Source organism: Bartonella sp. TT110JLCBS (assembly GCF_042193405.1).
Lineage (GTDB): Bacteria > Pseudomonadota > Alphaproteobacteria > Rhizobiales > Rhizobiaceae > Bartonella.
Map to the genome: position 1 here is coordinate 1 of NZ_JBHILT010000004.1, position 115,343 is coordinate 115,343.

The 115,343-nt window shown below is 36.9% G+C and carries 91 protein-coding genes, 1 tRNA gene and 3 pseudogenes (1 of these 95 running past the window's edge); 70 read left to right on the forward strand and 25 right to left on the reverse strand.

Translation table 11 applies throughout. The annotated features are described in order from the left end of the window. The 32 genes and pseudogenes from ACFILW_RS02775 to alaS all read left to right on the forward strand — a co-directional run. Window positions 1-63 (forward strand): annotated as a pseudogene (locus tag ACFILW_RS02775) (elongation factor Tu); the annotation flags it as partial. 61 nt (window positions 64-124) lie between these two features. After that, the gene (gene rpsJ / locus ACFILW_RS02780) at window positions 125-433 is read left to right on the forward strand and encodes a 30S ribosomal protein S10 (RefSeq protein ID WP_005773267.1); all 309 of its coding nucleotides are present in this window, start codon (window positions 125-127) and stop codon (window positions 431-433) included. 27 nt (window positions 434-460) lie between these two features. After that, window positions 461-1,198 (forward strand): 50S ribosomal protein L3, encoded by a 738-nt coding sequence (gene rplC, locus ACFILW_RS02785; RefSeq protein WP_375685138.1) that lies wholly within the window; start codon window positions 461-463, stop codon window positions 1,196-1,198. 2 nt (window positions 1,199-1,200) lie between these two features. Further along, entirely contained in the window at window positions 1,201-1,821 is a 621-nt protein-coding gene (gene rplD, locus ACFILW_RS02790) for a 50S ribosomal protein L4 (protein ID WP_273791405.1), read from the forward strand. Further along, window positions 1,818-2,111: a 50S ribosomal protein L23 gene (locus tag ACFILW_RS02795; RefSeq protein WP_273723987.1), complete on the forward strand. Its 294-nt coding sequence runs from the start codon at window positions 1,818-1,820 to the stop codon at window positions 2,109-2,111. Before rplD ends, ACFILW_RS02795 begins: the two co-directional genes overlap by 4 nt. A 20-nt stretch (window positions 2,112-2,131) precedes the next feature. Continuing rightward, window positions 2,132-2,965 carry a 50S ribosomal protein L2 gene (gene rplB / locus ACFILW_RS02800; protein ID WP_375611474.1) on the forward strand — a complete coding sequence of 278 codons (834 nt, stop codon included), beginning with the start codon at window positions 2,132-2,134 and terminating at the stop codon, window positions 2,963-2,965. Window positions 2,966-2,980: 15 nt separating this feature from the next. Next, window positions 2,981-3,259 carry a 30S ribosomal protein S19 gene (gene rpsS, locus ACFILW_RS02805; protein WP_004855734.1) on the forward strand — a complete coding sequence of 93 codons (279 nt, stop codon included), beginning with the start codon at window positions 2,981-2,983 and terminating at the stop codon, window positions 3,257-3,259. A gap of 2 nt (window positions 3,260-3,261) precedes the next feature. Next, on the forward strand, window positions 3,262-3,651 hold the full coding sequence (gene rplV / locus ACFILW_RS02810; protein WP_375645805.1) for a 50S ribosomal protein L22: 390 nt from the start codon (window positions 3,262-3,264) through the stop codon (window positions 3,649-3,651). Next, on the forward strand, window positions 3,651-4,361 hold the full coding sequence (rpsC, locus tag ACFILW_RS02815) for a 30S ribosomal protein S3 (protein ID WP_273791408.1): 711 nt from the start codon (window positions 3,651-3,653) through the stop codon (window positions 4,359-4,361). Before rplV ends, rpsC begins: the two co-directional genes overlap by 1 nt. 36 nt (window positions 4,362-4,397) lie before the next feature. Beyond that, window positions 4,398-4,811, forward strand: coding sequence for a 50S ribosomal protein L16 (gene rplP / locus ACFILW_RS02820; protein WP_375645806.1), 414 nt, complete (start codon window positions 4,398-4,400; stop codon window positions 4,809-4,811). A gap of 13 nt (window positions 4,812-4,824) precedes the next feature. After that, window positions 4,825-5,025 (forward strand): 50S ribosomal protein L29, encoded by a 201-nt coding sequence (rpmC, locus tag ACFILW_RS02825; protein ID WP_273791410.1) that lies wholly within the window; start codon window positions 4,825-4,827, stop codon window positions 5,023-5,025. A gap of 11 nt (window positions 5,026-5,036) precedes the next feature. Continuing rightward, window positions 5,037-5,276 carry a 30S ribosomal protein S17 gene (rpsQ, locus tag ACFILW_RS02830; RefSeq protein ID WP_012231991.1) on the forward strand — a complete coding sequence of 80 codons (240 nt, stop codon included), beginning with the start codon at window positions 5,037-5,039 and terminating at the stop codon, window positions 5,274-5,276. A gap of 144 nt (window positions 5,277-5,420) precedes the next feature. Further along, window positions 5,421-5,789: a 50S ribosomal protein L14 gene (gene rplN, locus ACFILW_RS02835; protein ID WP_004859184.1), complete on the forward strand. Its 369-nt coding sequence runs from the start codon at window positions 5,421-5,423 to the stop codon at window positions 5,787-5,789. 12 nt (window positions 5,790-5,801) lie between these two features. Beyond that, complete coding sequence (rplX, locus tag ACFILW_RS02840; protein WP_375645808.1) at window positions 5,802-6,116, forward strand: 50S ribosomal protein L24; 315 nt, start codon at window positions 5,802-5,804, stop codon at window positions 6,114-6,116. Continuing rightward, window positions 6,109-6,666: a 50S ribosomal protein L5 gene (gene rplE / locus ACFILW_RS02845; RefSeq protein WP_375611477.1), complete on the forward strand. Its 558-nt coding sequence runs from the start codon at window positions 6,109-6,111 to the stop codon at window positions 6,664-6,666. Before rplX ends, rplE begins: the two co-directional genes overlap by 8 nt. A gap of 24 nt (window positions 6,667-6,690) precedes the next feature. Continuing rightward, window positions 6,691-6,996: a 30S ribosomal protein S14 gene (gene rpsN / locus ACFILW_RS02850; protein WP_005773283.1), complete on the forward strand. Its 306-nt coding sequence runs from the start codon at window positions 6,691-6,693 to the stop codon at window positions 6,994-6,996. A 14-nt stretch (window positions 6,997-7,010) separates the two neighbouring features. After that, the gene (gene rpsH / locus ACFILW_RS02855) at window positions 7,011-7,409 is read left to right on the forward strand and encodes a 30S ribosomal protein S8 (protein WP_015856577.1); all 399 of its coding nucleotides are present in this window, start codon (window positions 7,011-7,013) and stop codon (window positions 7,407-7,409) included. A gap of 39 nt (window positions 7,410-7,448) precedes the next feature. Next, a complete protein-coding gene (rplF, locus tag ACFILW_RS02860) occupies window positions 7,449-7,982 on the forward strand; it encodes a 50S ribosomal protein L6 (protein WP_273791413.1) in 534 nt (177 codons plus the stop codon). A gap of 12 nt (window positions 7,983-7,994) precedes the next feature. Then, a complete protein-coding gene (rplR, locus tag ACFILW_RS02865) occupies window positions 7,995-8,357 on the forward strand; it encodes a 50S ribosomal protein L18 (RefSeq protein ID WP_375622342.1) in 363 nt (120 codons plus the stop codon). Window positions 8,358-8,468: 111 nt separating this feature from the next. After that, on the forward strand, window positions 8,469-9,017 hold the full coding sequence (gene rpsE, locus ACFILW_RS02870) for a 30S ribosomal protein S5 (RefSeq protein ID WP_375622343.1): 549 nt from the start codon (window positions 8,469-8,471) through the stop codon (window positions 9,015-9,017). A 31-nt stretch (window positions 9,018-9,048) separates the two neighbouring features. After that, window positions 9,049-9,255: a 50S ribosomal protein L30 gene (gene rpmD / locus ACFILW_RS02875; RefSeq protein WP_375611481.1), complete on the forward strand. Its 207-nt coding sequence runs from the start codon at window positions 9,049-9,051 to the stop codon at window positions 9,253-9,255. Window positions 9,256-9,275: 20 nt separating this feature from the next. Further along, window positions 9,276-9,743, forward strand: a complete 468-nt coding sequence (gene rplO, locus ACFILW_RS02880) for a 50S ribosomal protein L15 (protein ID WP_375685139.1) — start codon at window positions 9,276-9,278, stop codon at window positions 9,741-9,743. 161 nt (window positions 9,744-9,904) lie between these two features. Next, window positions 9,905-11,251 (forward strand): preprotein translocase subunit SecY, encoded by a 1,347-nt coding sequence (gene secY, locus ACFILW_RS02885; RefSeq protein WP_375622345.1) that lies wholly within the window; start codon window positions 9,905-9,907, stop codon window positions 11,249-11,251. Continuing rightward, window positions 11,248-11,826, forward strand: coding sequence for an adenylate kinase (locus tag ACFILW_RS02890; protein ID WP_375622346.1), 579 nt, complete (start codon window positions 11,248-11,250; stop codon window positions 11,824-11,826). Before secY ends, ACFILW_RS02890 begins: the two co-directional genes overlap by 4 nt. A 180-nt stretch (window positions 11,827-12,006) precedes the next feature. Next, entirely contained in the window at window positions 12,007-12,375 is a 369-nt protein-coding gene (gene rpsM, locus ACFILW_RS02895; protein WP_375622347.1) for a 30S ribosomal protein S13, read from the forward strand. Window positions 12,376-12,488: 113 nt separating this feature from the next. Then, window positions 12,489-12,878, forward strand: a complete 390-nt coding sequence (gene rpsK, locus ACFILW_RS02900) for a 30S ribosomal protein S11 (RefSeq protein ID WP_007347762.1) — start codon at window positions 12,489-12,491, stop codon at window positions 12,876-12,878. A 94-nt stretch (window positions 12,879-12,972) separates the two neighbouring features. After that, window positions 12,973-13,986: a DNA-directed RNA polymerase subunit alpha gene (locus tag ACFILW_RS02905; protein WP_375622348.1), complete on the forward strand. Its 1,014-nt coding sequence runs from the start codon at window positions 12,973-12,975 to the stop codon at window positions 13,984-13,986. A gap of 24 nt (window positions 13,987-14,010) precedes the next feature. After that, window positions 14,011-14,439: a 50S ribosomal protein L17 gene (gene rplQ / locus ACFILW_RS02910; protein ID WP_375622349.1), complete on the forward strand. Its 429-nt coding sequence runs from the start codon at window positions 14,011-14,013 to the stop codon at window positions 14,437-14,439. Between the two features lie 266 nt (window positions 14,440-14,705). Beyond that, a complete protein-coding gene (locus ACFILW_RS02915) occupies window positions 14,706-16,100 on the forward strand; it encodes a DegQ family serine endoprotease (RefSeq protein ID WP_375622350.1) in 1,395 nt (464 codons plus the stop codon). 8 nt (window positions 16,101-16,108) lie between these two features. Next, window positions 16,109-17,428, forward strand: coding sequence for a replication-associated recombination protein A (locus ACFILW_RS02920; RefSeq protein WP_375685140.1), 1,320 nt, complete (start codon window positions 16,109-16,111; stop codon window positions 17,426-17,428). Between the two features lie 993 nt (window positions 17,429-18,421). After that, the gene (gene recA, locus ACFILW_RS02925; protein ID WP_375622352.1) at window positions 18,422-19,465 is read left to right on the forward strand and encodes a recombinase RecA; all 1,044 of its coding nucleotides are present in this window, start codon (window positions 18,422-18,424) and stop codon (window positions 19,463-19,465) included. A 205-nt stretch (window positions 19,466-19,670) separates the two neighbouring features. Next, entirely contained in the window at window positions 19,671-22,343 is a 2,673-nt protein-coding gene (alaS, locus tag ACFILW_RS02930; protein WP_375685141.1) for an alanine--tRNA ligase, read from the forward strand. A gap of 1,225 nt (window positions 22,344-23,568) precedes the next feature. Here the strand turns inward: alaS and ACFILW_RS02935 are convergent. Next, a complete protein-coding gene (locus ACFILW_RS02935; RefSeq protein ID WP_375685142.1) occupies window positions 23,569-25,350 on the reverse strand; it encodes a glucan ABC transporter ATP-binding protein/ permease in 1,782 nt (593 codons plus the stop codon). Window positions 25,351-25,546: 196 nt separating this feature from the next. Here ACFILW_RS02935 and ACFILW_RS02940 point away from each other — a divergent pair, with 196 nt between their 5' ends. From ACFILW_RS02940 to ACFILW_RS02970, 7 genes are all read left to right on the forward strand, one after another. Beyond that, complete coding sequence (locus ACFILW_RS02940; protein ID WP_375622355.1) at window positions 25,547-26,530, forward strand: RluA family pseudouridine synthase; 984 nt, start codon at window positions 25,547-25,549, stop codon at window positions 26,528-26,530. A 797-nt stretch (window positions 26,531-27,327) separates the two neighbouring features. Then, window positions 27,328-28,347, forward strand: a complete 1,020-nt coding sequence (locus ACFILW_RS02945) for an ATP-binding cassette domain-containing protein (protein ID WP_375685143.1) — start codon at window positions 27,328-27,330, stop codon at window positions 28,345-28,347. Then, complete coding sequence (locus ACFILW_RS02950; protein ID WP_375685144.1) at window positions 28,322-29,146, forward strand: ABC-2 family transporter protein; 825 nt, start codon at window positions 28,322-28,324, stop codon at window positions 29,144-29,146. The genes ACFILW_RS02945 and ACFILW_RS02950 overlap by 26 nt, the downstream gene beginning before the upstream one ends. Further along, entirely contained in the window at window positions 29,130-29,918 is a 789-nt protein-coding gene (locus ACFILW_RS02955; protein ID WP_375685145.1) for an ABC-2 family transporter protein, read from the forward strand. Before ACFILW_RS02950 ends, ACFILW_RS02955 begins: the two co-directional genes overlap by 17 nt. A gap of 2,844 nt (window positions 29,919-32,762) precedes the next feature. Next, window positions 32,763-33,122, forward strand: coding sequence for a hypothetical protein (locus ACFILW_RS02960; protein WP_375622358.1), 360 nt, complete (start codon window positions 32,763-32,765; stop codon window positions 33,120-33,122). A gap of 913 nt (window positions 33,123-34,035) precedes the next feature. After that, on the forward strand, window positions 34,036-34,392 hold the full coding sequence (locus tag ACFILW_RS02965; protein WP_375685146.1) for a hypothetical protein: 357 nt from the start codon (window positions 34,036-34,038) through the stop codon (window positions 34,390-34,392). A 537-nt stretch (window positions 34,393-34,929) separates the two neighbouring features. Beyond that, on the forward strand, window positions 34,930-35,295 hold the full coding sequence (locus tag ACFILW_RS02970; protein WP_273724078.1) for a response regulator: 366 nt from the start codon (window positions 34,930-34,932) through the stop codon (window positions 35,293-35,295). Window positions 35,296-35,597: 302 nt separating this feature from the next. Here ACFILW_RS02970 and rpsI read toward each other — a convergent pair whose 3' ends face one another. Together rpsI and rplM are read right to left on the reverse strand one after the other, a co-directional pair. Beyond that, window positions 35,598-36,083, reverse strand: coding sequence for a 30S ribosomal protein S9 (gene rpsI / locus ACFILW_RS02975; RefSeq protein ID WP_015856545.1), 486 nt, complete (start codon window positions 36,081-36,083; stop codon window positions 35,598-35,600). A gap of 2 nt (window positions 36,084-36,085) precedes the next feature. Further along, a complete protein-coding gene (gene rplM / locus ACFILW_RS02980; RefSeq protein ID WP_375642563.1) occupies window positions 36,086-36,550 on the reverse strand; it encodes a 50S ribosomal protein L13 in 465 nt (154 codons plus the stop codon). A 294-nt stretch (window positions 36,551-36,844) separates the two neighbouring features. On the opposite strand from rplM, the gene recJ reads away from it, so the two are divergent. Beyond that, entirely contained in the window at window positions 36,845-38,629 is a 1,785-nt protein-coding gene (gene recJ, locus ACFILW_RS02985; protein ID WP_375685147.1) for a single-stranded-DNA-specific exonuclease RecJ, read from the forward strand. A gap of 17 nt (window positions 38,630-38,646) precedes the next feature. Here recJ and parE read toward each other — a convergent pair whose 3' ends face one another. The 4 genes from parE to ACFILW_RS03005 form a co-directional block, all read right to left on the reverse strand. Beyond that, window positions 38,647-40,713 (reverse strand): DNA topoisomerase IV subunit B, encoded by a 2,067-nt coding sequence (gene parE, locus ACFILW_RS02990; protein WP_375621422.1) that lies wholly within the window; start codon window positions 40,711-40,713, stop codon window positions 38,647-38,649. A gap of 81 nt (window positions 40,714-40,794) precedes the next feature. Further along, a complete protein-coding gene (gene lipB, locus ACFILW_RS02995; protein WP_375622362.1) occupies window positions 40,795-41,532 on the reverse strand; it encodes a lipoyl(octanoyl) transferase LipB in 738 nt (245 codons plus the stop codon). Between the two features lie 147 nt (window positions 41,533-41,679). Further along, window positions 41,680-42,531, reverse strand: a complete 852-nt coding sequence (locus ACFILW_RS03000) for a TPM domain-containing protein (RefSeq protein ID WP_375613127.1) — start codon at window positions 42,529-42,531, stop codon at window positions 41,680-41,682. Then, on the reverse strand, window positions 42,531-43,157 hold the full coding sequence (locus ACFILW_RS03005) for a LemA family protein (protein ID WP_375633780.1): 627 nt from the start codon (window positions 43,155-43,157) through the stop codon (window positions 42,531-42,533). Before ACFILW_RS03005 ends, ACFILW_RS03000 begins: the two co-directional genes overlap by 1 nt. A 390-nt stretch (window positions 43,158-43,547) precedes the next feature. On the opposite strand from ACFILW_RS03005, the gene ACFILW_RS03010 reads away from it, so the two are divergent. The 8 genes and pseudogenes from ACFILW_RS03010 (at window position 43,548) to ACFILW_RS03045 (ending at window position 56,141) form a co-directional block, all read left to right on the forward strand. After that, a complete protein-coding gene (locus ACFILW_RS03010; RefSeq protein WP_375685148.1) occupies window positions 43,548-44,357 on the forward strand; it encodes a class I SAM-dependent methyltransferase in 810 nt (269 codons plus the stop codon). A 1,317-nt stretch (window positions 44,358-45,674) separates the two neighbouring features. Beyond that, window positions 45,675-47,213 (forward strand): histidine ammonia-lyase, encoded by a 1,539-nt coding sequence (gene hutH / locus ACFILW_RS03015; RefSeq protein ID WP_375622366.1) that lies wholly within the window; start codon window positions 45,675-45,677, stop codon window positions 47,211-47,213. A 421-nt stretch (window positions 47,214-47,634) separates the two neighbouring features. Then, entirely contained in the window at window positions 47,635-47,994 is a 360-nt protein-coding gene (locus ACFILW_RS03020; RefSeq protein WP_375622367.1) for a hypothetical protein, read from the forward strand. A gap of 449 nt (window positions 47,995-48,443) precedes the next feature. Then, on the forward strand, window positions 48,444-49,820 hold the full coding sequence (locus ACFILW_RS03025; RefSeq protein WP_375622368.1) for an amino acid permease: 1,377 nt from the start codon (window positions 48,444-48,446) through the stop codon (window positions 49,818-49,820). 1,045 nt (window positions 49,821-50,865) lie between these two features. Continuing rightward, window positions 50,866-51,247: pseudogene (locus ACFILW_RS03030) on the forward strand (hypothetical protein). A 362-nt stretch (window positions 51,248-51,609) separates the two neighbouring features. Then, window positions 51,610-52,011 (forward strand): hypothetical protein, encoded by a 402-nt coding sequence (locus ACFILW_RS03035; protein ID WP_375622369.1) that lies wholly within the window; start codon window positions 51,610-51,612, stop codon window positions 52,009-52,011. A 166-nt stretch (window positions 52,012-52,177) separates the two neighbouring features. Then, window positions 52,178-52,612: pseudogene (locus ACFILW_RS03040) on the forward strand (hypothetical protein). Window positions 52,613-53,387: 775 nt separating this feature from the next. Then, a complete protein-coding gene (locus ACFILW_RS03045) occupies window positions 53,388-56,141 on the forward strand; it encodes an autotransporter outer membrane beta-barrel domain-containing protein (RefSeq protein WP_375685149.1) in 2,754 nt (917 codons plus the stop codon). 259 nt (window positions 56,142-56,400) lie between these two features. Here the strand turns inward: ACFILW_RS03045 and ACFILW_RS03050 are convergent, their stop codons facing one another. The 3 genes from ACFILW_RS03050 to ACFILW_RS03060 are packed head-to-tail and all read right to left on the reverse strand — an operon-like array spanning window position 56,401 to window position 58,897. Then, complete coding sequence (locus tag ACFILW_RS03050; RefSeq protein ID WP_375622371.1) at window positions 56,401-57,663, reverse strand: acetyl-CoA carboxylase biotin carboxylase subunit family protein; 1,263 nt, start codon at window positions 57,661-57,663, stop codon at window positions 56,401-56,403. After that, window positions 57,660-58,607, reverse strand: a complete 948-nt coding sequence (locus ACFILW_RS03055; protein WP_375685150.1) for a DMT family transporter — start codon at window positions 58,605-58,607, stop codon at window positions 57,660-57,662. Before ACFILW_RS03055 ends, ACFILW_RS03050 begins: the two co-directional genes overlap by 4 nt. After that, a complete protein-coding gene (locus ACFILW_RS03060) occupies window positions 58,604-58,897 on the reverse strand; it encodes a hypothetical protein (protein WP_375685151.1) in 294 nt (97 codons plus the stop codon). Before ACFILW_RS03060 ends, ACFILW_RS03055 begins: the two co-directional genes overlap by 4 nt. Window positions 58,898-59,876: 979 nt before the next feature. On the opposite strand from ACFILW_RS03060, the gene ACFILW_RS03065 reads away from it, so the two are divergent. Then, window positions 59,877-60,659, forward strand: coding sequence for an ATP12 family chaperone protein (locus ACFILW_RS03065; protein WP_375645825.1), 783 nt, complete (start codon window positions 59,877-59,879; stop codon window positions 60,657-60,659). A 30-nt stretch (window positions 60,660-60,689) separates the two neighbouring features. Here the strand turns inward: ACFILW_RS03065 and ACFILW_RS03070 are convergent, their stop codons facing one another. The 3 genes from ACFILW_RS03070 to ACFILW_RS03080 all read right to left on the reverse strand — a co-directional run bounded on the left by ACFILW_RS03070 (window position 60,690) and on the right by ACFILW_RS03080 (window position 63,199). Next, complete coding sequence (locus ACFILW_RS03070) at window positions 60,690-61,235, reverse strand: hypothetical protein (protein WP_375685152.1); 546 nt, start codon at window positions 61,233-61,235, stop codon at window positions 60,690-60,692. 156 nt (window positions 61,236-61,391) lie between these two features. Beyond that, a complete protein-coding gene (gene glnA, locus ACFILW_RS03075; protein WP_375622377.1) occupies window positions 61,392-62,801 on the reverse strand; it encodes a type I glutamate--ammonia ligase in 1,410 nt (469 codons plus the stop codon). 59 nt (window positions 62,802-62,860) lie between these two features. Further along, window positions 62,861-63,199 carry a P-II family nitrogen regulator gene (locus ACFILW_RS03080; protein WP_375606671.1) on the reverse strand — a complete coding sequence of 113 codons (339 nt, stop codon included), beginning with the start codon at window positions 63,197-63,199 and terminating at the stop codon, window positions 62,861-62,863. A 563-nt stretch (window positions 63,200-63,762) separates the two neighbouring features. Here ACFILW_RS03080 and ACFILW_RS03085 point away from each other — a divergent pair. Then, window positions 63,763-64,155: a hypothetical protein gene (locus tag ACFILW_RS03085; protein ID WP_375685153.1), complete on the forward strand. Its 393-nt coding sequence runs from the start codon at window positions 63,763-63,765 to the stop codon at window positions 64,153-64,155. A gap of 106 nt (window positions 64,156-64,261) precedes the next feature. Here the strand turns inward: ACFILW_RS03085 and uvrA are convergent, their stop codons facing one another. Then, window positions 64,262-67,177, reverse strand: coding sequence for an excinuclease ABC subunit UvrA (uvrA, locus tag ACFILW_RS03090; RefSeq protein WP_375685154.1), 2,916 nt, complete (start codon window positions 67,175-67,177; stop codon window positions 64,262-64,264). Window positions 67,178-67,507: 330 nt separating this feature from the next. Here uvrA and ssb point away from each other — a divergent pair, with 330 nt between their 5' ends. The 7 genes from ssb to ACFILW_RS03125 all read left to right on the forward strand — a co-directional run bounded on the left by ssb (window position 67,508) and on the right by ACFILW_RS03125 (window position 77,748). Next, window positions 67,508-68,014 (forward strand): single-stranded DNA-binding protein, encoded by a 507-nt coding sequence (gene ssb / locus ACFILW_RS03095; RefSeq protein WP_375645829.1) that lies wholly within the window; start codon window positions 67,508-67,510, stop codon window positions 68,012-68,014. Between the two features lie 230 nt (window positions 68,015-68,244). After that, window positions 68,245-71,028 carry a DNA gyrase subunit A gene (gyrA, locus tag ACFILW_RS03100; protein ID WP_375685155.1) on the forward strand — a complete coding sequence of 928 codons (2,784 nt, stop codon included), beginning with the start codon at window positions 68,245-68,247 and terminating at the stop codon, window positions 71,026-71,028. A 24-nt stretch (window positions 71,029-71,052) separates the two neighbouring features. Further along, window positions 71,053-71,571 carry a pantetheine-phosphate adenylyltransferase gene (gene coaD, locus ACFILW_RS03105; protein ID WP_375622382.1) on the forward strand — a complete coding sequence of 173 codons (519 nt, stop codon included), beginning with the start codon at window positions 71,053-71,055 and terminating at the stop codon, window positions 71,569-71,571. Further along, a complete protein-coding gene (locus ACFILW_RS03110) occupies window positions 71,561-72,154 on the forward strand; it encodes a peptidylprolyl isomerase (protein WP_375622383.1) in 594 nt (197 codons plus the stop codon). The genes coaD and ACFILW_RS03110 overlap by 11 nt, the downstream gene beginning before the upstream one ends. Before the next feature lie 18 nt (window positions 72,155-72,172). After that, a complete protein-coding gene (locus ACFILW_RS03115) occupies window positions 72,173-72,685 on the forward strand; it encodes a peptidylprolyl isomerase (protein ID WP_375622384.1) in 513 nt (170 codons plus the stop codon). 1,463 nt (window positions 72,686-74,148) lie between these two features. Then, complete coding sequence (gene tgt, locus ACFILW_RS03120; RefSeq protein ID WP_375685156.1) at window positions 74,149-75,267, forward strand: tRNA guanosine(34) transglycosylase Tgt; 1,119 nt, start codon at window positions 74,149-74,151, stop codon at window positions 75,265-75,267. 1,281 nt (window positions 75,268-76,548) lie between these two features. Next, window positions 76,549-77,748 (forward strand): MFS transporter, encoded by a 1,200-nt coding sequence (locus tag ACFILW_RS03125; RefSeq protein ID WP_375685157.1) that lies wholly within the window; start codon window positions 76,549-76,551, stop codon window positions 77,746-77,748. A gap of 43 nt (window positions 77,749-77,791) precedes the next feature. Here ACFILW_RS03125 and ACFILW_RS03130 read toward each other — a convergent pair whose 3' ends face one another. From ACFILW_RS03130 to ACFILW_RS03140, 3 genes are all read right to left on the reverse strand, one after another. Beyond that, entirely contained in the window at window positions 77,792-79,216 is a 1,425-nt protein-coding gene (locus ACFILW_RS03130) for an MFS transporter (protein WP_375685158.1), read from the reverse strand. Between the two features lie 119 nt (window positions 79,217-79,335). Beyond that, complete coding sequence (locus tag ACFILW_RS03135; protein ID WP_375685159.1) at window positions 79,336-80,550, reverse strand: NADP-dependent isocitrate dehydrogenase; 1,215 nt, start codon at window positions 80,548-80,550, stop codon at window positions 79,336-79,338. A 799-nt stretch (window positions 80,551-81,349) separates the two neighbouring features. After that, a tRNA-Glu gene (locus tag ACFILW_RS03140) sits at window positions 81,350-81,424 on the reverse strand. Window positions 81,425-82,772: 1,348 nt separating this feature from the next. On the opposite strand from ACFILW_RS03140, the gene ACFILW_RS03145 reads away from it, so the two are divergent. Further along, window positions 82,773-84,089, forward strand: a complete 1,317-nt coding sequence (locus ACFILW_RS03145) for a homoserine dehydrogenase (protein ID WP_375685160.1) — start codon at window positions 82,773-82,775, stop codon at window positions 84,087-84,089. 141 nt (window positions 84,090-84,230) lie between these two features. Further along, complete coding sequence (glpX, locus tag ACFILW_RS03150; RefSeq protein WP_375685161.1) at window positions 84,231-85,217, forward strand: class II fructose-bisphosphatase; 987 nt, start codon at window positions 84,231-84,233, stop codon at window positions 85,215-85,217. A gap of 105 nt (window positions 85,218-85,322) precedes the next feature. Here glpX and ACFILW_RS03155 read toward each other — a convergent pair whose 3' ends face one another. Continuing rightward, window positions 85,323-86,429, reverse strand: a complete 1,107-nt coding sequence (locus ACFILW_RS03155; protein ID WP_375622391.1) for a branched-chain amino acid aminotransferase — start codon at window positions 86,427-86,429, stop codon at window positions 85,323-85,325. Between the two features lie 279 nt (window positions 86,430-86,708). Here ACFILW_RS03155 and ACFILW_RS03160 point away from each other — a divergent pair, with 279 nt between their 5' ends. Beyond that, the gene (locus tag ACFILW_RS03160; RefSeq protein WP_375622392.1) at window positions 86,709-86,984 is read left to right on the forward strand and encodes a hypothetical protein; all 276 of its coding nucleotides are present in this window, start codon (window positions 86,709-86,711) and stop codon (window positions 86,982-86,984) included. Between the two features lie 180 nt (window positions 86,985-87,164). On the opposite strand, the gene ACFILW_RS03165 is transcribed toward ACFILW_RS03160, so the two are convergent. The 3 genes from ACFILW_RS03165 to ACFILW_RS03175 all read right to left on the reverse strand — a co-directional run bounded on the left by ACFILW_RS03165 (window position 87,165) and on the right by ACFILW_RS03175 (window position 92,823). After that, a complete protein-coding gene (locus tag ACFILW_RS03165; RefSeq protein WP_375685162.1) occupies window positions 87,165-89,681 on the reverse strand; it encodes an SPOR domain-containing protein in 2,517 nt (838 codons plus the stop codon). 151 nt (window positions 89,682-89,832) lie between these two features. Next, window positions 89,833-91,590: an arginine--tRNA ligase gene (gene argS, locus ACFILW_RS03170; protein ID WP_375622394.1), complete on the reverse strand. Its 1,758-nt coding sequence runs from the start codon at window positions 91,588-91,590 to the stop codon at window positions 89,833-89,835. 30 nt (window positions 91,591-91,620) lie between these two features. Next, window positions 91,621-92,823 (reverse strand): deoxyguanosinetriphosphate triphosphohydrolase, encoded by a 1,203-nt coding sequence (locus tag ACFILW_RS03175; protein WP_375622395.1) that lies wholly within the window; start codon window positions 92,821-92,823, stop codon window positions 91,621-91,623. A 108-nt stretch (window positions 92,824-92,931) separates the two neighbouring features. Between ACFILW_RS03175 and ACFILW_RS03180 the strand changes: the two genes are divergently transcribed. The 5 genes from ACFILW_RS03180 to glmS all read left to right on the forward strand — a co-directional run bounded on the left by ACFILW_RS03180 (window position 92,932) and on the right by glmS (window position 98,492). Then, window positions 92,932-93,255 (forward strand): iron-sulfur cluster assembly accessory protein, encoded by a 324-nt coding sequence (locus tag ACFILW_RS03180; RefSeq protein ID WP_273791197.1) that lies wholly within the window; start codon window positions 92,932-92,934, stop codon window positions 93,253-93,255. Window positions 93,256-93,294: 39 nt separating this feature from the next. Further along, window positions 93,295-94,284, forward strand: a complete 990-nt coding sequence (locus tag ACFILW_RS03185) for a carboxypeptidase regulatory-like domain-containing protein (RefSeq protein WP_375685163.1) — start codon at window positions 93,295-93,297, stop codon at window positions 94,282-94,284. A 43-nt stretch (window positions 94,285-94,327) separates the two neighbouring features. Beyond that, on the forward strand, window positions 94,328-95,116 hold the full coding sequence (locus tag ACFILW_RS03190; RefSeq protein WP_375622469.1) for a cytochrome c biogenesis CcdA family protein: 789 nt from the start codon (window positions 94,328-94,330) through the stop codon (window positions 95,114-95,116). A gap of 14 nt (window positions 95,117-95,130) precedes the next feature. Then, window positions 95,131-96,495 (forward strand): bifunctional UDP-N-acetylglucosamine diphosphorylase/glucosamine-1-phosphate N-acetyltransferase GlmU, encoded by a 1,365-nt coding sequence (gene glmU / locus ACFILW_RS03195; protein WP_375685164.1) that lies wholly within the window; start codon window positions 95,131-95,133, stop codon window positions 96,493-96,495. A gap of 173 nt (window positions 96,496-96,668) precedes the next feature. Continuing rightward, window positions 96,669-98,492 (forward strand): glutamine--fructose-6-phosphate transaminase (isomerizing), encoded by a 1,824-nt coding sequence (gene glmS, locus ACFILW_RS03200; RefSeq protein WP_375685165.1) that lies wholly within the window; start codon window positions 96,669-96,671, stop codon window positions 98,490-98,492. A 389-nt stretch (window positions 98,493-98,881) separates the two neighbouring features. Here glmS and recG read toward each other — a convergent pair whose 3' ends face one another. Further along, window positions 98,882-100,990 (reverse strand): ATP-dependent DNA helicase RecG, encoded by a 2,109-nt coding sequence (recG, locus tag ACFILW_RS03205; protein ID WP_375613094.1) that lies wholly within the window; start codon window positions 100,988-100,990, stop codon window positions 98,882-98,884. 402 nt (window positions 100,991-101,392) lie between these two features. Between recG and dnaE the strand changes: the two genes are divergently transcribed. Further along, entirely contained in the window at window positions 101,393-104,860 is a 3,468-nt protein-coding gene (dnaE, locus tag ACFILW_RS03210; RefSeq protein WP_375685173.1) for a DNA polymerase III subunit alpha, read from the forward strand. Between the two features lie 193 nt (window positions 104,861-105,053). Here the strand turns inward: dnaE and ACFILW_RS03215 are convergent, their stop codons facing one another. Together ACFILW_RS03215 and ACFILW_RS03220 are read right to left on the reverse strand one after the other, a co-directional pair. Beyond that, window positions 105,054-106,301: an FAD-binding protein gene (locus ACFILW_RS03215; protein WP_375685166.1), complete on the reverse strand. Its 1,248-nt coding sequence runs from the start codon at window positions 106,299-106,301 to the stop codon at window positions 105,054-105,056. A gap of 52 nt (window positions 106,302-106,353) precedes the next feature. Further along, window positions 106,354-106,602, reverse strand: a complete 249-nt coding sequence (locus ACFILW_RS03220) for a zinc-finger domain-containing protein (RefSeq protein ID WP_375622401.1) — start codon at window positions 106,600-106,602, stop codon at window positions 106,354-106,356. Window positions 106,603-106,920: 318 nt separating this feature from the next. Here ACFILW_RS03220 and ACFILW_RS03225 point away from each other — a divergent pair, with 318 nt between their 5' ends. Beyond that, on the forward strand, window positions 106,921-109,101 hold the full coding sequence (locus ACFILW_RS03225; RefSeq protein WP_375622402.1) for an RNA degradosome polyphosphate kinase: 2,181 nt from the start codon (window positions 106,921-106,923) through the stop codon (window positions 109,099-109,101). Between the two features lie 6 nt (window positions 109,102-109,107). Next, entirely contained in the window at window positions 109,108-110,625 is a 1,518-nt protein-coding gene (gene ppx / locus ACFILW_RS03230) for an exopolyphosphatase (RefSeq protein WP_375645845.1), read from the forward strand. A gap of 530 nt (window positions 110,626-111,155) precedes the next feature. Here ppx and rnd read toward each other — a convergent pair. Further along, the gene (gene rnd, locus ACFILW_RS03235; protein WP_375685167.1) at window positions 111,156-112,313 is read right to left on the reverse strand and encodes a ribonuclease D; all 1,158 of its coding nucleotides are present in this window, start codon (window positions 112,311-112,313) and stop codon (window positions 111,156-111,158) included. Window positions 112,314-112,446: 133 nt separating this feature from the next. Here rnd and aspS point away from each other — a divergent pair, with 133 nt between their 5' ends. Both aspS and parC read left to right on the forward strand, forming a co-directional pair. Next, window positions 112,447-114,240: an aspartate--tRNA ligase gene (aspS, locus tag ACFILW_RS03240; RefSeq protein WP_375645847.1), complete on the forward strand. Its 1,794-nt coding sequence runs from the start codon at window positions 112,447-112,449 to the stop codon at window positions 114,238-114,240. Between the two features lie 771 nt (window positions 114,241-115,011). Beyond that, a protein-coding gene (gene parC / locus ACFILW_RS03245) for a DNA topoisomerase IV subunit A (protein ID WP_375685168.1) crosses the window boundary here: on the forward strand, window positions 115,012-115,343 show its start. 1,918 nt of this gene lie beyond the right edge of the window; the window shows 332 of its 2,250 coding nt (coding positions 1-332); its start codon is at window positions 115,012-115,014; its stop codon lies off the right edge, out of view.

The following is a 115,343-nucleotide window of genomic DNA, read 5'->3' on the forward strand; positions in this document are numbered from 1 at the left end:
TTTGCTATTCGTGAAGGTGGTCGTACTGTTGGTGCCGGTATCGTCTCTAAGATCATTGAATAAATAATGCTTGTTGAGTGCTTTGATTATTGAAGGCACTTTGTATAACAGGGAAATAAAGAGCATGAACAGTCAAAATATTCGCATTCGCTTGAAAGCGTTTGATCATAGAATTCTTGATACGTCGACGCGTGAGATTGTATCGACTGCTAAACGTACCGGTGCAAATGTCCGTGGTCCCATTCCGCTTCCGACGCGGATTGAAAAGTTTACGGTCAATCGTGGACCGCATATCGATAAGAAGAGTCGTGAGCAGTTTGAGATGCGAACACATAAGCGTCTTCTTGACATTGTTGATCCAACGCCGCAAACAGTGGATGCGCTTATGAAGCTCGATCTTTCTGCTGGTGTGGATGTAGAAATTAAGCTCTGAGGTTTGAGGACGGAAGGAACAGACCCGATGCGTTCAGGTGTAATAGCACAGAAGCTGGGCATGACCCGTATTTATAATGATGCTGGTGAGCATGTGCCGGTGACGGTACTTCGTTTGGAGAATTGTCAAGTCGTTGCTCAGCGTACAGTTGAAAAGAATGGTTATACTGCTGTTCAATTAGGTGTAGGCTTTGCTAAGGTTAAAAATACTTCGCAAGCTCTTCGTGGACATTTTGCTAAGGCTTCTGTTGAGCCTAAAGCCAAAATAGCAGAGTTTCGTGTAAGTCCTGATAATCTTCTTGATGTTGGTACTGAGATTACAGTGGAACATTTTGTTCCAGGGCAAAGAGTTGATGTGACTGGTACCAGTATTGGTAAGGGGTTTGCTGGTGTTATGAAACGACATAACTTTGGTGGGCATCGTGCTTCCCATGGTAATTCGATCACACATCGTGCTCATGGTTCTACAGGACAGTGCCAAGATCCTGGTAAAGTTTTTAAAGGCAAAAAAATGGCTGGCCATATGGGGCAAGTGCGTGTAACAACACAGAATATTGAAGTTATTTCCACTGATAGTGAGCGTGGTTTAATTTTGGTGCGTGGTGCTGTTTCTGGTTCTAAAGGTTCTTGGATTTTGATACGGGATGCTGTGAAAAAGCGTCTTCCTGATAATGCTCCAAAGCCTGCCGGTATTCGCCGTCTTGTGAAGGAGAACGCGGAAATGGTTACTCCGGTGACGGAAACCTCTGAAGTTGAGGGAGCCTAATAATGGATCTTGTAATTAAAACTCTTGATGGTAATGAAGCTGGTAAATTAAAGGTTTCTGAAGCTATTTTTGATCTTGTTCCGCGTGAGGATATTTTGCAACGTGTTGTTCGTTGGCAGCTTGCACGTCGTCAGCAGGGAAGTCATCAATCTCAAGGTCGTTCTGATGTGTCGCGAACAGGGGCAAAAATGTTTAAACAGAAAGGAACGGGACGTGCTCGACATTCATCTGCACGTGCACCGCAGTTTAGAGGTGGGGGTAAGGCACATGGACCAGTGGTTCGTAGCCATGCGCATGATCTTCCTAAAAAGATTCGTGCTCTTGGGTTGCGTCTTGCTTTATCTGCAAAATTAAAAGCAAAAGATTTAATTATTGTAGATGAGTTGACTGTTAAGGATGCTAAAACGAAAATGCTTGTTTCTCATTTTTCTAAGCTTGGATTTAATAACGCTCTCTTAATCGGTGGTAAAGAGATTGATATTAACTTTTTTCGTGCAGCCTCTAATATCCCGAATATTGACATTTTGCCTATTCAGGGAATTAATGTTTATGATATTTTGCGTCGCAGCAAACTTGTTTTATCAAAAGCAGCTGTTGAGGCTCTTGAGGAGCGTTTTAAATGACAGATCTTCGCCATTATGATATAATTATTAGTCCAGTTATTACTGAAAAGGCGACAATGATTTCTGAATATAATCAAGTTGCTTTTAATGTCGCGCCGAAAGCGACGAAGCCTGAAATTAAGGCTGCTATTGAAGCGCTTTTTAGCGTAAAAGTTAAAGCAGTTAACACGATAGTCCGTAAGGGTAAAGTGAAGCGTTTCAAAGGTATAGTTGGTCGGCAGAGTGATGTCAAAAAAGCGATCGTGACTCTGGCCAGTGGTCAGACTATCGACGTTTCGACAGGTCTTTAAGAGGCTCGGAGATAGGAATAATGGCACTTAAGCAATTTAATCCAACGACACCTGGGCAACGTCAGCTTGTTATTGTGGAACGTTCTTGTCTTTATAAGGGAAAACCTGTAAAGATGTTAACTGAAGGTTTATCTTCAAAGGGTGGACGTAATAATCGCGGTCGTGTTACTGCTCGTTTTCAGGGTGGTGGACATAAACGAAGTTATCGGTTTGTCGACTTTAAGCGTCTTAAACGTGATGTTTCAGCAAAGGTTGAGCGTTTAGAATACGATCCTAATCGTACTGCTTTTATTGCTTTAATCCGCTATGAGGATGGGCAATTGAGTTATATTCTTGCGCCACAGCGACTTGGTGTTGGTGATTCTGTTATGGCTGGTTTAAATGTGGATGTTAAACCGGGTAATGCTATGCCTCTTGCTAATATGCCTGTAGGTACAATTATTCATAATGTTGAGATGAAACCAGGAAAAGGCGGACAGATTGCACGTTCAGCAGGTGCTTATGCGCAGTTGGTTGGACGAGATCACGGTATGGCTATTCTTCGTTTAAATTCTGGTGAACAGCGTTTGGTTCCGAGTAGCTGTTTTGCAACTGTTGGCGCTGTTTCAAATCCTGATCATGGGAATATTAATGATGGTAAGGCAGGTCGGTCGCGTTGGCGTGGTAAACGACCACATGTTCGTGGTGTTGCTATGAACCCTGTTGATCATCCACATGGTGGTGGTGAAGGTCGTACATCGGGGGGGCGTCATCCAGTGTCTCCTTGGGGTAAGCCTACGAAAGGTAAGCGTACGCGCTCCAATAAAGCCACTGATAAGTTTATTATGCGTACGCGTCATCAACGCAAGAAATGAGAAAGGTAGTCTGAAGTGGTTCGTTCAGTTTGGAAAGGTCCGTTTGTTGACGGCTATCTTCTTGGTAAAGCAGAGAAGGTACGTGCAAGTGGGCGCAATGAAGTTATAAAAATATGGAGTCGTCGCTCTACTATTTTGCCGCAATTTGTTGGTTTAACTTTTGGTGTTTACAACGGTAATAAGCATATTCCTGTTTCTGTTTCTGAAGAGATGGTTGGGCATAAGTTTGGTGAGTTCGCTCCTACCCGGACTTATTATGGTCATGGTGCCGATAAAAAAGCGAAGAGGAAGTAGGAATGGGAAAAGCTAAAGTTTCGCGCCAGCTTAAAGATAATGAAGCAAGAGCTGTCACACGGACAATTCGTGTTAGTCCGCAGAAGCTTAATTTAGTTGCTGCAATGATTCGTGGTAAAAGAGTTAATGTCGCGCTGGCTGATTTGATGTTTTCACGCAAGCGTATTGCTGGTACTGTGAAAAAAACGCTTGAATCAGCAATTGCAAATGCAGAAAATAACCACGATCTTGATATTGATTCGCTTGTTGTGGCGGAAGCTTATGTTGGTAAGTCGATAGTGATGAAGCGCTTTCATGTTCGTGGTCGAGGGCGTGCGAGTAGAATTGAACGTCCGTTTTCGCATCTTACTGTTATTGTTCGTGAAGTTACCGAAAAAGTGGAGGCCGCGTAATGGGTCAGAAGATCAATCCAATAGGACTTCGTCTTGGTGTTAATCGGACTTGGGATTCTCGTTGGTATGCTGATAGTGGTGAATATGGGCGCCTTCTTCATGAAGACTTGAAAATTCGTTCATATGTGCTTGAGGAGCTTAAACAGGCGGCTATTTCTAAGGTCGTTATTGAGCGTCCTCATAAAAAGTGTCGTATTACGATTCATTCTGCACGTCCTGGTTTGATTATTGGTAAAAAAGGTGCTGATATCGAAAAGCTTCGTCGTAAACTCTCAGAAATGACGGATGCTGAAACTTCATTGAATATTGTGGAGATTCGTAAACCGGAGATTGATGCGACAATTATTGCGCAATCAATTGCTCAACAGTTAGAGCGTCGTGTTGCTTTTCGTCGTGCAATGAAGCGTGCTGTTCAGTCTGCTATGCGTCTTGGTGCGGAAGGTATTCGTATCAATTGTTCTGGCCGTCTTGGTGGTGCTGAAATTGCTCGTATGGAATGGTATCGTGAAGGTCGTGTTCCACTTCATACCTTGCGTTCTGATGTTGATTACGGTACAGCAGAAGCTAAGACCGCTTATGGTATTTGTGGTATTAAAGTTTGGGTCTTTAAGGGTGAGATTCTTGAGCATGATCCGATGGCTTCAGAACGCCGTGCTACGGAAGCTGATCAATCTGGTTCTTCATCGAATCGTCGCCGCGAAAATGCTTAGTTTTTGAGATTGAACTAAAATTTGGAGTAGAGAACAATGTTGCAGCCAAAGCGCACAAAGTTCCGTAAACAGTTCAAAGGCCGTATTCACGGTTTTTCGAAGGGTGGTACGGATTTGAATTTCGGTGCCTACGGTTTGAAGGCTGTTGAGCCGGAGCGGGTTACGGCTCGTCAAATTGAAGCGGCGCGTCGTGCGATTACACGTTATATGAAGCGTTCTGGTCGTGTGTGGATTCGCATTTTTCCAGATCTTCCGGTTACATCTAAACCGACTGAAGTTCGCATGGGTAAAGGTAAGGGAAGTGTTGATTATTGGGCTGCGCGTGTTGCTCCTGGGCGTATCATGTTTGAGCTTGATGGTGTTCCGGAGGATGTTGCACGTGAAGCACTAAGATTGGGTGCTGCAAAGTTGCCTATAAAAACGCGTTTCATCCAGCGTATTGCTGAATAATTGAGGTTAAGCGATGAGAGCCACAGAATTACGGGCGCAAACGCTCGATCAAATGAAAGATGAATTGGCTAAGTTAAAGAAAGAGCAATTTAATTTGCGTTTTCAAAAAGCAACAGGTCAATTAGAAAAGACTGCGCGCGTTAGACAAGTTCGTCGTGATATTGCGCGTATTAAAACTTTTCTGCGTCAAAAGATAAGTGAAACTAAGGTTTAAGGAAATAAGAGATGCCTAAACGCGTTTTGCAGGGTGTTGTTATTAGCGACAAAAGTGATAAGACTGTTGTTGTCAAAGTTGAGCGCCGTTATTCTCATCCGCTTCTTAAGAAGACTGTTCGGCAGTCTAAAAATTACAAAGCGCATGACGAAAACAACCAATTCAAGATTGGGGATCAAGTTTCTATTCAAGAATCTAGACCAATTTCGAAAGATAAATGTTGGATTGTTGTAAAAGACAATGTAGCGTAATGAGTTGAGTTTATTGTTTTAGAATTTAACAGTGTTTTTATCATTGATAAATTTGAAAGCGATGACTTTATCGTTATTTGGCAGGCAAATCCGAGTGTGTAAAAGGTACAGTCGGATATATGTGTTAAGAGAAGGTGGCCAGTCATGATTCAGATGCAAACAAACCTCGATGTTGCTGATAATTCTGGAGCGCGTCGTGTCATGTGCATCAAAGTGTTAGGCGGTTCAAAGCGAAAATATGCTTCGGTCGGTGACATTATTGTTGTTTCGGTTAAGGATGCAATTCCTCGTGGCCGTGTTAAAAAAGGTGATGTTATGAAAGCTGTTGTGGTTCGTACTGCTAAGGATATTCGTCGCGCAGATGGTAGTGTCATTCGTTTTGATGGTAATGCTGCGGTTTTAGTGGATAATAAAAAAGAGCCGATCGGCACTCGTATCTTTGGACCTGTTCCTCGCGAATTGCGTGGTAGGAATCATATGAAGATCATCTCGCTTGCTCCTGAAGTTCTGTAAGGAGTGAATGTTATGCAGAAGATTCGAAAAGGTGATAAAGTTGTCGTTTTGTCCGGTAAGGATAAAGGATGTAGTGGTGAAGTAATTAAGGTTAGTCCAAAAGAGAACAAGGCTTTTGTTCGTGGGGTTAATATGATTAAACGTCATCAACGTCAAACGCAGAAGCAAGAAGCTGGAATTATTTCTAAAGAAGCTCCGATTCATCTGTCTAATTTGGCGATTGCTGATCCTAAAGATGGTAAGCCTACACGTGTAGGCTTTCGTATGAATGCAGATGGTAATAAGGTGCGTTTTGCCAAGCGTTCGGGAGAGTTGATTAATGGCTGAGGAAAGACAAATACCGCGTATGAAAGCGCATTATTTTGAAGTAATTCGTAAAGTGCTTCAAGAGAAGTTTAATTACAGAAATGCGATGCAAATTCCGCGGATTGATAAAGTTGTAATAAATATGGGGATAGGTGAAGCAACTGCTGATTCGAAGAAGCCTTCCCTTGCTGCTGAGGATTTAGGGCTAATAACGGGTCAGAAGGCTGTTGTTACGCGTGCACGTAATTCTATTGCAACCTTTAAGGTTCGTGAAGGAATGCCTCTTGGAGCTAAAGTTACATTGCGTAAAGATCGTATGTTTGAGTTTTTAGATCGTCTTGTTACGATTGCTCTTCCGCGGGTTCGTGACTTTCGTGGTTTAAATCCAAAGAGTTTTGATGGTCGTGGCAATTTTGCTATGGGTATTAAAGAACACATTGTGTTTCCAGAAATCAACTATGATAAAGTTGATCAAATTTGGGGCATGGATATTATTGTTTGTACGACAGCAAAAACGGATGATGAAGCTCGTGAGTTATTGCGTGCTTTTAATTTTCCTTTTCGTTCGTAACGGCAAACGTAGTGAGGTGAAATTATGGCCAAAGTAAGTGCCGTTGAAAAAAATAAGCGTCGTGAGGTGATGGTAAAACGTTATGCTGCCCGTCGTGCACGTTTGAAAGCAATAGTTATGGATCAGAAGGTTTCTCTTGAAGAACGTTTTAAAGCTTCTGTTCAGTTGGCAGAGTTGCCGCGTAATTCTTCGAAAGTTCGTATTCGTAATCGCTGTGAGGTTTCAGGTCGTCCGCGAGCTTATTATCGCAAATTAAAAATGTCGCGAATTGCGTTGCGTGAGCTTGGCTCTATTGGCCATATTCCTGGTATTGTAAAGTCTAGTTGGTAAGAGGAGATTATTTAATGTCTATGTCAGATCCTCTTGGTGATATGTTAACACGTATTCGTAATGCACTTGGTCGTAAAAAAGGTAAAGTAGTTACTCCAGCTTCGAAGCTTCGTGCGCACGTTCTTGATGTTCTTCAGTCGGAAGGTTATATTCGCGGATATAATCAAATTGATTTAGGTGATGGAAAAGCGGAGATTGAAATCGAATTGAAGTATTTTGAAGGGCTGGCTGCTATTCGTGAGATTTCACGTGTATCAAAGCCAGGGCGTCGTGTGTATGTTTCTGCTAAGTCACTTCCTCAGGTGGCAAATGGCCTTGGTATTTCGATTTTATCGACTCCTAAAGGCGTTATGGCAGATCATGAGGCGCGTGAACAGAATGTTGGTGGAGAACTCCTTTGTCGTGTTTTCTAAGTTATGTCAAGAAAACGGAAGAAAAAGTAGGTTAGAACAATGTCTCGTATTGGAAAGAAACCCATTTCAATTCCTTCTGGAGTTACTGCTACTGTTGAAGGTCAGCTGGTTAAGGCAAAAGGTCCAAAAGGTGAGCTGAGTTACGTCGTCAATGATGAAGTCTTAGTCAAACTTGAGGAAAATATCATATCAGTTATGCCGCGGGATCAGTCAAAAGATGCGCGTTCTAAATGGGGTATGTCGCGCTCAATGATTGAGAACATTTTTTGTGGTGTGAAAGATGGCTTTGAAAAGAGGTTGGAGATTAATGGGGTTGGTTATCGTGCTGCTTTGCAGGGTAAGGATGTTCAACTATCTCTAGGCTTTTCGCATGATGTGGTTTATAAAGTTCCTTCGGGTGTTACTGTGACTGTTCCTAAGCCAACGGAAATTGTTGTTTCTGGAATTGATAAACAGCAAGTTGGACAAGTTGCAGCGGAAATTCGTGAGTATCGTAGGCCTGAGCCTTATAAAGGTAAAGGTGTTAAGCATGCAGATGAGCGTATCTTCCGTAAAGAAGGTAAAAAGAAATAAGGATTTTGTATTATGGTTTCATCTAAGGACATTATCCAACGTCGTGCAAGGCGTGTTCGTCGTAGAATTAAAATGGTTTCTCATGATCGTCCTCGGCTTAGTGTTTATCGTTCAAATCAGAACATTTATGCTCAAGTTATTGATGATTCGCGGGGATGTACACTTGTTTCAGCCTCTACTCTTGAAAGTGATTTAAAAAAGTCGTTAAAGAGTGGTGCGGATAAAAAAGCTGCTTTTGCTGTTGGTAAGTTAATTGCTGAGCGTGCGAAGAAAGCGGGTGTTAATGAGGTGGTTTTTGATCGTGGAGCGTATGTGTACCATGGTCGCGTCAAAGCTTTAGCTGAAGCTGCTCGTGAAGGTGGTTTGAATTTCTAAAATTTCTTATTTATGAATGAGTAAGGAGTGTTTAGAGTATTTCGTTTGAGTTCTTTCAGTTTGATGAGGGACTTTGTTATCGTGCTTCCGGAAAAGAAAAAGGAATGAGGAATGGCACAAAAAGAACGTGGTGATAGAGAAGAACGCGATAGTGAATTTGTCGATAGGCTCGTGCATATCAATCGTGTTGCTAAAGTTGTAAAGGGTGGTCGGCGTTTTGGTTTTGCTGCTCTTGTTGTCGTTGGAGATCAAAAAGGGCGTGTGGGTTTTGGACATGGTAAAGCCCGCGAAGTTCCAGAAGCCGTTCGTAAAGCAACGGAATCTGCAAAACGTGGGATGATTTATGTTCCGCTTCGGTCTGGGCGTACATTGCATCATGATCTTGAGGGTCGTCACGGAGCTGGGCGTGTTTTGCTACGTTCGGCTTCTGCTGGTACTGGTATTATTGCTGGGGGACCGATGCGTGCTATTTTTGAAGCTCTTGGTATGCAGGATGTCGTTGCAAAATCGCTAGGATCGTCGAATCCTTATAACATGGTTCGTGCAACATTTGATGCATTGAAACATCAAATGCATCCTAGAGATATTGCTGCTCAACGTGGTATAAAATATTCGACTTTGCAGGCGCGTCGTCGCCATTTAGTCGACCTAGAAGGGTAGTTTCTGAGATTATCAGAAAAGGAATTAGAAAATGGTTCAGAAAAAATCTCAGAGTGGTAAAACTGTGACGGTGGAGCAAATTGGAAGCCCTATTCGAAACTCACAGATTCAGCGTGCAACCTTAAAGGGGCTTGGACTAAATAAAATGCGTCGTCGGCGCGTTTTAGATGATACACTTTGTGTGCGGGGTATGATTGCTCGGGTTCGGCATCTTGTTCGCGTTATAGATGAAGGTTAAGGGTTGCGGGAGTATTAGATATGAAACTCAATGAACTGCGTGACTGCGAAGGCGCAATAAAAAATCGTAAGCGTGTTGGGCGTGGTATTGGTTCCGGTACGGGTAAGACTGGTGGTCGTGGTGTAAAAGGGCAAAAATCACGTTCTGGTGTTTCCCTTAATGGTTTTGAGGGTGGGCAGATGCCTATCTATCGTCGTTTGCCAAAACGTGGGTTTAGAAATTTCTTTGCCAAAATCTACAATGAAGTTTCACTAGGACGTATTCAGTTGGCAGTTGATGCAGGTAAGTTGAATATTGAAAAGCCTGTTGATATGATTGCTTTGAAAGAGGCTGGTATTATTCGTCGTGAAAAAGATGGGGTTCGTCTTCTTTCTGATGGTGATTTGACGGCTAAGATTATCTTTCATGTTTCTGGTGCTTCACAAGCTGCTCGTGTTAAGATTGAAAAAGTGGGTGGTCAAGTTATTCTTCCTGATATTGCTCGATAATTTTTTAATATGAATCGAGACCTAAAGAAGAATTACATCTGCTTTGTGGAATCTTTTGTGGAGAATTGTTTAATTTCTGCATTTATTTGTGTATGCATATATGAATTTTAGGATTATACTTCTGTGATTTAAAGAACTGGAGTGTGAAGTGGAGACGTTTTATGGCATCAGCAGCAGAGCAATTTGCTTCCAATATAAACTTCGGTACCTTTTCGCGTGCAACTGAATTAAAAAAACGCATCTGGTTTACTCTGGCGGCACTTCTTGTATATCGTTTTGGCACTTATATCTCTCTTCCAGGTATTAATATTGATGCTTTACGGCAAACATTTGAGCATCATGCATCGGGTGTATTAGGACTCTTTAATATGTTTGCTGGGGGTGCTGTTGGGCGTATGGCAATTTTTGCTCTGGGCATAATGCCTTATATTTCAGCGTCTATTATTGTACAATTATTAACATCTATTATTCCTTCTTTGGAAACTCTTAAAAAAGAAGGGGATTTAGGTCGTAAGATTATTAATCAATATACGCGTTATGTAACAGTCGTATTGGCAATTCTACAAGCTTTTGGTATCGCGGTTGCGCTTGAAAGTGGTATAGGGACAGGGCTTCAAATTGTTTTAGAACCAGGTCTTATGTTTCGTGTCTCTTCTGTTATTACACTTGTTGGTGGGACAATGTTTCTCATGTGGCTTGGCGAGCAAATTACGTCACGCGGTGTTGGTAATGGAGTTTCTCTTATCATTTTTACAGGGATTGTAGCTAACTTTCCTTCTACTTTTGCTCAGCTTTTGACAGCTCATAGCCAGGCTGATTTATCAACTTTTCTTTTAATAGCAATCGTTCTTATTGCGGTTTTGGTTATTGGGCTTATTGTTTTTATAGAGCGCGCCCAACGGCGAATTCTTATCCAGTATCCGAAACGTCAGGTCGGTAATCAAATGTTTCAAGGAGATATGTCGCATCTTCCTTTAAAGTTGAATACTGCTGGTGTTATTCCACCTATTTTTGCTTCATCTTTATTATTATTACCTGCCACTATTAATAATTTTTCTGATAAAATGCCACAATGGGTTCAGGCAATTTCTTATTCTCTTGGTCATGGACAGCCACTTTATATGATTATTTATGCATCTTTAATGGCGTTTTTTTGCTTTTTTTATACAGCTATTGTGTTTAATCCAAGTGATACTGCAGATCAGTTGAAAAAGCATTCTGGCTTTATTCCAGGGATTCGTCCAGGTGAGCGTACAGCCGAATATATTGATTATGTTTTGACGCGTATTACTGTTGTGGGCGCTGTTTATATTATCTTGGTTTGTTTGTTACCTGAATTTATGATATCTGCATTACAGGTTCCTTTTTATCTTGGGGGAACATCCTTGTTGATTGTTGTTACTGTTACACTTGATACGGTTTCTCAAATTCAGGGGCATCTTGTTGCTCACCAATATGAAGGGTTGATAAAAAAATCAAAACTTCGTGGAGGTAGAAGGAATCGATGAGAGTTATTCTTTTAGGTCCTCCTGGAGCGGGAAAAGGTACGCAAGCAAAAATGTTGACTGAGGAATATAACATTCCTCATTTATCAACAGGAGATATGTTGCGTGAGGTGATTGCCAAAGAAACGGAGATTGGTAAAAAAGCTAAAGCTATTATAAGTTCTGGTGCTTTGGTTCCTGATAGTATTGTTAACCAAATCGTATCAGATCGGATTGATGAAGCTGATTGTGTCAATGGTTTTGTTTTGGATGGGTATCCGCGAACTGTGGGGCAGGCGGAAGCGTTGCAACAGATACTAGATTCAAAAAATATGCGGCTTGATGCTGTTATTGAGTTGTGTGTTGATGAAGACATGTTGATTGAACGTATGAAGAAGCGTGTTGAGGAAACAATAGCGGCTGGTGAACAGGCTCGTTTAGATGACAATCCTGTTGCTTTTGCAAAAAGATTAGTAGAATATCGTGAAAAAACAGCTCCCTTATCAAAATTTTATTCAGAGAGGGGAATGTTGAAGGTTATTGATGGAATGATTGGTATTGCTGAAGTGACACGTATGATTAGAGGTTTTCTTTCATGAGATTTTTTTTAGAAATAAATGAAAAGAGTTGACTTTTGAGATGAAATCTATCAGAAGTAAATTTAATTTATTTTAGTGAAATAAGAGGATTCGGAAGAATTTTTTCTGAGTCTATTTTTTTTCTGTAAGGTATATCAGGTATTTTATAACAATTTGTCAAAATAACTAAGGAGAGTAGGCGTGGCTCGTATTGCTGGCGTCAATATCCCGACAAATAAGCGTGTAATTATTGCGCTTCAATATATCCACGGGATTGGACCAAAATTTGCTCAAGAAATTATTGAAAGAGTTGGTATTCCTTTGGGGCGTCGTGTGCATGAGCTTTCAGATGCTGAGGTGCTGCAGATTCGTGAGGCGATAGATCAAGGTTATCAAGTTGAAGGTGATCTTCGTCGTGACGTTGCTATGAATGTTAAGCGTTTGATGGACCTTGGTTGTTATCGGGGATTGCGTCATCGTCGGTCTTTGCCTGTTCGAGGGCAGCGTACGCATACGAATGCTCGTACGCGTAAAGGTCCGGCTAAGGCAATTGCTGGTAAGAAGAAATAAGGGCCTTTGTGGAAGGTTTTTATATATTCTTTTTCTTGTTTGATTTGTTTGACAAGGAAAAAAGGTGGAGCTGCTGATGTTACGGCAGTGATGAGATCGTTGAAAGGGAAATTATGGCCAAGGAAGCCACACGTGTTCGTCGTCGCGAACGTAAAAATATTTCATCGGGTGTTGTGCATATTAATTCAACATTTAATAACACAATGATTACGATTACTGATGCTCAGGGTAATGCAATTGCTTGGTCATCTGCGGGGGCTCAGGGGTTTAAAGGTGCACGTAAATCGACACCTTTTGCCGCTCAAGTTGCTGCGGAGGATTGTGCAAGAAAAGCGCAAGAGCATGGTATGCGTTCTTTGGAAGTTGAAGTTTGTGGACCTGGATCAGGGCGTGAATCTGCTCTACGTGCATTGCAATCTGTTGGTTTTGTCATTACTTCTATTCGCGATGTAACACCAATTCCTCATAATGGATGTCGTCCGCGGAAAAGGCGGCGTGTTTAATTGGGTGTTGTTTTTTGTTGTCGGAGATTTCTCTGATGTTCACATTGGTCGTTACGATTGAATGGTAACGGAACTAAAGAACGGGAATAAAAATATGATCCAGAAAAACTGGCAGGAACTTATTAAACCCAATAAGGTTGAATCATGTGCGCATGATAATCCAAATATTATAAGTGTGATTGCTGAACCTCTTGAGCGTGGTTTTGGTTTAACGTTAGGAAATGCGCTTCGTCGCGTGTTGTTATCTTCGCTTCGTGGTGCTGCTATTACTGCTGTGCAGATTGACGGTGTCTTACATGAATTTTCATCGATTCCAGGTGTGCGTGAGGATGTTACGGATATTATTCTGAATATAAAAGAAATTGCGCTTCGTATGGAAGAAGAAGGGCCTAAACGTGTCGTCGTTTATAAAGAGGGGCCTGGTGTCGTGAAAGCGGGAGATATCAGTACAGTTGGGGATATGGAAATTCTAAATCCAGATCATGTTATTTGTACTCTTGATGAAGAAGCTGAAATTCGCATGGAATTTATTGTCAACACAGGAAAGGGGTATGTTCCATCTGATCGTAATTGTGTTGATGATGCACGTATAGGGCTTATTCCAATTGATAGTCTTTATTCACCAATCCGTAAGGTATCTTATAAAGTAGAAAATACACGCGAAGGTCAAGTTCTCGATTATGATAAATTAACGCTCACGATTGAAACAAACGGTGCTGTTAATGGTGAGGATGCTGTTGCTTTTGCAGCGCGCATTCTTCAAGATCAATTATCGTTATTTATTAACTTTGAAGAGCCACAGAAGGAGCCTGTTGAAGAGGCTGACTCTGAGCTTTCTTTTAATCCTGCACTTCTCAAAAAAGTGGATGAATTAGAACTTTCAGTTCGTTCGGCAAATTGTCTTAAGAATGATAATATTGTCTATATTGGTGATCTGATTCAAAAAACAGAAGCTGAAATGCTTCGGACACCGAACTTTGGTCGCAAATCGTTGAATGAGATTAAAGAAGTTTTGGCGTGTATGGGTTTACATCTTGGGATGGAAATTCCGGCGTGGCCGCCTGAAAACATTGATGATCTTGCAAAACGTTATGAAGATCAATATTAGAATTAGAATTTAAGGAGAGGGCTTATGCGCCATAGTAAGTCAGGACGTAAGTTAAATCGTACTGCCAGTCACCGTAAAGCGATGTTTGCAAATATGGCAACTTCGTTGATCGAGCATGAGCAGATTGTGACAACGCTTCCAAAGGCTAAAGAAATTCGTCCTATTGTTGAAAAACTCGTTACTCTTGGTAAGCGTGGTGGTTTGCATGCGCGTCGGCAAGCGATTGCAGCACTTCGTGATGCAGGAAAGGTTGCAAAATTATTTGATACGCTTGCGCCACGTTATGCGTCACGCAACGGTGGGTATTTGCGTATTATGAAAGCGGGGTTTCGTACCGGAGATAATGCACCAATGGCTGTTATAGAATTTGTTGATCGTGATGTTGAAGCGAAGGGTGCTGGGGATCGTGCTCGTATAGAAACTTCTGAGAATGAAAAGGGGACATCTTCATAAAGTTTTTTTATCTGTTGGATTTTTAAAGGCCGCCTTGTCTTGGGCGGTTTTTTTGTGAGCATTTTTAAGTTTGTTTTAGTTGAGAAATAGGTGGAGAGAGAAAATTATAGAATATTGAATTATCTTATTTTTATAATATTTATTGTTCAAATAGGTTGTTTTTATTCTCTATTATGAAATATTAATAGAAGTCCTTAGTTTGCGGGGATGCGTTTTTTATTCTATTAATCTTCAACAGAATGTGCTGATTTTATAAGGAGTGGATTATGAGGTATTCTTTTTGGGTGCGGATTTTTTTTGCAATTATGATGCAGATATCATTTGATCATGTATATGCTCATGTTCCTCAAACACAAACAGAAATCACTCTTTCATTTGCTCCTTTAGTTAAAAAGACAGTTCCATCTGTTGTAAATATTTATGCAGCTCGACAAATTAGAGCACGATCACCTTTTGAAGGTGATCCATTTTTTGAGCAATTTTTTGGTCGTTTTCAAAATAATTTTCCTGTCCGTAAGCAATCGTCATTAGGATCAGGGGTGATTGTTGATGCACGTGGTTTGATTGTTACAAATTACCACGTCATTAAAGATGCAAGCGAAATTAAAGTGGCTTTTTCTGATGGGCGAGAGTTTGAGAGTAAGGTCGTGCTCAAAGATGAAGCGACTGATATTGCAATTCTTGAAGTTAAGGAAAAAGATGCTCAATTTCCCGTTTTGCCTTTGGGAAACTCTGATACTGTTGAAGTTGGTGATCTTGTTCTTGCTATTGGTAATCCTTTTGGTGTTGGTCAAACAGTTACAAGTGGTATTGTTTCAGCGCAAGCGCGTACACGTGTTGGGATTTCTGATTTTGACTTTTTTATTCAAACGGATGCTGCCATTAATCCAGGGAATTCGGGTGGCGCTTTGATTGATATGAAAGGTGAGTTAATCGGGATTAATACGGCTATTTATTCGCGTTCCGGTGGTTCTGTAGGGATTGGTTTTGCTATTCCGGTTAATCTTGTAAAAGTGATGCTTGATACTGTTAAACGCGGTGGAAAATATTTTGTACCGCCTTATATTGGGGCTTCTTTTCAAAATGTTACAGCTGATATTGCTGGTGGTTTAGGTTTAGAACGTCCCTATGGTGCTTTGATTATTGAGGTTATCAAAGATAGTCCTGCTGAAAAAGCTGGATTGAAAGTAGGTGATGTTATTTTAAGTGTGCAGGGGGTACGCGTTGACAGTCCAGATAGTCTTGGGTATCGTTTGATGACAGCTGACGTTGATCATAGTCTTGCTTTGGAATATTTACGGAGTGGAAAAACTTTAAAAACACAAATAACAGTTTCATCGATATCAGAAACTGCATTTTTAAAATCTGAAAAAATTACGGGTGACAGTCCTCTTGCTGGTGCTGAAGTGTTAGATTTAACACCGCAAAATAGTCAACGTTTTCATCTTCCTATATCGGCAAAAGGGGTTGTGATTACCAATCTTGATGAAATGAGCAATGCTGCTGGAATTTTTCAGTCAGGAGATATCCTACGTGTTGTAAATGGCCATAAAATTCAAACAGTTCATCAGTTGAAAAAGATTCTTATGCAAGCGCGTTCGCGTACTTGGCAATTGGAATATGAACGTGATGGGATGTATATTCGCCAATTTATTCGTTGAGGTTTTTTTTGAAGAAAGATTTTTTTACTTCGTCGTTTGATCTTCAAGTTAATAAAAGTCAGCCACTTGCAGAAAGAATGCGCCCTTGTTCTCTCAATGATGTTGTAGGACAAAAGCATTTGATTGGAGAGGATGGTTTGCTTTCACGTATGGTGGCAGCTGGCTCAATTGGATCGATGATTTTTTGGGGACCTCCAGGGACGGGAAAAACAACCGTTGCACGTTTGTTGGCCCTTGAAACAAATTTCGCGTTTGAACAAGTTTCTGCTATTTTTACAGGAGTTTCTGAACTTAAAAAGATTTTTGAAGTTGCGCAAAGACGTTTTATGTCTGGGGATAAAACACTTCTTTTTGTTGATGAAATTCATCGGTTTAATCGTGCACAGCAGGATAGTTTTCTTCCTGTTATGGAAGATGGTACTGTGGTCCTTATAGGTGCAACAACCGAAAATCCTTCTTTTGAACTTAATGCTGCCCTTCTTTCGCGTGCACGTGTTTTAACATTTCTTTCTCATGATCATGAAAGTTTGGATATGCTTTTGAGGCGTGTTGAAGAAGTGGAGGGAAAATTTCTTCCCTTGGATAATGATGCCAGAGACGTTTTGATAGAGATGTCTGATGGTGATGCACGGGTAGCGTTGACATTGGCAGAGGAAGTTTGGTCTATTGCGCCATTAGGAGAGATTCTTGATGTTGTTGCTTTGCAAAAGGTTATTCAGCGTCGTGCACCCATTTATGATAAAGGACGAGAAGGGCATTATAATCTCATTTCAGCTTTGCATAAATCTGTTCGTGGATCTGATCCTGATGCGGCGCTTTATTATTTGGCACGTATGTTGGATGCTGGTGAAGATCCTCTCTATATTGGGCGAAGATTGGTTCGTATGGCTGTTGAAGATGTTGGTTTGGCAGATCCTCAAGCTCTTGTCATCTGTAATGCGGCAAAGGATGCCTATGATTATTTAGGGTCTCCTGAGGGAGAATTGGCGTTGGCACAAGCTTGTCTTTATGTTGCAACTGCGCCAAAGTCAAATGCAACATATCTCGCGTATAAAGCTGCATTGCGTTGTGCACGCAAAAGTGGTTCTTTGCCGCCACCTAAGCATATCCTTAACGCACCTACGAAATTTATGAAGGAAGAAGGGTATGGAAGTGGTTATTGTTATGACCATGATGAACCAGACGCTTTTTCAGGACAAGAATATTTTCCCGAAAAACTTGGACGTCAGAGTTATTATAAACCAGTTGAGCGTGGTTTTGAGCGTGAAATTGTGAAACGTCTTGAGTGGTGGCAACAGTTGCGCAAAAAACGTAAAGATCAAAAATAAAATTTGAGTTGAAATACGTTTTTTATTAATCTTAGATTTATTTTTTATCTCTTATATTATTGTATGAGAAATTTAGCTTATATTTTAAACATTTATTGCATTGCTTGTAGAGGTTTTTTTTGATATCTTCGAAAGTACATATTTTTTCAAATTTAAATATATCATTCAACTTTTAAGCTGCTTTATTTTTTTGGTTTTTATTAAATAATATATTGATTTATAATGATAATTTACTGTTTCGTAAGTTGAATGAAAGTCTCAAATACCGTAAATTTCTCTCATTCCAAGCCTGTTATTTGTTGAATCAATCAAATCATTCGCTTGCAGGTTACAAGCAGGATTAGCGTGTAATAAAAACTGTACAAGAAAGGACTAAAAAATCCCTCTTATGAATTGTCTCAAGTGCCGAGAGCTGTCGCAATATTGGGGGATGATAAATAGTGTGATGGTTCCAGCTTTCTCCTTCTATAGTGTAAAGATGGTGGCGCCCAAAGGGTTTTACAGTATACCACATTCATAGGTATTGTCACAAAATGAGCTTGGAAGTGTTGAGAGATGTTTCTTAAATCAAGTGCATGAATATGCAACACAATAGCGTTTTGTTCTTCGATGCAATAGGGCATGAGGTTGATTGATGATGCGTTTTTGTGTGATCAATAGCAGGAGAATTCTTAGTCTCTCAAGTATTTAATCAAAGGGATAAGCAGAAGGGCTGTAGAACATTGTGTTTAAAATTAAATTGTTCCTTTTCTAGAGAGATATAAATATGTTAACTTGCTCTCCTATGGAAGTATTGTTTTATTGGAATTTATTTTGTGTCATAAGATAAGCAATGCCAATTCTTTATTGTGATGGTCATGAATGTTTATGGACATAATGTGAAGATAAGAATGGAAATAGTCTGTGAAAATCTAAACTCAAGCCTTTAGTTAAATTAAAAGTACAGTGTACACTAAAGTTTTAGGTTATTATGAATCGGTCAAGGATATAATCGTGGATAAAACAAAAGCTCTCGATGCTGCTCTCTCACAAATTGAACGTTCTTTTGGTAAAGGCTCGATTATGCGTCTTGGGCAAAAAGAGCAGGTTGTTGAAATCGAAACAGTTCCAACAGGGTCGTTATCCTTGGATATTGCTTTAGGGATTGGTGGATTACCGAAGGGGCGTATTGTTGAGATTTATGGACCAGAAAGTTCTGGGAAAACAACATTGGCTCTCCATGCTATTGCTGAGGCACAGAAAGGTGGTGGGATTTGTGCTTTTATTGATGCAGAGCATGCGCTTGATCCTATTTATGCGCGTAAGCTTGGTGTTGATTTAGAAAACTTGTTCATTTCTCAGCCAGATACCGGTGAACAGGCATTGGAAATTACAGAAACGTTGGTTCGTTCTGGTGCAGTTGATGTGCTTGTTGTGGATTCTGTCGCAGCTTTAACACCGCGAGCAGAAATTGACGGTGAAATGGGTGATGCTTTGCCCGGATTGCAAGCTCGGTTAATGAGTAAAGCGTTACGAAAATTAACCGCAGCAATTTTTCGCTCTAACTGTATGGTTGTTTTTATTAATCAAATTCGCATGAAAATTGGTGTGATGTTTGGTTCTCCTGAAACGACAACGGGTGGAAACGCTTTAAAGTTTTATGCTTCTGTTCGTTTAGATATTCGTCGCATTGGATCCATTAAAGATAGGGATTCAATCGTTGGTAATCAGACGCGCGTTAAAGTGGTGAAAAATAAATTGGCACCTCCATTCAAACAGGTTGAGTTTGATATTATTTATGGTGAAGGTATTTCCAAAGTAGGTGAATTGATTGATTTGGGTGTCAAGGTTGGCATTGTGGAAAAATCTGGTGCATGGTTTTCTTATAATTCTCAGCGTTTAGGACAGGGACGTGAAAATGCAAAGCAGTTTTTACGTGAACATGCGGAAGTCGCAGCAGAAATTGAAGCGGCTTTGCGCCAAAATGCTGGTTTGATTGCCATTGAACTGCTAGAAAATGCAGGGTCAGAAAATACAGAAAGTGATGAAGCTATTTGATGGGGCGTTTTTTTCGTCTATATTTTTTTTCCTTTAAGATTTTTCTGTTTTTTGTTTGAGTTTTTAAATACGCAGTCATTTTATTCTCAATTTTTTAAAACAAATATTCCATTTTTGATTAAATTGACTCCATGCGTGGCGAAGAGGATTTAATGAGGGGGGATTTTTCTTTTATGGTTTTGTGCTGTATTGAGCAGGTGTCAACATGAATAGTGTTAATAATATTCGGTCAACATTTTTGGATTATTTTCATCGTAATGGGCATAAAGTTCTTTCTTCTAGCCCTCTCGTTCCACGTAATGATCCTACACTTATGTTTACAAATGCAGGGATGGTGCAGTTTAAAAATGTTTTTACTGGGCTTGAACAGCCCCCTTATACGCAGGCAACAACGGCACAAAAATGTGTTCGTGCGGGTGGAAAGCATAATGATCTTGATAATGTTGGTTATACGGCGCGCCATCATACATTTTTTGAAATGCTGGGTAATTTTTCTTTCGGTGATTATTTTAAAGAAGAAGCCATTTTTTTATCATGGAATCTTTTAACAAAGGAATTTCGCCTGCCAAAAGATAAATTATTGGTGACAGTTTATCAGAGTGATGATGTTGCTGCCGAACTGTGGCGTAAAATTTCTGGTCTTCCAGATGAAAAAATTGTTCGTATTGCGACGGCTGATAATTTTTGGTCGATGGGAGAAACAGGACCTTGTGGGCCTTGTTCGGAGATCTTTTATGATCATGGTGATGAAATCTGGGGCGGTCCTCCTGGAAGTGCTACTGAAGATGGGGATCGCTTTATTGAGATTTGGAATCTTGTTTTTATGCAGTATGAGCAAGTTTCCAAGGAAGAACGTGTTAACTTACCTCATCCTTCTATTGATACAGGCATGGGATTAGAGCGTATTGCTGCTGTTTTACAGGGTGTTCATGATAATTATGACATTGATCTTTTTCGTGCATTAATTGCTGCGTCAGAAGAAATTACAGGGATTGAGGCAAAGGGTGATTTTATTGCCAGCCATCGTGTTATTGCTGATCATCTTCGCTCATCTGCATTTTTGATTGCTGATGGTGTGCTTCCTTCTAATGAAGGAAGAGGATATGTTTTACGTCGTATTATGCGCCGTGCTATGCGTCATGCCCATCTTTTTGGTGCTAAAGAGCCCTTAATGTGGCGACTTTTGCCTGCTTTAATTCGCGAAATGGGACAAGCTTATCCTGAATTGGTGCGTGCAGAATCTTTGATTTCAGAAATTTTGAAGTTAGAAGAAATACAGTTTCGTAAAACGCTTGAACGAGGACTTGGTTTGTTGAACGAAGCAAGTACTAATCTTAAAGAAGGGGACTATTTGAATGGTGAAGTTGCTTTCAAGCTCTATGATACCTATGGTTTTCCGCTTGATTTGACGCAAGATGTTTTGCGGCGTCGTGGAATATCTGTTGATGTTGATACCTTTGATAAAGCGATGGAACGTCAAAAAGAGGAAGCGCGTGCCAATTGGTCTGGTTCTGGGGAAGCTGTAACAGAAAAGATCTGGTTTTCTGTTCGTGATCAAGTGGGGGCTACAGAATTTTTGGGTTATGAAACAGAAAAAGCTGAAGGAATTCTTACAGCTCTTGTGTGTGATGGTAAAATTGTTGATCATATTTCTTCAGGTCAGAAAGCTATGCTTGTTGTTAATCAGACACCTTTTTATGGTGAATCTGGAGGGCAAATTGGTGATAGCGGTATTATTTCTGGTGAAAATTTTATTTTTGAGGTGCATGATACCCAAAGAAAGGGTGATGGTGTTTTTATCCATATTGGGGAGGTGAAATCTGGTCAGGCATCGAGGTCTGATTGTGTCGAATTAACGGTTGATATTGTTCGTCGTAAGAAAATTCGTGCGAATCACTCTGCTACTCATTTGTTACACGAAGCTTTACGCCAAATATTGGGGGATCATGTTACTCAAAAGGGCTCTCTTGTATCGCCAGATCGGTTGCGTTTTGATTTTTCTCATCCAAAATCCGTTTCACCAGAAGAGTTGAAAAAAATAGAAGATTTAGCCAATGAGATTGTTTTGCAAAATAGTAAGGTCGTAACGCGTCTCATGGCTGTAGATGATGCAATTTCTGAAGGAGCCATGGCATTGTTTGGGGAAAAATATGGTGATGAAGTTCGCGTTGTTTCTATGGGGGAGCTCCTTGAACTGGGAGGATTAAAAAAGCGTTGGTCAATTGAGCTTTGTGGAGGGACTCATGTGGAGCAAACAGGTGATATTGGTTTAATTCATATTGTTTCTGAAAGTTCTGTTTCAGCTGGAGTGCGGCGTATTGAAGCTTTAACAGGCAAAGAAGCACGTCTTTATCTTAGCCGCCAAGATGAACGTATTCATGAAATTGCTGATCTTTTAAAAACTTCTTCTGCTGGTGTGGAAGAACGGGTGCGAATTTTGCTTGATGATCGTCGTAAACTTGAAAAAGAATTGAATGATGTACGCAAGAAAATGATGTTGAGTGGTGGAATAACAGAAAGGAGCCAAGGTGATATTATCATCATCAATGGGTTTTCTTTTACCGGACGCGTTGTTAAAAATATTTTACCACGGGATCTTAAGGCGCTCGTCGATTCTGAGAAAAAACAAATCGGATCTGGAGTGGTTGCGTTTATTAGTGTCTCGGAGGATGGAAAAGGGAGTGCTGTTGTCGGTGTTACGGATGATTTAACGGATAAGTTAAATGCTGTAGATCTCGTTCGTATTCTTTCAGAGATGCTTGGTGGTAAAGGTGGAGGTGGCCGTCCTGATATGGCGCAGGCTGGTGGTCCTGAGGGGAACAAAGCTGATGAGGCATTTGCGGCACTAAAAGATTTTCTGGGAAAAATTAAAGAATGAAATCATTCTGCATAGGTGTTTTTCACATTGTTATATTGGGTTGGCATCTATGTATCATGAATATCTGTCTGGTGTATTTCTGAAATGCAGATACAGCGTAATTGGGGAAAATACAATTGTAAAGATAAAGACAGTGTTTGTCTTTATCACCACTGTATCATTTGGCTTTATAGCTTCCAAGCGTTTCAGGAGTCACTTTTTTAAGATAAGATAGATTATTCAGCACTTCATGCTTTGCTGTGTATTCTTTTACTAAGAAGACTAGTTATTGTGTTGTTCTTATAGATTTTTTAAAGAAATATCTCTTTTTATGAAAGGAAAAATACAAGATTTATTGCATACGATTATCCTTATAAAATTATAAGCTGTCATTATTCGATTAGTTTTCAAATGAATAAAATCTCTTTCCTTGAAAAGACTTATAAAAGAGTTGTTATATCTTAGAGCTATTGTTTTCATTTTGCTTGTTATGTACACAGTTTTTGGTTTATTATTAAAAGGTTTTGAAAAGAATATTCTCCTATCTTTATAAATCTTTATTTCAAGTTATAAAGTAATGAATTATCAATATAAATCAAAGGAATATCACATAAATCTAAAGATTTAGATTAATATTTAATTTATTTATGATAAAATTGCTTTAATACATTGAGTTATAATGATAATTTATCATTTTATCTTTTGAATAAGAGCTACGAATATTCGTAGGATTTTATTATTTCAAATTCTGTGTATGTTAAATTAATCAAAACCACTCACGAATGTCGTTGTGAAATGGGCTTAAGAGCATTGAAAAATGTTTCTTAAAAAAGTCGTATGAATGTGCAAAACAATGATGTTCTGTTCTTTATGAGAGGACTATAAAGAACGTGATAAACAAAAGTGCAAAGCAATACATAATATTCATTATTTAAAAGATATTTCTTTAGTTCGTTTTGAAATTTGTAAAGCTGAGTTAAAAGAAGACGGTAAAACTGGAAATTATTTTTACCTTTACATTTTCCCTAAATGAGAATGTATACTCGTCAATATGCACAGATAGAGGAAAATATTTTTGTTCTAATCTAGTAAAATTGCAATAGCAGAGAAAATACTAAACTGTTTTAATATTTTTCTGAAATACCTAAAATGGATTGTGGCATTTTTAGAAATCTTTTTACTTGTATCATATAAGCACTCTTGTTACCTTGAGGAGGATTTTTTTGCTTGAAAAAGAGTATCAATTTTATGATGCTATGGCTTCATGTAAGGGGATAACATTTTCTCCTTCTCTTTCTGGTGGTTTGATTGTTAAACCACTTGCCTTTAAAAAATTAGAGAAACGTCCCCCTTTATCGATCAATTCTTGAAAGTTTCCTTTTTCCATTAAGTGACCATGATCCAGAAAGAGTATCACATCAGCATTGCGTACTGTTGAGAGGCGATGTGCTATAATAAAAGTAGTGCGGTTATGGCTTATGCAATCGAGAGCATCTTTGACACGTGCTTCTGTTTCAACATCAAGAGCGCTTGTTGCTTCATCTAGAATGAGAATAGGGGCATTTTTTAAAACAGCGCGTGCAATTGCTAGTCGCTGTTTTTCTCCACCGGATAATTGAGATCCTCGTTCGCCCACCATTGTATTATAACAGTCAGCTTTTTTTAGAATAAAATCGTGAGCTTCTGCTATTTTTGCGGCTTCATAAAGTTCTTCATTCGTTGCGCTCGCTTTTCCTATTGAGATATTGTCATGAATAGTACGGTTGAAAAGACCCGAGTCTTGAAATACTGTTGCTAAAGATTTGCGTAAAGATTCGCGATTGATTGAGCATATATTTATTCCATCAATGGAGATATGCCCAAGGGTAGGGTCGTATACGCGCTGCAACAGATTGATCAATGTTGTTTTTCCAGCCCCTGTTGGTCCTACAATCGCAACAGTTTGTCCTGCTTTAACCTCAAAGGAAATATCAAAAACACCTTGAGAAGAATTTGGGAATTGATAGGTCACGTGATGAAATTGTATGGCGCCTTTAACATTTTGGAGGGAAGGAAGATTTTGCGGTTCGTTAATATGAAAGGTTGAGTCTTCCATTTCAAAAAATTCTTGCAGTTTTGCTTGTGAGGATATTGCACAATTAATAAAATTGCTCATTTGGTCTAGGCGGCTAATCATGAGTTGTGCAAATCCAACAAAAGCAACGACTTCACCTACCCGTAATTGATCTTTTGCAACAAAAAAAGCTCCAAGGAGAAGAACACAAACGATTGAAATTGTTGAAGCCATTCGATTTAAGCCACTGGCGAGCGCCCACCAATTGAGAACAGGATTTTGTGCTTTAAGAAGAGCATTTGTATGTTGATGCAGTATAGAAGTTTCTTCTTTTATTCGGTTATAACTTTGTACAATGGAAACATTAGAGATTGAATCACTGACATGTTTAAAAAGGTTGTGGTGGTAGCATTCTACAGCGGCTTGTCCGTCTTTTGTTTTTCGCATCACTAAACGTGCAATTAATACATAAATGATGGCAAGCACAACCAAGACTATTGAAAGACGCCAATTCATATTAAAGGCTATGGGGATGAGAACCAATAAGGCGACAAGTGTTGAGAGATGTTGGCGCATAAAATCAAGCCATATGGTTGACATGGAATCTATAGCGCGCAAAAGTGTATGGAGTGCGTTGGAAGTCCCACGTTGTTGATGCCAAATTAAAGGCATGGCAATGATACGTTCGAAAGATTCCGTTAAAACCGTTAAGCGACGTCTATGGGCTAAGCGGTCTGCACCGCGAGCAACAAGGACATAAGCGATAATATGTGAAAGTCCAAAACCAACCCAAATGGCAAGAGTAGGGAGGATAGCTAATTTTTCTGTAATAGAATCAATAACGCGTCCAAATAAAATAGGTTCTGCAATGGTGATAATCGCTAACATAACATTAGCAGTACAGATTAAAAGGGATGCATTTTTTTCTCTGTTTAGGTAAGTGAGAACACGTGCATAGGTTTTGAATAAGGACACTGTTAATTATCTCCATTCGCTGTTAAGCGTAAAGGCTGTTGATTTTTATAACGCTTAATTTTTAGCTAATAAAATTTGAACGTTAAGAAAAGGCAATTTTGGATACTAACTGTAATATGGTGTGATAAAGCCAACTAAAATATGAATTTTTGTGTTTATAAAGGCGCAAAAATAGACATCAGGCAAGGGAACTTTTATGGCAGGCGTAGAAATAAAAAAAGTTGAGGCAGATGAAAATGGAATGCGCTTAGATCGCTGGTTTAAAGTGCATTATCCAGGACTTGGGTTTGGAATTTTGCAAAAATTGTTGCGTTCTGGTCAGATACGGGTTGATGGTGGACGTGTTAAAGCCGATACGCGTCTTTGTATAGGGCAGTCTGTTCGTATTCCACCTCTCCCTATTGATGACAAAGAAAGTCTTCCAATAACGGATAAAACCCTCCGTGGGCAGGATGATGGAACCGTTTTGAAAAAAATGCTGCTTTATGAAGACCCAAAGGTATTTGTTTTTAATAAACCAGCTGGGTTGGCTGTACAAGGAGGCTCTGGTTTAACACGTCATATGGATAGTATGCTTGAGGTATGGCGCAATAAAAAAGGTGAAAAGCCACGTTTGGTTCATCGTCTTGATCGTGAGACGTCGGGGGTGCTTATTGTTGCGCGATCAAGGGGAGCTGCTCAGTCCTTAACAGCTGCTTTTAGAGCGCGAGAAACAAAAAAGACTTATTGGGCGTTGGTTCGGGGCGTGCCTAAAAAAAAGCAGGACAAAATTTCAACGTGGATGGTTAAGGAAATGACTGCACAAGGTGACAAAATGCGTGTTTGTGAACATGGGGAGCCAGATTCACATCATGCGGTTTCCTACTATCGCGTTTTAGATACGCGAGGGCGGACTCTTTCGTGGCTTGAAATGGAACCCTATACTGGGAGAACACATCAGCTTCGTGTGCATGCTGCCCATATGGATCATCCTATCATTGGCGATACAAAGTATTTTTTTTCTGATAGTAATTGGACATTACCAGGAGGAATTCAAAATCGTCTTCATCTTCATGCACGTCGTATTCGTATTCCTCATCCTTCAGGAGGAATATTGGACATTGTTGCACCTTTACCACCTCATATGGTTCAAAGTTTTAATCTTTTGTCTTTTAATGAGAGTGATGCTGAAACCGACTAAACAAACTTCATTTGTTCTTTTTGATTGATACAAATTTTGTCTATAAATTTGATAAGATGAATAGGGCATCATTTGAAGAAAGTTTTTGATAAGTCAATCGCTATGAGAAAATTGTGTTTTTGAGTGATAAAATTTTCGAATATCATGGCTTTCTTTCTACAGCTCTTTATTCATATTGATTGTATTGTTATTTTTGGATATGGCGTATCGTTTAATAATCTGAGTTTATGAAGCTGCTCCTTTGAATTATCTACAGAGGTCATATTATTGGGGGGGCGTGTCTGTTGAGGGAGATGAGTTAGATAAAATCTGAAAGATATTTACTAAAATAGTGAAAGCAATTTTAGTTTTTTCATGGGGAATAATGGAGGCATTTTATAGTAATGCTGAGGAAAAATAGCCTCTCAAAAAATTCCTGTTGTCAAGGAGTTTTGTTTTATTATCAATGTGGTTCGATATGCTTATAGTATAGACTTATGCTTTGTATCTTTGCTTACACAATGAAGCCTTCTTAGCAAAGTTTTCCTTTCAATGAGCAATTATTTTTCTACTTACTTAGTTTATCCAAAAGATTATTTTTCATAAAAGAAGAAATAAGTTTTTAGTATCTTAATGCTTCATTGAAGTGAGCTCATCACATTGAAAAAATATCTAGACAAAAAATTGGAGATAAAACGTCAGGTGCGTTTTATTGCTCTAAGGAGGGCTTGAACACTTTTGTTTTTTCTAGTGAACAAAAACAGATATTTATTATGGGAACATTCAAAGGGGGGATAAGTTGAAATGAGGAGTGACTGATGGGATCATTATTGATTGACGTTAATAACGTCTCAAAAGTATATCGCAACATTGACAGAGGAATTGGTTTTAAAAACAAGGTGTTTTCTCTCTTCAAGCCGGTTTATACAAATCATCATGTGTTAAAAGATATGAGTTTTACCCTCTTTTCAGGGCAATCGTTAGCAATTCTTGGCCCTAACGGAGCGGGTAAATCGACACTGATTAAAATACTTTCTGGTATACAATACGCTGATGAGGGATGTGTTAAAGTCCTTGGTGTTGATCCTTATAAAGCGAAGAAAAATCTGTTCAAGTCCTTGGGTGTGGTCTTTGGTCACAAGAATTGTTTATGGTGGGATTTGCCCTTACGCTACAGTCTGGATATGGTTCAACCATTATATGGTCTTAAATGCGCCTCTTTTACCCGTGATCTTAAAGAGATTACTGAGTTGCTGGGTCTTGAGCGTATTATGGATAAGCCAGTGCGGATGCTTAGTCTGGGTGAGAGAGTGAAAAGTGAATTGGCATTTAATCTCTCCTTTAGACCTAAACTGTTGTTTCTCGATGAGCCAAGTATTGGTCTTGATATTACATCTAAGCATGAAATCAGGGAGCTTCTTAAAAAACTGAAAAAGGAGCGTGGCACTGGGTATATTATCACAAGTCATGATATGGGAGATATTGATGGATACGTCGATGATATTATTCTTTTGCATAAAGGAAAGAAACAGTTTCATGGTAATCTTCATGCGCTTAAAAATGTCATTCCTTCTTTGGTGAGAATGACACTTTTTTGTGAACATATGGCTGCACCTTCAGCTGTTGTAGAAAAAATTGATGAGATTGCGTTGAAATTATCTACTCCTTTAAAAGATAAGCACTTTAACGCTGAAGAATGCTCGCTGGAGGTTTCTCTGCCCCGTGAGGATTTTGCGCGTTTTGTACGCGAAATTACAACCGAATTGAACTGTACGTTCTCTGTATCCACTCCCTCGCTTGAAGAGATGCTCCGTGTTAAATTTAAAGAATTTATCTAACCACTGCTTTGGTATGTTTCTTTTTGCCAAGAATGGATTACTCACTGTTCTAAGTGATAGAGCAATGTTTTTTACCGATATTATCATTGGGACACTTTCGCCATTTGTTATTCAACTTCTATTATGGAATGCACTTTTCTCTGATACGGGCAACACCATCAATGGCTTTAGCTTTTATGATATGATGTATTATTATGCTTTTGCTTTAGTCCTAGGTCGCTTAAATAATGGTTATAATGTGATTAAGTTTTTCTCTCATCATGTTAAAGAAGGTCAATTAGAAGTATATCTTACAAAGCCCTTTAGTTATATGACACAAATGCTTTTTACTTTTTTAGGGGAGAGTGTATTATATAGCATCCCGTTATTGGCTCTTTTTGTTGTTAAGCTTGTTTTATCCTATGAAAATATTCTGGGATTGGTCATCGCTTTTCTGTTCTTTTTTCTGGTTGTTATTCTATCACAATTGCTTTGTTTTTTACTCTCTTTTGGAATTGCCTTATTAAGCTTTTGGGTGATTGAGTACAATATATTACTCTCTTTCAGTATTCTCAGTTCAGCGCTTCTTGGGGGTGTTCTTTTACCACCATCTTTTTGGCCGGTGTGGCTTATTCCGCTTATGCAATTTAATCCTTATCGTTTCATGATATCCGCTCCTGCCGAGTTTTTCGCGACGCAAAATTTAGCGTTGTTTCAGCAGTTTATTTTCGGAAGTTTTACTTATATTTTGTGTTTTTTATGCTTAATTCATATTGCTTGGAATAAAGGGATGAAAGCATATAATGGAGCGGGTGGTTGAGATGAAAATAATCCTTCATTTTATCAGTTTGAATATCCGCCGACAGATTGTTTATGGTAAGAATTTTGCTGGGGAGTTTATTCTTTCTCTATGCTATTATTTTATTCAATTCATATTTATTGATAGAATATCTTCTTTTTCAAGAAAGATCGGTAACTATAGCAGAGATGAAATCCATTTTATCTTTGTTGTCTTTGTTTTACTTGGAATATTTTTGAATATTTTTACTAATTCTATTGAAACGTTTTTTGAAAAAGTAGCGGATGGTAAAATTGAACCATACTTGATAAAGCCCGTTTCAATCTGGTTGTTGATGTTATTTGGTTGGTGTAAACCTCTTAATCTGATCAAGCTCTTTGTTCTTTATGTTAGTGCCTATTTATTTGTATCATTACCGAATATATCCGATCTTAAGCTAAGATGGATCTCTTTTATTGTTGCAATATTTTGTGTTTTTATTGTCAATATTTGTTTTTTCATGATGTTTAATTTTATAACATTTATTATTAGCCGTAAGATGCCTGTCGAATATTTTCATGAAATGATTTACGAGCTTTCATTTGTACCAATAGGAATTTATCCTTTAAGCATCGTAAAATGGCTTTTGTTTATGCTTCCTATGGCTTTTTCTGCTTCCTTGCCTGTGTCATTGTTGCTTGGTAAAGGCGAATGGAATATTGGATATCTTCTGTTGAGCGCTTTTCTTTCCATGGTCATGATTTTCATAAGTTATAAGAAAACAATGCGTAAATTTAATGGATTAGGGGGATGAGATAAAAGTCAGCATGATTATAAAAATAAAAAAAATTGAGTGAATAATTCTATTGTACCATAAATTATCGTTATTTATTCTGGCGATATAAGGCATGTAGAATTTTCACATGAGGATTTTTTTTATTGTTAGATAAGATTGAACAATAATATAGGCCGCATTCCCACGGTTACTGGCAAGGAGCGTGAAATAGAAATCAGAGGTTTAAACTGTTCGATTTTAGATGGCAGCTTGATGACAAAAGCCAATGGTAAGATGGCATACAATTTAATATCATTCATAATACGAGCCAGATGTGTTCTTTTTCGGTTATAGTGCTAAAAAATTGTCAAAAGTGGATAATTTTTATATGTGTAGAATGTGGTTATTCGTGCGGATTTTGTTGGTGCATTCAATATATTATTACGTGGATGAGTTTTTGCTTAAACAATAAGAAAATTGATAGAATAAAGCTTTTAAGTTGCTCAATAGAAAGCTAAGAGCTGTGCGAAACAACATGATAGTAATTATTAAGATAACGATCACATAGAGATTTTCAGCATGCTGAGTAGGCAAAATTCCATCAATAATTGCTTGAAAAATAAAAGGATTCACCAAGTCAAGTAGCTGTAAAACGATAGCAAAAAGATTAATTTCAATAACGTAATAAATATATTTTTTTGTTGTGCGAGTAAATCAAGAGAAGGCTCTTAATTTTTCTTATGAAAACTCATTTTAATTTATGATTTTGTTAAGAGAAAGAAAAATTAATGTGTTATATTTTAATAGTATTTGCGAATATTATTTTTTTGTACGGTGTTTTTATTTTATTTTAATTTAAAATTAGGTTTGACAATTGTCTAAAACGCGTAATAATCAAATTTAATTGTATCGATATGATGCGTTTTTCTATAAAAGAAAAAGGAGAGTTCAAGCTCATCACGTGCTTCAGGTAATTCATGCCGTCCTTCGGGTTATTATTGGGATACAATAAAATCTACAGGACAAACAGGAGTAATGATAGTGGCGCTTGTTGGGACAGTTGGAGGTGCTGTGCTTGGAGAAATCGTAAGTATAGCGGGTGCAGTTGCAATAGAAAATAGATGGTATAGTTCCTGTTAATCGTAGCTGCTGCTGCGGAGGGGGCTACACTAAGAGAAGGCAGTAGGCAGCACTATAAATGGTGCCCTAGTAGGGGGGCCTTTAGAGTTGTGCATCATTTTTATAATTGTGTACGGTAATTTATAGAATATCTGCAATGTATCTCTAAAATCATAACAATTTTGTAGATATGTTAATAAAAGTAGATATGTTAATGAAAAATGTGTCTAAGAATATTATTAGAATATCTTTTAATGGTATATTATTTATAATTCTATATATTTTATTTCATAAATTTTAAGTTTTATGGATAATAAATTTATTTAAATTATATTATGCTTCTAAAGAGAGTATTAAAACTGATGTTATAAAAAACATCAATAATAGTCATTTTATTTTTTATAGCATTCTTTATTTAAGTATCTTTTTATAAAGATTATGAGATATGTTATTAATAAAATTATGTTTTTAAATTTGGCTAAAAAATAAAGAGAAATCCAGACAGCTTCTTTTTCAATAAACCAAAATAATGCTTTAATTTGATGTTGTAAAATAACTTATAAAGATCATATATTTATGATTATCAGTGATGAAAATAATGTGATTTTTGATATCGAGATTGAAAAGATTGAAAACTTTTTTGCATTTAACAATGCATTAACAACATGTGTGGTCCATTCTAAAGTTTTGTTTAAAATTACGTAAGTAAGTTTTATTTTGATTTGTTATTGCATCGCTTGTATTGATGTATAACAAAAAGCGTTTTGAGACAATATAAGATCACAAGAATAAATTTCTGATTGGGTATATGAACTACTGACTGTTTACAGATAAAAAAATCTATGCATATCAAAGTTACGTAAGTTTTTCTCTTCAAAATGCGTATTTGAGTTAATTTATTGAGATTCATTAGATACTTATGAATTTTACATATCCACTTAAAAATATAGAATAATATAATTTTACGATTATTGTGGAGTTCATTTTGACAAACTGAAAAACATAATGCTGAGCATTACAAATATTTGCAAAAAATGCTTTTATTAGGTGTTATTTTGTTTCTTTATGGTTTGCATTTTTTATCTTTTTAACCTTGGTTAGAGAGAGAATGTGTATTCATTATCTATTTCTCTATTTTATTTTGAAAGCGTGAAGCATATCAAAAAGTCATGATCGTGGAAGATAAAGAGCTTAAACTGAGGTTATTCCGTGATTCTGTAGAAACGAATTGTTGTAAAATCGTTGAAATTTTTAATGGCTTTATGGATTAAAGTTGGTCTTTTCATCAATATTATCTCTTATCTTATCTCCTTTAGCTTTTCTAATCAAAGAGTTACATTTTTACTCGGTTAGCTATTTCCTCTCAACATACAATAAGAAAAAAATCGCTTACTGTATGCTAACAACATAAAATCCATTATGTGTAAAAACAATTTAGTAATATTTTTTATGTTGTGATTTAAAAATGTTGTGATTAAAAAAATCAATCTTTTTGAAGAAAAATACAATTTAAACAATATTATAATCGTATTATTGTAAATACAATCTTATCACCTAATCAGTCAGTTTTAAAAAAACAAAAACAGAATAATTGACAAAATAAATTAAATATGAAAAAGACAAAACAATAATACAAAATGACAATTATTTTTGTATTATATTTATCCATTCTCTTCTCATAGGAAAATATGAAACATCGATAATGATGTAATGTGTTCTGTTTAGAGAGTAAGGTTTTATTAAATATTGTAATAGGTTATTATAATGAAAATATTTAAACATTGTATATCGTGTGTTGTTGCAGTAGCTATTTTCTTTTCACAGGTTTTAGGAGTCAATGCCAATTCTTTAAATGGTAGATCTCAAAACGCTGATTTTATTTCTGTAATGGAACAAAAGGATAGAGTTATTAAAACTGTTAAGGCGATTATTAGTCAATTTTCGGAACAAAGCAGAGAAAAAGATGTCCAAAAGGTGGCTGGTTTGATAGGAATGGAGCCAGCGATTTTTGGTTTAATCGCATTTCTTGTATATTTCTTTACTAGACAGCCACCGGATCCTAGAAAAAGCGCAGGTGAAAAAGCATTCGATGCTTTTGCTCGAAGTGCATGGGCTCTTACTTAAAAAATGTTGATTGGATAAACTTTAAATTATTTTGTTTTTGAATCTTTCACAATTAATAAACCGTGATTTCAAATCACGGTTTAGCTATTTTTATATTTATTAATATGCCCATTAAGCTTTAATTTTGTAGCTTGGACTCTTTTTTAATATTATTACAGAAATACTTTATTGGGCATAATATAGTCTTTTTGAGGTTTGCACTTTTTATCATTCTCTTATTTTGGTTAGAGAGAATGTGTATTCATTATCTATTTCTCTATTTTATTTTGAAAGCGTGAAGCACTATTAATAATATCAAAAAGTCATGATCGTGGAAGATAAAGAGCTTAAACTGAGGTTATTCCGTGATTCTGTAGAAACGAATTGTTGTAAAATCGTTGAAATTTTTAATGGCTTTATGGATTAAAGTTGGCTTTTTCATCAATATTATCTCTTATCTTATCTCCTTTAGCTTTTCTAATCAAAGAGCTACATTTTTACTAGGTTAGCTATTTCCTCTCAATATACAATAAGGAAAAATTATTTTATATAAATTATTTATTTTACTATATTATAAAAAAATAAAAACATTACATGCAACTAAAAACAACATATTTATATATTATAAAATCATAATAATAGTTATGATAATAAAGCTAAATTTATAATAAAAATAATAAAATAATTTCATCTTAATATATTTTTACCATTAACTTACACAATATAAAATACAAATAAAACAATTGACAATACTAAAATAAATACGTAACGTATATATTTTATATATAATATAATACAAAATAATAATTAAAAATTTTTTATTATATTATTATTCTTAGAAGATAAAAACACATTATCGATAGATGATGTGATGTTTTTTTAGAATATACAGTAAAAAAATTATTTTATTAAATATTGTAATAGGTGTTATATAATGGAAATATTTAAAAATTATATGTTATGTGTTGTTGCAGTAGTTATTTTCTTTTCACAGGTTTTAAGAGTCAATGCTGATTCTTTAAATGATAGATTTCAAAATGCTGGTTTTATTTCTATAATGTCACAGGAAAATAGAGTTATTAAAGCTGTTGATATGATTATTAACCAATTTGGAAGACCAAGTACTGAAAAAAATGTCCACAAAGTTGCGGCTTTAATGGGGCTGGAGGGGGCGATTTTTGGTTTCATCGCATATCTTGTATATTTCTTTACTAGACAGCCACCGGATCCTGGCAAAAGCGTAGGTGAAAGAACATTCACTGCTTTTGTTCGAAGTGTATGGGCTTTGTAGTAAAAGATATTTCCTTGATAAATTTTGAATTGTTCTGTTATTGAATGTTGTATATTAAATAAACCGTGAGGTTTAATCACGGTTTATTTATTTTTACTTTTAATAATATTGGTAAATTTATCCTTTAATATCATTAAGATATTGTTGGGGGGATGGCAGCATAGGGGGTATTAAATTTAAATAATCAGCTGCTTTTTAAAGTTAATTAAATTTTTTCTCTTCAAAATATGCATTTGAGCTGAGTTTGTATTTGATATTTTTTCTATGATGAAAATGTATATGCTTTAATTGAGATATTCATAAACGGTGCTTATTCACTGAAAAAATATAGGGCAATACAATACTTATGGTTATTGTGGATTTTGTGCTGATGAACTGAAAAAGTATAGCGATGCGTTTTATAAATATTTGCAAAAAATGCTTTTATTGGAAGCTTTTAATCTCTTTGTGGTTTACAATTTTTTTTATCATTTTATCTTAAGCAAATAGAATGTAGATTCATTTCTATTTTGTCTAAGAAGGGTGGAAGTTATACTAATGTCAAAAAAAGTCATGATCGTGGAAGATAATGAGCTTAATATGAAGTTATTCCGTGATCTTGTAGAAGCGAGTGGTTATGAAACTGTTGAAACGCGTAATGGTCTTATGGCATTAGATTTAGCGCGTTCATCAATGCCATCTCTTATCCTTGTGGATATCCAGTTGCCAGAGGTCTCTGGAATAGATGTTATTAAACAATTAAAAGAAGATGAAGAACTTCGATCAATCCCCGTTGTTGCTGTAACAGCTTTTGCTATGAAAGGCGATGAGGAGAGAATTCGTGCCAGTGGATGTGAAGAATATATGTCAAAGCCTATTTCTGTTCCGCATTTTATCACAATGGTAAAGCACTTCTTGGATTAAAGCTTTGTTAAGTGATGATAGAAAAAAACATTGAAAAATTTATAAGATTGCTAAAGTTATCGTGCAAATATTTTTGTGCTTTAGCAGGTGGATATGCCTATTAGCAAAATAAATTTAAAAAATTGAAACTGAGGTTTTGAATTTTTTGATCTACTTTTTAGTCCTTGTCTAAGGAGATGGGTTGTTTTGCATTCTTGTTTTCTTCTAACAGATGTAAATTTGTCTCTACGAAACGTTTGTTTTAGCAGTTTAAAAAAGCCCCGTTTTTGTTCGAGGCTTTATGCATTGTACAAAAATTGAAATTAACGCTTTGAGAATTGGAAAGAACGACGGGCTTTTGCTTTACCGTATTTTTTACGTTCAACAACACGGCTATCGCGGGTAAGAAACCCACCTTTTTTCAAGATTGAGCGAAGTTCTGGTTCGTAATAGGTTAAAGCTTTGGAAATGCCATGGCGCACTGCACCGGCTTGTCCGGAAAGACCACCGCCTGCAACGGTTGCAATAATATCAAACTGGGTATCCCTATTTGTTGCAACAATTGGTTGACGAAGAATCATTCTAAGAACAGGACGAGCAAAATATTTGTCGAATTCCTTATTGTTGATCGTGATTTTTCCAGAACCTGGTTTAATCCATACACGTGCAACAGCGTCTTTACGCTTTCCTGTTGCGTAAGCACGTCCTTGTGAATCAAGCTTTTGCACATGAACAGGAACAACATTTTCATGTGTTTCTGTAATACTTGTTACTATGCTAAGCTCAGAAAGAGAATTAATTTCAGCCATAATCAAGCAATCCTTTTGTTTTTGCGGTTTAAAGCACCAATGTCAAGAGATTCAGGCTGTTGTGCTTCATGTGGATGTTGGCTTCCAGCGTAAACACGTAGATTCTTCAATTGACGGCGACCAAGAGGCCCACGAGGAATCATACGTTCTACCGCTTTTTCAATAACGCGTTCAGGAAAACGCCCCTCAAGAAGTTGACGTGCTGTACGTTGTTTGATTCCACCGATATAGCCGGTATGCCAATAATATTTTTTATCCGTATATTTTTTGCCAGTGAGAGCTATTTTATCTGCATTAATGACAATAACGTTGTCACCATCATCAACATGTGGAGTAAATGTAGCTTTATGTTTGCCACGTAAGCGGTTCGCAACAAATGTGGCAAGACGACCTAAAACAAGGTTTTCTGCGTCAATAATAACCCATTTTTTCACCACTTCAGTTGGCTTTTGTGAAAAAGTTGCCATAGAAGTATCCTTTATTAGAACCCTTTATATAAGGGAATTTTTACTGTTTTGCGTTGAAAATTGTTACCATAGCGAAATATTTAACGCATACTACTTGCTCTGATATAATGTCTTTTGATTGACGTCAAGAGAAAATAAAAACTTTATAAAACAGCATGTTATGAGAGGGGTATTATAATACCATATGAAAAGAAGTTTGTGGACCATTTAAACTTAAAATGAATGTTGCAAAAGACTATTTTATCTTTAACGCATGATTGTATTTTATCGTTCTTCATTATAAAATAAACAATAATGCAGTGGCCTCGTTATTTTCTCAATGTTGAATCTTCTGCTTGTGGTCAAGCTTGGTTAGATGCCCTTGATGTTCAAGGGATAAATAATGCGCGCGCTATTTCTCAAAAATTTGGTTTTCCAGATCAGTTAGCTCGAGTACTTTCAGCAAGAGATGTGGATGAAGCTGAGGCTGTTGATTTTATTAATCCGACATTGCGTACGCTTATGCCTGATCCAGAAAGTTTTAGAGATATGCAATGCGCAGCAGAGCGCATTGTTAAGGCTCTTCTCGATCAAGAGCAGGTTGCTGTGTTTGGTGATTATGATGTTGATGGTGCTTGTTCATCGGCACTGATAGCGCGTTTTTTTCGTTATTTTGGTATTGAAGTCAAAATTTATATTCCTGATCGTATTGTTGAAGGCTATGGTCCGAATGAACAAGCAATGAGGATGCTTGTGCAAGAAGGCGCCCAGTTAATTATCACTGTTGATTGTGGCGCAAACAGTCCAGATGCCGTAAAAGCAGCGAGGCTTGCTGGTGCTGATGTGGTGATTTTAGATCATCATCAAATGTCAGAGATTCATCAAGAAGCTGTTGCTCTGGTCAATCCTAATCGCCCTGATGATTTTTCTAAACAGGGGCATTTATGTGCAGCGGGTGTTGTTTTTGTTACGTTAGCTTGGGTTCATCATTTGCTGCGGAAAAAACAATTCCAAGGGCAGCTGCCTGATCTTTTAAGTATGCTTGATCTTGTTGCATTGGCAACCATATGTGATGTCGTTCCATTACAGGGGGTTAACCGTGCTTTTGTGATAAAAGGGCTTCAAGTTGCTCGTTCTATGCATAATCTAGGAATAACAGCTTTAACAAAGGTTGCACGAATAGGGGAGCCGCTTAATAGTTTTCATTTAGGTTTTTTGTTAGGTCCTAGAATTAATGCAGGAGGGCGCATTGGTGATCAAGCTTTGGGAGCACGTTTGCTTAGCTGTGAGAATAAAGATGAAGCGGACAGAATAGCAGAACAGTTAGATCGGCTTAATCAAGAACGCCAAGAAATGGAGAACATTCAATTAGCACAAGCGGAATCTTACATTACTTCTCTTTATCAAGATCAAGAAATACCATTATCGCTTGTCATTTCACATAAAGAATGGCATCCGGGAATTATTGGTATTCTTGCTTCCCGTCTCAAAGAGCGTTTTTTTTGCCCTGTTTTTGCTATTGCTTTGAAAGAAGATGGAAATGGCGTAGGGTCGGGACGCTCAATTAATGGTATAGATTTAGGAGCACTCGTTCGTGAAGCTGTTACACTCAATTTATTAGAAAAAGGAGGGGGACATAGTATGGCAGCAGGAATTACAATTCAATCAACAAAAATTGAAATTTTTCGAAAATGGCTAGAAGAAAAAGTTTCTTTAATGGTTTCTGAGTTGCGTGCAAAAAAATCTCTTAGTATAGATGGTTCTCTTTCTGCTTCTGGTGTTAATGAAGCGCTGTTTGAATTGCTTGAAAAAGCAGGGCCATTTGGGGCAGGGAATGCAACACCTGTTTTTGTTCTTCCCTCTCATCGACTGGTGAATCTATCTGAAGTTGGTAAAGGACATCTTCGCCTCATTGTATCTAATGTTGAAGGAAAAAAACTACAAGGAATAGCTTTTCGTGCTGTAGGGACATCGCTAGGTGATTTTCTTTTTGAAAATATTGGTGAAATGATTCATTTAGCTGGTCATCTTAGTTTGAATTATTGGAATGGAACGATCAATCCGCAACTGCGCGTGATTGACGCAGCTGCAGTGGTTTGAAAGGGATATTTTTTACATTAGATGTCTAGATTAGAAGCAAAAGTAGAATTTTCTTGTATGAAACGAAATCGTGCTTCTGGTTTTGTTCCCATGAGACTTTCTACAGTCTTTTTCGTTTCTTGCATTTCCACGGCATCAATAGAAACACGAAGCAATGTACGTTTTTGAGGATGCATAGTCGTTTCTTTAAGTTGTTCTGCGCGCATTTCACCCAGCCCTTTAAAACGCCCGATTTCGATTTTAGCTTTTCCAGTAAATTCAGTTTTGAGCAATTCATCCTTATGAATATCGTCACGAGCATAAGCAACTTTTCCTCCTTGCGATATTCTATAAAGGGGAGGGACGGCAAGATATAAATGTCCCTGATGAATAAGGTCAGGCATTTCTTGAAAGAAGAAGGTAATGAGCAGTGACGCAATATGAGCACCATCAACATCAGCATCTGTCATGATGATAATACGTTCATATCTGAGATCTTTTTCACGATACTTGGAGCGTGTTCCACATCCAAGAGCAAGGATCAGATCGCTAATTGTTTGGCTTGAGTTCATTTTTTCATGTGCAGCACTGGCGACATTCAAGATTTTACCACGAAGAGGTAAAATTGCTTGGTTTGCTCTATTTCTTGCTTGTTTAGCAGATCCTCCTGCAGAATCCCCTTCAACAATGAATAGTTCAGCACCCACAGCATGGTTCTGGCTACAATCTGCAAGTTTACCGGGCAGACGTAATTTACGGACAGCAGTTTTTCGACTTATTTCTCTATCTTGGCGTCGTCTAACACGTTCTTCAGCACGTTCGATAACCCAATCGAGAAGTTTTGTTGCTTCTTGTGGGGAATTTGCTAACCAATGATCAAAAGGATCGCGAATTGCATTCTCAACGATACGCTGTGCTTCAATGGTTGCTAATCGATCTTTTGTTTGTCCAACAAATTCAGGGTTACTGATAAAGACTGAAAGTATTGCGGCTGTTGAAATCATAATATCGTCAGACGTAATAATCGTTGCGCGCTTGTTTCCTATTAACTCAGCGTAGGATTTCAATCCACGCAAAAGAGCTTGACGTAATCCTATTTCATGTGTTCCGCCTTCTCCTGTAGGAATCGTATTGCAGTAAGATTGCACACAAGAATCACCACCATGCCAAGCGATAGCCCACTCAACGGAGCCATGGCCATTATTGTGTTGTGTTTTGCCAGAAAAAATTTCTGACGTTACTCGATATTCATCTTTTAGTGACGAAAGTAAATAGTCTTTAAGCCCATCGGGAAAATGAAAAACAGCTTTTTCAGGAATATTTTTTGCGCCTTCAAGTATGACGGGATCACAAGACCAGCGAATTTTTACGCCACCAAAAAGATAGGCTTTGGAGCATGTCATCTTATAGATTTTTTCTGGATCAAAAGCTGCTTTTTCACCAAAAATTTCATGATCAGGATGAAAACGAACGCGTGTACCACGACGATTATAAACATCTCCCAGATCTTCCAATCCAGATTGAGGAATACCGCGTGAGAAACGTTGGCGGTACAGTTTTCGTTCTCGGGCAACTTCAACTTCCATATCATCAGAAAGAGCATTGACGACAGAAATTCCTACTCCATGAAGTCCACCTGCAGTTTGATAAGCTTTTCCATCAAATTTTCCCCCAGAGTGGAGTTGTGTCATAATAACTTCAAGAGTCGATTTCTCAGGCATTTGAGGATGATTTTCAACAGGAATACCGCGTCCATTATCTGTAACGGTTATATAACCGTTCCTATCTAATGAGACCTCAATAGAATCTGCATAACCCGCAACAGCTTCATCCATCGCGTTATCAATAATTTCGGCAAATAAATGATGAAGTGCTTTACTGTCTGTTCCACCAATATACATTCCAGGGCGTAAACGTACCGGCTCTAAACCCTCAAGAACTCGAATAGAGAGGGCATTATAGTCATCTTCTTGCGTATCTTTTGCACTTTTTCTTGAAATCATCGCGTTTGATTTCATTGGAGACTGCAGAGTGTTTTCTTTTGTATTTACCCGAGATTGGGCTTTATTTAAAACACTAAAAAGATCCTTTTTGTTATCGCTCATAGCGTTTAACTATCCACCTCATAAAATCAAATATTTATTAAAATAATTTTATGCCTGTTTTTTATTTAAAAATCAATGCACTTAGGAAACATCGATTGTTGGACCAAAAATTTTTTCAAAAGCGTGTTTGAGAGCAATATCAATATCATGCATTGTTACAGGGCAACCTAGATCAAGAAAGCTTGTTACACCGTGGTTTGTAATTCCACAAGGAACAATTCCTGAATAATGGGCTAAATTAGGATTAACATTGATAGAAACTCCATGAAAACTTATCCATTTGCGCACTCGAATGCCAATAGCTGCAATTTTATCTTCGGAAGAAAGATCATTTTGTTTTGATGGGCAATGAGACTGTTTAACCCAGACACCAACGCGATCTTCTCTGCGTTCGCCTTTAATATTAAAGTTGGCAAGCATCTGTATGATCCATTCTTCTAATGCACTAATGAAAGCACGAATGTCTTGTTTCCGGCGTTTAAGATCAAGCATGATATAAGCAATACGCTGTCCTGGACCGTGATATGTAAATTCACCTCCACGTCCTGCTTCATAAACAGGGAATAAATTAGGCGCCAAAAGATCTTTTTTATTTGCACTCGTTCCCGCTGTATAAAGGGAAGGGTGTTCAAGAAGCCAAACTTGTTCATGCGCGGTTTTTGCAAGAATTTTTTCTACACGTTCTTGCATATAACGCAGAGCTTCAGGATACTCAACTAGATGATCACTTATCTTCCATTCAACGGGTGGATTACCTAGAATTGCATTAAAATGATGTGATAAGTGATTACGATCTGTATGTTTCAATTCAAATGTCATTGGTAATATTTATCTTGATGTTTGAGTTTGTATTGTAATCAATACAAAGTGATTACAGAGTAAGGTATAGAATTGTTGAATAAAAGAGAATACGTTCATAAATTTTATCTTAAGAAGATTTGCTACGCTTAAAAATCCACTTTCCTTTTACCATCTTCCTGTTGCACCACCACCACCTGATGATCCACCACCACCCCTAAATCCCCCTCCACCTCGAGGACCTCCGAACCTTCCACCAGGATATCTGCCACCGGCACTTAAGTTAAGAAACCAAGGTGTGAAGATGATCCCCAGCCAGAGATACTTTTGTGGCCCCACTTTTTTACCAAAAATCATTGCAAGAATGGGCAAACCAACGACTATAAAGAGAATGAGAAACATGATTGTATTTATAATCATTTCTTCTTTTTCAGCTTGTTTACGTTGTTCTTCAACGATTTTAGCTTTTTCTTTGATGCGAAAAGTAAAATCAGAATCACTTTCTGTAATAACTTTGATAATTGCATCAACTGCTTCAGCAATTCCTTTTTGATAATTTCCTTCGCGAAAATTAGGAATCATGAAGCTATTAATAATGACAGAGGAAAGAGCATCTGTTAGCTCTCCTTCCAAACCATATCCAACTTCGATACGTGCTGTACGTTCATTCGGTGCAATGACCAGTAATACACCATTATTGATCTTCTTTTGGCCTAATCCCCATGTACGAAAAAGAGAATTGCTGTATGTTTCTATATCGTTGCCCGAAAGAGTAGGGAGTGTCACAAGAACAATTTGATCTCCCGTTTTCTCTTCGAGTGCTGCCAGTTTTTTTGTCAAGTCTTCCTTGGTTGCATTATCGAGCAAATGAGCCACATCATTAACATAACCTGTTAAATGAGGAAATTTTATTTGCGAACAAGCGATACTTCCCAATGCAGCAACTAAATACAGAGAGCAGATAAAAGCCCATAATTTTGGAAATACAATACGTTGCAAAGAGTATCGAAATGATTTCATTAATTAAAATTAACCTTTGGTGTTTGTTGGCTATCTGTATCGATGGTAAAAGTTGGCATCGGTTTAGCATCGCGAAACCATAATTTTGCCCAAATCATCGTCGGCATTGTTTTGAGTGCAGTATTGTAGGCACGTACTGTTTCAATATAATCGCGGCGCGCAACGGAAATACGGTTTTCTGTTCCTTCTAATTGTGATTGAAGAGCAAGAAAGTTTTGGTTTGCTTTAAGATCCGGATAGTTTTCAACAACAGCCATAAGTCGCGAAAGTGCACTTGATAAATTTGCTTGATTTTTGAGATATTGCTGCATAACTTCTGGATTATTCAACATATCTGCATTAATGTTGACTTGTGTTGCTTTAGCACGTGCTTCAATTACATTTGTGAAAACACTTTGTTCATGAGCTGCGTAAGCTTTAACTGTTTCTACAAGATTGGGGATGAGATCTGTACGACGTTGATATTGATTGAGCACTTCACTCCATGCTGCATGTGCTTTTTCTTCATTTGTTGGTATCGTATTAAATCCGCACCCACTTAAAAATGGCACTAACCAAGCCAAAAAAATCACGATTGGAAATTTTTTTAATATTTTAAACATTGAAGAAGTTTGTACATTTAACATAAAGATGTCTCCACAGATATTTTATGTATTATATAGGGTTTATTTTCTTGGTGGAAAGTATTTTGAAATTTATAAACAGGCGTATTTATCAATAAACTGATATCTCTATGCGTTTTAGGTACGCTTAAGTGACTTGTTGATATTAAAATAATAATGGTAATATAGATGTCATCTTATAAAAGTTCAATAATATTTATATCAATTATTATTACAGAAAATTATATTATTTTCGTAGTATTTTTGTGTTTCACAACGTGCAGATCACAATTGGAAAAGGGAAAAATGTAAGTATCAATCTTATGGAAAGATAGAAGGTAAGGGCAGTTCTTATTTTCACTCCTTTAGAAGTTATGTTTAATAGATTGGACAAAAAAGGCTTTTTAACTATGTATGGTAGTAATTGTGAAGGAGGCGGAAAATCCTGTGATAGAAAGTGTTCAACGGCAAAGTGAAAAGTTTGATGGATTGGCTAATGATTATGATCGTTATCGTCCTCGCTATCCCCTTACTTTATTTAAAACCATGCTCCATTCTTTTAAGAACAAAAAGCATTTGTCCATTGTGGATGTGGGTGCTGGGACAGGCATCGCATTAGAGGGAATTGTTAATTTTTTAGGAAATGAGCACCAATATCATGCTATCGATGTATCGGCAGACATGATTAAGAAAGGGCGGAAAAAATTTCCTACAGTGCAGTGGTATCAGGGCCGTGCCGAAAACCTATTGCCTCAAATTGGCGAGGTTGATCTTGTCATTGCAGCGCAAGCGTTTCAGTGGATGGAGCGTCCTAAGTTGCTTTGTTCTGTTTCAGATCAACTTCGAGCCAATGGTGTCATGGCAGTTATTCAAAATAATCGCGATTTCAAGCATAGCGAATTTCTAGAGGCTTATGTGACCTTGTTAGAAAAAATGAGTCCGAACTATTCCCGTTATTATCGTAATTTTGATTTTTTACAGGAAATGAGTGATGGCTTTGGGGTAGATCCGGAAAAGATTTTTTTTCATACGCATAATTGGACGATGATGATCCCATCTGAAGCTTTTATTGGAATGAGCCGCTCTTCAACGCAAGCGCAACGCGCTATTGCTTGCTATGGGGAAGAATATTTGCGGCAATTGGTCGCATTGATAAAGAAATATGAAGTGCAAGGCAATTTGGAGCTTTTGTATCGAAGTGAGCTCTATATGTATGCAGGATAATCCCATATCGATGATTGCTTTTGCTCTTTTAGCACATCAGAGTGGGCGGTATTCAGGAAATTAACGCCTTATTAAGGCAGGTTTTGAGGGGGACGTTTTTTTCTTCAGCATTCACGTTGACATCTTATTACGTCTGATTTTCATTGTTTACTTGATATGAGAGAATTTAAATAGAAAATTTATGCACTGCATTATAGTATCGAAGCGCTTTCTTTACTGCAGTTTAACAACAGATTATTTTATAAAATAAGAAGAGGTAGATTGAATAGAAATATTTGATAATTCTTTGTTTTTATGATTGTTTTTTATTATTAAATGAGAGTGTTTTTAATAAACTTTGACAAAAACAACTGAAAAAGTACAAAAAATTATCATAATCAGAAATTTGTAGTAAAAAAGGTAATGGCTTGGAAGCACCTTTAAAAAACAACTCATTTTGAAATTATCTCTAAATTCAGATTCAATATAACAAAAAAGTAAAATATAAATATGTTATATGGAGCATTTCTCTTTTTTAAAGATATAATATAAAAACAATATGTTAATTAAATTTTTTGATATAAGAAAACTTCTTTTATTTTTATTTTAAATAACGGGTTAGGGCGAGTCTTGTGTGGTTTTATTGAAGATGTGCTTTTTAGGTTTAAATCTGGCGCTTTAAATACAATTTTAGAAGTAGCAAAAAAGCTCAATTTCTTCTCTGTTGTGATGTGTTGAATAAGTTTTTTAATTTTCTATAGAGTTTAATTTTTGCAATCATGATAGATTGTGACAGCTATCTATTTAAGGTTTTTATAAGTTTAGTAGGAATAGCTTGATGATAAATCCATTGAGCTCTCCATCTTTACGCTTCATAAAAGAATAAGCCTGCACCATCACACACTTTGTCATTTCCCAATGTTGCGACAGTCCTTGACATGGTTTATAAAAGAGGTTTTTAGTCCTTTTTTGTACAGTTTTATCCATACGACAATCTCGCTTATGACGTGCAAGCGGATGGTTTTGATTGATTCAACATACACAGATTTGGAATGAGAGAGTCTTAAGATATTCCGCTCTCTCATTTAATATTAATAATGCTAGATTATGATTATAAATTAATGCGTTATCTATTTTTGAAATCCATGACCTTGGTTGTGTTTGTCAATATTTCATTTTCATTTATCGTCAACTATTCTACTTTTGGATAATGACTTCATTGTAAGGAATACCTTTAAGAAAGCATTCTCGCTTTAAAGAGTCGTTATAGTTTTTTTTGTTTTATAGAAGGATCAATAATGCTAAACATTATACTTTGATAAAAAAAGAAAGTAAATTATGACTATTATACTGAAACCGAGCGAGGTGACGCTTAGTGAGCTTGCAGCTATTTATTTTAATGGTGAAGTGAGTAAACTTCATAATGACACGCATTTAGCTATCGAGAAAGGGGCTCAGCGCATTGCTGAAATTGCTGCTGGAAGTGAGCCTGTGTACGGTATTAATACTGGTTTTGGGAAGTTGGCTTCCATTAAAATTGATGCGGACGATGTCGCTGTTTTACAGAGAAACCTTATTTTGTCCCATTGTTGTGGGGTAGGAGAGCCTTTAGCTGAAAATATTGTGCGTTTGATAATGAGCTTAAAGCTTATCTCTTTAGGAAGAGGAGCTTCAGGAGTTCGTCTAGAATTGGTAAATTTGCTGGAAAATATGCTTGAAAAGGGCGTCATTCCTGTCATCCCTGAAAAAGGGTCTGTTGGTGCTTCAGGTGATCTAGCTCCACTTGCTCACATGGCGGCTGTTATGATGGGAGAAGGGGAAGCATTTTTTCAAAATATTCGTATGAGTGGGGCGGTTGCATTAGAGAAAGCGGGATTGTCCCCTATTATTTTAGAGGCAAAGGAAGGTCTAGCTCTTATTAATGGGACTCAAACATCAACAGCCCTTGCACTTGCCGGTCTTTTTCGAGGTTATCGGGCATTGTGTGGTGGATTGTTGGCCGGGGCTTTGACGACAGATGCTATCATGGGATCAACGGCGCCATTTCATCCTGATATCCATATTTTACGAGGACATTATGGGCAGATTGCTGTATCGAAAACATTAGAAAAGCTTGTAGAGGATTCAGAAATTCGTGCAGCACATTTACGGGGTGATGAGCGTGTACAAGATCCTTATTGTATACGTTGCCAGCCACAGGTCATGGGGGCATGTTTTGATATTTTGCTGGCAGCAGCAAAAACACTGATTATTGAAGCAAATGCTGTTACAGATAATCCATTGATTTTAAGGAATGGTGAAGTTGTATCAGGTGGAAATTTTCATGCTGAACCTGTAGCGTTTGCTGCTGATCAGATTGCTCTTGCTTTATGTGAAATAGGATCTATTTCTCAACGGCGTATTGCTCTTATGGTTGATCCAGCAGTTTCTTATGGACTTCCAGCTTTTTTAGCGCATAATGCGGGTCTTCATTCAGGTTTTATGATTGCTGAAGTAACAGCGGCAGCTTTAATGTCTGAAAATAAGCAAATGGCCCATCCTGCTTCCGTTGATTCAACACCAACTTCAGCCAATCAAGAAGATCATGTTTCAATGGCTTGCCATGGAGCTCGTCGGTTATTGGTAATGAGCGAAAATCTTTTTACACTTATTGGCATTGAAACGCTTGTTGCAGCACAAGGAATTGAATATCGTGCACCTTTAAAAACAAGTACTTTCTTGCAATCTGTTATGGGATGTTTACGCAAAAATGTTGCTTCTCTTAAAGAAGATCGCTATCTGGCTCCAGATCTTCATCAAGCTCATATACTTGTGCGCGAAGGGCACTTATTATCTGTTTTACCAGAAACAATTTTTCCTTCATTAAGTTTTCAATAATACTTGTTTTAAGGACAATGATGAAGAGCGGATATTGAATTTTGAAACTTCCTCATATGAAAATATAGAAGATCAATACTATATTTGAATTATTTAATAAATTATGTATATGTATATGTATGTTATTTATAGTCAACTAGATATTTTATTATTTTATAGGGATCTGACTTAGCATCATAATTTTATAGAAACTATAAATTTAAAGCACCTATACTTTCTGATTTCTATCAGAAATTTTAATATAGTTAAATAATATTCACAAATTGTATGTTGTAATATTATACTTTTATAAGTACAAATATATAATATATGTATTATATTAAGTAAAAATAAAAAAATTATTGTAGATTCTTCTTATTTGTTAATAATTTATGAATTTTATATTTCATTTTTGATATTTTAAATAAAAAAGGAGAAAGAAATGTTTAAAAGTGCTAGATTATGTGTATCAATAACAGTTATTTTTTTCTCTCAAATTCTTGAGATTCATGCAAATTGTAGGAGAGGAGGCTTTCCAGAGGAAGTTTTCATTACAATAGTGGCCCAAGAGAAGGAGTCTCTGATTTTAGCGAAAAACAAAGATTTTATTGCTATCTCAGGGCAAAATCCTGAAGATAAGGAGAATGCTATTATTGGGCCAACAGTCAAAGATTCTATTTTTAGCGCATATTTTTTTTCCATTGGAAAGTTTATCTTTAAGACAGTTGGAGTCCTTAAAAAATGGGTTGTAAATACAATTTCTCATACTTTTGAAGGCTTGCGAGATTCGTATTATCATTGATTGAGCTATTCAATTGGCGTAAAAAGTTTGCTTTGTGGTCTCAAAGAGAGTTTTCTTAAAGTAACAAAAAATTAATTGTACGCATAGTTAATGCGTTTGTTATGAATTTTTAGGCTTCTATTTCTGTGCACGGAAATAGAAGCCTAAAAGTTTAGATTACATTAAGATTAATTTTCTCTGTAAAAAACTAGAGAATACGAAATGAATTAAATGACAATTATAAAAAAATTCATTATCACTTTATTTGAATAAAATAATACAAAATTGCAGGCTATAAAAGCTGAATAATTCGCAATAAAAGTATTTTTTCATTGTTTAGAGCAAAGTGTTTGACGGGCTGGTCTTCGATGTTTTTTGAAATATATTTGTGAAAGAAACATGAGGCTTTATTTATCATAAAGCTGTTATCGTGGTGTGGAGTGTCAGCATTTCAAAAAGTAAGGAAAGAAATGGCAATAAATGAACTGAAAAGAGGGATGAGTAAGCGCCAAGTTATTTTTTTAGCTCTTGGCTCTGCTATTGGAACAGGTCTTTTTTATGGGTCTGCACAGGCAATTAAGCTTGCGGGTCCCAGTGTTTTGATTGCTTATTGTATTGCTGGTTTAGCTATTTTTATGGTTATGCGGGCTTTAGGAGAGATGATACTTCATAATCCATTACCTGGTTCTTTTGCTCGTTATGCGGCAAATTACATATCGCCATTAGCAGGTTTTTTAACGGGATGGACATATGTATTTGAAATGATTCTTGTGGGTTTGGCTGATATTACAGCTTTTGCAACTTATATGGGGTTTTGGTATCCTGATGTTGCTCCTTGGGTATGGGCACTGAGTATTACATTAATCATCACAGGTATTAATTTAGCTGCTGTAGAAGTCTATGGTGAACTAGAGTTTTGGCTATCTTCTATTAAAGTTATCGCTATCATTGCGATGATTATTTTAGGAATAGCAATTATTTTTTTTTGGGGGGGGGAAGGGGCAGATTTTTCTACCGTTACTGTTCATAATTTATGGAAAAATGGTGGACTTTTTCCCAATGGTTGGTTTGGTTTTTTAGCTTGCTTTAGTGTTGTTGTTTTTGCTTTTGGTGGCATAGAAATTATTGGCATGGCAGTTATGGAAGTTCAAAACCCTCATCAAACGATTTCAAAGGCAATTAATTCTACTCCAGTTCGTATTTTGCTTTTTTACGTCATGACGTTAGCTATTTTAATGTCTCTTTATCCTTGGAATGAGATTGGTCTTATGGATAGCCCTTTTGTATCTATTTTTGAAAATCTTGGGATTTCGTATGCAGCAAATATTTTAAATATTGTTGTTGTTACAGCGGCTATTTCAGCAATGAATAGTGGAATGTATGGTGCTTGTCGTATGATCCATGGTTTATCGCAGGAAGGTTATGCTTTAAAAAAGTTTCAATATTTATCAAAAAATGGTATACCAGTTTTTGTTATTTTAATGATCTTTGGTATCTTTCTTCTTGGTGCTGTCCTTAATTATTTTTACCATGAAAAGCTTTTTTTTCTTATTGCCGCAATGGCAACATTTGCGACAGTTTTTGTTTGGATGATGATTTTACTTTCACAATTTTTTATGCGAATTAAGATGCCTAAAGAAGCACAGAATGGTTTAAAATTTCCCATTCCATTTTGGCCAATAGGGTCGATTTTTTCTATTTTATTTATGGTTTTTATTTTTATTCTCTTATGGTATTTTGATGAGACACGACCGGTTTTAATTATAGGTGTTAGTTGGATTGCTTGGCTTGTTGTTTGTTTCTATGCACTTAAACTTTATAATTTTAAGAAAAAGAAACAGCAATAAAATGTGAATAGAGATAAAGCTCAAAACAAATAGCTGATGTCATCAGGAAAACAGATGTTTGATTGTTATTCTCTAAAGGTTAGAACAATCTAGATTGAAAAAATCTGCTCGTTATTATTTTGCTTTGGAAGTTTTTGTGAGCCATTGCTTACGGTAACGACAAAATCATATAAATATTAGGCGTTTTTTGATGGTGAGCTGTGCCATCAATATAAGTCTTTCAGGTTAAAATGCCTAACAGCGCAAATAGATTTTACCAGATACAAGATTATAGGCAGATATCTTTTTCTAAACGTATTAATGAAGTTCTGTTTCACAAGAGAAGTTATTGTAAGATTTGTTTTTTTTTAGCTCTTAAAAAAATTGGCTGTTTAAATTTTGTTGTTTAGGAAACTACTATCTCTTTTAGAAGCGAAGATAAAGTTCTTTATGTCTTTTCTTGAAAAGAAGGGGTGAAGTTTTTTATTTCTATTATTTTTTCTCAAAGAGAATTGGCGTTGGTAGAAAATAGTGGATAACAAAGTCATTAGAGGTATTGTATCATTGTGTTTGCAAAAACTTTAATAAAGAGCAGCAAGGTATTACAATAAAATCTCATAGGAAAAGTAAATTAAAGAGAACAATGAACGTGTGACAGTTTTACGTCTCTTGTTGTTATTGTGCTCACAAGAGTAAGGATCAAACTTATTTTTTATAATATTGATACGAGAGTAATTTTTATCACAAGTGGAGGTGGGAAAATGCACTCCGCAACTGTATTACGGGTGTAAAATTATTCAATATTGCCATAAAAGGTGCTCAAGAACACTACAACCAACAACAATCGTTGGCAAACAGTTTTTACACGAGAAATCTTTCAATAAATTTGAAGTGCATACCACAACCGTCTTATCCATTTGGGGGACAGCTGGCAACATTGTGTTGGACGTGCAAGGTCCATGTTTCCTTCAATAGCATCTTTACTTTTCTGTGAAGAAGCAGCTGTTTATGCAGTACAGCATGCTGACAATTTAAGGAAGAAAAAATGAAATGAACTTTAAACTTATTGAGTGTCTTAGCTCTATTCGTCATAATTGGTTGCCAGTTTAGGAAGTCTCTTGCAGGATACTTGACTGCATGGGAGAATCCAGATGAAGATTTTACTGAGATAGGAAAAGCACTGTTAGAGTGTGGAATGCCCCCCTTATGATGTCTTTCCAGAAAATAAAAAGTTTTAAGTATCAATGCAAAGGCTTCTATTGATGCTTGCATGTTTCAAGCAAAACTTCACTACAAATGGGGAGGATTATATTGGTGTTATATCTTATAAAGATGAAAATCTCTCCATTTGTTGTCTTGGTGCTGTTATCCCACAACGAAGTGTCAAGAAGCGTTTGAACAGCCCGTTTTGTAAAAAATATAAAACCGCACCTGAATGTCAGCCTTAATTTTTGCTGGTAATGATCTCGATCCCTATCTTCATGTTTCTCATGCTTGTGCGCGAGGGGACCTTAATTCAGCATGTCAATGCTATTTATTTATGGGTACCACAACTGTTGGCGCAATAATATAAAAATATCTATTTTGATTGTAATCAAAATATTGATAATAATTATAAGCATATCATTGTTAGACATATGATTTTAGTAATAATTTTACCGTATTTTTGATATAATAATTACGGCATAATCTTCGGAAAGATAAAATAATATAGGTTGATAATGTTCATCATTGTTTTGGAAGTGAAAAAGCAGCATGTACAGTAATTTATGGATTGTTTCATAATATCAAATTATTCAAGGACAGGAAAATGAAGCAGATTTTAAAATTATTCAGCGGGATGACCTTATTTGTTATGGCTGGATGTTACCCAGAGCAGCCTTCTCGAACAGCTGTAGATGCATGGGAAAAGTCTGGTGCTGATCAAATTGAGATCAAAAAAGCTCTGTTAGAATGTGGAATACAGCATCTTGATGGTCGTCTTGATACAGAAACAACTACTGATGAGAAATTCAATGCTGAGGAGTCTGTGAATGCATGCATGATACAAGCAGGTTTTCAAGATAAATTGGGAAGGGTGAAGTGGTGTGAAAAGTATGAAAATCTTCCAATTTGTCAGCCTGATGCTGTTATTCCTCAGCGAAGTGTAGAGAGGCGCTTGAATAGTCCTCATTGTGAAGAGCATAAAGAGCAACCAGAATGTCAACCTTAAATATTGATGCTGTTTGTAATCAATAATCTTTATATTCTTGTTCTCGCATGGGGGGAGGCGGGATTGTTTTTCAATGGACTAACCATCTTACATGCGAAAAAATATTAGCACAGGCTTATAAGCTTTTTTATCGTGAATATTGAGAGAAGGGGAAAAATAAAAAAAATTGAAATTATTGAGTGCTATAACTTTGTTAAGCTTTGCGGGATGTGTTAGCAAATCTCCTCCATCGACGTTGGCATTATGGGAAACGCCCAGTGTCAATAAATCTATGGTTCAACAAGCACTGTTAAAATGTGGCTAGAAACCATTCTATGTTTCTTCTGAAAATATGGATTCGCGTGCAAGTGAATTTGTAGTAATTTATGAGTGCATGACTAAAGCAGGTTGTGGGTACAAACTACAGGATTCAAAGGGAATTTATTTTTCATCAGCATTGCGAAGTGATTCATTTTTAGTCAATTTAATAGTAGCAGGGTATCAGCAGGTTATGGACAATGATACTTTTGGAGTAACCAATTCGACAAAATAAGAGCGAGATTTGATGTTACGTTTTGAAAATGATAACAAACGCCAGAAAATAAAAAAATTGAAAAAGTGATCATTGACAGTAAAATATATTCAACTTTCAAGTAATAATTCAATGAAAATATTAATGGGGAGAGGGAGTAAAAATGCAGCTCTTTTATCCTCGATATAGTTATATTCATCAGAGACTAGCTTAGTGATGTGTTATTGTCAGATGATAATAATATTGGGGGATGGTGAGTTATTGTTTGGAGAAGGTTATTCAATATAAAAAATGGCAAAGAATAGCTTTGCTAAAATACCTTCTTTAACGATCATAAATAAATTGCTTTTATAGAAATGATTTTGATGTTTTTTACAGGAGAGTGAGTGTTTTATTGTATTTAGATTTTATCAGAGGATATGAAAGTGTTATGCAGGTAATTTTGATGTAAATAGCTTTTCGTTTTATGATCTATTTTGAGATGATATGTTCTAAAGTAGCTCATTGATTAATTCTAAATATTGATGATAGGGCATTAAGAGAGGTTTTGTTTATTTATTCAATTTTTTGTTAGATGGCTTACAGTTCCTTAGGTTTTTGTTGTGGTTTAGTTGTCTGGCGCTTATATTACAGTTCTCAGAACTTTTAGGGGGTAATTCTTTAAGAGATCGTAATCCTAAATGGTATCTTAAAACTGTTTGTTCTTTCTTTACATAAAATACAAAACATATTATAAGACCCTATCATTTATCATAAAAATAATAAAATCACTTTGTTTATTTTATTCTTATCGTATTTAATTTGTGATTTATTTTTGTACCAGCATTTTTTGTGTTTGTTGAGAAAAAGAAAGTTTTAAAAAACAATGATAAGCAAAGCATCTAAAAATCGCTTATATTCGTGTGTTTTTACAGCAGCTATTTTTTCTTTTTTGTTAAACATAAATATTGAGGCACATTCTCATTCATTTGTATCACTGTCATGTGATGAAAACAAATTACCTTACGGATGCAGTGATGGTTCAAAGCATACAATTAGTGATAAAGTATATAAATTCACGGCACCTGTTAAAGAAAAGAATGGCGATGGTCGTTCTCACATGTTGCCTGCTGCTATAGTCGTACAGGAGTCAAATACAGTTATTGAGGCAATGCGTGTAGAGGTTGAAGGGACTGCAGGTGTAGAAGATATCTATGGTGCTGTGGTCTCACGAGGAGGAAAAGTTGTTTTGAGCGATTCAGCTTTTAAAAATGTATCAATAGGTCTTAAAGCTGATAGTGGAATGATTGAGGTTGATCGTGGAACAATTGAATCTTCTCAGATAGCTGCTTATGCAGAGAATCTAGGAGCATCTGTTACGTTAACGAATACAAAAATTAAAGTGGAAGGTCAGGGTATCGGTCGAGAGAGTGCTCTTTTCGTTAGTGCTAATGCGGGTATTCAGATGAAAAGTGGATTTATTGATGTGAATGATGCTGCTGCGCTTTATGTGGGGAGAGCGGGGAGTGCGACTTTAGATGGTGTTACCATTGCTTCAAAATATCAAAAAACAGAAGACAAAGAAAATACAAATGGAAAAATTACACATACAGTTTTCAATGTAAAACATCAGGGTTCTGTTTATGTAAAAAATACGAATATTATTTCTACGGATGTTCATGTTTTAACAGTTGGACAAGATTCTAACACACCATCCAATAATGGCAGGGAAGGAAATATTTTAATTTCACGGGTTAATATTGAAGATTCAACAATTAAAGCAATCGGTAACAAACATGGTATGTATTTTGAGAGGGATGGGGAAAATGATGCATATGAACAGGGGCTTGTCTTTTTGAAAAGGACGATTTTTGAGGTTCCAGATGGGACAGCTGTTCATAGTCATAACAGTCGTATTTATATTGGAGTAACAGAAGGTACAAAAATTTTTGGTGACTTATTATTAACAGCTGAAAAGGGGGGAAGTGTAGCGATTTTGGCTAATTCTTCTTCATTGATAGGAGGGACTCGTGTTGCCGATGATTCTATTGCTGAGCTTTATTTAACAGGGGGATCAAAATGGTTTTTGACAAAAAGAAGAGGGATAGATTTGCAAGTTGCAAACCCTACAAGTTCGTCTATTTCATTTGTGAAAGTTTCTGATAGTTTTATTGCTTTTGAGACTCCAATGTTTCAGGAGTATCAGACACTTTATATTGGGAAGGGAGAAAAAGAAGTTTATAGTGCGCAAGATAGGGCAGATATTTATCTCAATACACATCTCAGTCGTGAAGGTTTGCTCGATAATAAAAAAACTGATCGGCTTTTGATACATGGTGATGTTTCTGGAAAAACGACAGTTTATGTGCAATTTGTTTCAGGAAATCTGGGTGAGATAGCAACCGGTGAAAATGCTCATAGTATTTCACTTATTCAGGTTTCTGGAAAAGCGGCAGAGGATTCTTTTCAGTTAGATCGTCCTTATATCGCATTAGAGGGTTTGCCTTACCAATATTATCTTCATGCTTATGGTCCAGCTTCTGCTCTTGGAAATGCACAAACTTCTCAAAGATTGGTTGAAGGAGATGGAGATTTTTGGGATTTCCGCCTTGAAAGTAAATATATTCAGCCTGCTTTAGAGGTGTCTGCTATTCCTCCTTCTGCGTTAAAGGTCAGAGAGGTTGTTCCACAAGTTCCGACCTATCTTTTGTTACCAAATGCTTTATTTCATGTTGGACTTATGGATATTAGTCATCAACAAAAGCAGTTGCAAGTTACGCGGTCTATTCCTCGTAAATTATTAAAAAACGAAGAGAATTTTGCTTTATCTGTTCACGGTTATGGTGGACGTTATCGTTATATCTCAGATCTTTCTACACTTAAATATGGGTACGATGGACATGTTGATTATAACGCTATAGAAACAAATCTTTTGCTTAAAACGGTAGAGAGTGCACATAATACGACATCTTTTGGGATTATGGGAACCTATGGAAAACTTTCCTTACAACCTCATAATGTGGAACAAAGTCAAAAGAGTACATTTAATAAATGGTCATTTACGGCATACGCTAGTGTGGAATACAACACTGATTTTTACGTAGACGGTCTTTTATCTTATGGCTTGTTTAAAGGGGATGTGCGTAGCCATGTTTGGGGTAAGACGGCGACATTAAAAGCAAAACCTCTCAACGTTTCTTTTTCTGCTGGTAAAGTGTCTATGATAGGACGTGAAGGTCTTATTTTTGATCCGCAATTTCAGCTTATTTATCAACATCTGCAATTTGATAAGTTTCGTGATATTGACGGATTTGATGTTGAGATGAAAAAAATAGATCAATGGTTTATGCGTGTTGGTGGGCGTTTAAGTAAAACATTTACAGCCTCTGAAAAGGATCGTATCACTTCTTTTTATGGCAATATTCATCTTGCTCATTGTTTTGGTAAAGAACAATTTGTGCATTTTAAAGATGTTTTTCAGTTGAGTTCTTTTGGTTCTTCCTTAGAAGTTGGCTTGGGTGTCAATTCACAGTTTTCTTCTAAAGTCACACTTTACAGTGATCTTAGCTATCAGCACACGTTAACCAAGGCAGGTTTTTCTGGAATTCGTTTTTCTGGTGGATTGCGCTATCATTTTTAAGCCATCTTTTTAAAAATAATAAATGTGATTTTCAAAGTCTTGTTCTATTATCGGAATTAAAACCATTGTTTGTGCAGAATTTTTTAATAATGGTACCATGTGCTTTAATAAATATGAAAATATCATGTTGATTTATTTTTATCTGCTATAGCATTTCTCAAATGCTTTAAAAAATTTGTCCATCTGATAAACAGATTTAAAATGAGAAAATCCTACAATATCGGGGTTCTTATTCAATATGAATAAAGATAAATTATCATTATAAATCAATATTTTGCCATATGATGCTTAAGGTGTCATCGAGCCATTTGTGGTAATTGCGTGCTTCTTCGTTTGAGGCATGAACAGAGAAAATAAAACCGGGATATCCACCAAATGCTGGTGGCGGTGGTGAAATATGATCCGTTTCAAAGAAAATGATAGTTCTGCTAGTTTGTGGATGTTGTACGACCTTATCGAGACCTAAAAATCCAGAGAAGCGTCCATACCCATGAAGAGGAATAATATAATTTGCCGCCACTTTTTCAGCTGGGAGTATATCGGGAAGGTCTGGGGTTTGTTCAGCTAAAGCGGCATTCATACAGAGTTTTGCAAATGAAATTCCTGTACCTTGCTCCACAATAAAATGGGAAACACCTGATCCACCTATACGAGCACCGATCTCAATGATATAGGGTAAGTTATTGGCATCTAAGCGTAGTTCTACATGGGCAGCCCCCATATTTATACCAAGAGCTTTAACTCCAGAGCATGCAGCCTCACATAAAGCAATAATTAAAGGATCATCTATATCACAGCGTTGACGATAAATTGTTTCTTCAAACCATGGTCCCTCAGGCTGTCCCTTGTCTCCAACGGACAGAACATGTACACCTGCTGTATCAACAAAGCATTCTACGACAAACTCTTTTCCTGGCAAATACTGTTCTACGATTAAACCTACAGGTTTACTTTTATCATTAAAACGTGCCATGTCTTTATGCTGAACATTCCATACGGCTTTAATGAGATCAGAAAGTTCAGCGGAATTTTTAGCTAACATGACGCCTGTACTTGCCCATCCAGAGACGGGTTTAATAACGAGCGGATAGTCTAAGGCATGTGTTTTTGATAGGTCTTCTGGATGATCTATATAAAAGAATCCTGGTGTTCTTAAGCCTGCTTTAGCAAAAGCTTGACGCATGAGATATTTATTTCGGGTTAATGCTGCTACTTCTGGTTCAATACTTGGAGTATTGATTTTTTTTGCAGCCAAAGCTGTCCATAGGATAGCTTCTTCGCGAAGGGTCATAATCCCAGAAATATTGCGTTCTTTTGCTCCCGTTGCAAAAGTGTCTAGAGCTGCCTCTGGGTTATCAAAAACAGGAAGTTGCCAAGTTGAAGTGACTGCTGCGGGGTGTTGAGTGGGAGCGCTTTCAGCGGTATCATAGATCATTATTAATTCGATATTAGCTGCTTGTGCTGCTTCAAATATAAATGGTAGTTTTGCATTGCGTTGGCAAACTAACGCGAGTTTTTTCATTTTGTTTCCTTATTAAATTTGGAATTTTGGACACGACGTTTTTGTTGCCATCCAGATACCTTTGATGCATCTATAAATAAGAGTGTCATTCCTATAACAGCCATCATCATAGCAATTATTTTGATCATATTGAGAGAAGGGCTCGAGCCGATTATCCATTCACATGCAACCACTGCAAAAGGGGATAATACGCCGATAGTATTGGCGTATAATACGCCTCCTTCGGCTAAAACTTTTTGATATAATACGTAAACTGGTGCCGAGCAAACAGTTCCTAAAATCAATATTTTAAATATATCTTCTAACTTAAGATATAAGAGTGGGGCAGGATCAAAAATAAATAATGGCATAAAAGATGCGACAGAAATTGTTGTGATCCAAGCCAGTGAGGTGAGCAAAGGTAAATTTTTAAGATAACGTTTAGACAATAAGCCATAAGCAGAGTAAGAAAGTGCTGCTGTTAAAGCAAGAGCTATTCCTATTAGGTTATAATATCCACCTTCTCCACTGTTTATATTAAATGCTATAGCTGCTACACTGACAATTATCACTCCGCTAAACTTCAGCCATGAGAATTTAAGGACATTTGTCAATGCACCTAATATATAAGTAATCCCTGGAATAGTAGCGAGAACCATAGTTAAATCACTGGCTTTGAGCGATTTTAATGCCCCAAAGCTGCATACAAAATACAGCGAGAATCCTAACACTGAGAGAATTAAAAAAGAAGGTATCATGGAAAGCAATGGTAGGGATCTGAAAACAGCTTTCTCACGAAATATTGCAATCAGCCATAAGGTGGCAGAGGTGGCAAACAACCTAAGTCCAACCGCATGCATGACGGGTATGTTGCTAACCAAATTCTTAGATAATAACCAACTTATGGAAAACAATGCTAGAATGGCAAAGGTAAATAAGAATAACTGTTCTTTTATAAAACTCAATGATTTAATCCTCTAATCACTCGCTGTGCATAATATGATGTTGAAAAATTAAATCGTGACTGTGAAGTTTGCGGCTTACCAAGATTATTTTGGATATAATCCTTAGCTCCTGCCAAATAAGCGTCATCATCTAATGCTTCAAGTGCTTCTATATCTGCTATCATCAATATTATTACTTTTTCAAGACGCTCCAAATCAAATTGAAGATAACCTTGATTTATTTCAATCAATGCTTTGTTTTGCATCAATATTTCAAAAAGCAAGACACCTGTGCCAGCATCGAATGTCATATGCTGATCAGAACTTTTTGGCTAACGAAATATGCGTTTTAATAGAACAAATTCAGTTGTTTCTTTCCAAAATTTTGGATGATTTTGTAGCATAATACGCACTGTAATTAAATCAACTTTAGTTTCTTCTAGAAGACCTGTAAACCAATTTTAATTTTATATACAGATTTTTATCTAATGGCCGCGGTCCGGTATGATGTGCATAGTCATGATAATAGCCTCACAAACAGCGAGCATCGTAAAGGTCTTCTTTAGATAAGTTACGACTATGCAATTGATCGAACAGGAATTTACTATCTCGACCGAGTAAACGTTCAGCTTCCACAATTGTTTGCTTATCAATTTTCTTAGCAGTTGCTACAGATTCTGGGAATAGAACAATGCAATTGTTGTCTATCTCCCTCTTGATGCTATTCCCATTTTTATACATTGAAAAGGTGATAGATAATTCTTTGTATATTTTGAGGCGTCAGCGAGATAGGCTTATCATGCCGTAAAACATCGTTGTTTAGGGGAGTGATTGAGCAGGAAAGTTCTATGCAGGGTATTTATTGGATATGTTAGAGAATTATTGGAATGGTTAAGCGAAGGTGAATGACACGTAAACCGCACTGCTCTATCATTTTTTAGATGAGCAGCGTTTTTGAATCTGTTCGTATTGATAATACTATTGTAGGTGAATAATAAGCAAATTGGTAAGGCGTGAACATCTTTGCCATAAAACTCAATATATTTAACTTCTTAATTAAGATAATACTTTTAAAAATTGTTTTACTATTATGATTGTATTGAATATATGAAAGTCAATCATCATTATCTTGTTTGTAAAAAAACATGAAATATAACTCTTAAATTTTAGAGTGGGGGGTGGTAAGGTCTTTTTCTCTTTGGAATCGTTAAGAAGGTCAGATTAAATTTTATTGAAGCTACAGAACCTAAAGAGACAGTCGCTTTCTTGAAAAGATCAGAGGTAAACAATATGCGTGAGATTTTGGATCATTTTGATATGCCATTGAATAAAAAGAGTTCTGTTCAAAAGATTCAAAATCTTTCATGTCAGCCATTACCAAAACGATTTTATAAACAAGTAAAAATTTCTTGTGAGGAAGGAGGCTTTACTCTCTTATTAGATGAACGTCCTGTAAAAACGCCCGCAAGGCGTCATTTTCATGTGCCAACACAAGTGTTTGCTGAATTTGTTGCTCAAGAATTTGAGAGTCAAAAGCACGTTGTTGATCCTGCAAAAATGCCGATGACGCGTCTGGTTAATACTGTTATTGATGGTATCGCTGATGATATGCAGGCTGTATTTGAAGATTTATTGCGTTTCGTTGCATGTGATATGATCTTTTATCGTGCACAGACACCTAAAGAGTTGGTGCAAAAACAATCTGCACAATGGGATCCTTTATTAGATTGGGCAGAAAAAAAACTGGGTGCAAGGTTTTATTTGACAGAAGGGCTGATGCATGTGGAACAATCACCAGAAGCACTTCAAGCTGTGAGTCATTATTTACGAAGCGTTGAGTCTGCTTATATGCTTGCTGCACTTCATATGATGACAACATTAACGGGATCTGCTCTCATTGCTCTTGCTGTTGCTGCGGGAAACATTGATGCTGATCATGCTTGGTCTATTGCCCATTTAGATGAAGATTGGATGATGGAACAATGGGGAATAGATAAAGAAACAATCGCACGTCGTGCTCATAAAAAAGTTGAATTTAAGGCTGCTGCTACAATTGTTACAACTTGTTTATAAGATTTTTTTGTTTCCTTGTGCTTTTTCTCATTACAGTATTTTTGTGATTTTTTGAGGATTGGTTTTTACTTTTTCAAGTCCAGGAAATATTTCATTGGTTATGTTTAAGATTGCTTCGTCATTGCCACGGATAAAATACCATTGGTTATCGTGAAGTAGGGCAATAATTTCAGTTTGAATAGAGCATTTTTTTCCAGCATTTGTTGTGGTTACAAGCTCCACGGGTATAACAAAATAAGGGGTACCATTATCAAGGGTACCTTCACGTTTTTGTTTTTGATCAATGTTGATCGTTTCAATCTTGTAACTTTCTGCCAACCGTTCTATTTGGCTTTTCATGATTTGTAGAAATTGTGATTGATTAAGATTTTTTTTGGCGGTTAAGCGGTTGATGACTTGGGGAGGAATAGCATTTAAGATGGCATTTGCATCGGCATTTTTAAGTGCTTTACTATAAGCAGATGTTGCTTTCTCAAGAGTTGTAAGTTTTTGGTTGGTTATTGTATGTGCTTTAGTTGTTGATGTGATAAAGACAATGCATAAAAGAACGGGAACGAGAAAACAAATTCGCGGCATTAGAAACCTTTGTTAATTCATTTGAAGAGATTCAACACATTATAAAGGAAAAGCGGACGAGCAAAAAGCCTCTTGCGCTTTTGCATGAGACGAATATCCACAAAAATGGAGGCTTTTGCCTCCATTTTAAATACCAAAAGAGTGCGTACTGATTGTTTAAACGGAATAGTACATATCAAATTCAATAGGATGAGGCGTTGTTTCGTAGCGCAAAACTTCTTGCATCTTTATTTGAATGAAGGAATTAATCTGATCATCATCAAAAACATCGCCAGCTTTAAGAAAGCCACGATCTTTGTCGAGTGCTTCAAGTGCTTCACGCAAACTTCTTGAAACGGTAGGGATGTCTTTGAGTTCTTTTAAGGGAAGATCATAAAGGTCTTTATCCATAGCATGTCCAGGGTGAATTTTGTTTTTGATACCGTCAAGACCAGCCATTAAGAGAGCGGAAAATGCCAAATAGGGATTGGCTGTTGGGTCTGGAAAACGTACTTCTACACGTTTTGAGTTTGGTGAGGAACTCATTGGAATACGGCAAGATGCGGAACGATTACGTGCAGAATAGGCAAGAAGAACAGGAGCTTCATAACCAGGAACCAAACGTTTATAGGAGTTTGTGGATGGGTTGGTAAAAGCATTTATTGCTTTTGCGTGCTTAATAACACCACCGATAAAAAACAGACAGGTTTCTGATAGTCCGGCATATTCATTTCCTGCAAAAATGGGTTTGCCATCTTTCCAAATGGAGAAGTGAACATGCATTCCTGACCCATTATCACCAAAAACTGGTTTTGGCATGAAGGTTGCTGTTTTTCCATAACTGTTTGCTATTTGATGCACGACATATTTAAAAATTTGCATCTTGTCAGCCTCGCGAACGAGTGTATCAAAACGAATACCCAATTCATGTTGGCCTGCTGCTACTTCGTGATGGTGTTTTTCGACCTGTACCCCCATATCTTTGAGTGCTGTGAGCATTTCAGAACGCATATCTTGGCAAGAATCAATCGGCGGAACAGGAAGGTAACCTCCCTTCATTCGTGGGCGATGTCCTAGATTGCCTGTTTCATATTCCATATCATCATTAGAAGGAAGTTCACTTGAATCGAGTTTAAATCCTGTGTTGTAAGGGTCTGTTTTATAGCGCACATCATCAAAGATAAAAAACTCCGCTTCTGGACCTACATTGATTGTATCTCCAATGCCTAAAGATTTCATATAAACTTCGGCCCTTTTGGCGATAGAACGAGGATCTCTACGATAAAACTCTCCAGAGACAGGATCAAGTACGTCACAAAATATGACTAAAGTAGATTGAGCAAAAAAAGGATCAATATGTGCTGTTCCAGGATCTGGCATTAAAACCATGTCAGATTCATTAATTGTTTTCCAACCAGCAATTGAAGAACCATCAAACATGACACCATCACTAAAAGTATCCTCGCTGATCTCTGCGATATCCATTGTAATGTGATGCAATTTTCCTCGTGGATCAGTAAAACGTAAATCAACAAAACGGATTTCGTTGTCTGTAATCTGTTTGATAATATCTGATGCGGTTGTCATATTCAATTTCCTTAATGTGACGTTGAGGTAGATAAAAAAGTAAATTTTCTCGTTATTTATTAAAGAGCATCGATACCGGTTTCGTCCGTGCCTATACGAATTGCATCATCAATGGAAAAGACAAATATTTTTCCATCTCCTATATGTTTGGTTTGAGCTGCTTTACGTATTGCATCAACAGTTTGTTCTAGTTTGTCATCGGACACGACAATTTCGATCTTTACTTTAGGTAGAAAGTCAACAACATATTTCGTGCCACGATAAAGTTCTGTATGTTCCCTTTGACGACCAAAACCTTTCGCTTCTGTTACTGTAATACCATGTAATCCAATTTTTTGAAGCGCTTCTTTCACTTCATCAAGTTTGAAAGGTTTTATAATGGCTTCAATTTTTTTCATGCTGAAATTATCTCCAACGTTATTTTGTCTTTTTAGACTGCATCACATTATATTGGCAACTGTAAGATGTCCAACAGATAGTTTGTGCACAAAAAGTCATAAATGATGACACTATATACTCTTGGAGGAGAACTTTTTTGTATAATAAAGTGAAATATTATTGTTTTGGAAAAAGCTTACTATCCTTGTAAACGAATCAAAATAATATAATAAGAGTATTTGGTTTCTTTTTTGTTATATAATGCCTTTATTTATAACAATAATTAGACGTTTCCCATATTGAGTGAGGAATTCTAATAACGTAAGATTTTCTCATTTTAGATCTTCTTATAGTAAATCAATCAAAATTATATCTTTGTTTATCAAGAGATACGAGCGTGTGGATAAAAATATTTGAAAAAAGGACTAAAAATGCCTTTTATGAAAGCTTTCGATAACCAAAGGTTGTTGCAATATTAAAGGGTATGGATGGGACAATATTGGAAAAGAGTGTGATGATGCCGATTACGCTCCTTCATAGATGATGGTGTATAATAATCAATTTCCCATTCTCGGGTGATGTCGTGAAATGGGCTTGGGGAGCGTTGAGAAATATTTCTTTGAAACAGATGTGTGAATTGGCAACGCAAATATATTCCGTTTGGGGTGTTGTGTCCCTTCGTGAGGAATGTAATCCCATTAAAGAATGCGATAAACAAAAGCGTGAAGCAATGCGCAATCTTCATTATTTAAACAATATTGCAGCGGATGCTTTTGAAAGCCGTCAAGATGAATTAAAAGAAGATGTTAAATATGGGAATTGGGTTATACCCTTAAAACTTCGTATTCTGCCAAAATTAGGCTGTCTGGTCGTTTCAGCTATAAACAAAACAGAGAATAAATATGCAATTATGCGCGCATTCTTATTTGGCAATACGACAACTGAAACAGCTTATAAAGCGCTAAATTGTTTTTAGTCTTTGCTTCAAACATGTTGCACCACTGGAATTAGGTGTTGGTTTACAAGTAATAATAAAAGTACAGGCTTTGTTAGTATGCTGTATTTTACAATGGAAAGCGTTTCTAAGAATTGGAATTATAAAGAGATGGGCGCAGTAAAACATCTTTTAGAAATTTTCCCGTATAAGAAGCGGGAACCTTAATGATGTCTTCAGGGCGTCCAATTGCAACAATTTCGCCACCGCGATCTCCACCTTCTGGTCCCAAATCAATAATCCAGTCGGCTGTCTTTATAACATCAAGGTTATGTTCAATGACGATGACTGTGTTACCTTGCTCGACTAGTTCATGAAGCACTTCAAGAAGTTTGGAAATATCGTGAAAATGTAAACCTGTTGTCGGTTCATCCAAAATATAGAGTGTACGTCCCGTTGTTTTACGAGAAAGTTCTTTCGCAAGTTTTACACGTTGTGCCTCCCCACCAGAAAGTGTGGTTGCTTGCTGTCCTACTTTTATGTAACCCAATCCTACTTTAATGAGAGTTTCCATTTTATTATGAATAGCGGGAATAGCTTGGAAAAATTCCTCTGCCTTTTCAATTGTCATATCCAAAATATCGGCTATAGACTGTCCTTTGAATTTTATTTCTAGTGTTTCTCGGTTATAGCGTTTTCCTTTACAGACATCGCAAGTAACATAGACATCAGGTAAAAAGTGCATTTCAATTTTGATGACTCCATCGCCTTGACATGCTTCGCAGCGTCCTCCTTTAACATTAAATGAAAAACGCCCAGCTTTATAACCGCGCGCTTTTGATTCTGGAAGATCGGCAAACCACTCACGAATCGGTGTAAAAGCGCCTGTATAGGTTGCGGGATTAGAGCGTGGAGTGCGTCCAATAGGGGATTGGTTGATATCGATGACTTTATCAAGAAATTCTAACCCTTCAATTTTATCATAGCTGGCGGGGTTGTGATGAGAGCCCATGATATGATGTGATGCTGCTTTGAAAAGCGTTTCAATAAGAAATGTTGATTTTCCTCCTCCAGAAACACCGGTTATGCATGTGAATGTTCCAAGAGGAATGTTCGCATTGATATTTTTGAGGTTATTGCCTTTTGCGCCAATGACTTTAAGTGTTTTCGTTTTTGATATTTTGCGTCGCTCTGTCGGCATTCTAACAGCCATTTTTCCTGCAAGGTATTGGCCTGTAAGAGAGGCTGAATTTTCTATAATTTCCTGCGGTGTCCCTTGCGCTATGATTTCTCCACCATGAACGCCCGCGGCAGGGCCCATATCGACAACATAGTCTGCCGTGAGAATAGCATCTTCATCATGTTCAACAACAATAACTGTATTGCCAAGATTGCGCAAATGGCGCAGCATTTCCAAAAGGCGTTCATTATCGCGTTGGTGTAAACCGATAGATGGTTCATCTAAAATATAAAGAACGCCTGTAAGACCAGAACCAATTTGGGATGCTAACCGAATGCGTTGGCTTTCTCCCCCTGAAAGTGTTCCTGAATTTCGAGACAAGGTAAGATATTCCAATCCTACATGATTTAAAAAAGCCAAGCGTTCGCGAATTTCTTTTAAAATACGTACGGAGATATTACGTTGTTTTTCTGTGAGATATTGATGAACATTGGCAAACCAATCATCTGCTTTTGAGATGGAAAGATCTGATATTTGCCCAATATGCATTCCATTGATTTTTACAGCAAGTGCTTCTGGTTTTAAACGATAACCATGACAAGCTGGGCAGGGCGAAGAAGACATATAGCGTTCGATTTCTTCTCGAGACCAAGCAGAATCGGTTTCTTTCCAGCGTCTCTCCATATTAGGGATAATTCCTTCAAAAGGTTGGGTCGTTTTATGCGAACCAGAATGATTTTTATAAATAAAAGAAATTTCATCTCTTTTTGAACCGTAGAGAATAGCTTGTTGTGCTTCATTAGAGAGTTCACACCATTGATCTGTGAGTTTGAAACCGTAAGCTTTTCCTAATGCTTCTAAGGTTTGTTTATAGTAAAGTGAATCTGATTTAGCCCAAGGGGCAATGGCGCCATTCTTGAAGGTAAGATTTTTATTGGGCACAATTTTCAGTGGATCTATTGCTTTTTTGATACCCAGTCCATCGCAGAGAGGACAGGCGCCAAAAGGATTATTGAATGAAAAAAGGCGTGGTTCAATTTCAGGGATAGAGAAACCCGATACAGGGCAGGAAAATTTTTCTGAAAAAATGATCCGTTTGTGTGTATCATTTTTTGATTTATGAGCAGATTCCTTTGTCGTTTCTTTTTGTGTCAAGGGTTGGTCTGCCATTTCAGCAATGGCAAGTCCATTGGCTAGTTGTAAACAGGTTTCTATACTATCAGCCAAGCGAGAGGTGATATCTTTCTGTACAACAATGCGGTCTACCACGACATCGATGTCGTGTTTATATTTTTTATCCAGAGGTGGAATGTCAGGGATTTCATAAAATTTGCCATCAACTTTAGCGCGTTGAAATCCTCTTTTTAAAAGTTCTGTTAGCTCTTTTTTATATTCTCCCTTTCGTCCTCGCACTAAGGGTGCCATAATAAAAATTCGCATTCCTTCTGGTAAGGACATAATTTGATCCACCATTTGGCTTACTGTCTGGCTTTCAATAGGAAGTCCTGTTGCAGGAGAATGAGGAATGCCAATACGAGCAAAGAGAAGGCGCATGTAGTCATGGATTTCAGTAACAGTGCCTACTGTTGAACGAGGATTGCGGCTGGTTGTTTTTTGTTCAATGGAGATAGCTGGAGAGAGACCGTCTATGCGGTCGACATCGGGTTTTTGCATGACTTCCAAAAATTGGCGTGCATAAGCTGAAAGGCTTTCGACATAGCGGCGTTGTCCTTCAGCGTAAATTGTATCAAACGCTAAGGATGATTTCCCTGATCCAGAAAGTCCTGTTATAACGATGAGTTTGTCACGAGGCAGATCAAGATCAATATTTTTAAGATTATGCTCACGTGCACCGCGAATGGAGATATATTTTTGATGAGTCATACTTTATCCTTGGCATATGTGGCAAAAATTGAGCACCTAAAATGGAATAAAACTGTTTTTTTAGAATTACAATGCGTTTAACTGCTTTAATGCAAAAGGAAGGTATAAGTTTTGTGAAAAAAATACAAATGAGCAGCTTTTTATTCTCTCGTGGTGGAATAAACTATGTGTTTTTCTCATCTTTTGTTATAATTACACTGAATACAGTATTAGGAAAGGATAGCAATACCCATATTGATGGTCAATTGCGACATGTAAATTGAAGGTCAAGATGGTTATGACTGTTATAGAACAGAGTATTTTACGAATTAAAATTTTGGAGTTTATACGATGGCTGGTAGCCTTAATAAAGTTATTTTGATTGGTAATCTTGGTGCGGATCCTGAAATCCGCCGTTTAAATTCTGGTGATCAAGTGGCAAATCTGCGTATTGCTACTTCAGAAAGTTGGCGCGATCGGAATACAAATGAGCGAAAAGAACGCACTGAGTGGCATAGTATTGTTATTTTTAATGAAAACCTTGTCAAAGTTGCAGAGCAATATTTAAAAAAAGGCAGCAAAATTTATATTGAGGGGCAGTTACAGACACGAAAATGGCAAGATCAAAATGGAAATGACCGTTATACAACAGAGATTGTTTTGCAAAAGTACCGTGGCGAATTACAAATGCTTGATGGGCGGGGAGCTGCGAGCGGGGAGCAAGGAGTAAGTCAAGGCGGGAGTTATAGTGGTGGTTTTGCCGATAGTCATTCAAATCAGAGAAATACTTTTGGTCAAAACAATAATCAATTGGGAGAAAGTTTTTCACACAAATTAGATGATGACGTCCCTTTTTAGGAGTCTTTAAATTGCAGTATTATGATCATTTTATGGTTTGTTTGTTTCAGATTTTTGAAGTTTAGCAAAATAAAAATTGTTCATTATTATTGGTAATTTAAAATATAAATTAATAACATCTTGAAAAGTATTGTTAAATTTCTTTTTTGTTATGGGAGAGAAATTAGCATTTTGGTGTATTTTTCGCTATAAATAAAGTGAAATGATTCTTTTTTGAAAGTTTTGAAACTGTGACCGATCTTACTCCACACCCAGAACGTGATGTGCTAACCGGTATTGAACCAATCAGTATTATTGATGAGATGCAACGCTCCTATCTCGATTATGCGATGAGCGTGATTGTTTCACGTGCACTTCCTGATGTCCGTGATGGTCTTAAGCCTGTTCATCGACGTATCCTTCATGCTATGAATGAGATGGGGCTTTCTTTCAATAAGTCGTATCGTAAATCTGCTGGTGTTGTTGGTGAGGTTATGGGGAAATTTCATCCCCATGGTGATGCTTCAATTTACGATGCATTAGTGCGTATGGCGCAGGACTTTTCTTTAAGAAATCCATTAATTGATGGTCAGGGAAATTTTGGTTCCGTTGATGGTGATCCACCTGCGGCCATGCGCTATACTGAGTGTCGTTTAGAAAAAGTTTCAGAAGAACTGTTAGCTGATATTGATAAAGATACTGTTGATTTTCAGGATAATTACGATGGGCGTGAACGTGAACCGGTTGTCTTACCAGCACGTTTTCCTAATCTTTTGGTCAATGGATCCGGTGGAATTGCTGTGGGAATGGCAACCAATATTCCGCCCCATAATCTTGGTGAAATTGTTGATGCGTGTATCGCTTTGATTGATAATCCCGATATCACACTCGATAAAATAATTGAAATCGTTCCTGGTCCAGATTTTCCTACAGGGGGCATTATCCTCGGCCATTCTGGTGTTCGTGCAGCTTATGAAACAGGGCGTGGCTCAATTATTATGCGCGCTAAAGTTGAGATCGAAGAAATTCGCAGTGGTCGACAGGCAATCATTGTGAGTGAGATCCCTTATCAAGTTAATAAGGCAACGATGATTGAGAAAATGGCCGAATTGGTGCGTGATAAACGCATTGAGGGAATTTCTGATTTGCGTGACGAATCGGATCGTGATGGATATCGGGTCGTTATTGAGCTGAAGAAAGATGTTGTTGCGGAAGTTGTTTTAAACCAATTATATCGGTATACGCCGCTACAAACTTCCTTTGGTTGTAATATGGTTGCTTTGAATGGAGGAAAACCCGAACAGATGACGTTGCTTGATATGCTTCGTGCATTTGTTTCTTTTCGGGAAGAAGTCGTCAGTCGGCGAACAAAATATCTTTTGCGTAAAGCGCGTGAACGGGCCCATGTTTTGGTTGGTCTTGCCCTTGCTGTTGCCAATATTGATGAAATTATAGCGCTTATTCGCAAAGCTCCTGATCCGCAGACAGCACGTGCACAGTTAATGGAGCGACGCTGGCCGGCGATGGATGTTGCGCCTTTGATTAAACTTATTGATGATCCTCGTCATATTATTCATGAGGATGGTACTTATAATCTCTCTGAAGAACAGGCGCGTGCTATTTTAGAATTGCGTTTGCAACGATTGACAGCCCTTGGGCGTGATGAAATCGCTGATGAATTGAATAAAATTGGCGTGGATATCGCTGACTATCTTGAGATCTTGGCATCACGCGTACGCATTATGTCTATTGTTAAGGATGAGTTGAGTGCTCTTCGTGAGGAATTTGCAACGCCGCGACGTACCGTATTTGGTTTTGGTAGCGCTGAGATGGAGAGTGAAGATCTGATCGCACCAGAGGATATGGTGGTAACGGTAAGCCATAGTGGTTATATTAAGCGTGTGCCTCTTAATACCTATCGTGCACAGCGACGTGGTGGTAAGGGGCGTTCTGGTATGTCCACGAAGGATGAGGATTTTGTAACGCGGTTGTTTGTGGCCAATACGCATACTCCGGTTCTTTTCTTTTCATCACGTGGGATTGTTTATAAGGAAAAAGTTTGGCGATTGCCGCTGGGGACACCCCAATCGCGTGGGCGGGCTTTGATCAATATGCTTCCTTTACAACAAGGTGAGCGTATTACAACGATTATGCCTTTGCCTGAAGATGAAGCGAGCTGGAGTGCATTAGATATTATGTTTGCGACAACACGTGGAACTGTGCGTCGTAATAAATTATCAGATTTCGTTCAGGTTAATCGTAATGGTAAAATTGCGATGAAACTTGATGAAGAAGATGAAATTCTTTCTGTTGAAACCTGTACAGAACATGATGATGTTGTTCTAACAACAGCCAATGGACAATGTATCCGTTTTCCAGTTATAGATGTTCGCGTCTTCGCGGGGCGTAATTCTGTGGGGGTTCGTGGTATCAATTTGGCTAAAGGTGATAAAGTCATTTCGATGACAATTTTAGAGCATGTCGAGGCGACGTCCATTGAGCGTTCTGCTTATATTAAACGTGTAATAAATGAACGGCGTGCTTCTGGTGCAGATGCTGATGTTGAAGATGTTATAACTCTTGATGAAGAAGATGGGGGTGCTGAAACAGAGTTAACAGATGAACGTTATGCAGAACTTCATACACGTGAACAAATGCTTTTGACAGTGAGTGAGTTTGGTTATGGTAAACGCTCTTCTTCCTATGAGTTCCGGATTTCGGGACGTGGCGGAAAAGGGATTCGTGCAACAGATCCATCTAAAACAGCTGAAATTGGTAAATTAGTAGCGGCTTTTCCGGTGAAAGCGCAGGATCAAATTATGTTGGTATCAGATGGGGGACAACTTATTCGTGTCCCTGTTGAGGGAATTCGTACTGCTGGGCGCTCAACTAAGGGTGTTACAATTTTTAATACAGCCAAAGGTGAAAGAGTCGTATCGGTTGAACGTATTTCTGAACCTGAAGATGATACGAGTTCATTAGATGATGAAGGTGAGAAGCATTCTGATACAGTTGATATGAGCGAAGAAAAATAATTTTGAAGAGGAAGGAGTAAAGTCATGAAAATTGCTCTTTACGCAGGTTCTTTTGATCCTCTTACAAACGGTCATCTTGATGTTTTAAAAGGGTGTTTTGTGTTAGCTGATAAGGTGGTCGTCGCTATAGGCATACAGGGTAACAAAAAAGCACTCTTTAGCTTTGAAGAGCGTGTTGGTTTTATTACCCAAGTAGGGAAAGACTTTTTCGGTGCAGATTTTAATCGGTTACAGGTTCTTTCATTTAATAACCTTCTCATTGACAAGGCACGTGAAGTTGGTGCTTCATTTCTCATTCGCGGATTGCGTGATGGTACTGATCTTGATTATGAAATGCAAATGGCAGGGATGAATGGCATTCTGGCTCCTGAATTGCAAACTGTTTTTTTGCCGGCAAGTGTTTCTGGGCGTGCGATAACCTCTACATTGGTTCGTCAAATTGCCTCTATGGGAGGTGATGTGACACCATTTGTGCCGCCCAATATTGCACAAGCTTTGCGCTCGAAATTCCAGTCTTTAGAGGAGAATAATTGTGTCTCGTAGAATTTTTGCTGTTTTGATATGTGTGTTTTGTTTTTTTTCATTGTCCGCTGTCGCTGGTAATCCTAGCCCAGCAAGTGATGCAAGCCTTCTTGTTTTATCTCTCAAAGATGGTGATGTCATTATTCGTCTGCGTCCTGATTTGGCGCCAAAGCATGTTGCGCAAATCAAAAGATTAACAGAGGAGGGGGCCTATAATAATGTTGTGTTTCATCGCGTTATTCCTAATTTCATGGCGCAAACTGGTGATGTAGAATTTGGAAAAAAAGGCAGTAAAGATTTTGATTTGAAACGCGTTGGTATGGGGGGCTCAAATTATCCTAATATACCGGCAGAGTTTTCAAAGCAGCCGTTTAAGCGTGGTACAGTTGGGATGGCACGGTCACAAGATCCGGATTCCGCAAATTCTCAATTCTTCATTTGTTTTGATGATGCTGATTTTTTAAACGGTCAGTATACGGTTGTTGGAGAGGTTATAAAGGGAATGGATGTTGTTGATAAAATAAAAAAAGGTACGACAAGTAATAATGGATCTGTAAAAAATCCTGATGTTATTAATGCTGCTACTTTACAAGTTGAAAAATGAATCAAGGGAGCTTTCCATATGGCTGAGAATAAAAATCCAGAGAATACTTTAATTCTTGAAACAACAAAGGGCAGAGTTGTTATTGAGCTTTTTGCTGATTTAGCACCTTGTCATGTTGCACGTATTAAAGAACTCGCCCGTGAAGGTGCTTATGATAATGTTATTTTCCATCGTGTTATTGATGGTTTTATGGCGCAAACAGGGGATGTACAATTTGGAAAAAAAGATAGTGATAAATTCGATTTATCACGTGCTGGTATGGGGGGAGCAGAAAAACCAAATTTAACAGCAGAGTTTTCAAATCTTTCTCATAAGCGTGGTACAGTTTCTATGGCACGGAGTCAGAATCCAAATTCTGCTAACTCTCAGTTTTTTATTTGTTTTGCAGATGCTCCGTGGCTTGATCGTCAATATTCCATATGGGGACAGGTTGTTGAAGGTATGGAAAATGTTGATAAAATTAAACGTGGTGAACCTGTTGTAGAGCCCGATGCAATTACCAAAGCTGTTATTGCTGCGGATGTAGAGTAGTATAAATTATACTAATTTCAATTGTAAGTTTCTAAGAAAAAAATATTCTTTTCTGATCAATAAAGGCACACGAAACTCTTTTGTAGTATCACGCTTTACCTTTTATAATTTCGAGCTAAGCATTGTCCATATATTTCCTTCAATCGGATCTTCCTGAAGAATATAACGCAAAGGATTTGTAAAATACCTGTCAAAATAAGAAAACGTAAAGTCTGTTGTATTATGGTTGTTGTTTGGCAAAGTGTTTTATAAAAAATTCGGCATTTCTCTTCAATCCATTGCCGCTCTTAATGGTTTTATGATGTTACTTTCTTAAGAGAGCGTGTGCTTTTGTTTTCTGCTCGTAAATCAACATCCAATTCTAATGCAGAAGCATGTTTGAAACACATATTAAGACAGATAAGAGCTTTACTAGCTCATCCAGTTTTCTTAGCAAAGTGGAAAACCAGCATTTATATATATTGGCGTAATCTTTAAAATAAGAAGACAGTTTAATCTTAGAAGAATATAAAGGTACAGAAGTGAAACAAATGGCTAGTCTTGCCATCTCTTTTTTAATTCAACTTTACTTTTTTTAAGTATCTAACGCAATATCTTTTAAATAATGAAGATTATGCATGGACTTACGCTTTTATTTTTCTCGTTTTTTAATAGAGGAATGCTCCAAACGGAATACACTTGTGTTGCGTATTTACGTGTTTTTTTAAGAAGCATTTCTTAGTACATATCAACATTCACTTCCACGATGACATTCATGGCGTGTATAGTTTTAAAGCTATAAATAGTATAAAATCTATTATGCACCACCACCTTTAAAGCTTGTGAAGGAACAAACGGGTACCATCATACGCTTTTTCAGCCTCTAATGTTACGATAGAGCTTTTGGTATTTGAGAATCTTTACAAAAAGCATTTTTAGTTTTTTAAAGTATTTTTATTTACACGTTAATTTCTTTTGTGAATTATCTCCAATGTCAAGAGCTATCTTAATATTGTGAGTGGATAAATGATTATGCTCATTTGTGCTGTTATTAAGCGTGAGGATCGCAGTACCCAATAGATGAAAAATTTTTATCTGTAAAAGTTAAAGAATATTGTAAGTTGTACAATGCGTTCAGAATTTTCTTTTGTGCGCACAAAGTTATTGCTTATGGAAGTATGTGAGGATGAAATTATTGTGATAATAATTTTGCAGTTCTGTTAAGGTTTTAGTGCGTTAAGCGTAGGTATTTTGAGGTGTGATATTATAAGGATTTTACTCTTTTTCTGGAGCTAGATTATCACTTTTATTATGGTGATTTCTTAACAAGAAATGTTCTTTTATCTCGTTTAATTTTTTATGCTGGGTACAATATTGAGCGAATCAAGAATTAATTCATAAAATTTATAACAATGTTCGTAAGGGAGATACCTTTTCTCTTTACTATAGAGATATGCATTGATGGAATCAAAAAGACGAGAGTTATGATAAAGACATTTCATTATAGAAAAATTGCTCAAGATGGGTATGCACGTCGAGGCGAAATTATAACGGGGAGAGGGTGCGTCCGTACACCCGCATTCATGCCAGTTGGGACGGCAGGAACCGTTAAGGCTATGTATATGGATCAAATACGTGATCTTGGTGCAGATATCATTTTGGGGAATACTTATCATTTAATGTTACGTCCAGGAGCTGAACGTGTTGCGCGTTTGGGAGGATTACATGAATTTTCACGCTGGAGCGGGCCTATTTTAACCGATTCTGGTGGCTTCCAGGTTATGTCATTGGCGGGAATCCGTAAAATTACTGAACAAGGTGTGATTTTTCGCTCTTACATTAATGGAGCCTACTATGAAATGAGTCCAGAACGTTCTATCGAAATTCAAGGACTTCTTGATGCGGATATTCAGATGCAATTGGATCAATGTATTGCATTACCTGCCACTGAAAAAGAAATGGAAGAAGCTATGGAACTTTCATTGCGGTGGGCGCAACGTTGTAAAACGGCTTTTGGAGATCAGCCAGATAAAGCATTGTTTGGGATTGTTCAAGGTGGTGATAATATGAAACTGCGTGAACGTTCTGCTCAAGCATTAAAAGAAATGGATTTAAAAGGTTACGCTATTGGAGGGCTTGCTGTTGGTGAGCCGCAGAGTGTTATGACAGCAGTATTGGATACTACTTGTCCGATTTTACCAGAGGATAAACCACGCTATCTTATGGGAGTAGGGACACCTGATGATATTTTACAAAGTGTTGCTCGTGGTGTTGATATGTTTGATTGTGTTATGCCAACGCGTGCAGGACGTCATGGTTTAGCTTTTACCCGCTTTGGTAGAATTAATTTGCGTAATGCGCGTTATGCAGAAGATCCCCATCCTCTTGATCCACAGTCACTTTGTCCAGCAGCAAATGATTATAGTTGTGCTTATTTGCATCATTTGATTAAATCTGGTGAATCTCTTGGGGGGATGTTGTTGACTTGGAATAATCTTTTTTATTATCAGCAACTGATGCAGGGAATTCGTGATGCTATTGAAGAAGGCTGTTATGCTGATTTTTGCGCTGAAACGCGTGCTCTATGGGCACAAGGACGCTAAAATATTAATCGTACTATAGTACTTCATTTTTTTATTGAATTTATTCTCGCATTTACAAATTTAGCTAAAAATATGAAATTAGAAATATCTTCCAAAATTATAAAACTCCACTATCTTAAGATATAACAGTGCGGTTTTATAAGGACACATATTCTTGTTCTAATTACTAGATAAAAACAGAAACTGTTACTCCGGTACGCGCTACCTGATCCGGAGAAAAACAGTTTTTCTGTTTCTGATTACTGTTTACAGCAACAATGTTAATGAGGCGTTAGCGAACTCTTAAAGAAGTATGAAAATTGTATTTTTATGAGCTACTTTGTGTTTTTTATTACTAAAGGTAAAGAATGGATTATATACAATCGAACAGATAAATTTTTAGAAAATTAAAATAAGCTTATAATATTTAAAATGTTATAATTTTATGTTGTTATTATTTTTATATCTTAATATAAATATTATTTACAATATATTTATGTAATATTATTAATATTATAAAACTAAAAAACTATACATTTGATATCATGAAAAATAAATATTAATTAATATATTTATAAAATATAAATAAATATATTAAAACAAAACTTATTATATTTACTTTATGATTTTTTTATAGAATTTATCTGAAAATAATCATAATATATTTGCGTGAATATTTTAATTTACAGATAGTGAGTTAGATATCTGATGCGATTCCTCTGTGAGGGAGGGGGAAAGATGCCTAAAAGAGGATATTTAATAAATCTAGAAACCAAGCACTATTATCATGAGAATTTTTAAAAGACTCTATAATAATTTATAAGAATGGCCTAAAGTTGAAATTATAGCTTATCGATTTGGGGGATCTGCATTTAGGTAGCAAAAATAAAGCAACAATAATTGGGGGAGAAGTTTTATCTTTGTATCAAGATAATGATGAGATATTGTTCACTTGTTTGAAATGCATTATTCAGCAAATTTTAGAATTATTTATAGGGTATAGTATATCGTTGTAAAATAAAGTTTTCACTGTAAAATTTCAACGGCTGAAAAGAGGAGACAAAGTTTATTATCTGGTATATCTGATAGAAATAGGTGAATGTGAATACGTCTATGACCTTGAGGTTTTCAAAGATTTTCCATTAAAGAATCTTACTTAAAACTCCATAAAATGCTTTATATATAAAAATATTTCTAAAACTTTATTGGGGACTATTGGGCATGCGTATAACAATGTTTTGAATTTTTGTTTGTGTGTATTACAGATATTTACAGTTAAAACTCCTATCCAGAAGTGATGATATGAGGGATTCTTATCAACAAAAGGTTCTTGTATTGGGAATTGATTCGAGAATACGACGTTTAATAATTTTAGCTCTTGCCGTGGGCAGTTTTGCTATTGGTACTGCAGAGTTTGTTGCAATGGGGCTACTGCCAGAGATGGCACGAAGTTCCTATGTTGATATTCCTACCGCTGGTCAATATATTTCTGCTTATGCATTAGGAGTTGTGATTGGAGCACCTCTTTTAGCTGTGGCAACAGCTCAGGTATCACGCAAAATTGTTTTGATAGGCTTGATGTTTTTTTATGCCTTAGCAAATATTGCTAGTGCCTTTTTTTCTGATTTTAGCATATTAGTAGTATTACGTTTTCTCAGTGGACTTCCTCATGGAATCTATTTTGGACTTGCGGCTATGGTTGCCTCTTCAATGGTAGAAATGAAAGAACGTTCTAAAGCTGTTGGCTATGTTATGCTTGGCTTAACAATTGCAACCGTTCTGGGAGCACCAAGTGCTACTTGGATGGGACAACTTATTGGTTGGCAGTTTGCTTTTATTCTTGTGGGGATGATTGCTTTATTATGTTGTTTGCTTATTTGGAATTTTTTGCCTTGTGATTCAAATGCTCAAAAAACGAGCCCTTTACGCGAAATGAATGCATTAAAGCAAAAGCAGGTGTGGCTTCTTTTGCTGATGGTTTCGGTGGGAGCGTCAGGATTATTTTCTGTTTTCACTTATATTAAGTCAACATTAATGCATATTTCTGGGGTTTCACTTGAGTGGGTACCATTTATTATGCCGTTAGTTGGATTGGGGATGGTGGTAGGAAATCTCTTGGGTCCTAAATTGGCTGTTAAAATTGGCATTTCACCGATGATATTTTTCTCTATGCTTTGGAGTGTATTGGTTTTTTTTCTTTTTTTCTTTTTATCCTATGCTCCGTTAACGGCAGCAATAGGATGCTTTTTTGTTGGAACTTCTTTTGCTGCTATGCCTTCTATACAAACAAAAATTATGGATGTTGCATTACAAGGACAGATTTTGGCAGGAGCATTAATGCAGTCTGCTTTTAATATTGCCAATGCTCTTGGTGCAGAATCTGGAGCATTAGTTTTAAAATTGGGCTATAGTTATGAATATACAGCTGTTTTAGGAAGTGTTCTAACTTTGTGTGGATTAATGGTTTTTTGCGTCTCATGGTATATGGAGAAGCATGCTTAATTATTTTTCATTTTTAAAATGAAGAAGGTATTGTTATATTTATTTAATTATTGGAATGTCCTGTTGGATTTTTAAACATGCAGTAAGAAATGCGCAGCGCTAATGGAATAGCAAGACAAAATAAAAGACCAATGAGCACTATAAGAAGAGTTTTTGCTGCTAAGATCATTCCTATTGTTCCTCCAGGATTAAATAGTCCGGCAAGATTGGTGATAACTCCGGCTAGAGTTGCACTTAAGGCCGCTGAAAATAGTTGTACAGAGGTAAGGGATTCACTGGCACGTAGAGCATCTTCATCATTTGCACATTGTAAGATCCGTGTGAGCAAATGGGGCCATGCTATGCCCGCACTGATTCCAATAGAAAATAGTGCTAAGCAGATAATAAAAATATATTCAAATGTGGAAACTTCTGTTGGTATGAGCCATAAAAGAATAGCTATGCCCAACAGTTTTAATAGGGGGGAGTATATAATGATATTGCGAATTTTTTTTGCCGATACACCAACACTTGAAAGGGATCCACATGTCCACCCTAGGCTCATAAGTGCTGCTATATAACCAGCAATAAGTGGAGCTTGTCCATGAAGCTCTTGAAGAAAAAGTGGAAGATAAAGCTCTATACTATATACGACTGTCGTCATAACGAGGATTAATGCGTAAACAGAAAAAATTTCAGAAGAGAAAGAAAAGGATTTGTGCGGCAACATAGGGTGAAGGGTAGAAGATTCGATTTTTGCTAGAACAAAGAGAAGACTAAGTCCGATGACTAATCCGAAAATTTTTGCCATTGTCGTGTCCATAGCTCCTCCAACAGAAATAATAAAAATCAATAAGGTGAGTGTGAAAAGCTGGAGAAGAGGGAAAGGGGATGTTGGAACATAATTTTCATTCTTTTTGGGTAAAAATTTAAAGGCTATGAGTGAGAAGAATATAGCTAATGCGCCAATGATCCAAAAAGATGCTCTCCATAGGCCATAATATACAGAAATTCCTCCGATTGCTGGTCCTAACAAGGTTGATATTCCCCACATTCCAGAGATAACACTTAATGCCTGAGACCATAAAGATGGGCTGAAAATAATACGTACCATGGAATAGGATAGAGATAACAAAGAACCACTTCCCAATCCTTGAATAAAGCGTCCTATTAAAAATAATGGCATAGATGAAGAAATGCTGCACAAGAAAGTGCCTAAGGTAAAGATAAGTCCAGAGATAACATAAGCGTTGCGAGGACCTAGTTTCCCTAATATTTTTGTTGCAAGAGAAGTACCAAGGAGTGAAGCTGTAATAAAGACAGTCGCCACCCAAGAATAATATTCATTACCAAGATGATTCATAAGGGAAGGTAAAATAGTAATAACAATATAAACATTGGTAGCGTGTAATACAACACCACCTGTAAATGTTAAAAAGCAAAGACCATTTTTACCCAATAAAAGCGCAGACCAGCTTTGTTTTTTCACCGTTTTTTGCTATTTAATAAAAATTTATCCTCTTTTTACTTATAAGGTACTTCTTTGAATTTGCCAAGAGAAATTCAAAGCTCTAAACAGAGCTTTGAATTTTTAATTTAAGTAATAACTTAATTGTCCATTGCCTTTTTGAGTTTCTCATCAATTTTATCGAGGAAACCTGTTGTAGAAAGCCATTTTTGTTTAGGTCCAATCAAAAGTGCGAGATCTTTAGTCATAAAACCTTCTTCGACGGTTTTAATACAAACTTCTTCCAATGTCGTGGAAAAGTTTTTTAATTTCTCATTGTTATCTAGTTTAGCACGGTGTGCCAGTCCACGCGTCCATGCAAAAATGGATGCAATAGAATTTGTTGATGTTTCTTCACCTTTTTGATGCTGACGATAATGGCGTGTTACGGTGCCGTGTGCTGCCTCTGCTTCAACAATTTTACCGTCAGGTGTCATGAGAACAGAAGTCATCAGACCAAGAGAACCAAAGCCTTGGGCAACAATATCAGATTGGACATCACCATCATAGTTTTTACATGCCCATACGTATCCACCTGACCACTTTAATGCAGAAGCAACCATATCATCAATAAGACGGTGTTCGTAATATAATTTACGGTTGTCAAATTCAGTTTTAAATTCCGTATCGAATATTTCTTGAAATATATCTTTAAAACGACCATCGTAAGCTTTTAGAATGGTATTTTTTGTTGAAAGATAAACTGGAACATTCCGTTGTAGTCCATAATTAAAGGATGCGCGGGCAAAAGCACGAATTGACTCATCAAGGTTATACATAGCCATGGCAACCCCTGCGCTTGGAGCATCAAAAACATCATGTTCAATAACTTGATTGTCATCACCTACAAATTTAATACTTAATTTCCCTTTTCCTGGAAATTTAAAATCTGTTGCCTTGTATTGATCGCCAAAAGCGTGACGTCCTATAATAATTGGCTTTGTCCAGTTAGGAATAAGGCGAGGGACATTTTTACAGATAATGGGTTCGCGAAAAATGACTCCTCCTAAAATATTGCGGATTGTACCATTAGGTGATTTCCACATTTTTTTTAGGTTAAATTCTTTAACGCGTGCCTCATCAGGTGTGATGGTTGCGCATTTTATACCAACTCCATATTCTTTGATAGCATTGGCAGAATCGATTGTTACTTGATCATTGGTTGCATCACGATTTTCGACGGAAAGATCATAATACTTTAGATCAATATCGAGGTAGGGATGGATTAATTTATCTTTGATATATTTCCAGATGATGCGGGTCATCTCATCCCCATCAAGTTCAACAACGGGGTTTTCTACTTTGATCTTTACCATTAGAAATCCTTTTTCTTTTAAGCGATACGACTTTATAACACTTTCAAGTTTATAATGAAAAGTAAAAACAAGGGAAAAAAGCATTCAAATATGAGCTTTTAGAATATATTATCAATAGAGTGTAAAATTTTGTTGGAGGGTTTAATCTTTGAAAAGAAGTGATGTGTTTATAAATCTATAAGTATTCTATGATTGATGAAGAATCTGTTTAATAGATAAGGTAGTTAGATCACCGAGGGATGGGGATTATGCGTTTTTATTATCAGAGATTCCATTTAATAATTTGATCGTATTCTGAATTATAGTTTCTTGATTTGTTGTGTGAGGTGAATAAGCATCTATTTTTTATATCGCTATTTCAACTCTAAGATTACGGTTTGTTTATTTATAAAAAGTTTAATGTGATAACAAAGGTACTGTAATTAGAAATGCTTCATGTAAAATGCGTTTGGGATAAACTTCAGTTTTGAGGGTTGGAAAAAACGTATAAATGATGCGGCTGGTTTTAATTTAAAAATTAACAGCATACGCAAGAATATGATTTATAAAATTACCGTATCGCGAACTAGAATACTCTAATTCTTATATTTTATAGATTCTTATTGTTATTAACTGTGCGCAGTAAAGCACTATCCTCGAAATGCAACAAAGAAATTAATCACCTAATGATTAATGATTCTTGTATCCTTTTTATAAAGAGATTCCTTTTAAAATCTTATTCCCTAACTTTTATCCACGTACCCCGTACCTTTAAAAAAGATCTATAAAATCAATAGATTGTGTACAGTAAAAAGAAACATGGTACGCCCAAGGGGAATCGAACCCCTGTTTCCGCCGTGAAAGGGCGATGTCCTAACCGCTAGACGATGGGCGCAAACCAATGATGAGGCTTATAGAGAGGATCTTTTTACTTCGCAAGCCCTCTGTGTCATTTTTTTTGAAAAAAGTGTGTTTTATTGAATAATTTTTGAAAAACTCTTGTTTAAATCATCTTATTTTCTAAGATTTTTTGTAGAAAAAATGTAAAGTTATCATCATTGATAGAAAGTTTTTATGTGGGTATCATCTCAGCAAATGATATTTGCATTTATTTTCAGTTTGAAAAGTAGGCAAAAATGATCAAAACAGCATTTTAAATGTATTTATTTTTTACATATTTTATCGTTTGTTATCTTTGTTGTCACATGAGAATATTATTTAACTTGCTTGAAAGAGCCTTTATACGGAAGATTTCTCATTTGAGCTTATCATAAAGCAAAAACTGTATAATTTATGAAGTAGAAATACAATATTTATTAGCAAATTAACAAATAATACCAATCATACAAAAGTTTTTTTTATGAATAATCCATAGATTATTTGCAATTTAACAAAATATAAATAGATATATGTATAATAAAAGTGAAAATATTAAATCAATTTTTATAGAATATATTAAAAATATTTTTTATATTTACTTTTATATGTCTGTAATAAATTTAAGATTAAAAAACCTTCATTGGCTCTTTTATATATTGAGAAGGTTCTTGATTTGAAAATGAATTAGCGTGGATAAAGGGTAGATTGAGTTTTTTCTCATTTCAATTCGCTAGTTTTTTAAAGAGGTGGCAATAAGTTGAGATAAAATATTCGAATTTTGAAAATTTATTCTCTATATTTATAATATTTCAGAATTATGGTGTGCGCATATTAAGTCTTGTTTTTTACTTTAATGTAAGGTTCTATTTTGATATATGAGTGCGTTAAGATTTTGCATTAAAGATTTATATTTAAAGCTATGGAATGGTAGGAAGAAATGTGTTATTATTGACTGATCTACTTTATTTTATTCATTCTCTTAATTTATCATATGAAAGAATGTTTTTTGTTCCATATTTGTCGATTTAGAAGAGATATTTTTATTCTTTCTTACTAAGTCTTCAATATTCTTTAAATTGTTATTGATTATTTTTTAGAACTTTTCTTTATGGCAACTTGCATTTATCTGTTTTACAGATTTTCATTCTGAATTAAATATTTTATAAAGATTCTGAAATCTTTGAAGACAATAAATATTATATTTTTAGGAATGTTGATTGAATAAGCGGGGATAATTCTATTGGAGAAAATAAAGTGAATAGAGCGGGATATTTCTTTTGTTCTTATGGATATAGATATTCTTTGTGTTGATTGGCTCATCATTTAAACGATTTTTCAATGAAGATAGGGATCAGTGGTTAATAATGGCAGAAGCTTTAAAAGTTGGTGTTGCGGGACTTGGTACGGTTGGTACTTCAGTTGTTCTAGCTCTATGTGAAAAAGCGAATAGTTTAGCTTGTCAATGTGGGCGATTCATCAAAGTCGTTGCTGTTAGTGCACGCGATAAAGGCCGCAATCGTGGAATTGATCTCAGTGGCATAAAATGGTTTGATTCACCTGTGGAGTTGGCTGCTTCTGATGAGATTGATGTTTTTGTAGAGTTAATTGGTGGTGAATTGGATGTGGTGTATACCGCTGTTAAGAGAGCGCTTGAGGCGGGACATCATGTTGTAACAGCCAATAAAGCTCTTCTTGCTCAACATGGCGTAGAGCTGGCTATAATTGCAGAAAAAAAAGGTGTTTTTCTTCATTTTGAAGCAGCTGTTGCAGGGGGAATTCCTGTCATCAAAGCGATGAGAGAATCACTTGTCAGTAATCGCATATCGCGAATTTATGGTATTCTCAATGGAACATGTAATTATATATTAACACGCATGTTTACGGAAGGTCTTTCATTTAAAGATTGTTTAGCAGATGCACAGAGACTTGGGTATGCTGAAGCAGATCCAACTTTTGATATTGAGGGAAATGATACTGCTCATAAATTAGCTTTGTTGACAAGCTTGGCATTTGGAACAGCTGTTTCGTTAGATGATGTTTATGTTGAAGGAATTCATAATATTTCGCAAATTGATATTCGAGCAGCTGATGAATTGGGGTATCGGATTAAGCTTTTAGGGGTTGCATTAAAAACGGATTCTGGAATAGAGCAACGCGTTCATCCAACAATGGTACCAGCATCCTCAATGATTGCACAGATAAATGGTGTAACCAATGCTCTTTCTATTCAAAGTGATTTATTAGGTGAATTACTGTTTTCGGGTCCTGGCGCCGGAGGAAAGGCAACAGCATCAGCCGTTATTGGTGATTTGGCTGATATAGCAAAAGCGCGTTCTGGTTTTCAGTATGCACCTGTTTTAAGACGTCCAGCATTAGAACTTGCTCCTCATAAAAAAGCACGTATTTCGCATCATGCAGGTGGTTATTTTATTCGTTTAAATGTTCATGATCGTACTGGTGTTTTTGCCGCGGTCGCAAGGCATATGGCTGATAATCATATCTCATTGGAGTCGATTGTTCAAAGATCTTTTGTAGAAGATCAAATTGAAAAAACAATTATTTTAATTACGCATGAAACAACAGAGGTGAATGTACGACAAGCACTTGCAGAAATTGAAAAAGATGGACATCTTATTGCAAAATCTCAATTTATTCGTATTGAACGGATGGCAGAGAATTGATAACTTTTTTAATAATAACAAAAAGGCAAGCTTGAGTGCTTTTATCTCTTGTGAAAAGTTTTTATCTTTGCCAAAGCTTTATTCTTAGTGCTTAATAAGTACTCATATTTTTTCTGGTATTCATTCGGTAGGATTTCTCATATGCCCACAACTCAGAAGATTTTAAATGGACTTGATCGTATTTTGACGCTTGAATTGGTACGTGTCACTGAGCGTGCTGCTGTTGCTGCTGCACGCTGGCGCGGACGTGGCGATGAAAAGGCAGCGGATCAAGCTGCTGTAGATGCAATGCGGCAGGAACTTAATCGATTACCTATTGATGGTACAGTGGTGATTGGTGAAGGTGAGCGGGATGAAGCGCCTATGCTTTATATTGGAGAAAAGGTAGGTCTTCAAAGTGGATTGGCGATCGATATTGCACTTGATCCACTAGAGGGAACAACACTTTGTGCTAAAAATATTGCCAATTCTTTGGCAGCAGTTGCAATTGCTGAAAAGGGTAATCTCCTTTATGCCCCTGATGTTTATATGAATAAAATTGCTATTGGTCCTGGTTATCCAAAGGGAGTAGTCGATATAGACGCTTGTCCTACCGATAATATCCATGCTCTTGCAAAGGCTAAAGGAGTGGCTGTTAATCAGATTGTTGTTTGTATTATGGATAGACCTCGTCATGAAAAATTGGTTAATGAAGTACGAACGACAGGGGCGTCAATTCGCTTGATTGGTGATGGAGATGTGGCTGCTGTTATTGATACAACTGATCCAGAAGAAACAGGTATTGATATCTATATGGGGATTGGTGGAGCCCCTGAAGGTGTTTTAGCTTCTGCTGCTTTGCGTTGCATTGGGGGACAGATGCAAGGCCGTTTGCTGCTTGATACAGAAGAAAAAATTGCCCGTGCTGCTAAAATGGGGATTAGTGATCCCAATAAGGTTTATACAATGGAAGAAATGGCAAAAGGTGATGTTTTGTTTTCAGCAACAGGGGTGACAGATGGCAATATGCTTTCTGGTGTTAAATTTACACCTCGCTACATTCAAACGGAAACTCTCGTGATGCGTTCCCATACGGGTACAGTTCGTAATATTAAAGCACAGCATAGAGATCATTCAAAATTTGATTAATGTTTTCTTTTTTTGTCACTAAAAATAAAGGAAGTTTTTTAGGAAATACGCTTCCATGAATCTGCTTTCATGGAAGCGTTTATAGATATGAGAATACCCTTATTATTATGAGAGCTGCACAGAATGCACCCAGCCATTTTTATCTTCTATGTTCCCTTTTTGAAGGCCAACCAATTGTGTACGAAGCTGCTTTGTAATTTCTCCAACTGTTTCATTTCCGATAATAAATTCTCCCCCCTTATGTCTAAAGCGGCCAATTGATGTGACAACGGCAGCTGTACCACAAGCAAAGACTTCTTTAAGTTGTCCACTCTTTGCATCTTCTTGAAGAGATTTAAAAGAATAAGGACGCTCTTCTATTTTTAATCCCATTTGTTTTGCTAATTCTAAGAGTGAATGACGTGTTATTCCTGGAAGGATCGTTCCATTAAGTGGAGGGGTTATGAGTGTATTATTGTCCATAATAAAGAAGACATTCATACCACCAAGTTCTTCAATCCATTTATGTTCAACCATATCAAGGAAGAGCACTTGGCTACAATTGTTTTCAGTTGCATTTTTTTGTGCAAGTAAGCTTGCTGCATAGTTTCCACCACATTTGGCAGCCCCTGTCCCTCCTGGACCGGCTCGACTATAATCTGTTTCAATCCAGACGCTGACAGATTTTTCTTCTCCTTTGAAATAGGATTCAACTGGAGAGGCTATGATACAAAAAAGATATTCTTGAGAAGGGCGAACTCCCAAAAAGTTCTCATTGCCAAACATAAATGGACGTATATAGAGGCTAGCATTGGGATGATCGGAGACCCATTTTTGATCAATTTTGACTAATTGATGAACGGCATCTAGAAAAATATCTTTTGGTAATGCTGGCATAGCTAAACGCCTCGCTGATTCTATAAACCGTTGTGCATTGGCATCAGGACGGAAGAGCAAAATGCGTCCATCTTTTGCACGATATGCTTTTAAACCCTCAAAAATTTCTTGTCCGTAATGCAAAACGGTACTTGCAGGGCTAATTTCTAAAGCTTTGTATTGAGAAATAATGGCATTATGCCAGCCTTTGTCTTTAGTCCATTGAATGGTACACATGTGGTCTGTAAAAAATTGACCAAAACCGGGATTTTTTAGAATTTTTTCCCGTTTTTCTTCTGACAGAGGTGATGGATGTTTTTCGGTTTTAAAGGGAAGTGACGATATGGGAGATTTCATAAGAAAAACCTTTTGAGTATGTTTTATTTTTTATTAATAAAAATAATGAGATCTTTTGATCACAACTCTATTATTAGCAAAACCTTTGTGTCAATGTTTTATTATAGATTTCAGAGGCAGTGGTCGATATTTTTGCTTCTATTCTGGGCTCTTTTTCTCAACTTTATGAAGTAATCTGGAACCTTTATCTATATTTATCGTTTTCTCAAAATAAGTATCTGAATAATTTCATATTTTCTAGAAATTTAAAGGTAAGGGAATCGAGAAAAGGAATCCACTATGATTGATAAAAATTATCACACATTTGAAGAACGTATGGCAGAAGAAAGAAAAGATCGTGAACAGCGTGTTTCAATCGCTAAGGGTATTTTTGCTATTCTTCTTGCGATGGTTATTATCTGGTTTATTTTTGGTTTTTTAGGATCTTTTTTTGCGAAATCTCCTGAACATATTTCGCATTATAATACTCCAGAAACAAGTCAGACTGTAACGACGCCCCAAAAAGATTTAAATTCGCTCCCTTCTGTACCTTATACCTATAAGGGTACGCAGTGATTTTTTCATAAATATAATTTTTTAGATAGGGCGAAAATCGACGTAGATTAAAGAATAAAGTCAGTGCAAACAGATAAGCGAAAAAGATTGGACGATTTTAATTTCTGAAGTTTTTGATAAGTAATTAAATGGTATGGAAATAAATAATGCAACGGTTGTTAAAACCGCTGCATTATTGGTTTAGCGTGTGATGAAGCAGCTTCCACCAGAACTTTTAATGGATTCACAAAGGATTATGGCTTCATTACGGTCTTGCGCTTGAATCCGAACACGGTAATAAGTACCTTTTCCTGGTATAAAAGCGGATTGAATATTTAAAGAACGGGCCCCGATAAGGAATCCAAATTTAGATTTCATATTTTTTAACGAATTTCTAGCGAGCTCATGCGTTGGTTGAGATGCAAGTTGTACGTAATAACTTTCTGAATTTTGTGCTGCGACTCTGTTTGGTGATGTGGGGCGAGACGCGGCAGGCGTTTCAACTTGTGTATTTCTTTCTGCATGAGAAGGAATAGGAATAAATTTTTCTTCAATATTTGAGCTAGAATTATTTTCTGCGATTATTTTATCAATATTATTTTTGAGATCATGATCTCTTTCTTGATCGTTTATATCAGAATCATGCGACGAAACAAGGGACGAATCTTGAAGTTCATTAGAAGTTTGATCAATGCTTTCTTCAGATTGAGCAGCAGTTTTGCTGTTTGTTTGATGCGCAGGGGCTAGTGTAACTGTACCATCTTGATTGACAATAACAGTTTGTACTTCTCGCATTGGAATAGTATGATTTATGGCTTCTGTGACTGCATCTTCAACATCAGATTCATTTAAAGACGATGAGGAAACGCTTGAAGATTCTTCAGGGTTTAATTCTTTTAAATTTTCAGGTTGTTCAGAGTTATCAATAAGAAATTGTTGTGTATTTTCTTGTTTCTCATTTTGTTCAGTTGTTTGTTTATAGATATCTAAATTATGTGCAACATCATTTTTCGTGTCAGTTGTTTCTGGTTTGAATTTAAAAGGCGTATTATCAGCGTGGATAATGACCGTTTCTTCATTTTTTTGTGATGGCATAAAAAAGTGAGAATAACCAGCAAACCCAATTCCTATTAAAATAAGTATAAAAAAACCTTTAATGAAAGTTTTACCAAAAATAAAACTTTTTAAGGGAGGAGGAGCTGATGGAGGTGTGGAAACCTCATCTGAGCTTGTATATGGTGAATTCTCGGTAAAAGAGGGAGAATTGTACTCCATATTGGCAGCAGAAAAATAGTTGGCATTTTGTTCTTTAGAGTTTATATGAACACCTTCTTTTGAATTTTGCATAGTTTGTTGAAAAATTTCATTAAAAAACTCATTTTTCTGTTGTCTTTGAGAAAAATTGTCTGTTGGGACATTTCCTACATTGAGCACGTCAGCAAATTCTTCTTCTAAACTACTACCAGTCGGTACATCATATTCTGGGGCTTCATACGGGACTTCTGGAACCATAATAGGGCCAGTTTTTTCTACGATTTCCTCTGAAAATTTATAAGTATCAACAGTGGGAGGAGGAGTATCTCTGCCCGTATAGTTATGGGCAAAAAAGCTATCCGTTTGTTTTGTATTGAGGGAGGCTGATGAGGAAAGAAACTCATCTAAATTATTTTTGTTATATGAAATTTCTCTGTTTAGGTTAGAGATATTTTCAGTGTTATTGATGTGTTGGGTTTGAGCTTCATTATATATCGGAACTTTTTCGCTATAAGTTTCTTGTTGTGAGGGGTTTTCTTCAAAAAAATGGGGATAATTGGTTGTATGATCTTCTTGTGAAGCCCCCTTTAAATAAGATTGTCTATCAACTGGTGGAGAATCTAAAGGTGAGGAGAAGGTACTTGTTGTTTGATTTCTTGCAGTGTTTTGTTTTTCTGACTCAAGATTAGAAGATGAGAAAAACTCATTTTCCTCTGTAGAAAAGGAGACATCAGGATAATCTTTTTTAATCAAATTTTCTTGATCAGCTGAAATTTTATAGGGATGGTTTATAGGAGTGTCATAGAAGTTTTGATTGTCATCATAAGTTTTTTGTATATTCGTAGTCTCAGGTTGTTGTGAATTTATTTGTGAAAAACGATTGGTTCGTTCAACATCTTCAGGCATCTCTCTCTTATTTTCGCGCCTTTCAGATTTATCAAAAAAGAAATTTTCTGATTCTGATTGTGACATAAGATTACTTTTTTCAAGAAAAGGATTAGCACTGGTTGCTGTTGTTTTCTGTTGAGGTGATTGATTCTTTGGGATTGGTAATGGAGAAAGTGCATCTAAAATTTGTTCTTCATCATGGCTGCTAGGTGAAGAATATTTCTCTTTAGATAAATTATTTCGTTTTGAATGGTTGAAAGAAGCAGCTTGTGCAATATCTGAGGCTGTTGCGTTGCTGATTGCATGCAAGTCCCATTGTTTTTTTTGATCATTGAACGGTAAGTCATGTGCTAAATTATTTTCAAGTTCCTCTTCTAGAAAGGACAAATCAAAATCATTATCATGGGGCGATGTTTCAGGGTGAGATGTTGATCGATCTGTTTTTAAAGAAGATTGCTCATTTTTGTTTCCGCTTTGTTTGTGCGGATTAAAAATGCGCGTAAGCCTTTCTAAGGGATCATGGTGTTCATGATCGTGTTTTGTTTCGTGTAGATTTTTGCGATCGTTATCGCTCATAGCTTTTCTCACATGATGGTTTGCACTTACGTGCAATCAATGGTTGATTTTGATTTGTTATATTAAAATTATAAATTTTCCCCCTCTCATGCAAGGATACATGAAAAAGTTTATCAATAGAGTACCTATTGTATGTATTTATAGAACTTTTTCAACGCATTTCTATGGGGGCTTCGACTCCTATGATGGTAAGCCCTGATGATAAAGTATTGATAACAGCTTGTATCAATCCCAATCTTGCAAAGGATAATTCTTTATCATCAGGTTGAATAAAGCGTAAATTGAGATTTTCACTCCCTTTATTCCAATGGGTGTGAAAGCTGGAAGCAAGGTCATAAAGATAAAACGCTAATCGATGCGGTTCCTTATGAACTACGGCCTGTTCAATGATACGTGGATATTCAGAAAGTTTGCGTATTAACAATATTTCATGGTCATCTGTTAATCGATGAAGATGGGCAATCAATGTATCATTTGAAAAGCTTTTAATATGAAGCGCTTCTTGTGCTTGACGAAAGACTGAGTGACAACGTGCACTTGCATATTGTACGTAAAAGATGGGGTTATCTTTTGATTGTTCTGTTACTTTTGCAAAGTCAAAATCAAGAGGCGCTTCACACTTACGGTATAGCATCATAAAACGTACAGGATCACGACCAACTTCCTCGACAACATCGCGTAGCGTGACAAAAGATCCTGCTCTTTTTGACATGCGTACAGGATGACCGTTGCGAAAAAGTTTTACCAATTGACACAAGAAGACGCTTAATTTAGCTTTATCCCCAGAAATTGCTTTTGCCATTGCCTCTAGCCGCTTTACATAGCCAGCATGGTCTGCGCCTAGAATATAAATCATTTCATCAAAATGACGATTAAATTTATCCCTAAAATAAGCAACATCAGCAGCAAAATAAGTGTAAGAACCGTCAGATTTGACTAAAACACGGTCTTGGTCATCACCGACATTTGTTGAACGGAATAAAGTTTGTTCGTTTGGTTCCCAGTCTTCTATATTTTGTCCCTTGGGAGGGGGGAGTTTTCCTTTGTAGATATAACCATTTAAAGTGAGGTCGTTGATGGTGTTACGAATGGCGCGTGCATTATCTGCATAAAGCATTCGCTCAGAGAAAAAGATATCATGATAAATATTAAGAGCAGCCAAATCTTCGCGAATCATGGACATCATTGCATGAATTGCACGTTCTTTCACAAGAGATAAGGCTTCATCTTTATCCATCGTGAGGAGTTGGTCACCAAACTCTTGAGCAAGCGATTGACCCAATGGTATCAAGTATTCTCCAGGATAGAGTCCTTCTGGAATTTCATTAATTTTTTGCCCAAGAGCCTCACGATAGCGCAATAGTACAGAGTGGGCGAGGACTTCGATTTGTTGACCAGCATCATTGATATAATATTCTTTTGTAATGTTATAGCCCGTAAACTGCAGCAAATTGGAGAGAACATCCCCAACAACCGCTCCACGGCAGTGTCCTACATGCATTGGTCCTGTCGGATTTGCTGAGACATATTCAACATTGACGCGTTTTCCTTGTCCCATTGGAATACGACCATAAGAAGTGCCTAATTCAAGCATGGATTTTATAGCATTTTGCCAAAATAATTTTGTAAGCTTTATATTTATAAAACCAGGACCGGCAACATCTATATTTTCGATAGAGGAATCATTTTTAAGAAGTTCTATGATTTTATCGGCAAGTGCACGGGGATTGAGCCCAATAGATTTTGCAAGCACCATAGCAGCATTGGTTGATAAATGACCATGGGAGGAATCACGCGGAGGATCAACAGTGATTTTTGATAAATCTAGATCTTCTCCATTTTTTCCTTTTATATCAGATAATTCAATTGATCTTTTAATTTTTTTTTCGAAGTTTTTAAAGATATTCATATTTAGCTTCCATGATGATGCCAAAAGCCATTAAACGAAATTATCTGTATGGTCAAATAAACGCTGATATTCACGTAGAGCGTAGTGATCCGTCATGCCTGAAAGAAAGTCAGCAATCAAACGTGCTAATTCTTGATTTTTTAAGTGCACTGTTTTGCTCTGCCAACTTTCAGGCATTGTATTTGGATTTTCATAATAACAATTGAATAATTTTTGTACAATGCATTTTGCTGCATTGCGACGACTAAGAACTTGTTCATGGTAGTAAAGATTTTTAAATAAAAAGTTTTTTAGTTCTTTTTCATAAACGGTCATTGTCGGTGAAAAGGTGACAATGGTTTGTTTTGCTTGGTGAATATCGTTTATGCTGGTTGGTTTGATGCGTGCTAAATTTTCTTGTGATTGTTTGATAACATCTTCAACCATGGTTGTTATTTGTCTTCGTACAAGTGTGTAACCGCGACGCGCTTGGTCGAGGTGGGGATGCTCATCTGTTATATCTTTTAATATTGCTGCTGTTAGTGGAACATGTTCAAATTGATCGAGTGTTAAAAATTGCGAACGTAGACCATCATCAATATCATGCGCATTGTATGCGATATCATCTGCAATAGCAGCACATTGCGCTTCTAGCCCTGCAAAACAATCGAGTGCAAGGTCTTGCTTTGCATTGTATTGTAAAATATCGATAGGAACCTCCTTATTCTTTGCGTGAGGACCTAAAAGGGGACCATTATGCTTTACAAGTCCTTCGAGGGTTTCCCATGTAAGGTTAAGTCCATCAAAATTTGCATAGCGCTGTTCTAATTTTGTGACAATGCGTAATGCTTGTGCATTATGATCAAAGCCGCCATAATGTACCATGGCTTCATTAAGAGCATCTTCTCCAGCATGGCCAAAGGGTGTGTGTCCAAAGTCGTGAACAAGGGCAATGGCTTCGGCAAGGTCTTCATCAAGACACAGGGCACGGGCTAATGTTCTTGCAATTTGAGAAACCTCTATGGAATGGGTTAGACGAGTACGGTAATGATCGCTTTCATCAGCAATAAACACTTGTGTTTTATGTTTAAGACGTCGAAATGCATTAGAATGGATAATACGATCTCTATCTCGTTGAAAAGGTGAGCGTGTAGTGCTCATTGTTTCATAGTATAACCGACCACGGCTTGTTTGTGGATGAGCACTGTATACTGCGCGAGATTGGTAATTGAAGTTGATATTTCCTATATCCATTGCAAGCTGTCCATTATCATCTTAAAATTGAGAGTGGTTTATGACAAATAAACTGCTCTGTAAGTGTGGGATACTCTTTCTTGATGGTTTAATGCAAGGATATATAAAATGAATGTGAAAATTTCAGATGTTGCTGCTAAAAAAATTGCACAGATACTTTTGCGTGAACCCGATAAAATAGCCTTACGTATTTCTGTTGAAGGTGGTGGGTGTTCTGGTTTTTCTTATAAATATGACTTGGTTTCTGAAATGTGTGAAGATGACCTCGTTCTCAAAAAAGACGGGGCAGTTGTGTTTATTGATTTACTATCACTTCCTTTCATGGAAGGAGCTGAGATTGATTTTGTTGATGATCTTATGGGACAGTCTTTTCAAATCCACAATCCCAATGCTGTTTCATCATGTGGTTGTGGTGTAAGTTTCTCAATTTAAAATGATGGCTGTGTGATATTGTTTCTTGAAAAAAAGATCATGTTGATCAACAATGCAAAAATGGGTATTCTTATAAAAATAGTGCACCGATGTGTATGGTTGTGCGTGGTACTTGCTTTATTGACTTGGAGCCACTGTGCTTTTTCTGAAGCAGGAGAAGGGCAAGATCAGCAGCAGGGACAATCAAGGAGTTTTATTGTCAAGACTCAAGAGCAGGAAAACGAAAACTTAGCCTCTCAAACACAACTCATTTTGAAGGCTCGATTAACAAAGAGTCATCCGGATATTGAAAAAGGGCTTGTCTGGCGGGTTTATGCCCCTATTCTAGGGATTGATAATAAATTACCATTAGTGGCAACCTATAAGGGGGGAAGTGCACGTTTTGATCTCGAACCAGGAAATTATCTTGTTCATGTCTCATTTGGTCATATGAGTGCTGTGCGCCATATTCGTTTAGAAAATGGGCAGAATCTTGTAAAAAACTTTAATCTTGAGGCTGGTGGTGTCATTTTAAATGCAACACTGCTCAATGGTGTAATGAATGAAAAAGAACTCCGTTTCACTATCTATGAGGATGAAAAAGAAAATGATGATACGGGAGTGATTATATCAAATGTTAAACCCCAATCAGTTGTGCGTTTAAAAGCTGGCCGCTACCATGTTGCTTCCCATTATGGTTCTATTAATGCGACCGCTCGTTCGGATATTCAGGTGGATGCTGGTAAAATAACAGAAATTACTCTTGAACATCAGGCCGCTCAGATTGTCTTAAAGCTGGTACGACAAGAAGGAGGAGAAGCGCTTGCAGATACAAGTTGGTCTCTTGCCAATGATTCTGGTGATATCGTTTATGAAACAGTTGGTGCGTATGTTTCACTTGTGTTAGCAGAGGGAGAGTATATTGCAATTGCTAAAAATAAAGATAAAATCTATCAAAAAGTTTTTTCAGTCGTTTCTGGTCATGATGAAGATATAAGTGTGGTAGCGAATGAAGAAAATATGCAACGAGTTGATGAAGATGTGGATTGATCTTTGTTCATGGGGGTAAACTATGATGAAAGACGGGGTATGAATTTTGATTGAAATTTCAACAGTTGGTGTGTTTTTTGCTGGGGCTCTCTCTTTTTTGTCACCATGCGTTTTGCCGTTAGTTCCTCCTTATTTGTGCTATATGGCAGGAATTGGTATTGATGATTTTCGTTCAGAAAAGCCTGCTGAGAAAGTCTTTATAAGGTGGGCTTTATTGTCTTCTGTTATTGCTTTTGTTCTTGGGTTTACGACTGTTTTTGTTGCTTTAGGTGCCAGTGCTAGCACAATTGGTCAATTCATCGGTTATTATCGTGATTGGTTTGCTCTTGCTGCTGGAATTGTCATTATTATTTTTGGTTTAAACTTTTTGGGGATTTTCAAAATCGCTTTTTTATTTCGTGAGGCGCGTTTTCAGACCAAAAAAACACCTGCTGGTCCTTTAGGCGCGTATATTATAGGTTTAGCTTTTGCCTTTGGCTGGACACCTTGTATTGGTCCCATTTTAGGTCCTATTATAACGCTTGCTGGAACAAAAGAAACTGTGGGAGAGGGAGCTGTTCTCTTAGCGGTTTATGCATTAGGTCTTGCTATTCCTTTTATGTTGGCAGCTTTATTTTCGAGCAGTTTTATGCGATTTTTAGGCGCTTTTCGTATTCATTTAGGAAAAGTTGAAAAAATTATTGGTGTTTTTCTTATTCTTACAGGGATTTTGTTTTTAACAGGTTCTATGCAGGATCTTTCATTTTGGCTTTTAGAACATTATCCTTCGTTGAGTTATATTGAAGATATTCGTTGGCACGATATTATGAATTTTTTTGGATTTTCTCGTTAGTCTTATGTGTTTTTATGGTTAGAAGTTGTCTTTCTATTGTTCTTGCCGCAGGTGAGGGGACGCGCATGAAATCGTCTCTGCCTAAGGTACTTCATAAAATTGCTGGATTGCCTCTTATATGCCATGTTCTAAAACAAATAGAATTGGCAGGCTCTTCACAATTAGCAGTTGTTGTGGGATGTGGTGCTAAGGAGGTTACGCACGTTGTTCAGTCATTTGTAAAAGATGTAATGATTTTTGAACAAAAAGAGCGTTTAGGAACAGCCCATGCTGTTTTGTCTGCTCGTTTAGCTTTGCAAAAGGGAGTGGATGATGTTCTTATTGTTTTTGGTGATACTCCTCTCATTCAGCAAGATTCATTGCACCAAATGCGTGCACAGCTTGCTGATGGAGCAGATGTTGTTTTTGCAGGTTTTCATACCCAAAATCCAACAGGTTATGGGCGTCTTCTCGAGAAAAATGGTCAATTGATTGCAATCGTAGAAGAAAAAGACGCTAGCGATGAAGAAAAAAAGATTTCTTTTTGTAACGGTGGAATACTCGCTATGCGCGGAAAACACGCACTTTCTCTTTTAGAGAAGGTTGGTAATAACAATGTGAAAAAAGAATATTACTTAACAGAGATTGCTTCTCTTGCAACACGCAAAGGATTAGATATGCGTGTTGTTGAAGTTCCTTTTGAAGATATTGTAGGAATTAATAACTGTTTTGAGCTTTCTCAGGCTGATTCTTTATGGCAGAAACGTAAAGCACACAATTTAATGTTATCAGGTGTTACAATTTTAAAACCAGAAACAGTCTATTTTTCTTATGATACAGAAATTGAACCAGGTGTGGTGATAGAACCAAATGTTTATTTTGGATTAGGCGTAAAAATACACTCTGGTGCTGTTGTTCACGCATTTAGTTATCTAGAAGGTGCTGTAGTTGGGACGGATGCACAAATTGGTCCCTATGCACGTTTGCGTCCTGGAACAGAGTTGGCGAAGTCCGTAAAGATTGGAAATTTTTGTGAAGTCAAACAAGCTAAGGTAGGAGAATCTTCTAAAATCAATCATTTGAGTTATATTGGTGATGCTGAAATTGGTGCACATACCAATATTGGAGCCGGTACGATTACTTGCAATTATGATGGATTTAACAAATATAAAACCATGATTGGTGATCATGCTTTTGTTGGCTCTAATACGGCACTTGTTTCCCCATTGATAATAGGGGATGGCTCTTATGTTGCTTCAGGAAGTGTTATTACTGAAAATATTCCTATGAACAGTATGGCTTTTGGGCGTGCACGACAGGTTATAAAAGAGGGCTATGCGACACAATTTCGAGAGCGTTTGTTAAAGAAAAACTTGTCAGAAAACAAACAGAAAAAATGATCTTTTTCAGTTTATTTCTTTGTTTAGTGCTGATTTAACGATGGATGGGAGGTTTATTCTTAAAGATTGCCGTACTCCATGTTTGAATTATTTTTATTATTTATAGTTTTAAATAAAGGCTGTTGGATTGTTTTATAAGATTTAAATCTTAAGATGTGAGTTGGAGCTTTTTAATGTGTGGAATTATTGGAATTCTTGGAAAGAGGTGCGTTACGTCCTCTTTGCTTGAGGGGTTAAAGCGTCTTGAATATAGAGGATATGATTCATCTGGGGTGGCAACGGTCCATAATGGACATCTTTATCGTATGCGTGCTGAGGGGAAGCTTGTTCATTTAGAAGAAAAATTAAAAAAAACACCTCTGGAGGGAAGTTTAGGGATTGGTCATACCCGTTGGGCTACGCATGGAATTGCTGTTGAACGCAATGCGCATCCCCATGTGACTGAAAAGCTTGCGGTTGTTCATAATGGTATTATTGAAAATTTTGTAGAATTGCAAAAGGAACTCATAGAGGATGGTTATATCTTTGAAACAGAAACGGATACGGAAGTTATTGCACATTTAATAACGCGTGCATTAAAAGATGGTCTTTCTCCGCAAGAAGCCATGTGTACTAGTTGGAAAAGGTTGCAGGGGGCTTTTGCTCTTGCTCTTATTTTCGAAGGTGAAGATAACCTTATGATTGCAGCTTGTTCTGGTCCACCTCTGGCAATTGGTTATGGAAAAGATGAATTTTTTGTGGGGTCAGATGCCATTGCTTTGGCACCATTTGTTGATTATATTAGCTATATGGAAGATGGGGATTGGGCTGTTCTCACACGGGAAGGTGTCACAATTTATGATGCTAACAACCAACCGGTAAAACGTCCTGTGACGACATTACTTGAAGGGGCTTTATTGATTTCTAAGGGTAATCATCGTCATTTTATGCACAAGGAAATGTTTGAACAACCTGAAGTAATTTCTCATAATTTGGCTCATTATCTTGACCTTGGAAATTATGCGGTTCGACCGCTTGAGAATTTGATTGATTGGAAAAATATTCATCGGCTCCTTTTTGCGAGTTGTGGAACGGCATATTATTCAACCTTAGTTGCGCGCTATTGGTTTGAGAAATTTGCTGCTTTAAGTGTTGATAATGATGTTGCTTCGGAATTTCGTTATCGTGAACCTCCTATAACGTCTGATGCGTTATCGCTGTTTGTTTCTCAATCTGGTGAAACAGCGGATACATTGGCTTCTTTGCGTTATTGTCGTGAACGGGGTATAAAAACAGCAACAATTGTGAATGTTGAACAATCAACAATGGCAAGGGAGGCTGATTTTATTCTCCCAACACTTGCGGGACCAGAAATTGGTGTTGCTTCAACAAAAGCTTTTACCTGTCAATTGGCAACGCTTGCTTCACTCGCTCTTAGTGCTGCTAAACAACGTGGTTATCTTACAGTTCAAATGGAACAACAATTGGTTCAACAGTTGGCAGAAGTTCCCCGTATTTTAAATGAGGTCTTACAATTAGAAGGAAAAATTGAATCTATTTGTCGTGATTTGGTGAATGCAAAAAGTGTTCTTTATCTGGGACGTGGAACTTCTTATCCAATTGCTTTGGAGGGAGCCCTTAAATTGAAAGAGCTTTCTTATATTCATGCTGAAGGTTATGCGGCGGGTGAGTTGAAGCATGGGCCAATTGCGTTGGTAGATGAGACAATACCCGTTATTGTTGTTGCACCTTATGATCGGTGGTTTGAAAAAACTTTTTCTAATATGCAAGAAGTGGTAGCGCGCAATGGTCGTATTATTTTAATAACCGATAAAAAAGGAGCAGAAGTAGCTTGTCTTAAGACTTTATCAACGATCACTTTACCAGATGTTCCAGAATTTATTTCTCCTATTATTTATGCTTTACCCATTCAGTTAATCGCTTATCATACGGCTGTTTTATTAGGAACAGATGTTGATCAACCCCGTAATTTAGCAAAATCAGTCACGGTTGAATAAAAGTATATTTCTGAATCTTTTGGAGAATAATCAAGTGTAAGAAATTGATTTATAATGATAGCTTATTTTCCATTCTTCTCTGTTGATCGCGAATACCGGAGACAGGTCTTTTCTTTCTCAATCCTTTGCGATAAAACGAAAAATATTTTCTTACCTATCAAAAAATAGATCAGTTATGTGAATATAATGGTAGAAAAAGACGCAATATTGCTTCTACTGTTTTAATGCAAGAATAATTCAGATTGAAAGAGAAGATAGTGCTGTTGATTTGTTATTCGTTCATGAAGCATAAAGATGGTAAGAGACTGCGTAGATCATTTATGGGTAATTCTAAGAGAAAATCATATTTGAACAGAGAGGTATTTAAGTTTTTTATTAGAGGGTTTTTGTTATCCTGCTCGTAAGAGGCGTGCAGCATCGTTGTGTCCGAAAAGATAAAGGAGCAACCGTAAAGCTTGTCCTTGCTCAGAAGAAAGATGAGGATCGCGTTGTAAAAATAAACGAGCATCTTTTCTTGCCATTGACAAAAGATCGCTATGAACTGCAAGGTTTGCTATATGAAATTCAGGGACTCCGGATTGTTTTGTACCTAAAAGTTCTCCTTCGCCTCGTAGGCGCCAATCTTCTTCAGCAATTTCAAAACCATCTTCTGTATTGCGGATAATATTAAGGCGTGTTGCTGCTGTTTTAGTCAGTGGATCTTTATAGAGCAAAATGCAGGAAGATTTTTTATCGCCTCGTCCTACACGTCCACGTAATTGGTGCAATTGTGAAAGGCCAAAATGTTCCGCGTGTTCGATGATAATGATCGAAGCATCTGGAATATCTACTCCCACTTCAATGACGGTGGTTGCAACTAAAATACGTGTATTTCCACATTTAAAAGATGCCATAGCGGCTTCTTTTTCTGCTGTAGACATTTTTCCATGGATCATACCAACGTGTGCTCCAAAGCGCTCATGGAGAAATGCAAAGCGGTTTTCAATTGAAGTGAGATCAAGAGCTGTCGATTCCTCTACTAAAGGACAAATCCAATAGAGCTTTTCTCCTTTTTCTAATGCAATTGCGATTCTCGCTATAAGCTCATGAAGACGTTTCAAAGAAAGCGTTGCTGTTGTAATGGGTTGTCGTCCCATTGGTTTTTCGGTAATTTTAGAGACATCCATATCACCAAAAGCTGTTAAGACAAGTGTGCGCGGAATGGGCGTGGCGGTCATAACCAGCATATCAGCTTTATTGCCTTTTTCTGTAAGAGCGATACGTTGATGGACACCAAAACGGTGTTGTTCATCGATAATGGTTAAAGCGAGATTATTATAAGTAACGCTGTTTTGTATGAGAGCATGAGTTCCGATGACAATAGAAACTTGACCTGACAGAATATCATTCACGATATTTGTCCGCAATTTCCCTTTTTCTCGTCCTGTTAAAAGCGTTGTTTGTAATCCGACCTTTTCGGCAAGAGGAGCGATGGTGGCAAAATGTTGCCTAGCAAGCACTTCAGTTGGTGCCATTAAAGCTGATTGTCCTGAATTTTCAGCAATTTGTGCCATTGCCATCAATGCAACAACAGTTTTTCCTGCGCCTACATCACCTTGAAGTAGTCTTAGCATCGGTTCTGGTGAAGCAAGATCATTTGCGATATCTTCTACTGCTTTTTTTTGTCCGGTTGTGAGTTGAAAGGGGAGGATATTAAGCAATTTTTTAGTATAAATTCCTGTTGATGGTCGAGAAGTGCCAACAAGAGATTTAGTTTTCAAACGCACGAGTCCTAGTGCCAATTGACAAGCGAGCAATTCATCATAGGCAAGGCGCTTACGTGCTGTACTTTCTAAGGATAGATCATTGGGGTTAATGGGCGCATGGATACGGCGTAAAGCAACAGAAAAAGAAGGAAAATTTTGCTGCTTTTTTACATTTTCATCTATCCATTCTGGGAGGAGAGGAATAAAATCAAGAGTGTTTTGTATGGCGCGTCTTAGTGTCTTTACAGTTAGTCCTGCAGTAGAGGGATAGACAGGTTCGATGAGAGGTATCTGATTTGATTGTTCGCTTGGGGCAATATAGTCTGGATGCGCCATTGAAAGCTGTCCATTAAACCATTCAACTTTTCCTGATATAATGACTTTTTTTCCTTCGGGGAGTTGTTTTTTTAGCCAAAGAGGTTGAGCATGAAAAAAGACTAAATTTATTTTTCCTGTGTGATCATGGGCAATAACACGATAGGGAATTCGGTTGTGACCACGGGGTGGTGGTTGATGCTGATCGATGATAATTTCGAGCGTAACAGTATCTCCTTCTTTTGCACAAGTAATGTTGGGACGCATTCTGCGGTCTATAACGGAATGGGGCATTAATTGAAGAAGGTCAATAAGGGTTGCTTCGCGTTGTGTGGGATTAACATCTAAGAGTTTGGTCAATAAACCATAGACTTTAGGTGTAATACCAGAAAGAGTTCGGATAGAATTAAAAAGTGGGGTAAGAAGACTTGGAGGCATGAGCAAATTTAACCTGCCCTTTTTGTTTTTTCTAGACCTTTAGAAGAGCTTTTTGGGGATAAAGTCATAAAGACAAGGTTGCTTTATTTACACATTGAACTTTAGGAAGAGAAATTAATATTTAAAGAAAAATACAATTAAATGGTCAAAAATTAAAGTACTTAGATGAGGTATATTGTTTTTCTTTTTATTTTAGGTGTTTATTTGCTGTGAATAGAAGCATTTTCTTGATAGAACTCTCTTATAAATATTAATAAAATTGGGATATTGCTCCTATGTAGGATGATGAATTTATAGCTTTAAAGTTTGATGATGAACAGAAGTTTTTTCTTTTATAAGGGGTGCTGTTTAGCATTTATTTTGTAGTGGGAAATTGTGAGAGTGGTAAAAAATAAAATGCAAATGCAAGAGAACAAAAATTCTCTTCCTCGCTTTATTCATTTGAGAGTGCATTCAGCTTATTCCTTGCTCGAAGGGGCTTTAAAAATCCCCCAAATTATTCAACAGACGATTTTAGATCATGCACCAGCGGTTGCTATTACCGATACCAATAATTTATTTGGTGCTTTGGAATTTTCACAGCATTGTCTTTCTCATGGGGTCCAACCTATTATTGGTTGTCAGCTTACTGTTGATTTTTGTGATGAAAATGATCATTCACGTTTGGCTAAATGGCGTAATCCTTCTGATTTTTGCTCTATTGTTCTTTTGGCTGCTAGCGAAACCGGTTATGCTCATTTGGTTCGTCTTGTGAGCCGTGCTTATCTTGATAAGTGTGATACTGATCCTCCTCATATTAAAGCTGATTGGTTGTCAGAACACAGTGAAGGCATAATCGCTTTAACGGGTGGAAAGGGAGGACCTATTAATCTTTCTTTGGCAGAAGAGAAAAAAGAACATGCTGTTGAGCGCTTAATTTATTTGAAAAAATCTTTTGCTGATCGTCTTTATGTGGAGTTACAACGGCATGGCTCTTATGACCGGAGAGTAGAAGCTGATCTTATTGAATTGGCTTATGCGCATGAAATTCCTCTTGTAGCAACGAATGAAGCTTTTTTTCTGCAAAGAGAAGGGTATGAAGCGCATGATGCGCTGATGGCTGTTTCAGAAGGACAAATTGTCTCTAATCCAGATCGCAAACGTGTGACACCAGATCATTATTTGAAGTCACAAGATGAAATGGTTACACTGTTTTCTGATCTTCCAGAAGCTTTGGAAAATAGTGTTGAAATTGCATTGCGTTGTCATATTGCCTCGCCTCTTCGAAAACCGATATTGCCTCGTTTTATAGAACAATCTGTTAATTCAGAAACTACTTTAGAAATAGAAGATAGTGAGTTATTAAATCAGGCTAAAGATGGTTTGAAGATTCGGCTTGAAACAATAGGGTTGGCTGAAGGGTATACGATTGCAGATTATGAACAGCGGCTTGATTATGAAATTTCAGTTATTACGCGTATGCAATTTTCTGGATATTTTCTTATCGTTTCAGATTTCATAAAATGGGCAAAGGTTCATGACATTCCCGTTGGACCAGGCCGGGGTTCTGGTGCTGGTTCACTTGTTGCTTATGCATTGACGATTACTGATGTGGATCCCTTGCGGTTTTCTCTTCTCTTTGAACGTTTTCTGAATCCAGATCGTGTTTCGATGCCAGATTTTGATATCGACTTTTGTCAAGAGCGGCGCGAAGAAGTTATTCAATATGTTCAAAAAAAATATGGACGTGATCAAGTTGCTCAAATTATTACTTTTGGTAAGTTACAGGCACGTGCAGTTTTGCGTGATGTGGGGCGTGTTTTAGAAGTTCCTTATCGTCAGGTGGATTATCTTACAAAATTAATTCCTGCCACCCCAGGAAGTCAGGTAGAATTAGCTGATGCTATTAAGGATGAACCTAAATTTGAAGAAGAAAAGAAAAAAGATCCCGTTGTTGGACGCGCATTAGATATAGCGCTTCAGTTGGAGGGACTTTATCGTCATGCTTCAACTCATGCTGCTGGGATTGTTATCGGAGATCGTCCACTTTGGGAGCTTGTCCCGATGTATCGTGATCCTCGTTCTGATATGCCTGTTACACAATTTAACATGAAATATGTTGAACAAGCGGGGCTGGTAAAATTTGATTTTCTTGGATTAAAAACGCTTACTGTTTTGAAAATGGCAGTCGATTTTGTTGCCAGAAAGGGGATTAAAATAGATTTATCAAATATTCCTCTGAATGATGAAGCAACCTACGCTATGATGGCACGTGGTGAAACGGTTGGCGTGTTTCAGGTGGAAAGTTCTGGTATGCGCAAGGCGTTGATTGGAATGAAGCCAGACCGTATTGAAGATATTATTGCGCTGGTTGCACTTTATCGTCCAGGTCCAATGGAGAATATTCCAACCTATAATGCACGCAAACATGGGGAAGAGGAAATTGCTTCTATTCATCCTAAAATAGATCATCTGATCAAAGAAACACAAGGTGTGATTGTTTATCAAGAACAGGTGATGCAGATTGCTCAGGTTCTTGCTGGTTATTCGCTTGGAGAAGCTGATTTATTACGTCGTGCTATGGGGAAAAAAATTCATGCTGAAATGCAAAAACAGCGTACGCGTTTTGTCAATGGAGCTGTTGCTGGTGGTGTGGATAAAGATCAAGCTGATATTATCTTTGATCTTTTAGCAAAATTTGCCGATTATGGTTTTAATAAATCGCACGCTGCTGCTTATGCAATTGTTTCTTACCAAACAGCTTATATGAAAGCAAACTATCCCGTTGAGTTTTTAGCTGCTTCAATGACATATGATATGACGAATACAGATAAGCTCAATGATTTTCGGCGTGAAGCATTAAGGTTGGGTATTGAAGTTATTGCACCTTCTATACAAACATCTCATCGTGTTTTTGAGGTTGGTGATAACTGTATTTATTATTCTCTTGCTGCCATTAAAGGAGTGGGAGAAACGGTTGTAGATCATATTGTTTCTTGTCGTGGGAATAAGGTTTTTAAGGATTTGGAAGATTTTTGTGCGCGTGTTGATCCTCGTATTGTTAATAAGCGTGCGATGGAAAGTTTAGTTTGTGCTGGTGCTTTTGATTGTTTTAACATTGCACGTGAGGTTTTATTAGCCAATCTTGGAACCCTTCATGCGCGTGCACTTCGTATTCTCGATGACAATTCTAGCGGGCAGGTTGATATATTTGGAATGGCAGGCGGATTAAAAGAACCATTGATTTTATCGCAAACAACCCCTTGGTTGATGGCGGAAAAACTTTATCGAGAATTTCAAGCTATAGGTTTTTACTTTTCTGCGCATCCTTTGGAGGAGTATCAAGCTATTCTGAACAAAAAACGCATTCAGACTTGGGGTAATTTTGCCAATGCCGTTAAAGGGGGAGCAACGGCTGCACGGCTTGCTGGAACTGTTGTGGCAAAAAACGTGCGCAAAACAAAATCTGGTAAAAAAATGGGAATTATTCATTTTTCTGATACAAGTGGACAATATGAAGCAGTTCTCTTTTCTGAGGCACTCTCGGATTATGAAGAGATGCTAGAACCCGGAAAATCTTTTATTATTACGGTGAGCGCAGAAAATCGTTCTGAAGGAGTTAGTTTGCGAATTGAAACAATTCAGTCTTTGGAAAATGAATCATTACAACAGCATAAAATGATGCGTCTCTTTATAAAAACAGTTGATATGCTTCCACAAATTGAACAAAATTTAAATCTTGGGGGGAATGGAGAGGTTGGGCTTATTTTAATTCAAGAGGATGGATTGCGAGAAGTCGAAATTGCGCTTCCTAAGCGATATAAGGTAAATTCACATGTCGCAAATGCTATGAAATTAATTCAGGGTGTTGTTGATGTAGAATTGAGTTAAAGAAAGATTAAAGATGGGAGCTGATTTTGAGTGGTGTTTTTGCTTTTAGGAGAGCTAAAAATGGAGCTTTTAAAATCGGATTGTAGGTTTCGAAAAATATAGCTTTTATTTGAGTAAATTATGATATTTTTTTAGTGTCATAAAATTAAAAAAAATCTCGTTCTTTCGTAATATTCAAAGTGCCGGAAGGATTTTATAAGTTTTTATCATTATTTTTTATAGAACTCATCGCATCATACATGTAAAGCCAATTGAGATCTGACATAATGCTCTCTGGTGTACGAATTTTCATCATGAGATTGCGTGCAATTGCTATGGGACCGGTTGCGTGATAGGCCAATCTATTGAAATCTCCGCGTTTTTTTACTGCTGCAATACGGGGTGTGCGTGTTGTTTCGTAAAGCGAAAGTGCTTTCGTTAATGAAAAATCTTTCAATGAAAGTGCTTTTGCTAATGTGGCGGCATCTTCGATTGCCATAGCGGCACCTTGTGCTGCAAAAGGTAAGGCAGCATGTGCGCAATCGCCAACAAATACTTGTCTCTCTAAACCGATAAAACGATTTTGTTTCATTTGAAAGAGTGGCCAATAGCTCCATTCATCAATATGATCGAAGATTTGTAAGATTTTTGAATTCCAATCTTTAAAAAGAGATTTGAGTTTTTCTTTATCTCCTTTATGGGCCCATCCTTCTTTTGAATTTTCTCCATGCGTAATGGCGACAAAATTAAAAATTTTTTCTGACGATTGAATGGGGTAGACAACAAGATGATTTTGGGGTCCCATCCAAGCCGTAATTGTCTTCATATTTTGCAATGAAGAACGAAAGTTTTGAGGAAGATTATCAAATGTTGTTGTTGCACGCCAAGCAATAAAGCCACTAAAATTTGCTCTCTCATGAAAAGGAGATTGTTGCCGTAATGTTGACCAAACGCCATCACATCCGATCAGGAGGGGCGTTGAATAAAGCTGTTCTGTTGCCGTATCTGTTTTTATTGTCGTGATTTTAATGTTGGTTGCCGATTGGGTAGAAGATACAATTGTTTCGCCTGCTTTGTATTTGATCAAAGGATTTTCAATCACTGCATTATATAAAATTTTTTGTAAAGCCGCGCGGTGAATCGTCATATAGGGGGCTTTCCAATATTTTTCTGTTAGATTAATAAGATGAGCCCGTAGATGTATTTTTAAAGATAATCCATCTTTTAACTCAAGAAAATCTGGGATTGTCGCGACTTCAGAGAGTTTGTTAAGAAGTTCCCAGCGAGCAAGAATAGATGTTGCATTTGGTGTCAATTGAATACCAGCGCCTATCGTTTCAAGTTGTTTACACTTTTCGATAATGGTGCTTGCAATTCCTTTATGAGAGAGTGCTAAAGCAGTGCTTAAACCAGCAATTCCTCCTCCAACGATGATGGGTGTTTGGTCCACAAATGATTTCATATTAAACAAGTAGAGTGTAAAAAGTGGCTATTTAAGAAAACCCTAGAACACATTATAATAGCTTGTCTGGATGATATAAACATCCTGTTGGGTTTGTTTGATTGTACGATAGCGAGGGAACATAACGATAAAGGGTTGAGCAATAAGGGCAAATTTTCTCATCAGCTGCTCCCATGTCGATAAAGATATGAGGATGATCGAATGGTTGTGTAGCGCCTACACACATAAATTCTTTCACACCAATTTCGATTGTTTTATATCCAAGATCATTTTGGAAATGGGGAATATTGTGATCAGCCATGGCGTACAAACTCCAGAATAAATTTTCTCATCAGCTATGATTGAGCTCTTCTATTTTATAGGCGTGAGTTTGTAATAAAGCGTATCATAATGCAAGCTGCTTTTTAAGACAAATTTCTCCTCTTTTATGCTATATTAAAATAGCTGTCTTACTTTTAGTGCTTTGCGCTTCGTTTCAAGTATTTTTAAATATTAAATGGAAATATAATAAAAAAGTTAGGCATTGACGCATTATTATGATGATAACATATTATAAAATATTATGTGAGATATTTTATCAAAGATTTTAGAAAGTATAAAAGAAAATTATTTAGGATATATGGCACAGAGGGTGGTAAATAAAATTTCTATATCGAATATAACAATGAAAAATCCGGTACGGTTTATTAATCGAGAGTTTTCATGGCTACAATTTAATAATCGTGTTTTGATGGAAGCGGCTAATTCGAAACATCCTTTATTAGAACGTCTACAATTTCTTTCTATTTCAGCTGCAAATCTTGATGAGTTTTTTATGGTTCGTGTTGCTGGACTGGCGGCTCAAATTCGTTCTTATGTTACAGTATGCAGTGCAGATGGGCACACTCCACAGGAACAGCTTGATATTGTATTAGCTGAGATTTCAAAGCTGCAGGCTCATCAACTACGAGAATTGAATGTTTTACGTGATGAATTAAAAAAGAATGATATTGAAATTATTTGTTCTGATGATCTTTCAGAAATTGAAAAATCATGGCTTGAAAAATATTTTCTTGAGACAATTTTTCCTGTTTTAAAACCTTTGCCTGTTGATTCTACTCATCCTTTTCCATTTATTCCTAATTTAGGGCTTTCTCTTGCGATTCAATTGTCTGGAGGAACTGATCAGAACTCACACACAGTGTTGTTACCTATTTCAATGCTTTTGAGACGTTTTGTTCTTCTGCCTCAGAAGGGCAATCATTTTCGTTTTATTGCCTCTGAAGATATTATTTCTTTTTTTATTAAACAGGTATTTCCTAACTATGAGGTTAATGGAATTGGTACATTTAGAGTAATCCGAGATAGTGATATTGAAGTAGAAGAAGAAGCTGAGGATCTTGTCCATTTTTTTGAAACTGCTCTCAAAAGGCGGCGCCGTGGGCAGGTTATTCGTGTTGAGTTTGACGCAAAAATGCCAGAGAGTTTACGCCAATTTATAGCGAAGAGTCTCGCTGTTCCTGATAATTGTATTAATGTCCTTGATGGATTTTTAGCGCTTAATACGGTATCAGAAATTGTTTCTATTCCCCGTGATGATCTCAAATTTATTCCTTATATTCCTCGTGTTCCGGAATGTATTCGTGAACATAATGGGGATTGTTTTGCGGCTATTCGTGAAAATGATATCGTGATTCATCACCCCTATGAGACATTTGATGTTGTTGTCCAATTTTTACGTCAAGCTGCTTGTGATCCTGATGTTGTGGAAATTAAACAAACTCTTTATCGTACATCAAATGATAGCCCAATTGTTGGCGCTTTGATTGAAGCCGCTGAACAGGGAAAATCTGTGACTGCTTTGGTAGAACTTAAAGCGCGTTTTGATGAGGAAGCAAATATTCGTTGGGCACGGGATCTTGAAGGTGCTGGGGTTCAAGTTATTTTTGGTTTTATTGCATTAAAAACGCATGCTAAGATGTCATTGGTTGTGAGACGTGAGGGAAAACGTCTTCGCTCTTATGTTCATCTTGGAACAGGAAATTACCATCCCGTTAACGCTAGAACTTATACTGATCTTTCTTTTTTTTCTACAGATGATGTTATCGCTCATGATGTTGCGTTATTGTTCAATTATATTGCGCAATATGAGCGTCCAAATGAAACCATGAAGATTGCTTTTTCACCCTTAACATTGCGTGGTCGTATCTTAGAGCATATTGAAAGAGAAATTGCTCATGCACACCAGGGAAGATCTGCTGCTATTTGGATGAAAGTTAATGCATTGGTTGATCCTGAAATTATCGATGCTTTATATCGTGCCAGTCAAGCAGGGGTGCAAATTGATTTGGTTGTGCGGGGAATATGTTGTTTACGTCCTGGTATTCCAGGAATTTCAGATAATATTCGTGTAAAATCAATTGTAGGGCGTTTTCTTGAACATAGTCGCATCTTTTGTTTTGGGAATGGTCAAGATTTACCCAATGAAAATGCACTTGTTTACTTAGGCTCTGCCGATATGATGCCTCGTAATCTAGATTACCGTATTGAAATATTGGTTCCAGTTTTTAATAAAATGGTGCGTCGGCAGATTCTTTTACAAATTATGTTGGCTAATATCATTGATAATCAACAAAGCTTTGATATACTTAAGGACGGAACATCAAGACGTGTCACACCACAGAGAGGTGAAAGTCTGTTTAATGCGCAGGAGTATTTTATGGCGAATACGAGTATTGCGGGGAAAAATGAGTCTTTTGAATCTTCTGTCTCGCGCTTGGTTGCGTTGCATCGGCAACAAGCCGAAACACATAAAGACTAAAATCCAATGACATATGGAGATGCTCAAGGTCGGCTAAAAGGGCGTAAACCTGTTGCTGTTATTGACATTGGTTCAAATTCTGTTCGGCTGGTTATTTATGAGGGGCTTGTTCGCTCACCAACGGTTTTGTTTAATGAAAAGGTTCTTTGTGGTCTCGGTCAGGGTGTGGCAAAAACGGGATTTTTAGAAGAAAAGTCGATGAAAATGGCGTTACAAACACTGAAACGGTTTCGTACGCTTTGTCGACAGATTGGGGCAGATGAGGTTTATACTTTAGCAACGGCAGCAGCACGAGATGCAACAAATGGTGTAGCGTTTATTCAGCATGCTGAGGATATTTTGCAAAATAAAATATATCTTCTTTCAGGAAGTGAAGAAGCTATGTATTCAGCCTATGGAGTTGTTTCTACTTTTTATCAACCAAAGGGTATTTCTGGAGATCTTGGTGGCGGAAGTCTCGAGCTGATTGATATTGATCATTCTGATGTGGGTGAAGGGATAACGCTTCCATTAGGGGGATTACGGTTACAGTATATGTCAAATAATGATACTACTGTAGCGACAAAAATTGTACATGAGCAATTTTATAAATCTTCTGTTGCTCGTACGCGTAAAGGCATAGCACGTTATTTTTATGCTGTAGGGGGGACATGGCGTAATTTGGCAAAGCTCCATATGGCAATGAAACACTATCGACTCCCTGTTATGCATGGCTATGAAGTTGATGCCGTTGAAATGGAAAGTTTTTTACGTCTTGTAGCAAGTGGTAATATTGATAATATGAGAGGAATTGCAGCGGTTTCTCAGAATCGCCGGAAACTTTTATCTTATGGAGCAATAGTTCTTATTGAACTCATTCAGTGTATGGAGTTTGAAAAGATAATCTTTTCTGGTGCTGGCGTTCGTGAAGGTTTTCTTTATTCACGATTGCCGCAGGCGATTCGACTTTCAGATCCTCTCATTGCGGCGTGCACAGAAATGGCTACTTTACGGGCACGTTCACCAAAACAAGCAGAAGAACTCATTGATTTTACGACGAATGCCTTTGAAGTTTTTGGAATTTCAGAAACTGAAAATGAATACCGTTATCGTCAAGCCGCTTGCCTTCTTGCTGATATTGGGTGGCGTATACATCCAGATTATCGAGGCAATGAAGCGGCAAATCAGATAGCATTAGGATCTTATCCAGGAATTTCTCATGAAGGGCGCCTTTATGCGGCGCTTGCTGTTTTTTTTCGCAATACGAGTTTACTGGTTGATAAAGAATCTCTTCCCATTTTTCAGTTAGCAACTCAAAATATAATTGAAAAAGCACGTATTCTTGGTGAAACTATGCGTCTTGCTCATCTTTTTAGTGCTTCTGTTGCAGGGATTTTACCTCATTTATTGTGGCATAAAAAAACAAATCATATTATCCTGCAGATTCCAAAGAATTACGCTGGGTTATTAGGAGAACGTCCTCTTGGACGATTAAAGAAGTTATCAAAAATAATAAAACAACCTCTCGCTTTTGAAATTTTTTGATTTTTTATCCTCATTTATTCGCGTTTCATATCTTATAAAAAGTGCTATTATTAAGTATTTTAGTTGCTATGCGGCTCATTTTTGATTGTTAAATTGCAATTTCTATAAGTTTTTTATAGGTATGGTAATGTGAGATATTATATCTCCGCGCTTTCTTATTACGCTAGGCTGCTATTTTTTTAATGAGACATGTTTTTATTATAAGAATTTTTTCTTTTTAAAACTTTTAAATGAGAAACTATCTATTTTTCTAGATTTTCCTTAAAATAAGATTGCTATTTGGTTGATCTGATAAAGATTTAACTGTCATTTTTAATAAGAATTTACTATTAAGTTTTTAAATTTGTCAGTAGTAGGCTCTATTTAACATATTTTCGTTGTTCTATATATTAATTGATGTAGCTAATGACTAGCATAATGGATTTTTTAAAATGAGAATGTTTTTAAATTTATTCAGAGTCTCTTCTACATTTTTCAAATAAAATTGGTTTAATTTAATAAGGTGCGATTGCAAAATTTTTCTCTTTTGATTAAAACTGTTTTGTGCTTATTTTCCCATCATTAAAGTAAAAACCTATTTGTCCCTTTAGTAGTTGTTCGGCTTTTTGACCAAATATTTCATAGCGCCAGCCATTCATAGCGGGGATATTTTTCTTTATTCCTCCATTGGCGATTTTTTCTAAATCATTGGATGTTGCAATAATTTTAGGAGCAATGCTGTTTTCGTTTGCAACAAGTTTTAATAACACTTTGAGCAGGTCGATAACAGCGGTTGTCGTATCATTGAGTGGATTATATTTAGGAATGGGGGGCAAAGTAGAAAGATCTACCTCTAAGCCTTCGTGGACAGCTTCGATTAATGATTGCGCAATTGAGAGTTTATCCCAATTCTTCTTATTAAGACCGCGCAATCGTTTTAATGCAGATTCATCTTTTGGTTGTTGGGTGGCTATTTCTATAAGGCATTCATCTTTCATGATATGACGACGTGGCATATTGTATCTTCGTGCTTCACGTTCACGCCAAGCTGCTATCTTTTGTAATACAGCGAGTTCACGTGGTTTTTTAATTTTTCCTTTCACTTTTTTCCATGCTTCATCTTCTGGCATATCATAGGTTTTAGGATTTAAAAGGATTGTTATTTCATCATCCATCCAGTGAGTTCGTTGATTTTTCTCTAACCTTTTTTTCAATAACAAGTAAACATCTCTTAAGTAAGTTACATCGGAAAGTGCATAGAGCAGTTGTTTTTCAGACAAAGGGCGGTAACTCCAGTCTGTAAAGCGGGAGGATTTATCAAGATGATGCCCTGTACAGCGTTGTACAATTTGATCATAGGAGATAGAATCACCAAATCCACAAATGGATCCTGCTATTTGTGTATCAAAGAGAGGGGAAGGAATAACACCTCCAAGGTGATAAATTGTTTCAATATCTTGGCGCGCAGCATGAAAAACTTTTACAACTTTTTTATCGATCATAAGGTCAAAAAATGGTTGTAAATTAATATCTGGTGCTATGGGATCAATCAAAACTGTAACATCTGGTGATGCGAGCTGTATTAAACACAGTTGAGGCCAAAAAGTTGTTTCGCGGATAAACTCAGTATCGACTGTTACAAAATCAGAGGTACGTAGAGCGTTAAGTGCAATTTCAAGATCTGTTGTTTGTGTAATAAGATTCATCATTTTATTATAATTCGATAAATTAAATTTGTCCTTTGTTGACTTTATTTTTGAGTTTTTATTCTCATATCTTGACAAATGGTTATTAAAAAGCGTTTGTAGCGCATGTGAATATTATAATCAAAGGCAAAAAAACATGCATCGTTATCGCAGTCATCATTGTGCGGCTCTTCGTAGATGTGATGTAGGAACACAAGTTCGTCTTTCGGGGTGGGTTCATCGTGTTCGTGATCATGGAGGGATTCTTTTTGTGGATTTACGTGATCATTTTGGAATCACACAAATTGTTGCTGATCCTGCTTCACCAGCTTTTAAAGTTATTGAAAAAGTGCGTTCTGAATGGGTTATTCGTGTGGATGGGGAGGTGTGTGCTCGTTCTGATGAGGTTATTAATGCAACGCTTCCAACAGGTGAGATTGAAATTTTTGCACAAGAGGTAGAAATTCTTTCAAAATCTGATGAGCTTCCTTTACCGGTTTTTGGTGAGCCTGATTATCCAGAAGATATTCGATTAAAATATCGTTTTCTTGATTTGCGTCGGGAGACTATGCACAAAAATATCATGCGTCGGACTGAAATTATTGCGGCTATGAGACGGGCTATGCAAAATAATGGTTTTACGGAATTTACGACGCCACTTTTGACAGCTTCATCGCCGGAAGGAGCGCGTGATTTTTTGGTTCCAAGTCGTGTTCATCAGGGAAAATTTTATGCGCTACCGCAAGCGCCACAGCAATATAAACAATTGTTGATGATGTCAGGTTTTGATCGTTATTTTCAGATTGCTCCATGTTTTAGAGATGAAGATCCGAGGGCCGATCGTCTTCCCGGTGAATTTTATCAATTAGATGTTGAAATGAGTTTTGTTGAGCAAGAAGATGTTTTAGCAACTATGGAACCTATTATGCGTTCTATTTTTGAAGAATTTGCAGATGGAAAGACTGTGACACAAAGCTTTCCTCGCATTTCTTATGATGAAGCAATACAGAAATATGGTTCAGATAAGCCTGATCTGCGTAATCCGATCATTATGGAAGATGTTTCTCAGCATTTTTATAATTCTGGTTTCAAAGTCTTTGCTCAAATTTTAGCGAATGATGAGAATGCACAAGTGTGGGCTATTCCAGCTAAAACGGGTGGAAGTCGTGCTTTTTGTGATCGTATGAATGTATGGGCGCAAGGCGAGGGGCAACCAGGGCTCGGTTATATTTTTTGGCGTGAAGAAGAAGGAAAATTTGAAGGAGCAGGGCCTATCGCCAAAAATATTGGTGAACAGAGGACTGAAGCAATCCGTATACAGCTTGGGCTTGAAAGTGGAGATGCCTGTTTTTTTGTAGCTGGCGATCCAAAAAAGTTTTCATCTTTTGCTGGGGCAGCACGCATAAGGGTAGGGGAAGAATTAGATCTTCTCGATAGAGATAGTTTCTCTTTGGCGTGGATTGTTGATTTTCCATTTTTTGAATGGAATGAAGATGAAAAAAAGATTGATTTTGGACATAATCCTTTTTCCATGCCTCAAGGGGGAGAAAATGCCCTTGCCTGTCAAGATCCTCTTACTATTAAAGCTTTTCAATATGATCTTGTTTGCAATGGTTATGAAATTGCATCAGGTGGAATTCGTAATCACTTACCAGAAATGATGCTTAAAGTTTTTGAACTTGTAGGACTTTCTAAGGAAGTTGTGAAAGATCGTTTTGGTGGTCTTTATCGTGCATTCCATTATGGGGCTCCACCACATGGTGGTATGGCTGCGGGAATTGACCGCATCATTATGCTGTTGCAAGGTGTTAAAAATTTGCGTGAAGTTGCTTTATTTCCTATGAATCAACAAGCACTTGATCTTTTGATGAGTGCTCCGTCTGAGGTTTCTTCTACACAATTACGTGATTTAGGAATCCGCATGGCTCCTACTCACAAAAATAGCTCATAAAGTTGATAATGGATTGTTTTCATCTTTTCTACGTAGAGTGAAGTTTTTGTGCCTCTCAAAAGCCATCGGTGTGTATGTACTGTTTGTAAAATTTAGATAGGTAAAAACGCTATTGTGTTGATTTTTTACGAGGCATTTTTATTCCTTGTTTCTATAGTGGCTCTTCCCCTTGTGATAGGTGAGGAAATAATTATGATTGCTTGATCATGAATAAATTAGAAATGAAAGAACTCTATAATATTCGGGAGTCTCATTTTAGTTGAAAAAAATGAATTATCTTTATGTGTCAATATATTATTTATTTTTTATTGAAGTTTTTACAACGTTGTAGCAGAGAATTGTGTCTCTTCGTTTTTATGAGAATAATGTGATTTTTCATTCTATGGGCTTACTCTGAAAAGTTTAAATTTCATAGCTTTGAACATTTTTTTAGTTTTTCATAGAAAAACTGAATGGGATTATTATACAATTTATCTTTATAATAAAAGATGATGTTTGAAAGGTGTTTTTGTCATTCCAGAAAGGATGAAATAACTCTTTGTGGGCAGTTTTATCGTCGGATTTGAAAAAACTTTCAATAAATTACTTAGGACAAGGGGGAAGGACATGTATAAATTTTTCAAATTGATATAATTTTCTGTTCATGTTCTAATTGTAGCGTTTGTTTTTATGTAATTGACTTTTAATAAAAAAGCCGACTCATAGAAGATTTCATTAAATAAATCCTATAAAATAATTTCTTATTATTGTGGGAATTGTTGTTTTAATACTATGTCTGATAAAATGAATTTACCTTTTGATAAAGAACATATTGAGCCAATAGAATTACGTTCTGCTTTACAGGAACGTTATTTGGCTTATGCGCTTTCTACGATTATGCACCGTGCATTGCCTGATGTACGTGATGGATTGAAACCGGTCCACCGGCGGATTGTTCATGCGATGCGTCTTCTCAAACTAAATCCTGGACAGTCTTATGCGAAATGTGCGCGGATTGTTGGTGATGTCATGGGAAAATTTCATCCTCATGGAGATGCATCTATTTATGATGCTTTGGTGCGCTTGGCTCAAAGTTTTGCTGTTCGTTATCCGTTGGTTGATGG

What these genes read in the sequence shown, in the direction of transcription:
- ACFILW_RS03160 (WP_375622392.1), top strand. Translation starts at nt 86,709, where the DNA reads ATGATTGATAAAAATTATCACACATTTGAAGAACGTATGGCAGAAGAA.
- ACFILW_RS03045 (WP_375685149.1), top strand. Translation starts at nt 53,388, where the DNA reads ATGATAAGCAAAGCATCTAAAAATCGCTTATATTCGTGTGTTTTTACA.
- argS (WP_375622394.1), bottom strand. Translation starts at nt 91,590, where the DNA reads ATGAATATCTTTAAAAACTTCGAAAAAAAAATTAAAAGATCAATTGAA.
- ACFILW_RS03145 (WP_375685160.1), top strand. Translation starts at nt 82,773, where the DNA reads ATGGCAGAAGCTTTAAAAGTTGGTGTTGCGGGACTTGGTACGGTTGGT.
- ACFILW_RS02970 (WP_273724078.1), top strand. Translation starts at nt 34,930, where the DNA reads ATGTCAAAAAAAGTCATGATCGTGGAAGATAATGAGCTTAATATGAAG.
- glmU (WP_375685164.1), top strand. Translation starts at nt 95,131, where the DNA reads ATGGTTAGAAGTTGTCTTTCTATTGTTCTTGCCGCAGGTGAGGGGACG.
- rplF (WP_273791413.1), top strand. Translation starts at nt 7,449, where the DNA reads ATGTCTCGTATTGGAAAGAAACCCATTTCAATTCCTTCTGGAGTTACT.
- rpsI (WP_015856545.1), bottom strand. Translation starts at nt 36,083, where the DNA reads ATGGCTGAAATTAATTCTCTTTCTGAGCTTAGCATAGTAACAAGTATT.
- ACFILW_RS03220 (WP_375622401.1), bottom strand. Translation starts at nt 106,602, where the DNA reads ATGGCTGATCACAATATTCCCCATTTCCAAAATGATCTTGGATATAAA.
- ACFILW_RS03215 (WP_375685166.1), bottom strand. Translation starts at nt 106,301, where the DNA reads ATGAAATCATTTGTGGACCAAACACCCATCATCGTTGGAGGAGGAATT.
- rplD (WP_273791405.1), top strand. Translation starts at nt 1,201, where the DNA reads ATGGATCTTGTAATTAAAACTCTTGATGGTAATGAAGCTGGTAAATTA.
- rplC (WP_375685138.1), top strand. Translation starts at nt 461, where the DNA reads ATGCGTTCAGGTGTAATAGCACAGAAGCTGGGCATGACCCGTATTTAT.
- ACFILW_RS03185 (WP_375685163.1), top strand. Translation starts at nt 93,295, where the DNA reads ATGTTGATCAACAATGCAAAAATGGGTATTCTTATAAAAATAGTGCAC.
- rplN (WP_004859184.1), top strand. Translation starts at nt 5,421, where the DNA reads ATGATTCAGATGCAAACAAACCTCGATGTTGCTGATAATTCTGGAGCG.
- ACFILW_RS02960 (WP_375622358.1), top strand. Translation starts at nt 32,763, where the DNA reads ATGAAAATATTTAAACATTGTATATCGTGTGTTGTTGCAGTAGCTATT.
- ACFILW_RS02965 (WP_375685146.1), top strand. Translation starts at nt 34,036, where the DNA reads ATGGAAATATTTAAAAATTATATGTTATGTGTTGTTGCAGTAGTTATT.
- ACFILW_RS03010 (WP_375685148.1), top strand. Translation starts at nt 43,548, where the DNA reads ATGGTAGTAATTGTGAAGGAGGCGGAAAATCCTGTGATAGAAAGTGTT.
- hutH (WP_375622366.1), top strand. Translation starts at nt 45,675, where the DNA reads ATGACTATTATACTGAAACCGAGCGAGGTGACGCTTAGTGAGCTTGCA.
- rplX (WP_375645808.1), top strand. Translation starts at nt 5,802, where the DNA reads ATGCAGAAGATTCGAAAAGGTGATAAAGTTGTCGTTTTGTCCGGTAAG.
- rplQ (WP_375622349.1), top strand. Translation starts at nt 14,011, where the DNA reads ATGCGCCATAGTAAGTCAGGACGTAAGTTAAATCGTACTGCCAGTCAC.
- parE (WP_375621422.1), bottom strand. Translation starts at nt 40,713, where the DNA reads ATGAGCGATAACAAAAAGGATCTTTTTAGTGTTTTAAATAAAGCCCAA.
- ppx (WP_375645845.1), top strand. Translation starts at nt 109,108, where the DNA reads ATGACATATGGAGATGCTCAAGGTCGGCTAAAAGGGCGTAAACCTGTT.
- ACFILW_RS03000 (WP_375613127.1), bottom strand. Translation starts at nt 42,531, where the DNA reads ATGAAATCATTTCGATACTCTTTGCAACGTATTGTATTTCCAAAATTA.
- ssb (WP_375645829.1), top strand. Translation starts at nt 67,508, where the DNA reads ATGGCTGGTAGCCTTAATAAAGTTATTTTGATTGGTAATCTTGGTGCG.
- ACFILW_RS03025 (WP_375622368.1), top strand. Translation starts at nt 48,444, where the DNA reads ATGGCAATAAATGAACTGAAAAGAGGGATGAGTAAGCGCCAAGTTATT.
- rplM (WP_375642563.1), bottom strand. Translation starts at nt 36,550, where the DNA reads ATGGCAACTTTTTCACAAAAGCCAACTGAAGTGGTGAAAAAATGGGTT.
- ACFILW_RS02890 (WP_375622346.1), top strand. Translation starts at nt 11,248, where the DNA reads ATGAGAGTTATTCTTTTAGGTCCTCCTGGAGCGGGAAAAGGTACGCAA.
- lipB (WP_375622362.1), bottom strand. Translation starts at nt 41,532, where the DNA reads ATGACATTTGAATTGAAACATACAGATCGTAATCACTTATCACATCAT.
- ACFILW_RS03180 (WP_273791197.1), top strand. Translation starts at nt 92,932, where the DNA reads ATGAATGTGAAAATTTCAGATGTTGCTGCTAAAAAAATTGCACAGATA.
- uvrA (WP_375685154.1), bottom strand. Translation starts at nt 67,177, where the DNA reads ATGACTCATCAAAAATATATCTCCATTCGCGGTGCACGTGAGCATAAT.
- ACFILW_RS03070 (WP_375685152.1), bottom strand. Translation starts at nt 61,235, where the DNA reads ATGCCGCGAATTTGTTTTCTCGTTCCCGTTCTTTTATGCATTGTCTTT.
- ACFILW_RS03005 (WP_375633780.1), bottom strand. Translation starts at nt 43,157, where the DNA reads ATGTTAAATGTACAAACTTCTTCAATGTTTAAAATATTAAAAAAATTT.
- rpsN (WP_005773283.1), top strand. Translation starts at nt 6,691, where the DNA reads ATGGCCAAAGTAAGTGCCGTTGAAAAAAATAAGCGTCGTGAGGTGATG.
- rpsK (WP_007347762.1), top strand. Translation starts at nt 12,489, where the DNA reads ATGGCCAAGGAAGCCACACGTGTTCGTCGTCGCGAACGTAAAAATATT.
- aspS (WP_375645847.1), top strand. Translation starts at nt 112,447, where the DNA reads ATGCATCGTTATCGCAGTCATCATTGTGCGGCTCTTCGTAGATGTGAT.
- glmS (WP_375685165.1), top strand. Translation starts at nt 96,669, where the DNA reads ATGTGTGGAATTATTGGAATTCTTGGAAAGAGGTGCGTTACGTCCTCT.
- ACFILW_RS03125 (WP_375685157.1), top strand. Translation starts at nt 76,549, where the DNA reads ATGAGGGATTCTTATCAACAAAAGGTTCTTGTATTGGGAATTGATTCG.
- rpsE (WP_375622343.1), top strand. Translation starts at nt 8,469, where the DNA reads ATGGCACAAAAAGAACGTGGTGATAGAGAAGAACGCGATAGTGAATTT.
- rplO (WP_375685139.1), top strand. Translation starts at nt 9,276, where the DNA reads ATGAAACTCAATGAACTGCGTGACTGCGAAGGCGCAATAAAAAATCGT.
- ACFILW_RS03115 (WP_375622384.1), top strand. Translation starts at nt 72,173, where the DNA reads ATGGCTGAGAATAAAAATCCAGAGAATACTTTAATTCTTGAAACAACA.
- glpX (WP_375685161.1), top strand. Translation starts at nt 84,231, where the DNA reads ATGCCCACAACTCAGAAGATTTTAAATGGACTTGATCGTATTTTGACG.
- ACFILW_RS03035 (WP_375622369.1), top strand. Translation starts at nt 51,610, where the DNA reads ATGAAGCAGATTTTAAAATTATTCAGCGGGATGACCTTATTTGTTATG.
- ACFILW_RS03165 (WP_375685162.1), bottom strand. Translation starts at nt 89,681, where the DNA reads ATGAGCGATAACGATCGCAAAAATCTACACGAAACAAAACACGATCAT.
- rpsQ (WP_012231991.1), top strand. Translation starts at nt 5,037, where the DNA reads ATGCCTAAACGCGTTTTGCAGGGTGTTGTTATTAGCGACAAAAGTGAT.
- ACFILW_RS03080 (WP_375606671.1), bottom strand. Translation starts at nt 63,199, where the DNA reads ATGAAAAAAATTGAAGCCATTATAAAACCTTTCAAACTTGATGAAGTG.
- ACFILW_RS02915 (WP_375622350.1), top strand. Translation starts at nt 14,706, where the DNA reads ATGAGGTATTCTTTTTGGGTGCGGATTTTTTTTGCAATTATGATGCAG.
- rplP (WP_375645806.1), top strand. Translation starts at nt 4,398, where the DNA reads ATGTTGCAGCCAAAGCGCACAAAGTTCCGTAAACAGTTCAAAGGCCGT.
- ACFILW_RS03175 (WP_375622395.1), bottom strand. Translation starts at nt 92,823, where the DNA reads ATGGATATAGGAAATATCAACTTCAATTACCAATCTCGCGCAGTATAC.
- ACFILW_RS02945 (WP_375685143.1), top strand. Translation starts at nt 27,328, where the DNA reads ATGGGATCATTATTGATTGACGTTAATAACGTCTCAAAAGTATATCGC.
- recG (WP_375613094.1), bottom strand. Translation starts at nt 100,990, where the DNA reads ATGCCTCCAAGTCTTCTTACCCCACTTTTTAATTCTATCCGAACTCTT.
- rplE (WP_375611477.1), top strand. Translation starts at nt 6,109, where the DNA reads ATGGCTGAGGAAAGACAAATACCGCGTATGAAAGCGCATTATTTTGAA.
- ACFILW_RS03060 (WP_375685151.1), bottom strand. Translation starts at nt 58,897, where the DNA reads ATGACATTCGATGCTGGCACAGGTGTCTTGCTTTTTGAAATATTGATG.
- rpsC (WP_273791408.1), top strand. Translation starts at nt 3,651, where the DNA reads ATGGGTCAGAAGATCAATCCAATAGGACTTCGTCTTGGTGTTAATCGG.
- ACFILW_RS03050 (WP_375622371.1), bottom strand. Translation starts at nt 57,663, where the DNA reads ATGAAAAAACTCGCGTTAGTTTGCCAACGCAATGCAAAACTACCATTT.
- ACFILW_RS02905 (WP_375622348.1), top strand. Translation starts at nt 12,973, where the DNA reads ATGATCCAGAAAAACTGGCAGGAACTTATTAAACCCAATAAGGTTGAA.
- rplV (WP_375645805.1), top strand. Translation starts at nt 3,262, where the DNA reads ATGGGAAAAGCTAAAGTTTCGCGCCAGCTTAAAGATAATGAAGCAAGA.
- rpmD (WP_375611481.1), top strand. Translation starts at nt 9,049, where the DNA reads ATGGTTCAGAAAAAATCTCAGAGTGGTAAAACTGTGACGGTGGAGCAA.
- rpsJ (WP_005773267.1), top strand. Translation starts at nt 125, where the DNA reads ATGAACAGTCAAAATATTCGCATTCGCTTGAAAGCGTTTGATCATAGA.
- ACFILW_RS02940 (WP_375622355.1), top strand. Translation starts at nt 25,547, where the DNA reads ATGGCAGGCGTAGAAATAAAAAAAGTTGAGGCAGATGAAAATGGAATG.
- rnd (WP_375685167.1), bottom strand. Translation starts at nt 112,313, where the DNA reads ATGATGAATCTTATTACACAAACAACAGATCTTGAAATTGCACTTAAC.
- rpmC (WP_273791410.1), top strand. Translation starts at nt 4,825, where the DNA reads ATGAGAGCCACAGAATTACGGGCGCAAACGCTCGATCAAATGAAAGAT.
- ACFILW_RS03135 (WP_375685159.1), bottom strand. Translation starts at nt 80,550, where the DNA reads ATGGTAAAGATCAAAGTAGAAAACCCCGTTGTTGAACTTGATGGGGAT.
- rpsH (WP_015856577.1), top strand. Translation starts at nt 7,011, where the DNA reads ATGTCTATGTCAGATCCTCTTGGTGATATGTTAACACGTATTCGTAAT.
- coaD (WP_375622382.1), top strand. Translation starts at nt 71,053, where the DNA reads ATGAAAATTGCTCTTTACGCAGGTTCTTTTGATCCTCTTACAAACGGT.
- rplB (WP_375611474.1), top strand. Translation starts at nt 2,132, where the DNA reads ATGGCACTTAAGCAATTTAATCCAACGACACCTGGGCAACGTCAGCTT.
- ACFILW_RS03065 (WP_375645825.1), top strand. Translation starts at nt 59,877, where the DNA reads ATGCGTGAGATTTTGGATCATTTTGATATGCCATTGAATAAAAAGAGT.
- ACFILW_RS03020 (WP_375622367.1), top strand. Translation starts at nt 47,635, where the DNA reads ATGTTTAAAAGTGCTAGATTATGTGTATCAATAACAGTTATTTTTTTC.
- dnaE (WP_375685173.1), top strand. Translation starts at nt 101,393, where the DNA reads ATGCAAGAGAACAAAAATTCTCTTCCTCGCTTTATTCATTTGAGAGTG.
- secY (WP_375622345.1), top strand. Translation starts at nt 9,905, where the DNA reads ATGGCATCAGCAGCAGAGCAATTTGCTTCCAATATAAACTTCGGTACC.
- ACFILW_RS03225 (WP_375622402.1), top strand. Translation starts at nt 106,921, where the DNA reads ATGGCACAGAGGGTGGTAAATAAAATTTCTATATCGAATATAACAATG.
- recJ (WP_375685147.1), top strand. Translation starts at nt 36,845, where the DNA reads ATGCAGTGGCCTCGTTATTTTCTCAATGTTGAATCTTCTGCTTGTGGT.
- ACFILW_RS02955 (WP_375685145.1), top strand. Translation starts at nt 29,130, where the DNA reads ATGGAGCGGGTGGTTGAGATGAAAATAATCCTTCATTTTATCAGTTTG.
- glnA (WP_375622377.1), bottom strand. Translation starts at nt 62,801, where the DNA reads ATGACAACCGCATCAGATATTATCAAACAGATTACAGACAACGAAATC.
- alaS (WP_375685141.1), top strand. Translation starts at nt 19,671, where the DNA reads ATGAATAGTGTTAATAATATTCGGTCAACATTTTTGGATTATTTTCAT.
- rplR (WP_375622342.1), top strand. Translation starts at nt 7,995, where the DNA reads ATGGTTTCATCTAAGGACATTATCCAACGTCGTGCAAGGCGTGTTCGT.
- tgt (WP_375685156.1), top strand. Translation starts at nt 74,149, where the DNA reads ATGATAAAGACATTTCATTATAGAAAAATTGCTCAAGATGGGTATGCA.
- ACFILW_RS02795 (WP_273723987.1), top strand. Translation starts at nt 1,818, where the DNA reads ATGACAGATCTTCGCCATTATGATATAATTATTAGTCCAGTTATTACT.
- ACFILW_RS03155 (WP_375622391.1), bottom strand. Translation starts at nt 86,429, where the DNA reads ATGAAATCTCCCATATCGTCACTTCCCTTTAAAACCGAAAAACATCCA.